Origin of the sequence: Aeromonas sp. SCS5, assembly GCF_001887375.1 — a bacterium.
Taxonomy (GTDB): domain Bacteria; phylum Pseudomonadota; class Gammaproteobacteria; order Enterobacterales; family Aeromonadaceae; genus Aeromonas; species Aeromonas jandaei.
On the sequence record NZ_LFCS01000005.1, the window covers coordinates 1 to 115,343 of the forward strand.

96 protein-coding genes, 2 tRNA genes and 1 riboswitch are annotated in these 115,343 nt (G+C 59.5%); of the genes, 47 read left to right on the forward strand and 51 right to left on the reverse strand.

Going from position 1 to position 115,343, the window contains the following annotated elements; genetic code table 11:
* Positions 1-549 precede the first annotated feature (549 nt).
* Positions 550-1,452, reverse strand: a complete 903-nt coding sequence (locus tag BS300_RS06300; RefSeq protein ID WP_041209926.1) for a flagellin — start codon at positions 1,450-1,452, stop codon at positions 550-552.
* A gap of 382 nt (positions 1,453-1,834) precedes the next feature.
* Between BS300_RS06300 and BS300_RS06305 the strand changes: the two genes are divergently transcribed.
* Complete coding sequence (locus BS300_RS06305; protein WP_041209925.1) at positions 1,835-2,470, forward strand: trimeric intracellular cation channel family protein; 636 nt, start codon at positions 1,835-1,837, stop codon at positions 2,468-2,470.
* A gap of 92 nt (positions 2,471-2,562) precedes the next feature.
* Positions 2,563-2,955: a hypothetical protein gene (locus BS300_RS06310; RefSeq protein ID WP_033113821.1), complete on the forward strand. Its 393-nt coding sequence runs from the start codon at positions 2,563-2,565 to the stop codon at positions 2,953-2,955.
* Between the two features lie 74 nt (positions 2,956-3,029).
* Here BS300_RS06310 and thiI read toward each other — a convergent pair whose 3' ends face one another.
* Positions 3,030-4,478 (reverse strand): tRNA uracil 4-sulfurtransferase ThiI, encoded by a 1,449-nt coding sequence (thiI, locus tag BS300_RS06315; RefSeq protein WP_043851942.1) that lies wholly within the window; start codon positions 4,476-4,478, stop codon positions 3,030-3,032.
* Positions 4,479-4,656: 178 nt separating this feature from the next.
* Between thiI and BS300_RS06320 the strand changes: the two genes are divergently transcribed.
* Positions 4,657-5,622, forward strand: coding sequence for a hypothetical protein (locus BS300_RS06320; RefSeq protein WP_071911553.1), 966 nt, complete (start codon positions 4,657-4,659; stop codon positions 5,620-5,622).
* A 55-nt stretch (positions 5,623-5,677) separates the two neighbouring features.
* Here BS300_RS06320 and BS300_RS06325 read toward each other — a convergent pair whose 3' ends face one another.
* The 5 genes from BS300_RS06325 to BS300_RS06345 form a co-directional block, all read right to left on the reverse strand.
* The gene (locus BS300_RS06325; protein WP_071911556.1) at positions 5,678-5,929 is read right to left on the reverse strand and encodes a hypothetical protein; all 252 of its coding nucleotides are present in this window, start codon (positions 5,927-5,929) and stop codon (positions 5,678-5,680) included.
* 130 nt (positions 5,930-6,059) lie between these two features.
* The gene (pbpC, locus tag BS300_RS06330) at positions 6,060-8,408 is read right to left on the reverse strand and encodes a penicillin-binding protein 1C (protein WP_239693809.1); all 2,349 of its coding nucleotides are present in this window, start codon (positions 8,406-8,408) and stop codon (positions 6,060-6,062) included.
* Between the two features lie 52 nt (positions 8,409-8,460).
* Positions 8,461-13,350: an alpha-2-macroglobulin gene (locus BS300_RS06335; protein ID WP_071911560.1), complete on the reverse strand. Its 4,890-nt coding sequence runs from the start codon at positions 13,348-13,350 to the stop codon at positions 8,461-8,463.
* A 165-nt stretch (positions 13,351-13,515) separates the two neighbouring features.
* Entirely contained in the window at positions 13,516-14,178 is a 663-nt protein-coding gene (locus tag BS300_RS06340; protein WP_071911562.1) for a DedA family protein, read from the reverse strand.
* A 186-nt stretch (positions 14,179-14,364) separates the two neighbouring features.
* Positions 14,365-16,053, reverse strand: coding sequence for an FAD-dependent oxidoreductase (locus BS300_RS06345; protein ID WP_071911564.1), 1,689 nt, complete (start codon positions 16,051-16,053; stop codon positions 14,365-14,367).
* Between the two features lie 135 nt (positions 16,054-16,188).
* On the opposite strand from BS300_RS06345, the gene BS300_RS06350 reads away from it, so the two are divergent.
* The 3 genes from BS300_RS06350 (at position 16,189) to BS300_RS06360 (ending at position 20,725) form a co-directional block, all read left to right on the forward strand.
* Complete coding sequence (locus BS300_RS06350) at positions 16,189-19,125, forward strand: EAL domain-containing protein (RefSeq protein ID WP_071911566.1); 2,937 nt, start codon at positions 16,189-16,191, stop codon at positions 19,123-19,125.
* A 65-nt stretch (positions 19,126-19,190) separates the two neighbouring features.
* Positions 19,191-19,988, forward strand: coding sequence for a pyruvate formate lyase 1-activating protein (gene pflA, locus BS300_RS06355; protein ID WP_042033423.1), 798 nt, complete (start codon positions 19,191-19,193; stop codon positions 19,986-19,988).
* Positions 19,989-20,083: 95 nt separating this feature from the next.
* Entirely contained in the window at positions 20,084-20,725 is a 642-nt protein-coding gene (locus BS300_RS06360; RefSeq protein WP_071911950.1) for an energy-coupling factor ABC transporter permease, read from the forward strand.
* 82 nt (positions 20,726-20,807) lie between these two features.
* Here BS300_RS06360 and BS300_RS06365 read toward each other — a convergent pair whose 3' ends face one another.
* Together BS300_RS06365 and ycfP are read right to left on the reverse strand one after the other, a co-directional pair.
* Positions 20,808-22,100: an NAD(P)/FAD-dependent oxidoreductase gene (locus BS300_RS06365; RefSeq protein ID WP_041209916.1), complete on the reverse strand. Its 1,293-nt coding sequence runs from the start codon at positions 22,098-22,100 to the stop codon at positions 20,808-20,810.
* Between the two features lie 75 nt (positions 22,101-22,175).
* Complete coding sequence (gene ycfP, locus BS300_RS06370) at positions 22,176-22,715, reverse strand: alpha/beta hydrolase YcfP (RefSeq protein ID WP_043851948.1); 540 nt, start codon at positions 22,713-22,715, stop codon at positions 22,176-22,178.
* Between the two features lie 479 nt (positions 22,716-23,194).
* Between ycfP and BS300_RS06375 the strand changes: the two genes are divergently transcribed.
* Positions 23,195-24,601: a nucleobase:cation symporter-2 family protein gene (locus tag BS300_RS06375; protein ID WP_071911567.1), complete on the forward strand. Its 1,407-nt coding sequence runs from the start codon at positions 23,195-23,197 to the stop codon at positions 24,599-24,601.
* Positions 24,602-24,656: 55 nt separating this feature from the next.
* On the opposite strand, the gene BS300_RS06380 is transcribed toward BS300_RS06375, so the two are convergent.
* On the reverse strand, positions 24,657-26,459 hold the full coding sequence (locus BS300_RS06380; protein WP_071911569.1) for a M3 family oligoendopeptidase: 1,803 nt from the start codon (positions 26,457-26,459) through the stop codon (positions 24,657-24,659).
* Between the two features lie 84 nt (positions 26,460-26,543).
* Positions 26,544-27,458, reverse strand: a complete 915-nt coding sequence (locus BS300_RS06385) for a DUF808 domain-containing protein (protein ID WP_071911571.1) — start codon at positions 27,456-27,458, stop codon at positions 26,544-26,546.
* 251 nt (positions 27,459-27,709) lie between these two features.
* On the opposite strand from BS300_RS06385, the gene BS300_RS06390 reads away from it, so the two are divergent.
* Positions 27,710-28,312, forward strand: coding sequence for a DUF924 family protein (locus BS300_RS06390; RefSeq protein WP_071911573.1), 603 nt, complete (start codon positions 27,710-27,712; stop codon positions 28,310-28,312).
* Between the two features lie 88 nt (positions 28,313-28,400).
* Here the strand turns inward: BS300_RS06390 and BS300_RS06395 are convergent, their stop codons facing one another.
* From BS300_RS06395 to BS300_RS06410, 4 genes are all read right to left on the reverse strand, one after another.
* The gene (locus tag BS300_RS06395; RefSeq protein WP_041209911.1) at positions 28,401-29,660 is read right to left on the reverse strand and encodes a dicarboxylate/amino acid:cation symporter; all 1,260 of its coding nucleotides are present in this window, start codon (positions 29,658-29,660) and stop codon (positions 28,401-28,403) included.
* 204 nt (positions 29,661-29,864) lie between these two features.
* Complete coding sequence (locus tag BS300_RS06400) at positions 29,865-30,296, reverse strand: hypothetical protein (RefSeq protein WP_071911953.1); 432 nt, start codon at positions 30,294-30,296, stop codon at positions 29,865-29,867.
* Between the two features lie 168 nt (positions 30,297-30,464).
* Positions 30,465-30,541: transfer RNA gene (locus BS300_RS06405), tRNA-Pro, on the reverse strand.
* Positions 30,542-30,654: 113 nt separating this feature from the next.
* Positions 30,655-31,998 carry a dihydroorotase gene (locus tag BS300_RS06410; RefSeq protein WP_042033408.1) on the reverse strand — a complete coding sequence of 448 codons (1,344 nt, stop codon included), beginning with the start codon at positions 31,996-31,998 and terminating at the stop codon, positions 30,655-30,657.
* Between the two features lie 80 nt (positions 31,999-32,078).
* On the opposite strand from BS300_RS06410, the gene BS300_RS06415 reads away from it, so the two are divergent.
* A complete protein-coding gene (locus BS300_RS06415) occupies positions 32,079-32,954 on the forward strand; it encodes a 6-carboxytetrahydropterin synthase (RefSeq protein ID WP_071911575.1) in 876 nt (291 codons plus the stop codon).
* A gap of 69 nt (positions 32,955-33,023) precedes the next feature.
* On the opposite strand, the gene BS300_RS06420 is transcribed toward BS300_RS06415, so the two are convergent.
* The gene (locus BS300_RS06420) at positions 33,024-35,036 is read right to left on the reverse strand and encodes a methyl-accepting chemotaxis protein (protein WP_071911577.1); all 2,013 of its coding nucleotides are present in this window, start codon (positions 35,034-35,036) and stop codon (positions 33,024-33,026) included.
* Positions 35,037-35,276: 240 nt separating this feature from the next.
* Here BS300_RS06420 and hinT point away from each other — a divergent pair, with 240 nt between their 5' ends.
* The 12 genes from hinT to tyrA all read left to right on the forward strand — a co-directional run bounded on the left by hinT (position 35,277) and on the right by tyrA (position 47,559).
* On the forward strand, positions 35,277-35,627 hold the full coding sequence (gene hinT, locus BS300_RS06425; protein WP_071911579.1) for a purine nucleoside phosphoramidase: 351 nt from the start codon (positions 35,277-35,279) through the stop codon (positions 35,625-35,627).
* Entirely contained in the window at positions 35,627-37,063 is a 1,437-nt protein-coding gene (locus BS300_RS06430; protein ID WP_071911581.1) for a hypothetical protein, read from the forward strand. The genes hinT and BS300_RS06430 overlap by 1 nt, the downstream gene beginning before the upstream one ends.
* Before the next feature lie 62 nt (positions 37,064-37,125).
* A complete protein-coding gene (locus BS300_RS06435; RefSeq protein WP_071911584.1) occupies positions 37,126-37,524 on the forward strand; it encodes a YcfL family protein in 399 nt (132 codons plus the stop codon).
* Positions 37,524-38,120 carry a penicillin-binding protein activator LpoB gene (gene lpoB, locus BS300_RS06440; protein WP_033113381.1) on the forward strand — a complete coding sequence of 199 codons (597 nt, stop codon included), beginning with the start codon at positions 37,524-37,526 and terminating at the stop codon, positions 38,118-38,120. Before BS300_RS06435 ends, lpoB begins: the two co-directional genes overlap by 1 nt.
* Positions 38,110-38,955, forward strand: coding sequence for a phosphotransferase (locus BS300_RS06445; protein WP_239693807.1), 846 nt, complete (start codon positions 38,110-38,112; stop codon positions 38,953-38,955). Before lpoB ends, BS300_RS06445 begins: the two co-directional genes overlap by 11 nt.
* 3 nt (positions 38,956-38,958) lie before the next feature.
* Positions 38,959-39,816 (forward strand): DUF6279 family lipoprotein, encoded by an 858-nt coding sequence (locus BS300_RS06450; RefSeq protein WP_071911588.1) that lies wholly within the window; start codon positions 38,959-38,961, stop codon positions 39,814-39,816.
* A gap of 97 nt (positions 39,817-39,913) precedes the next feature.
* A complete protein-coding gene (locus BS300_RS06455) occupies positions 39,914-40,333 on the forward strand; it encodes a hypothetical protein (protein WP_071911590.1) in 420 nt (139 codons plus the stop codon).
* Positions 40,334-40,490: 157 nt separating this feature from the next.
* Positions 40,491-42,293 carry a protein translocase subunit SecD gene (secD, locus tag BS300_RS06460; RefSeq protein WP_071911592.1) on the forward strand — a complete coding sequence of 601 codons (1,803 nt, stop codon included), beginning with the start codon at positions 40,491-40,493 and terminating at the stop codon, positions 42,291-42,293.
* Positions 42,294-42,448: 155 nt separating this feature from the next.
* Positions 42,449-43,366: a protein translocase subunit SecF gene (gene secF / locus BS300_RS06465; protein WP_192849737.1), complete on the forward strand. Its 918-nt coding sequence runs from the start codon at positions 42,449-42,451 to the stop codon at positions 43,364-43,366.
* A 288-nt stretch (positions 43,367-43,654) separates the two neighbouring features.
* Positions 43,655-44,932, forward strand: a complete 1,278-nt coding sequence (gene glgC, locus BS300_RS06470; protein WP_071911594.1) for a glucose-1-phosphate adenylyltransferase — start codon at positions 43,655-43,657, stop codon at positions 44,930-44,932.
* 355 nt (positions 44,933-45,287) lie between these two features.
* Positions 45,288-46,361: a 3-deoxy-7-phosphoheptulonate synthase gene (locus BS300_RS06475; protein WP_071911596.1), complete on the forward strand. Its 1,074-nt coding sequence runs from the start codon at positions 45,288-45,290 to the stop codon at positions 46,359-46,361.
* Between the two features lie 70 nt (positions 46,362-46,431).
* Positions 46,432-47,559 carry a bifunctional chorismate mutase/prephenate dehydrogenase gene (tyrA, locus tag BS300_RS06480; RefSeq protein WP_071911598.1) on the forward strand — a complete coding sequence of 376 codons (1,128 nt, stop codon included), beginning with the start codon at positions 46,432-46,434 and terminating at the stop codon, positions 47,557-47,559.
* Between the two features lie 1,289 nt (positions 47,560-48,848).
* Here the strand turns inward: tyrA and BS300_RS06490 are convergent.
* A complete protein-coding gene (locus BS300_RS06490; RefSeq protein ID WP_071911600.1) occupies positions 48,849-49,886 on the reverse strand; it encodes a porin in 1,038 nt (345 codons plus the stop codon).
* A gap of 400 nt (positions 49,887-50,286) precedes the next feature.
* Between BS300_RS06490 and dinG the strand changes: the two genes are divergently transcribed.
* From dinG to BS300_RS06505, 4 genes are all read left to right on the forward strand, one after another.
* Entirely contained in the window at positions 50,287-52,359 is a 2,073-nt protein-coding gene (gene dinG, locus BS300_RS06495; RefSeq protein WP_071911602.1) for an ATP-dependent DNA helicase DinG, read from the forward strand.
* The gene (locus BS300_RS21290) at positions 52,356-52,499 is read left to right on the forward strand and encodes a hypothetical protein (RefSeq protein WP_158025281.1); all 144 of its coding nucleotides are present in this window, start codon (positions 52,356-52,358) and stop codon (positions 52,497-52,499) included. Before dinG ends, BS300_RS21290 begins: the two co-directional genes overlap by 4 nt.
* Positions 52,500-52,516: 17 nt before the next feature.
* Positions 52,517-53,176 (forward strand): DUF2057 domain-containing protein, encoded by a 660-nt coding sequence (locus tag BS300_RS06500; RefSeq protein ID WP_071911604.1) that lies wholly within the window; start codon positions 52,517-52,519, stop codon positions 53,174-53,176.
* Positions 53,177-53,258: 82 nt separating this feature from the next.
* Positions 53,259-54,155 carry a histone deacetylase gene (locus BS300_RS06505; RefSeq protein WP_071911606.1) on the forward strand — a complete coding sequence of 299 codons (897 nt, stop codon included), beginning with the start codon at positions 53,259-53,261 and terminating at the stop codon, positions 54,153-54,155.
* Between the two features lie 134 nt (positions 54,156-54,289).
* On the opposite strand, the gene BS300_RS06510 is transcribed toward BS300_RS06505, so the two are convergent.
* Positions 54,290-55,438: an MFS transporter gene (locus tag BS300_RS06510; protein WP_071911608.1), complete on the reverse strand. Its 1,149-nt coding sequence runs from the start codon at positions 55,436-55,438 to the stop codon at positions 54,290-54,292.
* 294 nt (positions 55,439-55,732) lie between these two features.
* On the reverse strand, positions 55,733-56,683 hold the full coding sequence (gene ylqF / locus BS300_RS06515; protein ID WP_033114400.1) for a ribosome biogenesis GTPase YlqF: 951 nt from the start codon (positions 56,681-56,683) through the stop codon (positions 55,733-55,735).
* A 332-nt stretch (positions 56,684-57,015) separates the two neighbouring features.
* On the opposite strand from ylqF, the gene BS300_RS06520 reads away from it, so the two are divergent.
* The 8 genes from BS300_RS06520 to BS300_RS06555 all read left to right on the forward strand — a co-directional run bounded on the left by BS300_RS06520 (position 57,016) and on the right by BS300_RS06555 (position 65,645).
* Positions 57,016-58,413, forward strand: coding sequence for an alkaline phosphatase (locus BS300_RS06520; RefSeq protein ID WP_071911611.1), 1,398 nt, complete (start codon positions 57,016-57,018; stop codon positions 58,411-58,413).
* A gap of 23 nt (positions 58,414-58,436) precedes the next feature.
* Entirely contained in the window at positions 58,437-59,831 is a 1,395-nt protein-coding gene (locus BS300_RS06525) for an alkaline phosphatase (protein ID WP_071911957.1), read from the forward strand.
* 52 nt (positions 59,832-59,883) lie between these two features.
* Positions 59,884-60,564: a hypothetical protein gene (locus BS300_RS06530; protein WP_071911613.1), complete on the forward strand. Its 681-nt coding sequence runs from the start codon at positions 59,884-59,886 to the stop codon at positions 60,562-60,564.
* A gap of 76 nt (positions 60,565-60,640) precedes the next feature.
* Positions 60,641-61,372: a transporter substrate-binding domain-containing protein gene (locus BS300_RS06535; protein WP_192849738.1), complete on the forward strand. Its 732-nt coding sequence runs from the start codon at positions 60,641-60,643 to the stop codon at positions 61,370-61,372.
* Positions 61,373-61,598: 226 nt separating this feature from the next.
* A complete protein-coding gene (gene rnk / locus BS300_RS06540) occupies positions 61,599-61,994 on the forward strand; it encodes a nucleoside diphosphate kinase regulator (RefSeq protein ID WP_005334070.1) in 396 nt (131 codons plus the stop codon).
* Positions 61,995-62,175: 181 nt separating this feature from the next.
* Positions 62,176-62,766 carry a transcriptional regulator UhpA gene (gene uhpA, locus BS300_RS06545; protein ID WP_033114395.1) on the forward strand — a complete coding sequence of 197 codons (591 nt, stop codon included), beginning with the start codon at positions 62,176-62,178 and terminating at the stop codon, positions 62,764-62,766.
* Positions 62,763-64,283 carry a signal transduction histidine-protein kinase/phosphatase UhpB gene (gene uhpB, locus BS300_RS06550; RefSeq protein WP_071911617.1) on the forward strand — a complete coding sequence of 507 codons (1,521 nt, stop codon included), beginning with the start codon at positions 62,763-62,765 and terminating at the stop codon, positions 64,281-64,283. The genes uhpA and uhpB overlap by 4 nt, the downstream gene beginning before the upstream one ends.
* A 27-nt stretch (positions 64,284-64,310) precedes the next feature.
* A complete protein-coding gene (locus tag BS300_RS06555; protein ID WP_071911619.1) occupies positions 64,311-65,645 on the forward strand; it encodes an MFS transporter in 1,335 nt (444 codons plus the stop codon).
* Positions 65,646-65,663: 18 nt separating this feature from the next.
* Here BS300_RS06555 and BS300_RS06560 read toward each other — a convergent pair whose 3' ends face one another.
* Positions 65,664-66,800, reverse strand: a complete 1,137-nt coding sequence (locus BS300_RS06560; RefSeq protein ID WP_071911621.1) for a GGDEF domain-containing protein — start codon at positions 66,798-66,800, stop codon at positions 65,664-65,666.
* Between the two features lie 499 nt (positions 66,801-67,299).
* Here BS300_RS06560 and BS300_RS06565 point away from each other — a divergent pair, with 499 nt between their 5' ends.
* The 4 genes from BS300_RS06565 to BS300_RS06575 all read left to right on the forward strand — a co-directional run bounded on the left by BS300_RS06565 (position 67,300) and on the right by BS300_RS06575 (position 69,989).
* Positions 67,300-68,100, forward strand: coding sequence for a transporter substrate-binding domain-containing protein (locus tag BS300_RS06565; RefSeq protein WP_071911623.1), 801 nt, complete (start codon positions 67,300-67,302; stop codon positions 68,098-68,100).
* 96 nt (positions 68,101-68,196) lie between these two features.
* On the forward strand, positions 68,197-69,156 hold the full coding sequence (locus BS300_RS06570; RefSeq protein WP_033114390.1) for an amino acid ABC transporter permease: 960 nt from the start codon (positions 68,197-68,199) through the stop codon (positions 69,154-69,156).
* A complete protein-coding gene (locus BS300_RS21535; RefSeq protein WP_255933075.1) occupies positions 69,140-69,262 on the forward strand; it encodes a hypothetical protein in 123 nt (40 codons plus the stop codon). The genes BS300_RS06570 and BS300_RS21535 overlap by 17 nt, the downstream gene beginning before the upstream one ends.
* Entirely contained in the window at positions 69,246-69,989 is a 744-nt protein-coding gene (locus BS300_RS06575) for an amino acid ABC transporter ATP-binding protein (protein WP_071911625.1), read from the forward strand. Before BS300_RS21535 ends, BS300_RS06575 begins: the two co-directional genes overlap by 17 nt.
* Before the next feature lie 130 nt (positions 69,990-70,119).
* Here the strand turns inward: BS300_RS06575 and BS300_RS06580 are convergent, their stop codons facing one another.
* Positions 70,120-70,911 carry a transporter substrate-binding domain-containing protein gene (locus tag BS300_RS06580; protein WP_071911627.1) on the reverse strand — a complete coding sequence of 264 codons (792 nt, stop codon included), beginning with the start codon at positions 70,909-70,911 and terminating at the stop codon, positions 70,120-70,122.
* Between the two features lie 181 nt (positions 70,912-71,092).
* On the opposite strand from BS300_RS06580, the gene BS300_RS06585 reads away from it, so the two are divergent.
* Positions 71,093-71,932, forward strand: a complete 840-nt coding sequence (locus BS300_RS06585) for a sterol desaturase family protein (protein WP_071911629.1) — start codon at positions 71,093-71,095, stop codon at positions 71,930-71,932.
* A gap of 97 nt (positions 71,933-72,029) precedes the next feature.
* Here the strand turns inward: BS300_RS06585 and BS300_RS06590 are convergent, their stop codons facing one another.
* From BS300_RS06590 to tadA, 9 genes are all read right to left on the reverse strand, one after another.
* Positions 72,030-73,445 carry a basic amino acid/polyamine antiporter gene (locus BS300_RS06590; RefSeq protein WP_071911632.1) on the reverse strand — a complete coding sequence of 472 codons (1,416 nt, stop codon included), beginning with the start codon at positions 73,443-73,445 and terminating at the stop codon, positions 72,030-72,032.
* A 9-nt stretch (positions 73,446-73,454) separates the two neighbouring features.
* Positions 73,455-74,357: a homocysteine S-methyltransferase family protein gene (locus BS300_RS06595; protein WP_071911634.1), complete on the reverse strand. Its 903-nt coding sequence runs from the start codon at positions 74,355-74,357 to the stop codon at positions 73,455-73,457.
* Between the two features lie 272 nt (positions 74,358-74,629).
* On the reverse strand, positions 74,630-75,172 hold the full coding sequence (locus BS300_RS06600) for a hypothetical protein (protein ID WP_071911637.1): 543 nt from the start codon (positions 75,170-75,172) through the stop codon (positions 74,630-74,632).
* Positions 75,173-75,190: 18 nt separating this feature from the next.
* On the reverse strand, positions 75,191-76,513 hold the full coding sequence (locus BS300_RS06605) for a hemolysin family protein (RefSeq protein WP_041209873.1): 1,323 nt from the start codon (positions 76,511-76,513) through the stop codon (positions 75,191-75,193).
* Positions 76,514-76,705: 192 nt separating this feature from the next.
* The gene (gene phoU, locus BS300_RS06610; protein ID WP_033114383.1) at positions 76,706-77,416 is read right to left on the reverse strand and encodes a phosphate signaling complex protein PhoU; all 711 of its coding nucleotides are present in this window, start codon (positions 77,414-77,416) and stop codon (positions 76,706-76,708) included.
* An 84-nt stretch (positions 77,417-77,500) separates the two neighbouring features.
* Entirely contained in the window at positions 77,501-78,319 is an 819-nt protein-coding gene (pstB, locus tag BS300_RS06615) for a phosphate ABC transporter ATP-binding protein PstB (protein WP_033114382.1), read from the reverse strand.
* A gap of 109 nt (positions 78,320-78,428) precedes the next feature.
* Complete coding sequence (pstA, locus tag BS300_RS06620; RefSeq protein ID WP_033114381.1) at positions 78,429-80,078, reverse strand: phosphate ABC transporter permease PstA; 1,650 nt, start codon at positions 80,076-80,078, stop codon at positions 78,429-78,431.
* Between the two features lie 16 nt (positions 80,079-80,094).
* A complete protein-coding gene (locus BS300_RS06625; protein WP_071911639.1) occupies positions 80,095-82,332 on the reverse strand; it encodes an ABC transporter permease subunit in 2,238 nt (745 codons plus the stop codon).
* Positions 82,333-82,537: 205 nt separating this feature from the next.
* Positions 82,538-83,020, reverse strand: a complete 483-nt coding sequence (tadA, locus tag BS300_RS06630; RefSeq protein ID WP_239693810.1) for a tRNA adenosine(34) deaminase TadA — start codon at positions 83,018-83,020, stop codon at positions 82,538-82,540.
* Positions 83,021-83,330: 310 nt separating this feature from the next.
* Between tadA and BS300_RS06635 the strand changes: the two genes are divergently transcribed.
* Positions 83,331-83,407: transfer RNA gene (locus tag BS300_RS06635), tRNA-Pro, on the forward strand.
* 259 nt (positions 83,408-83,666) lie between these two features.
* Positions 83,667-83,810 (forward strand): hypothetical protein, encoded by a 144-nt coding sequence (locus BS300_RS21365; RefSeq protein ID WP_192849739.1) that lies wholly within the window; start codon positions 83,667-83,669, stop codon positions 83,808-83,810.
* Between the two features lie 209 nt (positions 83,811-84,019).
* On the opposite strand, the gene BS300_RS21295 is transcribed toward BS300_RS21365, so the two are convergent.
* Positions 84,020-84,190, reverse strand: coding sequence for a hypothetical protein (locus BS300_RS21295; RefSeq protein ID WP_158025282.1), 171 nt, complete (start codon positions 84,188-84,190; stop codon positions 84,020-84,022).
* Between the two features lie 315 nt (positions 84,191-84,505).
* Between BS300_RS21295 and aceB the strand changes: the two genes are divergently transcribed.
* A complete protein-coding gene (aceB, locus tag BS300_RS06640) occupies positions 84,506-86,113 on the forward strand; it encodes a malate synthase A (RefSeq protein WP_071911644.1) in 1,608 nt (535 codons plus the stop codon).
* A gap of 73 nt (positions 86,114-86,186) precedes the next feature.
* A complete protein-coding gene (gene aceA / locus BS300_RS06645) occupies positions 86,187-87,500 on the forward strand; it encodes an isocitrate lyase (protein ID WP_005344572.1) in 1,314 nt (437 codons plus the stop codon).
* 130 nt (positions 87,501-87,630) lie between these two features.
* On the opposite strand, the gene hda is transcribed toward aceA, so the two are convergent.
* From hda to upp, 3 genes are all read right to left on the reverse strand, one after another.
* Entirely contained in the window at positions 87,631-88,332 is a 702-nt protein-coding gene (gene hda, locus BS300_RS06650; protein ID WP_033114378.1) for a DnaA inactivator Hda, read from the reverse strand.
* A gap of 102 nt (positions 88,333-88,434) precedes the next feature.
* Entirely contained in the window at positions 88,435-89,454 is a 1,020-nt protein-coding gene (locus BS300_RS06655) for a DUF2066 domain-containing protein (RefSeq protein WP_071911647.1), read from the reverse strand.
* A gap of 146 nt (positions 89,455-89,600) precedes the next feature.
* Positions 89,601-90,227 carry a uracil phosphoribosyltransferase gene (gene upp, locus BS300_RS06660; RefSeq protein ID WP_033114376.1) on the reverse strand — a complete coding sequence of 209 codons (627 nt, stop codon included), beginning with the start codon at positions 90,225-90,227 and terminating at the stop codon, positions 89,601-89,603.
* Between the two features lie 175 nt (positions 90,228-90,402).
* Here upp and purM point away from each other — a divergent pair, with 175 nt between their 5' ends.
* Positions 90,403-91,440 carry a phosphoribosylformylglycinamidine cyclo-ligase gene (gene purM / locus BS300_RS06665; RefSeq protein WP_071911649.1) on the forward strand — a complete coding sequence of 346 codons (1,038 nt, stop codon included), beginning with the start codon at positions 90,403-90,405 and terminating at the stop codon, positions 91,438-91,440.
* Positions 91,437-92,075 (forward strand): phosphoribosylglycinamide formyltransferase, encoded by a 639-nt coding sequence (gene purN, locus BS300_RS06670; RefSeq protein ID WP_041209867.1) that lies wholly within the window; start codon positions 91,437-91,439, stop codon positions 92,073-92,075. Before purM ends, purN begins: the two co-directional genes overlap by 4 nt.
* Before the next feature lie 112 nt (positions 92,076-92,187).
* Here the strand turns inward: purN and BS300_RS06675 are convergent, their stop codons facing one another.
* From BS300_RS06675 to BS300_RS06695, 5 genes are all read right to left on the reverse strand, one after another.
* Positions 92,188-92,949, reverse strand: coding sequence for a Nif3-like dinuclear metal center hexameric protein (locus tag BS300_RS06675; protein ID WP_042033345.1), 762 nt, complete (start codon positions 92,947-92,949; stop codon positions 92,188-92,190).
* A gap of 158 nt (positions 92,950-93,107) precedes the next feature.
* Positions 93,108-94,451: a sigma-54 dependent transcriptional regulator gene (locus tag BS300_RS06680; RefSeq protein ID WP_071911651.1), complete on the reverse strand. Its 1,344-nt coding sequence runs from the start codon at positions 94,449-94,451 to the stop codon at positions 93,108-93,110.
* Between the two features lie 76 nt (positions 94,452-94,527).
* On the reverse strand, positions 94,528-95,562 hold the full coding sequence (locus tag BS300_RS06685; RefSeq protein WP_042033343.1) for an ATP-binding protein: 1,035 nt from the start codon (positions 95,560-95,562) through the stop codon (positions 94,528-94,530).
* Positions 95,563-95,668: 106 nt separating this feature from the next.
* A complete protein-coding gene (locus BS300_RS06690) occupies positions 95,669-97,090 on the reverse strand; it encodes a sigma-54 dependent transcriptional regulator (protein ID WP_041209864.1) in 1,422 nt (473 codons plus the stop codon).
* A gap of 242 nt (positions 97,091-97,332) precedes the next feature.
* The gene (locus BS300_RS06695) at positions 97,333-98,220 is read right to left on the reverse strand and encodes a DUF2726 domain-containing protein (RefSeq protein WP_071911653.1); all 888 of its coding nucleotides are present in this window, start codon (positions 98,218-98,220) and stop codon (positions 97,333-97,335) included.
* Between the two features lie 190 nt (positions 98,221-98,410).
* Between BS300_RS06695 and BS300_RS06700 the strand changes: the two genes are divergently transcribed.
* The 3 genes from BS300_RS06700 (at position 98,411) to ppx (ending at position 102,553) form a co-directional block, all read left to right on the forward strand.
* Positions 98,411-98,923: an ACT domain-containing protein gene (locus BS300_RS06700; protein ID WP_033114369.1), complete on the forward strand. Its 513-nt coding sequence runs from the start codon at positions 98,411-98,413 to the stop codon at positions 98,921-98,923.
* Between the two features lie 80 nt (positions 98,924-99,003).
* The gene (ppk1, locus tag BS300_RS06705; protein ID WP_041209862.1) at positions 99,004-101,073 is read left to right on the forward strand and encodes a polyphosphate kinase 1; all 2,070 of its coding nucleotides are present in this window, start codon (positions 99,004-99,006) and stop codon (positions 101,071-101,073) included.
* Positions 101,063-102,553: an exopolyphosphatase gene (ppx, locus tag BS300_RS06710; protein ID WP_071911655.1), complete on the forward strand. Its 1,491-nt coding sequence runs from the start codon at positions 101,063-101,065 to the stop codon at positions 102,551-102,553. The genes ppk1 and ppx overlap by 11 nt, the downstream gene beginning before the upstream one ends.
* Before the next feature lie 63 nt (positions 102,554-102,616).
* On the opposite strand, the gene mgtE is transcribed toward ppx, so the two are convergent.
* The 12 genes from mgtE to flgB all read right to left on the reverse strand — a co-directional run bounded on the left by mgtE (position 102,617) and on the right by flgB (position 115,210).
* Positions 102,617-103,960: a magnesium transporter gene (gene mgtE / locus BS300_RS06715; protein WP_071911657.1), complete on the reverse strand. Its 1,344-nt coding sequence runs from the start codon at positions 103,958-103,960 to the stop codon at positions 102,617-102,619.
* 121 nt (positions 103,961-104,081) lie between these two features.
* Positions 104,082-104,251, reverse strand: a riboswitch (M-box (ykoK) riboswitch).
* Positions 104,252-104,434: 183 nt separating this feature from the next.
* Positions 104,435-105,643, reverse strand: coding sequence for a flagellar hook-associated protein FlgL (flgL, locus tag BS300_RS06720; RefSeq protein WP_071911659.1), 1,209 nt, complete (start codon positions 105,641-105,643; stop codon positions 104,435-104,437).
* A 4-nt stretch (positions 105,644-105,647) separates the two neighbouring features.
* Positions 105,648-107,651: a flagellar basal body rod C-terminal domain-containing protein gene (locus tag BS300_RS06725; protein WP_071911661.1), complete on the reverse strand. Its 2,004-nt coding sequence runs from the start codon at positions 107,649-107,651 to the stop codon at positions 105,648-105,650.
* A 3-nt stretch (positions 107,652-107,654) separates the two neighbouring features.
* Positions 107,655-108,710, reverse strand: a complete 1,056-nt coding sequence (gene flgJ / locus BS300_RS06730) for a flagellar assembly peptidoglycan hydrolase FlgJ (RefSeq protein ID WP_071911663.1) — start codon at positions 108,708-108,710, stop codon at positions 107,655-107,657.
* Positions 108,711-108,753: 43 nt separating this feature from the next.
* Complete coding sequence (locus BS300_RS06735; protein WP_071911665.1) at positions 108,754-109,851, reverse strand: flagellar basal body P-ring protein FlgI; 1,098 nt, start codon at positions 109,849-109,851, stop codon at positions 108,754-108,756.
* 8 nt (positions 109,852-109,859) lie between these two features.
* Positions 109,860-110,531 carry a flagellar basal body L-ring protein FlgH gene (flgH, locus tag BS300_RS06740; RefSeq protein ID WP_071911667.1) on the reverse strand — a complete coding sequence of 224 codons (672 nt, stop codon included), beginning with the start codon at positions 110,529-110,531 and terminating at the stop codon, positions 109,860-109,862.
* Between the two features lie 17 nt (positions 110,532-110,548).
* On the reverse strand, positions 110,549-111,337 hold the full coding sequence (flgG, locus tag BS300_RS06745; protein ID WP_043850558.1) for a flagellar basal-body rod protein FlgG: 789 nt from the start codon (positions 111,335-111,337) through the stop codon (positions 110,549-110,551).
* Positions 111,338-111,351: 14 nt separating this feature from the next.
* Positions 111,352-112,098 (reverse strand): flagellar basal-body rod protein FlgF, encoded by a 747-nt coding sequence (flgF, locus tag BS300_RS06750; protein WP_071911669.1) that lies wholly within the window; start codon positions 112,096-112,098, stop codon positions 111,352-111,354.
* A gap of 145 nt (positions 112,099-112,243) precedes the next feature.
* A complete protein-coding gene (flgE, locus tag BS300_RS06755) occupies positions 112,244-113,611 on the reverse strand; it encodes a flagellar hook protein FlgE (RefSeq protein WP_071911670.1) in 1,368 nt (455 codons plus the stop codon).
* Positions 113,612-113,621: 10 nt separating this feature from the next.
* Positions 113,622-114,374, reverse strand: coding sequence for a flagellar hook assembly protein FlgD (locus BS300_RS06760; protein ID WP_043850556.1), 753 nt, complete (start codon positions 114,372-114,374; stop codon positions 113,622-113,624).
* 15 nt (positions 114,375-114,389) lie between these two features.
* Positions 114,390-114,809, reverse strand: coding sequence for a flagellar basal body rod protein FlgC (gene flgC, locus BS300_RS06765; RefSeq protein ID WP_033114356.1), 420 nt, complete (start codon positions 114,807-114,809; stop codon positions 114,390-114,392).
* Complete coding sequence (flgB, locus tag BS300_RS06770) at positions 114,809-115,210, reverse strand: flagellar basal body rod protein FlgB (protein ID WP_071911672.1); 402 nt, start codon at positions 115,208-115,210, stop codon at positions 114,809-114,811. Before flgB ends, flgC begins: the two co-directional genes overlap by 1 nt.
* Positions 115,211-115,343 lie beyond the last annotated feature (133 nt).

Genomic DNA, 115,343 nt, shown 5'->3' on the forward strand with positions numbered 1-115,343 from the left:
GCGCTGCCAAAGCTGACAACGGCCCACCGTAGAAGAGGAGGTTGAACGAGTCTCTCTCTTCTGGCGGGTATCTGTTTGAACGGACAGGCTACCCGCAGCTATGCAAACGTTGGATTCCGAACACCCCTCGATTGCCTCATCTTTTTAGCGGCAGAATTTAGCCAAGCTTTAGGAAAATTGTTGCCGTTAGCGGCAAGCCTTCTCCGGTGAGGGGTAACATACTCAATCGCCCCACCCTCTATGGGGGAGCCTTCCAGCCATGCCCATAGATGAGCCTGAGGAAATATAATTTTGGCATGATGTATGCAGATATTGGGAGGAGTGACGCCAATTTGGCGACACAATAAAAAATGGCCGGAGAACCGGCCTAAAAATGAGCATATGCTCAGGAGAATATGACCAAGCGTGACAGAACTGAACAGCTGGACAACACTTGGCATTACTAGTAGAGAATTATATCTCTCCCGATAGAACAGAGTGCGAACCCGAACACCCCTTTGTTCCATCTCTTGACCAGGGCGGCCTGAACAACCGCCCTGTTTTCTTTTGTTAGCCTTGCAGCAGTTGCAGTGCTGACTGAGGTCTCTGGTTGGCCTGTGACAGGATACTGGAAGCTGCCTGCTGCAGGATATTCTGCTTAGTCATATTGGCAGTTTCGATCGCGAAGTCAGCATCACGGATACGTGAACGAGCTGCACTGACGTTTTCCGAAATATTAGCCTGGTTGCGAATGGTTGAGTCCATACGGTTTTGTACTGCACCGAGCTCGGCTCGCTTACCATCTACTATTGCGAGCATGGCGTCTGTGGCAGCAAGCACGTTTTGTGCATTACTCTGACTGCTGATACTGATCCCGCCAGCGCTACCACCGACAAAGATGGCTGACAGCAGCACGGTTGCACCAGTAGCTGTAGTGATTGATGTATTCGCGGCGGCTGCGATCCCCGAGATACTAAAGCCATCTGCTTGCGACAGGCTAAAGCTGATGGTCTGGTTGGCATCGGCACCGACCTGGAAAGTTCCGCCGAAAGAGCCATCCAGCAGTTTGGTACCGGCAAAGGTGGTCGAGGTCGAGATACGGTTGATCTCTGCCCCCAGCTGATCCACCTCTTTCTGCAAGGCATCACGATCCTTGGCAGAGTTGGAGCCGTTGGCTGATTGCTGGGACAGGGTACGCATGCGCTGCAGCATACCGGTCACTTCATCCATTGCCCCTTCGGCAGTTTGTGCCAAGGAGATGCCATCGTTGGCGTTGCGGTTACCTTGATCCAGACCATTGATCTGGGAGGTCAGGCGGTTGGAGATTTGCAGACCCGCCGCATCATCTTTTGCGCTGTTGATGCGCAGGCCGGAAGCCAGACGAGTATAGGAAGTATCCAGTGATTTGGTCGCATTCATCATGTTACGCTGAGCGTTGAGTGATGAAACGTTAGTGTTGATAAAAAGGCCCATGACTATTCTCCTAAGCTATTAAATTTACTCTTCTATTTGCTCGAGCTTTATTATGTTTCGTGCCCGATGCGTCTTATTTAACGGCTCGTTTTTCGATGTCTTTAGCATTTTTTTCAACGCTTCATCGCATTAACGCCGCTTACCCTATTTATCGGCATGTCATCGATTAACTTAAGAAAAAAATCGCCACTTCAGTGAAGATGGGAAGGCCTGTATCAACGCACCCCTCGCCGCATCGCAAGCTGCCCATACGGCACCGACGCTTCCAGGAAGAGGAAAAAAATCGGGGCAGACTCGCAATTTTGTCGACGGCATCTTGGCGGTTGACGCCGCCAGCCCCTAAAATCGCCGCCCCATCAACAATTTGACGTGAGTTGTTTCCATGCAGACAGTGGTTGAGCAGCTTGTTTACATCAGCGACATGTTTGGTACTGCGGTATTCGCGTTTTCAGGGGTTCTGGTGGCGGGCCGGCTCAGGATGGACGGATTTGGCGTCATGGTTTTGGCGGCGGTCACCGCCATCGGTGGCGGTACCATTCGCGATATGATCCTGGGGGCTACCCCCGTGTTTTGGGTTCGTGACCCTCTCTACATCTGGGTGGTCATTGCAACGGCACTCATTGGTATGTGGATGGTCAAACTGCCGCGCCGCATGCCCTGGTATGTCTTGCCGGTGGCGGATGCCTTTGGGCTCGCCCTCTTTACGGTGATCGGCGCCCAGAAAGCCCTCAACTTTGGTACTTCGGGGCTAATCGCCGTGCTGATGGGCACCATGACCGGAGTAGCTGGCGGCATGATCCGCGATGTGCTGGCCCGGGAAGTGCCCATGGTGCTGCAAAAAGAGATCTATGCCACCGCCTGTATCCTCGGCGGCATTCTCTACACGCTGGCACTGGAGGCCGATATGGATCGGGTCACCGCCATGCTTATCTGCATGAGCGCCGTATTTGGCCTGCGGGTTGCCGCCATCTATTGGCATCTCTCCCTGCCCACCTTCTCGCTACAGCGCAGCAATTGAGGGAAGCCCCGCACAGTGTGCGGGGCTTCGCGTTGAACCAAACCCGCTTTTCTGTTGTCATACAACACAGTTGTTGTTAGCTGGGACTTCTCATGCAAAAGATCGGAATGTTCGCCACGCTCTTTCTCACCAGCGTGACGGCACTTCATGCCGAGGCACAAGCGGTGTTTGGTCGATTGGCCTCGGCGCCAGTACAGCAGTTTAATCAGGTAATACGTCAGGCCAGCAACGAGCAGCAAGGCTGGGTCAATGATTATCGGGAAGTGGCACTGCGCTTTGTCGGCCATGGCGACATGGCCAGTCGTATCCACGCCCAGCAGCTGGATAACGATCTGGTTCTCTCTGTCGCACTGGATGGCGCCCACAGTGACATGCTCTATATCCTGACCCTCTATCGCAGCAACAATCTCTGGCAGATGCGAGAAGCCGAGATGGGCTGGCGCTGTCAGGGACAAGATTCTTTCACCCCGGTCCCCTGCCCCTGACAGGCATGACAAAGCAGGTGAAATAAAAAATCCGGCACACTGGCCGGATTTTTTATGGGAGATTGAGCGTCAAATTACGGACGGTAAACTTTGACGTTGGCAAAGCCCTTCTCTTTCAGGTAAAGCGCCTGCAGCTTGCTCATCACGCCGCGATCGCAGTAGAGCAGGTAGGTCTTCTCCTTGGGCAGATCGCCAAAGGCGGTAGCCAGCTTGAAGAAGGGGATATGCATGACCTCACGCCCTTCCACCAGCAACGGCTTCTCGTCGTGCTCGTCCATGGAGCGGATATCGAGGATCACCTCGTTGTCACCGCTCTCGGCGGTAGTCTCCACTTCCTGCACCTCGGCGGCGGTCTCTTCACCAATGCGACGAATGTCGAGGTAACGGGCCTCGGCCACCACCTTGTCCAGAATGGCGAAGTCGAAGTTGCCCTCTTCCTCTTCAATGCGCGCCAGATCTGCCTTCACGGTCGGTTTCTTGGAGATGACCCCACAGTACTCCGGCATGGTCTCGGCAAACTCCAGGGTGCCGATACGGCGGGCTTCACTGATGATGTCCGGCTTGTCCCAGGTGATAAGCGGGCGCAGGATCACCTTATCGGTCACCCGATCGATGACGTTCAGGTTGGTGAGGGTCTGGCTGGATACCTGGCCCACACACTCGCCGGTCACCAGCGCCGGGATCTGGAACTCGTCAGCCACTTTGGCAGCCGCACGCATCATCATCCGCTTGAGCACCACCCCCATCTGACCGTTATCGATCTTCTCGAGGATCTCGGCGACCACCGGCTCGAAGTCGACCGCAGTGAAACGCACTCGATGGGATGAACCGAAACGGTTCCACAGGTGATAGGCTACCTGCTTGACGCCGATTTCGTGAGCAGCGCCGCCCAGATTGAAGAAGCAGTAGTGCACCCGGCAGCCACGCTTGATGAACTGGAAGGAGGCCACACCGGAGTCAAAACCGCCGGAGATGAGGCTCAGCACATCTTCCTGAGTGGCGATGGGCATGCCGCTCAGCCCCTGATGGATGGCGCTGACGATGAAGAGCTCTTCGCCATCGATCTCGAGGTTGATCTTCACATCCGGATTCTTGAGGCGCACGCCGTTGCTTTCACAGTGCTGGTTCAAACCACCGCCCACGTAGCGCTCAATCTCAAGAGAGGAGAACTCGTGCTTGCCGTGGCGCTTGGCGCGCACACAGAAGGTTTTGCCCTTGAGCTGGTCGCCCCACACGGCTTTCACCTGCTCGAAGATGTCGTGCAGATCGGTGAACTTGCTGGCCTGAACCTCGAGGAAGGCCTGAATGCCCGGAATACAGGCCAAAGCTTCGATAGCCTGCTCGCGGAACTGGTCATTGCGGGAGCTCACAATCAGCTTGTCCCAATCCATCCGTACGCGGGCATCGTCGTCGAAGCGGCGCAGGACGTTGCGGATATTGCCCTGCAGGATCTTGATAAAGCGCTGGCGAACCGACTTGCTCTTGATGGTGATTTCCGGGAACAGCTTGATAATGAACTTCATGGTAATGACTCGGGTGACCTTGATTTAAGGGCGCGAATTATATCAGAACTTTGTGGCCAGCGCCTACTGGATGAGCGTTTGCTCACATTCCCCCACGCAGTGTTTGCCGTGCAGCGCCAATCTTGCGTATATTCCCGACCCTGCACCCCGGCACCACTTCTGGCGACAGACCGATACGATGAAGACCTATATCTACTACCCCGGTATGGAGGTACGTGACGAGCTCTGGCTCAAGTTTGCCCTGCTCTATCTGGAGCGGCTCGCCTTTGTCTTCACCGTCAGCGAAAAGAGCGGTCTCACCGCACTGCAGCAAACCCTCGAGCAGGAGACCGATCTGCTGACCGAGCGACCCGATGCCGCCTTCTTTGCCGCCATCACTCCGCAACTCGAAAGCCAGTTAAGCGGTTTGCTTGCTCCCGATTTTGTCCGTCACAAGGTGTTTGGCAACAAGGAGCTGGTCACCCGCTGGCGTCAGGGGGCCAACCACGACTGCTTCTGCCCGGATCAGGCGGGGCTGGAGCGGCTGCACGGCTTTTGCCTCAACCATGGTTTTGCCAGTCGGGATCAGGGGGGGATCAGAATGGCACGGCGCTTTGCCAATCTGCTCTCCATGCGTCTCGCCCGTGAGTGGGCACTCGCCAATGACGGGGCGCTCATTACCGATCACGACTATCTGGACCGCCTGCTCCATCTGCTCGAATCCCGCTACCACAATCGCGGCGGTCAGGATTGCTTCCACCTCGAGATCCCGTTGCAAGTACCCACTCACCTCGGCGAGATCTCTTTCGCCGAGCTTATCGCCCTGCGTGGGCGCAGCGGCTTTCGCCAGCAGTTGGCCGAATTTCATCTGGCCCTCGACAACCTGCTCACCATGCTGGGGAGCGGCTATGCCGACCCGGCGGCCCTGACCCGCTTCGAGCAGGCCCGGCAAGGGCTCAATCAACTGCTCGGCCCCGAGACCATCAGCATGCCACTTACCACCCTGGTCAGCACCAGCCTACCCGCCGTGGCAATGCTCCATCAGTTAAAGGCGAGCCATCCCGAAAGCGACCTCATCTTCCATCCCATCAAGAAGAGCCACTTTCACCAACGCAAGAGCCAGCACTTCTTCACCCGGCTCGGTCACCTGCGCCAACCGGGCTGAACCGGCGGAATGAAAAAGGGGTTGGCGCCTGCCAACCCCTTTCGCTTTCTTCGGCCTACCAATCATCACCCCGGTGATTGGCCCGCTCTTGTGCGTCACGGCGTGCTTCCATCGCCCTGTCACGGCGGATATTGGCAGGGGTACAGGCAAACTTCTTCTCGACACAGCGATACCAGCCATCGTTGGCCGAGCCAAAGGGAGCGCCATATTGTGGCTGCTGCGAGCGGCCAAATTCGCCGCGCTCCTGCATCGTTGCACAACCTGAGCCCACCAATACCAGCAGGGACAACAGAATGCGAAGGGACATTTCATACTCCTCAGGATTTGAACGAACCCTGAATTATGCCCACACCTGCCGTAACGCTCAATAATTCATGCATTTCAAATGGTTAATTACATACTGCTTAATGATCGCAGGCAAAATACTCACAGTGAAGTCAACGGATAACGCTACCCGCCTCATCACCATCGGGATGCACCATGCGAAACTCGATGCGATCGCTGTTGCCCGCCTCATCCACCACCACCAGCTGATAACGACCCGCCACACTCAGCACCTGATCGCCGTCCCAGCGCAGCCGCTGGCCGTTGAGAAACCAGGCCGGCTTGCCGACACCGCCGAGCACCTTGGGCTGCAGCCGATAGCGCTGGCTGCGGATAAGGTTGCCCTCCCCCAGCGCCACGATGCGAATGGGAGCCTGCAGCTCGGCGCTCTGCCCCTCCCCTGCACAACCGCTGGCCAGCAGCGCCTGCCGTCGCTCGCCGGGGGACCGCCACGGCTCCAGCGACAATGGCCAGAGGGCCCGAAAGCCGGATTGCGCCGCATCGGGGCAGCGGGCCAAGGTCGGCTTGCCCGCGGCGGTCAGTGCGACCTGGCGCAGCGGCGAGGGCCAGTCCATGGGATCCGGCAAGGTTGGAGGATCGCGCTCTTCCAGCAACCAGGCGCTCTGACGCTGCAAGCAGGCCTCAGGCAGGGTCGAGCTCATTTTGCGCCCCAGCGGCCAGCAGATCTCGGCTTCGCTCACCGTATTGGGCTGTGCCGGCAGGGGGCTGTTGTCAGCCAGCCGCGAGTAGACAGAGAGCAGCAGCGGCACCGCCGCGCTCTGGCCGTAAAAACCGGGCAAGGGGGTACCGTCGGGGCGCCCAAGCCAGACGCCGATGGTCCAGCGACCGGAGACCCCCATCGCCCAGCTGTCGCGATAGCCGTAGCTGGTACCGGTCTTCCAGGCCAGTCGATTGACCCGGCCGGTCGCCTCGCTGGCAAAAGGCTGATCAGCCCGTCCCTGCGCGCTCAATATTTGCCAGATGATCCAGGCAGCCCCCGGGCTCAGCAGGGGGCGTGACACCGCCTGCTGCCCCGCCAGCCAGACCGGCATCGCCACCTGCCCCTGCCGGGTCAGCGCACTGTAGAGCGCCACCAGCTGCTCGAGTCGAATGCCCGCCGCCCCCAGCGCGATGGCCGGATTGGGTTTGTCGGAGAGCGCCAGCCGCACTCCGGCGTTGTCGAGGCGACTGACCAGTTTGTCAGGCCCCAGTGCCTCCAGCACCTGCACCGCCGGCACGTTGAGGGATTGCTGCAGCGCCTGTGCAAGGGTCACCGGCCCCTGAAAGGCGCCGGAGAAATTGGCGGGGCGATAGTCCGAGCCCAGTCTCGGTGCATCGGAGAGCAGGGAGGCCGAGTGCACCAACCCTTCATCCATCGCCAGACCGTAGATGAAGGGCTTGAGGGTGGAGCCGGGAGAGCGGATCGCCTGCACCATGTCCAGATAACCGTGGCGGCGCAAATTGCCATACTCGGCGCTGCCCACATAGGCGCGCACCGCCATGGTTTTGTTGTCTACCAAGAGCAACGCCGCTGAGGTCTGCTCGGGGAAGCGGCGAATGTAGCTCGCCACCCGTCCCTCCAGCCAGCGCTGTAGATCGCCGTCGATGGTGGTGTGCACCAGCGCCCCGGTCTGATTGTCAGCGGCGAGACGGGCAAACAGCGGCGCCTCCATCGGCGTGAAGTGACCGCGGGCCAGCACCGGCTCGATACGTCCCTCCAGCCACACCTGTTCGAGCCAGACACCCTGAGCCACCAGCCGCTGCATTACCTTGTCACGGGCGGCGCGGGCCCGCTCGGGATGCCGGTCCGGCCGGTTGCGGCTGGGAGCCTGCGGCAGCACCGCCAACAGCGCTGCCTCGGCATAAGTCAGCTTGGCCGCGCTCTTGCCGAGATAAGCAAAACTTGCCGCCTGCACCCCCTCCAGATTGCCGCCAAACGGCGCCCGGTTGAGGTAGACGGTGAGCAGGGTGCGCTTGTCGTAGTGCCACTCCAGCTGCAGCGCACGGGCCATCTGGCGCAGCTTGCCGGGCACGCTCCGGTGGTAGGGCTCGATAAGACGCGCCACCTGCATGGTAAGGGTCGAGCCGCCCGACACGGCCCGCCCGTAGCGCAGCCACTGCCAGACCCCGCGCACCATGGCCACCGGATTGACCCCGGGATGACGCCAGAAGTAGCGATCCTCGTAGCCGAGCAGAGCCTCGATATAGCGGGGGGAGACCTGCTCCAGGGTCACGGGGTAACGCCACACGCCGCTGGTATCGGCAAAGGCGCGCAGCGGTCGCCCCTTCATGTCGAGCACCACCCGTGCGTAGGCAGGGTCGAGTGGCGGCGGCGGGAAAATCCGATCCAACGCCAGCAATGACAGCAGCAGTGCGACAACCCCCAGCACCGAAAAGCGCAGCCAGCGCGGCAGACCGCCAAGCCAGCGCCAGCCGGCGTGGCCACTGCGAACTAATTTCAGCCAGCCACGCTGCCAGAAAGTGAGCGGGCGAACCCGCTCAAGGGAGGGAATGTTACTCAGAGATGATCACCTCATGGATATCCTCACCCACAGCCCGCAGCTCGGGGCGATACATATCCTCCACCTGGGTCGGCGGCACCTGATAGCGACCCGGCGTCACCGCCCGCATCAGGTAGACCAGTTGCTGGTTGCTCCCCTCGCTCAGATCCAGCGCCGCCGTGTAGCGGTCATCGCGAAACTCCTGATGCTTGAGATAGTCGTTCCACTCGCTCTGCCACGCCGGTTTCCCCTCAATGGAGAGCTCTTCCAGCTTGATGCTGTTGCCAAGGGCCGGGTTCTCCAGCTCGAAGCCGGCGGGCACCATCTCCACCAGCAGGGCATCGGGCACCGCCGACTCGCTGCTGACGTTGAGCCGCACCACCACCAGCTCGCCCACCTTCACCTTGGCGGGATCAAACGGCTGACCGTCGCTATTGAACCAGCTGCGGGTCACGCTCATCCCCTTGCTGATCCGTGCCGGTGCCTGTTCTGGGTAACCGACCAGGGTGCGCTGCACATAGAGCGAGCCCTTGCCCTCGTTGGTGACGGTGCTCGCGGCCAGTGCCTCTGGGGCGCCCTGCTGCAGTGGAGCCGAACCGCTCAGGGATCCACTGCCAAGAGAGGAAGTCACCCTGGCCTGCCAGTCGGCGGCCGGATCGAAGCGGGCGAGTCGCAGCAGGGCGAGCCGCTCCTGAGTGCTTAGCCACTGACGATGAGCCAGGGTATCGGCCACCTTGGCGCCGAGGGCTGGCCAGCGCTCCGCAGCCAGCTTGTGCTGGCGCAGCAAGGAGAGCTCAAGGGCTTCATCGCGCAGCGGCGAGCCGTAATCACCCAGATAGTCATCACCGCGCTCGGTCGCCAATGCCCGACTGAGGGCCTTGGCGGCGTTCTGCTCATCCCCCATGGCCGAGAGGGCCAGCGAGAGGTGCAAGAGTGGCAAACCGGAGCGAGCGTGATCAGCCTGCTGCTCCAAGATAAGGCGCAGGGTAGCGAGCGGCGCCTTACCCACCCGGGCCAACACATAGGCACTGTAGGCCTGATAGGCCAGCCGGCTGTGCTCGGGGGCACTGCTCCAGCGCTCGCCATACTGGCTGTCGGTGAGATAGCTCTGCAGCCGGTTCAGCGCCTGATTGAGCATCGCCTCCGGCACGGCGTCGCCCGCCTCCTTGCGCGCCAGCAGGTAGTCGGCGGCATAAGCGGTGAGCCATTGCTCCTCGTCGGAGCGACCATCCCACAGGCCAAAACCGCCGCTTGGCAGTTGCAACCGCTGCAGCCGTTGCAGCAGGGCGCGTTGCACATCCGCCTCGCTCGCCGCTTTCTTGCCCTCTGCGGGTTTGCTCCAGGCGGCCCGCTCATCGGCCGTGGTCAGCAAGTAAGGCCAGGCACGGGACAGGGTCTGCTCCAGACAGGCGTAGGGGTAGTCAGCCAGCGCCTGCCACTGGGCTGCCGGATCCCAGGGCGGAGTACCGGAAAGGCTGAGCAGCCCCTGCAGATTGGCGCGATCCAGCCCGGCCAGCTCACTTTGCGCAAAGCTCATCTGCTGGCCGGGGGCCAGCATCTGGTAGCGCTGGCGAGTCTCGGCAGGCCAGGGGGAGCGCAGCGGCAGAGTCCAGTCGCGGCTTATCGCAAAATCCTTGCCGCTGGCAGCCAACTGCAGGCTTGCCACGCCGCTCGCTCCGGTCACGGTGAGCGGCAGGGTCAGCCACTGCTCCTCGCCATTTTTAAGGGAAAGGGTGCCGGGCAGCTCACCGTTTGCTTTCAGCCCGCCATTGAGGGTCCAGGCAAGGGAGAGGGTCTGATCCTCGCCGCTCATGTTGCGCAGCTGCACCAGCGCCCGGGTCTCATCCCCTCTCGCGCCAAAGCGCGGCCAGCCGATCTCGGCCACCAAGGGTGCCACCACCTTGACGGCGCGCTCGGCCTCACCGACTTGCTGTTCGTTCCAGGCCAGCGCCATCAGCGCCAACTCGCCGTTGAAGTTGGGCAAATCGAGCGGGATCACCGCCTTGCCGCTCTCGTCAAAACTCACCTCGCCGCTCCACAGTGCGGCGATCTCGACCCGACTCTCCAGCGCGCCACCCTTTTTCAGCGGCGCCCGATCGCCCCCATAGTTGAGGCGGGCCAGCTTGCCATCCTGCGGCGGGATAACCTGGCCGTAGTTGTCGAACAAATCTTGGGCGAAACGCTTGCGGCCAAAGAAGATCTCGAACGGGTCGAGAGGCTGGTAGTCGCTGATATTGAGCACGCCCCGATCCACCGCCGCCAGCACCACCCGTCCCTGACTGTTGGGGGTGGAGGTGGCGGTCACTTCCAGTCGAGTGAGCGGCACCGCTTTATCAGGCGCGCTCAGGGTGAGCGGCAGACGGCGCGCTTCCCGGTCCAGGGTGAGCGGCACCAGCCCGACCGAGCGCAGGCTCTGCCCCTGCTGGCCGCTGACCGGTTTGGAGGCGCTGTCTGGCGCGGCGATCTGGGCCGAGATATGCAAGTCATGGCGCTGCCACTCGGGGCTGACCGGGATCTCGAACTCGCCGCGGGCATCCTTGGCATCGCCGCCGGCTCCCTTGAGCTCGATGCGCTGCCACCAGCGCAGGCCATCGCCATCCTCCACCAGCAGCAAGCCCTTGCCGGGGCGCGGGGCAACCAAAGTCACTTTGGCCTTGTCACCCGCCTGATAGGCGCGCTTGTCGAGGGTGATGGCAATCTTGTCGGGCCGTGCCTGCTCGCCACCGCCGCCCCAGGCGTAACTGCCGATCTCCACCCGCAGGCTCGATTGATGGCCCTGACTGTTCTCCACCTCCAATCGATACCAGCCCGCCGTCAGTTGCAGCGTGAGCGAGGTCGGCCCCTTGCCATCCAGCTGCAGGGTTTGCTCCTGCTCCAGATAGGGCTGGCTGTTGAACTCGTACTTCCACCCCTCGCCATCGGCGTAGTGCCAGTAGTAGTCGCGGTACTCGTTGATAAGGCGCACCTTCACCGCCCCCGCCACCGGCTGGCCTTGCTCATCGAGGTTGAGGATCTGGAAGGGGAGCGGCTTGCCCCCCTCTACCCGATCCGCCACGAAGTCGGCCTTGAGGGCCGGCCACTGGCTGCCTGCAGGCCAGCCATACTGGGTGCGGCTGCGATTGACAGCGCGGCCACCGGGCTCGGCGAGCGACACCCGATAGGCCACCTCCAGCGGCCCGAGACCGCGTACCCCATCGAGCTCATCAGCTAACGAAAAAGTCCCCTGCCCCTGCGTATCGAGGGTGAGATTCAGCGGCTCGAGATCCTTGGCCTGCTCGGCAAGCAGCACGTCACCCAGAGTGAACTCCTGCCACTGGGTAAAAGGCATGGTGGCACGGCTGATTTTCACCTCCGCCTTGGCCTTAGTGGCACTGGCCGGCGCACCGTAGAGATAATCCCCCTGCAGTGGCAGGCTGAGGGCGGCGTCCAGACTCGTCACTTCCCCATCCGGCCCCTTGCCAAGCTGCAGTTTCAACCGTTCCGGCAAAAACTCCTCCACCAGAAAAGGCCACTCGAAGCGGCTGCTGGCGGCGGTCTTGAGGTTGATGGTCCAGCGCCCGAGCGGCGCATCGTCCGGCAGACGCAGGCCGTAGTGGGCGGCGCCAAGGCTATCGGGTAGCAGCCGTTTCTGTTCGAGCAATTGACCGTCCGGCTGCTTCACCTCCAGCTCCACCGCCATGCCTGGCAGCAGCTGGCCATCCTGCCCCTTGAGCAAAATCTCACTGTCGAGCCGCTCGCCGGGGCGATAGAGATCGCGTCCACTGAACAGATACAACTGCTGGGCCTGCCAGGGCTGGGTGCCGAGATCGAAGGTGGAGAGATCGAGCGCCGCCCCATCGAGGCGCAGCACCGCCAGATGGTTGCCCTGTTCGGCCAGCAGCAAGCGGGCCCCCTGCACCTGATCGAAGCGGCGATGGCCCTGCGGATCGGTATTTTGCACCTGCAACCGGTTGCCCTTCTCGTCAAGCAGGGAGAGTTGCACATCCTTGAGCGGATCGGCGCTGGCCAGGGAGCTCACGAACACCTCCAGCTGATCGCGGTAGCGGCGGGCACTGAGCCCCATGTCGCTCACCGCAAAATAGGTGGTCTCCTTGCGCCAGTCGTAGTTGCCAAGGGGCGACATCACTGCAAAGTAGACACCAGCCTCCGCCAGCTGCGGCTCCTTCACATTGATGAGGCGGGTCTCGCGCCGGTTGGCATCAAGCTCCAGCGCATAGCGGCCGCTGAACACCCGCTTGGCCCGCTTGGTGATCTGCTCGAGCTCCCAGTTGCCCATGCCGGCACCGGGGCGATATTCGGCCAGGAAACGGGGCAGGTATTCGGCATCGACCCGAAAGAAGTCGATATTGACCTCATCCACATTGACCGCGCTGATGGGCAGGCGCAGCTCGTCGCGCAGCGGCAATACCATGCCACTGGCGGTAAAAGAGGCTCCCGCCTCCAGCGGCCGGGTCTTGAGGATCCAGCTCCGGGGGGATGGGCCCAGCCCCGCCTTGAGACTCACCTCATAGCTCTTGTCGGGCTGCACGTTCGGGAAATAGAGGGTGCGACCATCGTCGGCGAGGATCCACTCCCCCTGCACCTGCTTGCCCCCTTCACTGACCCCAAGCCAGCTCTGCCAATTGGCCTTGGGCGCCAAGGGGCCGGAGAAGACCAGCGCCAGCGCCGGGGCATCCCGATATTGGCGGGCATTGGCCTGCACCACTGCGCTTGGTGCGCCCGTTTCCTGCTGCGCGGCAGGCTTTGTAGTCGGCCCATTGGCGACAGGCTTGTCGGGGCCGCAACCGGCCAGCAGCAAACCGGCCAACCCGGATAGCAGCAGGGCCGACCAGCGGCGACGATTCAGAGGGAGTGCTCCTTGGACAGAGCGACGGGAAACCGGGCGAGCGTGAAAGAGGCGCATAGATTCCATCCTGGCTGGGATCCGCTGCAACAGCAGCGAGGCAGCAAACAGGATAAAGCATCGAGCGCCCCTGACACAAAGAGGATTCTCGCGACATCAGGCAGAAGCAACCTTGCTGCGACAACGGCCGCCCTTTAGAGCGGCCGAACACCCAGCAGACCGAAATCAGCGGAGTGGGGATTGCTCTCTTTTGGCGCCGCCCTTGAACCAGCGAAAGAGAATGGCCGTGACGGCGATAAGGAAGAGCACCAGAGAGGTGATAAGCAACATGCGGGTCAGCAGTTCGCTGTGTGCCACAAAGAAAGGCACCGTCATCGCCAGCTTGCCCACCAGACTCAGACAAAGTGACCAGAGCACGGCACTGGCAAAGCTCGCCACGCACATGCGCAGCACGCTCAGGCGACCTATCCCCATCAGCATGGGGGTCAGCACCCGGACGAACGGAATAAAGCGGGAGGCAAACATGGCCAGAAAACCATACCGGTTCAGCAGCCGGGTCGCTTTGGGCAAACTGTCTGGCGGCAACATCCGCTCGATATGCTCCATAAAGCGGGTGCGCTGCAGCGCCCTGCCCTGCAGATAGGCCAGCACGGAGCCAAGCCCCGCCGCCAGCGGCAGATAGATGAGCGTCACTTCCGTCCCCAGAACACCCATCCCCACCAGCCCACCAGCCAGCAGCACCAGACTGTCTCCCGGCAGGGGGAGAAAGACAAACGCCGACTCCAGCAACAGCACCAGCATCAGACAACAGATGAGCATGGGCACCGCCTGCATCTGGATCAGGGCATCAAAGTCCTGATGCCAAATGGCCATCAACATATCCAGCATCTCTTACTCCCTACCACAACGTTCACCGTGAACGAGGCAGGGGTTATAGCACTCCCCCCATGAACAAAACGTTAATTTTGTCTCGCAGAGAGAAAAAAATGAGGCGAAAAGGTGCCGTGTGGCAAAAAGAAAAAGCCCCTCATCTTGCGCGCACAAGAGAGAGGGGCAAACAGGCACAGAAAGGGGTTACTCGGCAGTAGCCATCTGCCAGGTTTTAAAGCCGCCGGAGAGGTTCTTCACCTTGAAGCCGTGCTGGCTCAGCAGGCGGCAGGCGACGTGACCACGCAGCCCGACCTGACAGCTGATCAGCAGCTCCTTCTCCTTGGGCAGCTCATGGAGGCGACCACGCAGCTCGTCGAGCGGGATATGCATGGCACCCGGAATGCTGCCCAGCTTGTCAAGCTCGGGGCCGTTGCGCACATCCACCACCTGCTGGTGAGGATTGTGAGCCTGCACCTCGGCCACGTGGCAGAGCAGGGTATCCCCCTTCAGGTGGTTGCTCGCCACAAACCCGGCCATGTTGATCACATCCTTGGCCGAGCCAAAGGGCGGCGCATAGGTGAGCTCCAGATCCTGCAGGTCAAACACGGTCAGGCCAGCACGCTGGGCTACCGCCAGCACGTCGATACGCTTGTCGATGCCATCCTTGCCCACTGCCTGGGCGCCGTAAATCTTGCCATCGGGGGCAAACAGCAGCTTGAGGCTGACCGGATGGGCACCCGGGTAGTAACCGGCGTGGCTGCCCGGATGGACATAGACCTTCTCGAACGGCAATCCCAACTGCACCAGTCGCTTCTCGTTGAGGCCGGTGCTGGCCACCGCCAGGTCGAACAGCTTGCAGATGGCTGTCCCTTGCGTCTTCTTGTAGGTTTCGGCTCGGCCCAGCATATTGTCGGCAGCGATGCGCCCCTGCCGGTTGGCCGGGCCAGCCAGCGGGATCAGCACTGATTCGCCGGTGACGAAGTCAATCTCCTCCACCGCATCCCCCACCGCATAGATAAAGGGATCCGAGGTGCGCATGCCGGCATCCACCTTGATACCGCCGCGCGGGCCAAGTTCCAGCCCCGCCTTGGCGGCAAGCAGGGTTTCCGGTTTGACGCCGATGGCGAGGATCAAGAGACCGGTATCAAGATGGGAGCCATCATTGAGGGTAAGGCGCAGGCCACCGCTGTTGGCGGTAGCAACGGCGGCGGTTTTCTCGGCAGGCAGATCCAGACTCTCGATGGCGGTGAGGCCGGTGCGCAGGCGCAGGTCGATCCCCTCTTCCCGGATGCGGGCATGGAGCATGTTGGCCATCTCCCTGTCCACTGGCGCCATCACCTGATCGGAGAGCTCCAGCAGAGTGACATCCAGCTTGCGCTGATGCAGCGCCTCCATCATCTCCAGCCCGATAAAACCGCCGCCCACCACGGTGACGTGACGCGGTTGATCGTGGTGAAGAGAGGCCAGAATCCGGTCCATGTCGGGGATATTGCGCAGGGTATGCACCCGGGGGCTATCGATACCGGGGAAAGGCGGCCGGATCGGCGCAGCGCCCGGGCTCAGCAGCAGCACGTCATAAGGTTCGCGCTGCTCTTCACCGGTTTGCAGGTTGCGCACCAGCAATGTCTTGCCTGCCCTGTCTATCTCGATCACATCGTGGAAGACTCGCACATCAACGTTGAAACGGCGCTTGAAACTCTGGGGAGTCTGCAGCAACAAGGCATCCCGATTGGGGATATCCCCCCCGATGTGATAGGGCAGACCGCAGTTGGCAAAGCTGACAAACTCGCCCCGCTCGAACATCACGATCTCCGCCTCTTCGCTCAGCCGGCGTGCTCTGGCGGCCGCCGATGCGCCCCCCGCAACCCCACCGATAATCAGGATCCGTTTCATCTGCAAGACTCCTCCTAGAAGATAATGGCCAATAAATTAGCAATCTCTAATTTAGATTTCAATGAAATTTTGTTTCCCTCGATTTTGCAGTATTCTTGCAGCCCCGACGGTTGCTTAACAGGATGTTGTTCGTTCATGTCGTCTACCGCTCTCAGTCATCTTCCCCCTGCCCTCCAGACTCCCCTTTTCTTTCGTCTGGACCTGCGCAGCCAACGGCTGGTCGCCCTGACCGACGTGATGCAAACGCCGCTCTACTGGCTCGACGAACCGCGCTCCCCCTGGCCTGCCCAGCTGCCCACCGATCTGCGCCTGCCCATCGAGCAGATGCTGGCCAATGGTCATGGCGGCAAACTCTCCCTGCGCTTTGGTGGCCAGCTATGGCACATTGCCATCGCCCACGAGCAGGATGGCTTCTGGCTTATCTGCCTGCAGCACCGGCATCTGGAGCCGGTTTCCGAGCTGGCACTGCAACTGCCGCGCCTTAGCCAGATGGCGAGCCAGCAACAGTATGCTCTCCTGCTGGAAACCCTCAAGGAGAGTCTGGGCGCCGATCGACTCATTCTCTGGCACTATCAGGCCAACGGCGATCTGGGCTGCGAGCAGCTCACTCCCGTCTTTACTCTGGGTGTTGATGGCATCTATCCCATTCGTGGCGACAGCCGCTATATCCGTGCCCTGCGCACCCGCAAATCCCTGAGCTTCTCCGAAGCGGCCCATCAGCCGATGCTGAGCAACCACCTCTATCTGGCCAGTGCCGGCGTCAGCTCGCGCCTCGACGGTGCCATGCTGGAGCAGGACAAGCTCTTTGGCGTGCTTAGCATCGAATATCTCGACCCGACTCCTCTTGGCGACGAGATGCTGCAACTGGTGCGCCACTGCGCCCAACTGCTTGGCCACTGGCAACCGGTGCAGGAGGAGAGCGCAAGCGACCTCGCCCTGCCTGCCGAACTGCACCAGCTCACCGGCATTGACTACTGCAAAACGTTGCTGCAGTGGGCCAAAGCCGCCAGCGGTGCGCGTGCCGGCTGGATCGGCGAGTTCCAGCCACGAGGGCAGGATCTCTGGATCATTCCCCGCTGCGTCCTCAACGAGGAGACCTTCTCCGCCCTCAAGCCCCTGCAGATGGATCCGGGCCCCGGCAGGGAGCTGTTCCAGCACGGGCAGGCTATCTATGTGGAAGATCTGGCGCTGCGCTATCCCAAGGCGCACCGTCTGCTGGCCCTCAATGCCAGGGCCTATATCGGCATCCCGCTGCACAACGCCGGGGGCACGCCAACCGGCCAGCTCACCCTGCTGCTCGACGAGACGCTGAGTGACCCGGAGCCGCTGCTGGATCTCTTGAGCAGCCAGCATGAGCGGGCCGCCATTGAGCTCAAGCGCCTTGCGACCGACGACGCCCTGCGCCTGGCCGAAGTGGCCTTCAATACCCACGATGGCCTGCTGGTGATGGATCACAACGGCATCATCCTCAAGGTGAACCACTCCTTTACCCGCATCACCGGATTTGGCGAGGTGGAGGTGGTTGGCCACTCCATCCGCAAGCTGCGCCCCACCTACTATGGCGATCACCTGAAAGAGGATGTCAGTCGGGCCGTGGCCGAGCAGGAGTTCTGGCTGGGTGAGGAGCGCTGCCTGCATAAGGATGGCCACCTCTTCCCGGTGCGCCTGATGGTGAGCGGCGTGAAGGATGAGCGGGGGGAACTCAGCCACTTCATCTGCAGCTTCTACGACATCACCGAGGAGAAAGAGGCGGCCAGACACATAGAGCAGCTCGCCTACTACGACGATCTCTGCGGCCTGCACAATCGCCGCAGCCTCAACACCATTTTGCAGCGCACGCTGGAGACGTCCGATGGTCAGTGGGGGGCATTACTGCTGGTCGATCTCGACAACTTCAAGTCGATCAACGACTCCCTTGGCCATGCCTGTGGCGATCTGCTGCTGCAGGCGGTGGTGCACCGCTTCAGGGAGCTGCCGCAGGACAATCTGGTACAGGCCCGCATCTCGGGGGATGAATTTGCCCTGCTCTTTACCCAGCTTGGACAGGGTGAGGTGACCGCCAAAATTCTGGCAGAGCACTTCGCACGCGAGTTGATGGGGCTGTTTCGCACCCCGTTCGAAATAGCCGATCACAAGCTGCACTGCAGCGCTTCGGTCGGGATCAGCCTCTTTGCCGGCAACGGCATGGATCACCTCACCCTGATGCAGCAGGCTGACACGGCCACTCACATGGCCAAGCGCGCCGGTCAGGGCAACTACGTCTTCTTTACCGAAGCGATGGCCGAGCAGGAAAAAAACCGCCTCACTCTCACCAACCAGTTGCGCGATGCGCTGCGCCACCACGAGCTGCAGTTGCACTACCAGCCGCAATATCGGGTGGATAACGGCACCCTCTCGGGGGTCGAGGCACTGCTGCGCTGGCAGCGCAGCGATGGCACTATGGTGCCCCCCGGCGAATTCATCCCCATCGCCGAGGAGACCAGCCTGATCCTCGAAATCGGCTACTGGGTGATGAAAACCGCCTGCGCGCAATACAGCTTCTGGCTCAACCGCGGTCTGCAACTCCCCCATCTGTCGGTCAACGTCAGCGCCCGCCAGTTCCACACCCAGGGCTTCGTCCAGCAGGTGGAGTACATTCTGCGCGATACCGGCATCCCGCCCTCCCGCCTGCTGCTGGAGGTAACCGAATCCGTGGTGCTGGAGAATCGCATCGAGAGCATCGCCCGCATGCGCCAGCTCAAGGAGCTCGGCATCCTCATCTCCATCGATGACTTTGGCACCGGCTACTCGTCGCTCGCCTATCTACGGGATCTGCCCGCCGATGAGGTGAAGCTCGACAGAAGCTTCATCCAGACCCTGGTGCACAGCGAACAGGACCGGGCCATCGTCAAGGCAATCCTCGATCTGGCTCAGGTATTCCGCTTTACCGTCACCGCCGAAGGGGTGGAAGAGGAGGCACAGCTGGCCATTCTCAGAGAGCTGGGATGTCAGCATTATCAAGGGTTCCTCACCAGCCGCCCGCTCACCATCAGGGAGCTGGAACAGCTGCTGTACGGCAACGGGCCGGACTAAAGGTGTAGGATCAATAGGGGTTTATGTAATAAAATAACGGCCTGCTCGAATCGTTGGAGTTGTCTATGTCAGTCATTAACCGGATCCCTGCCGTTGAAATCAGTGAACAAGCCGAGAGTCACGGCGCCATTGGCCGGATCCATTCCGTTGAAACCTGCGGTACCGTCGACGGTCCGGGAATACGCTTTATCGTATTCATGCAAGGATGCCTGATGCGCTGCAAGTACTGCCACAACCGCGATACCTGGGATACCGAGGGTGGCCGCGAAGTGACAGTGCCGGAGTTGATGAGTGACATCACCAGCTATCGCCACTTCATGAATGCCTCCGGTGGCGGTGTGACCGCATCCGGCGGTGAAGCCATGCTGCAACCTGCTTTCATCACCGAACTCTTTACCGCCTGCAAAGAGAAAGGGATCCACACCTGCCTCGATACCAACGGCTTCGTCCGTCATCTCGACGAACAGGTGGACAAGCTGCTCGACCAGACCGATCTGGTGCTGCTCGACATCAAGCAGATCAATGACGAGAAACACATTCCGCTGACCCACGTCAGCAACAGGTACACCCTGGAGTTTGCCCGCTATCTGGCAGCCAAAGGCAAGACCATGTGGATCCGCTACGTGGTGGTGCCGACCTGGAGCGACGACGACGAGAGCGCCGAAGGGCTGGGTCAGTTTATCGCCGAGCTGGGCGAGAGCGTCGAGAAGGTGGAGCTGCTCCCCTATCACGAACTCGGCAAACACAAGTGGGATGTGCTGGGTGATCCTTACGAGCTGAGCGGGATCAAGCCCCCCAGCAAGGAGACCATGGAGCGGGTCAAGGGGATCCTTGGCAAGTACCACAACAACGTGAAATATTGATGTGCAAGCAGGCTGACTCGTCAGCCTGCTCTGTTTTCGGGTGGCAGGGATCTGGCTGCCCGGCGTAATCTGACTGCCTCGTGAGTGAACGAATGATGAGTGAAGGACAACTCGCCGCTCTTCTGATCTGGCTGCTGCTACTGACTTTCAGCCTGCGCCGCACCCTGTGGCAACTGCTTCATGACAACCCCCTCTACCAGCATCTACTGCTGGGGAGCGCCATCGCTCTCATCCCGCTCTGGACGCTGCGCGCCGGTCTGCACGACGGACTGGAGGTGCATTTTCTCGGACTCACCACCCTCACCCTGCTGCTGGGCTGGCGGCTGGCCCTGCTCGCCCCCTGCCTGACCCTGCTGGTACTCGATTACTTTGGCGTCACCAATCTGGCCGACTTTGGCTGGCAGGCGCTGGTTGGCATTGCCCTGCCGGTAGCCACCAGCTGGCTGCTGTTTCTGGCCAGCTGGGCCTGGCTGCCGCGCCATCTCTTTGTCTATATCTTCGTTGCCGCCTTTCTTGGCGGCGCCCTCGCCATCTCGGTCAAGGTGGCAGCCAGCGCCCTGCTGATGGGGATAAGCGGCAGCTACCCCTGGCATACCATCACGGCAGACTACCTCTCCATCTGGCCGCTGCTGCTCTTTCCCGAAGCGTTGCTCAACGGCATGGCGATGACGGTGCTCGCCATCTACCGCCCCCACTGGGTCAACACCTTCTTCGATCGCACCTATCTGGGCAAATAACTCCTTTCCCCCATCTGCGCGCATAAAAAAGGAGAGGCCATGGCCTCTCCTTTTGCTATTCCGAATTGTGACAAATCCCGGCTTAGTGCAGCTTCAGGGTCGGACGCAGTACCCGGTTGATGCGACCCACCAGCATGATGAGGCCGGTCTTGACGTAGCCATGCAGGGCGATCTGGTGCATCCGGTAGAGGGAGATGTAGACCAGACGGGCGATGTAGCCCTCCACCATCATGGAACCGCGCATCAGGTTGCCCATCAGGCTGCCCACGGTGGAGAAGCGACTGAGGGATACCAGCGAACCGTGGTCGTGGTAGAGGTAGGGCTTCATCTCGCCACCGTTCATCTTGGCCAGAATGTTCTTGAATGCCTGGCTGGCCATCTGGTGGGCAGACTGGGCGCGCGGCGGCACGAACTTGCCATCTGGCTGCGGGCAGGCGGCGCAGTCACCGATGACGAAGATGTTCTCGTCACGGGTGGTCTGCAGGGTCTCTTTCACCACCAGCTGGTTGATGCGGTTGGTCTCAAGACCGGCGATATCCTTCATGAAATCCGGCGCCTTGATACCGGCCGCCCATACCATCAGGTCAGCTTCAATCAGCTCGCCATCCTTGGTATGCAGACCTTCGGCAGTCGCTTCGGTGATCATGGTGGCAGTGCGCACATCCACACCCAGCTTGACCAGCTCCTGATGAGCGGCGCCGCTGATGCGCTCCGGCAGGGCCGGCAGGATACGGGGGCCCGCTTCCACCAGCGTCACCTTCAGGCTGTCGGTGGTGAGGTTCTTGAAGCCGTAGGCGTAGAGCTGCTCGACCGCGTTGTAGAGCTCGGCAGAGAGCTCGACGCCGGTGGCGCCGCCGCCAACGATGGCAATCTTCACCTTGTCGCCCGGCTGATATTCGGTCGCGAACTGCAGGAAGCGGTTCATCATGCTGTTGTGGAAGCGGTGCGCCTGGGAGGGGCTATCCAGGAAGATGCAGTGATCCTTGATGCCCTTGGTGTTGAAGTCATTGGAAACAGAGCCGATAGCCATCACCAGATAGTCGTAAGGCAACTCGCGCTCGTTGACCACGATGTCGCCACTGTCGTCGTGGATCGGGGCCAGTACGATGCGTTTCTCGTCGCGCTTGATGTCGGTCAGGGTGCCGAGCTGGAAATCGAAACCGTGGTTTTTTGCGTGAGACTGATAGCTCAGGGCATCGATGCCCGCATCCATGGAGCCGGTGGCTACTTCGTGCAGCAGGGGCTTCCACAGGTGGGTGCGGTTACGATCGACCAGAGTGATCTTGGCCTTGTTCTTCTTGCCAAGCTTGCGACCAAGACTGGTGGCCAGCTCCAGACCACCGGCGCCGCCGCCTACAACGACAATATTCATCATGATGATTTTTCCTCGGTTCCTCAAAACGAAAGGGAGCCATTGGCTCCCTAAAACGAAATCGGTCGACGTGATGGATCAGGCTTCTTTGAAGGCCTTCATCCGCTGCAGATGGTGCGAGATGTTTTTGAACTTATGGGTCTCGCGATCATCCCACACGATGTCGTAATAGTTCTTCAATTCACGTTCAGTGTCCCGATTATCGCGCACTTCATCCTGAACGGAAAGGATGCACAGGCAGTTTCCTGAATTTTTCTTACGAAATTCAGTTACACACTTGGTGCCAATATCCTCGTACTCCTCCGGCCGGTCGATCTTGCCCTGCATGTTATCTTCGGGGTGCAGATTGGGGTTGAAGATCACCTGACGAATACCGCACAAAAAGCCGATGCGCTCGCTCCAGTAACCGCCGAGTCCGACACCGCAGATGAGGGGCTTGGGATCTGTGCTCATGTCGAGCTGCTTCTTCACTTCCTTGAGCAGGTGGCTCATATCATGACGGGGGTGAACCGTGCTGTAGTGCACGAAACGCACATCATCATCAATAAACTGCAACTGCAGCACTTTCTCGTGATTGCCGGGGCTGGTGGCATCGAAGCCATGCAGGTAGATGATCATGGATAAGACCTCAGGATCTGTGTCGGTTTTATCGAAACTACCCCAGCGGCAGCCTCACGCGCCACCAAAACATCCAACTTTCTTGCTTTGGATCACGCCAGCCCCTGCAACAAGATGCTGCGCATGAGCCCTTGCCCGGCGCAACACGCAGGCCAGCCCTATCAAAGTGAGAGGCGGTGGCCAAAAATGATACCGCCATTACCAATCTGAGATGCCCGGCTAAGCCCTTTGTCCCTCTTCTTGTGCCTGATCCCGATCCGGATGTGATTGATCCCTCAAAAAAGCCAAACGTTTTCACCACCAGTCACGATTGAGCATGTTTTGTGCACTGACCATGGCCTGCACCGGATCCCTCCCTCCTGCTAATCCGGATGAGCTTGGCGATCCACGCACTCGATAACATCTGTGACCGGGAAAGCCGCGGCTTTCCCTATCTTGCCCCAGCCTGTTGCCGGGGCTCGCCAAGGAGAGATCTGTTGATGAACGAGACCAATCCCCCCGCCTCCCGACCGGGAAAGCGAATACGTCCCGATGACGAAGTGGAGCGCATGCTCCCCGCTGGCCAGCTATTTACCCTCGGCCTGCAGCATGTGCTGGTGATGTACGCCGGCGCCGTCGCCGTCCCACTGGTGATAGGCGGCAGTCTGGGACTGCCCAAGGAGCAGATCTCCTACCTTATCAGTTCGGATCTCTTCTGCTGCGGCATCGTCACCCTGCTGCAGTGTGTCGGTATCGGGCGTTTCGCCGGGATCCGGCTACCGGTCATCATGTCGGTCACCTTTGCCGCCGTAATGCCCATGCTGGCCATCGGTGCCAACCCGGATCTGGGGCTCACTGGCATCTTCGGCGCCACTATAGCCGCTGGTATCATCTCGACCCTGCTGGTGCCCCTGATAGGTCGGTTGATGCCGCTCTTCCCCACAGTGGTAACCGGGGTGGTCATCACCTCCATCGGGATCAGCATCATGCAGGTGGGGATCGACTGGATGGCGGGGGGCAAGGGCAACCCCGAATATGGCAGCCTGCGCTATATCGGCACCAGCTTTGTGGTGCTCGCCTTCATTCTGGCTGTGACCCGCTTCACCAAAGGTTTTTTCAGCAATATCTCGGTGCTGCTCGGGATCATCTTCGGCTTCATAGTAGCCATCGCCATGGGAGAGGTGAGTCTCGACGGTCTTGGTGAGGCGGCCTGGTTTGCCCCCATAGTGCCGTTTGCCTTTGGTTGGCCCACCTTCGACCCCATCTCCATCGCCACCCTGACGGTGATCATGCTGATCACCTTTATCGAGTCGATGGGGATGTTTCTGGCGCTCGGTGACATCGTTGGCCACCCGGCCAGTCGCGGCGATATCGTACGCGGGCTGCGGGTGGATGCCATCGGCACCATCATAGGCGGTGTCTTCAACAGCTTCCCCCACACCTCGTTCTCCCAGAATATCGGGTTGGTGAGCGTGACCGGGGTATCGAGCCGCTGGGTTTGCGTGATGTCAGGGGGGATCCTGCTCGCCTTTGGCCTTATCCCCAAGATGTCGGTGATGGTCGCCTCCATCCCTCCCTTCGTGCTGGGGGGCGCAGGCATAGTGATGTTCGGCATGGTGCTGGCAACCGGGATCCGCATTCTGGCGCGGGCCGACTACAACACCAACCGCCACAATCTCTATATCGTCGCCATCAGCCTCGGGATCGGCATGATCCCGACCGTCTCCGGCTCTTTCTTCCAGCACTTCCCGGCGGCACTGCAGCCGCTGTTTCATAGCGGCATCCTGTTGGCCACCATCAGCTCGGTGGTGCTCAACCTCTTCTTCAACGGCTACCAACCGGATCTGACCCACCAGACCAAGCCACTGCTGGTCGGCCCGGTCAAACCGAAGCAGGAGCAGGCATAACCAACAGGCCCCGGACAACGGTCCGGGGCCTGCCCCTCACATCACCGCTACCCAATCAGGCTGGCAGCTGTGCGAAGCGCTCTACCGCCTGCGCCACCTGCGCCAGACTCCCCTGCCAGAAGGCCGACTGGCGAATATCCTGCCCCAGATGTTTTGCCACCAGCGCCTCGGCGCTCATGCGGCCGGTATCGCGCAGCAGGTCGCGGTACGCCTGCGCCACATTGTCGTCTCCCGCCGCCTTGCGACTCATCAGTTGCTCATACACGCCGAGGCTGAAGAGATAACCGAACAGATAGGGATAGTTGTAAAAACCCAGCCCGGCGATGGAGAAGTGCGCCTTGGCCGCCCAGAACATGGGGTGATAGCGGCAGAGGCTCTTCTCATACCAGCGTCCCCACGCCTCATCGGTCAGCGCCTTGAGGCGGGCCGGCGCAACATAGCCATGCTCCCGCTCGGCCACCAGCCCCCGCTCGAAGTCGAAACGGGCCGGGATATTGACCAGGAAGGTAGCTGCGCCATCGGCCCCGGCCCAGGCAATCGCCAACTGCTCCTCGGGACTTTCTGCCTGCTCGAACAGGGCGCTGCGCACCAGGGTCTCGGCAAAGATGGAGGCCGTTTCGGCCAGCGTCATGGGATAGCTGCGCTGACTCATCGGCAGATCGCGGATCACCCAGTTGTGCCAGGCGTGGCCCAGTTCATGGGCCAGCGTAATGACGTTGTCCATGGTGCCGGCATAGGTGACGAAGACCCGCGGCTCGACCGGTTCGGCAAATTTGGTGCAGTAGGCGCCGGTGCGGCGATTTGGCGTAGGGGCCGCGTCGATCCACCCCTTCTCGGCCATCATCCGGGCAAACTCCCCCATCTCGGGATCGAAGCGGGCAAAGGCAGCTGCAATCAGCTCGATCGCCTCCTCGAACGGGATCTCGCGGCTGCTGGCAGCCGGAGGCGGCGCAAAGAGATCCTCGGCACCCGGATCGTCGATGCCAAGGCGTGCGGCCATCAGCTCCAGCGCCCGCTGACCAAGGGTTCGGGCCTGCCAGGTCTCGCTCATCAGCGTATCCAGGGTGGCGCGCTCGATATGGCTCTGATGACAGGAGAGATCGAGTGCATCGAGCAGCCGCTCGCTGCCGCGCTGACGCGAGAGCTCCAGCCGCCAGCCGTTGAGGGCGTTGAGGATGGCGGCCACCGTCTCCTGCTCTCCCTCCCAGCCAGCGCTGATGGCATCAAATGCTTCCCGGCGCAGGGAGCGCAGCGGGCTGGAGAGCAGATTGCTCGCCTCTGCGAGTCCCATCTCGCGGCCATCGATCACCAGCCGGATCTTGCCCACCAGATCGTTGTAGAGGTTGCCCCAGGCGTGCAGCCCATCGGTACCAAGACCGATCACCAGCTGCTCTGCCGCCACCGGCAGGCGCTGATCCTGCAATCTGCGTTCATGACGCAGGCGATACTCCTCCTCACCAAGCAGGGGATCCGCCATCAGCAGGCCAAATTCGGCCTCCGGCAGCGCCAGCATCAGGTCCTCCACCGGCGCCAGCGTCTTGAACAGATCTGCATTGAGGGCGCGAGCACGGGATGCCAGCTGCTTGGCCTGGGTATCGCGGGCATCCTGACTGCCCCGGCAGGCGGCCAGAATCGCCACGTTCCAGCCGATATGGCGAATGCGGCGGGCACGCAGGCGCACCTCCCGCAGACAATCTTGCCGCGCATCCCCCGCAAGGTCGGCCAGATTGGCGACCAGCGCCGCCAGTGGTGCAAGGGCAGCACGGGCCTCGGCCATGTCGGACTCAAGCTCGGGGCTGTCGAGAGCAGGATAGATATGTTTGTTGTGCCACTGCTGAAGGTATCGGGTTGCTTGCATTGAAGGCTCGTTATGAAGATGTCAAACAGGGAGAGATGGCCGCCAGCGCTTCTCGCTGGCGGCCCCGAAAGATAATGCAGACGCTTATTTGGCTGGCTTGAGTTTGCTTATCAGCGTCATCGCCAGCACCAGCAGCAGGCCCGCCACCACACCGGCCACGGCGTTGAGCAGAGTCGGCGTCACCACTGCCAGTACGGCCCCTACAGTGGGCAGAGTGGCGACAACAGCGGCGGCGCCTTCAATGAGGTGATGGGCGAAAGGCCAACCATGCACCAGAATGCCGCCGCCCACCATAAACATGGCGATCGTCCCCACCAGCGCCAGCAGATGCATCAGCTTGGGCGCCGTACTCAGCAGTCCCTGCCCCACCGCGCGGCGCAGGGCGCTGCCATCGGGCTTTTGCAGCAGATGCAGACCGATGTCATCGAGCTTGACGATCAGCCCCACCAACCCGTAGACCCCGATGGTCATCAGCAGGGCGATACCCGCCACCACCGAGAGCTGCAGGGCGATGCTCGCCCCCTGCACAGTGCCAAGGGCGATGACGATGATCTCGGCGGAGAGGATAAAGTCGGTGCGGATCGCCCCCTTCACCTTCTGCTGCTCGAAGGCCACCAGATCGTCAGGAATGGGGCCGGCATGATGTTCTCCCTCCTCCTGATGAGGCAAAAACTTGTGCGCCAGCTTCTCGGCACCTTCAAAGCAGAGGTAGGCGCCCCCCAGCATCAAGAGCGGGGTAATGAGCCAGGGCACCAGGGCGCTGATGGCGATGGCGGCGGGCACCAGAATCAACTTGTTGCGAAATGACCCCTTGGCCACCGCCCACACCACCGGCAGCTCCCGCTCGGCACGCACTCCGGAGACCTGCTCCGCATTGAGGGCAAGATCGTCCCCCAACACCCCGGCGGTCTTCTTCGCCGCCATCTTGGTCATCAGCGCCACGTCATCGAGCACGCTGGCGATATCGTCGAGCAGGGCCAACAAACTGGTTCCGGCCATATCAGAGATTCCTTATATCAGTGAGAACAACCCCGGGAGAGAGGTGTGCGGTCTGATGACCATCAGGGTCAGCAGGGCCACCTCATGGCGATGGCAGGCCATCATCGGCCGCGCCAGGCAACCGTCGCTCGCCATCTGGGGTTACTTCTTTCGGGCAAAAGATGGCACAGTGTAACGAGAAGCTACCGTTTCGGCAGCACCCCGGAGCCATTTGTTATTGGCCCTCCTCAACACACCAGCAAGGAGTCCCCATGCAGCCCTGGCAACCTCTGCTCTATTTCTGGTTTGGCGACCCGGCCGACGACGCCCTGCGCGCCAAACGACAAGCCCCGCTCTGGTGGGGCAAAAGTAGCGAGACCGATGCCCTGCTGGCCCGGCGCTTTGGCGCGCAGGCAGAGGCGGCCGCCAACGGGGAGCTGGCCGACTGGGCCGACCTGCCCAGTGGCAGGCTGGCGCTGATCCTGCTGCTCGACCAGTTGCCGCGCAATATCCATCGCGGCACACCTACCGCCTTTGCCCGGGATCCGCTCGCCCGCGAGCAGTGCCTCAAGGGGCTATCCCTTGGCATGGATCGGCAGCTCTCGCCGCTGGAGCGGGTCTTCTTCTATCTGCCGCTGGAACACGCGGAGTCCCGCGAGCAGCAAGCCAGAAGCGTGGCCCTGTTTGAAGAGCTGGCCGCCGAGCAGGCGCACTCCCCAGTGAACGAGACCTTCGCGGGCTTTGCCGATTTTGCCCGCCGCCATCAGGTGATCATCGAACGGTTTGGCCGCTTCCCCCACCGCAACGACATACTGGGTCGTACCAGCACGCCGGAAGAAGCGGCGTTTTTGCGGCAACCCGGTTCGGGCTTCTAAACCGGCCAGCCATAAAAAAATCCCCGCCATGGTCATGACGGGGATTTCTCTTTGCACCGGCCAACCCTCTGGTCAGCTCAAGCCATGGTTATGCCTTGGCGGGAGCACTCTCGCCCAGCTCCTCGGTCTCGCCCAGACTGTCTTCGGTCTTGGCGACCACGCTGGCGGCGATGGCGTTGCCCAGCACGTTGGTGGCAGAGCGGCCCATATCGAGGAAGTGGTCGATACCCAGCAGTAGCAGGATGCCCGCTTCCGGAATATGGAACTGGTTCAGGGTCGCGGCAATCACCACCAGAGAGGCACGCGGCACCCCGGCCATCCCCTTGGAGGTGACCATCAGCAGCAGCAGCATGGTGATCTGCTGGGCGGTGGAGAGCTCGATGCCATAAGCCTGAGCGATGAACATCACCGCGAAGGTGCAGTACATCATGGAGCCGTCGAGGTTGAAGGAGTAACCCATTGGCAGCACGAAACTGGCGATACGTTTGTCACAACCGAACTTCTCCAGACGATCCAGCGTCTTCGGATAGGCCGCTTCAGAGCTGGCGGTAGAGAAGGCAAGCAGGATGGGTTCGCGGATCATCGCCAGCAGTTTGATGATGCGGCCACGCAGGAAGGCGCCACCCATGGCGATCAGCAGCAGCCAGAGGCAGGCCAGCGCGATGTAGAACTGGGCCATGAAGCTGCCGTAGGTAACCAGAATACCCAGCCCCTCTTTGGCCACCATGGCGGCAATGGCGCCAAACACGGCGAACGGTGCAAAGTTCATCACGTAGCCGGTCACTTTCAGCATGATCTCGGCAGCACTGGCCATCAGCACCACCACCGGTTTGGCCAGATCGCCCAGCGCCGCAGCGGCCAGACCAAAGAACAGGGAGAAGACCACGATCTGCAGGATCTCGTTGGTGGCCATCGCCTCGACCACGCTTTTGGGAATGGCGTGGGTCACGAAATCTTTCAGGGTAATCGCGCCGGCAGAGATGCCAGAGGTAGCGGCATCATTGGGCAGGGAGAGGGAGAGGCCCACACCCGGCTGCATCAGGGTGACCATCACCAGACCCAGGCTCAGGGAGAGCAGGGAGGCCAGCATGAACCAGCCGAGGGTTTTGGCACCGATACGACCCACAGTGCGGGTATCACCCATCTTGGCGATGCCGACCACCAGGGTGGTGAAGACCAATGGCGCGATGATCATCTTGATCAGTCGCAGGAAGATATCGGTCAGGATCGTGATGTTGTTTGCAAAGTCTGCCGCCTGATCGGCAGCAAACAGGCGATAGCCCTGGCCGGTAAGGATGCCAAGCAACATCGAAATGAGGATGGCGACCGTCAGTTTATTCATTTTCATGGGGGAGTCCCGGTTTTGATTGGTGCAAGCCGTTGACAGTGGCATGGGAGCCACTACAGTCCGTTTTTGTGATCCGAGCCGTTGATTCCTGGCGGCTGGTATGCTGGGAGAATGCCTAAAAGCAGGGGGTAAATCTAGAGGCTTACTCCAGAATTTTATGCTGCCGTTAGATGTATGTGATATGGATCTTGCAACAAACCAATATTAATCACCGTTTATTTTAATATCAGCAAGATATTTGGTGGAAAGCGACTGTTCATTAATTGCCCGCTTTAGCAACCGGAAGATAAGCAGGGCCGAGATGGTGTGCTGTACCTGCATCTGCGCCATGAAGGTGTCCGGCTCATCCTCGTCAAAGCCGAACATGGGGCGCTCCGGGGTCACCCTTATCGCATCGCGCGCAATGGTCAGCTCCTCCACCTGCAGCATGGGGTAACCCTCCCGCTGCGCCAGCTCCCCTGCCCGCTTGAGCACATATTTGCGGGCCGTCTCCCTGTCCACCAGACCGTTGCCGACAAACTCCAGCTGCCACTTGTCAGGCGCAAGGCGGGTCTCGGAAAAGCCGGTGCGACCGTTCCAGAACGACTTCTCCTGCTGATATGGCGTGGCACAGCCACCGAGCAGAAACGAGAGCAAAACCAGAGATCGCCAGATGGATGCAGAGAGAGACACGATAATCCCCGTCAGGGCAGAACAGTGCCGCTACTACAGCACAGCGCAAGGGGGATAGACAATCGCAGCAACGGCAAAGAGCAGAAAAGAAAAAAGGCCTTGTCGTTTGACAAGGCCTTTTCCGGGGAATGATGGTCGGCGTGAGAGGATTTGAACCTCCGACCCCTGACACCCCATGACAGTGCGCTACCTGGCTGCGCTACACGCCGACGAAGTCAGTCTGAGCTGACGGGGGCTGAGTTTATGGAGATGGCCCAGCCCTGTCAACAAAGAAACGCCGCCAATTCCCCGACAATGGTGCGTTCGCCTGCTTTGCGAACAATCAGCGGTTAAAGGTCAGCCGCTTGCCCAGGATCTGGTCAGTGACCTGCCCGTTTTGCCAGGCGATCTGGCCGTTCACCAGCGTCATCTCCACCGTGCTGTGGAAACGGTAGCCGTTGAAGGGCGACCAGCCACAGTGGTAGAGGATGTTGTCATCGTTGACCACATAGGGCTTGCCCAGATCCAGCAGCACCAGATCGGCAAAGTAGCCCTCGCGGATGTAGCCGCGATCCTGCACCTGAAAACGCTCGGCCACCGCATGGGAGGTCTTCTTGACGATGGTCTCCAGGGTGAACACGCCGTTATGGTAGAGCTCCAGCAATGCCTGCAGGGAGTGCTGCACAAGCGGCACACCGGACGGCGCCTTGAAGTAGCTGTTCTGCTTCTCCTCCCAGGTATGGGGGGCATGGTCGGTGGCGATGATGTCGAGTACGTCATTGCGCACCGCATCGAGCAGCGCGTGCTGATCGGCGGCACTCTTCACCGCCGGGTTGCACTTGATCTGGCTGCCGAGGGTGTCGTAATCGGCTTCGTTGAAGAACAGATGGTGAACACACACCTCGGCGGTGATGTTCTTGTCTTTCAGCTCACTGAGATCGTGACTGGCGGTAAAGAGCGACAGCTCCTTGGCGGAGGTCAGATGCAGCACATGCAGCTTGGCACCATACTGCTTGGCCAGCGCCACCGCCATGCTGGAGGATTTGTAGCACGCCTCGTCACTGCGAATGCGACCATGCTCGCCCATCGGCACATTCTCGCCCCACTTGGCCCGCGCCGCCTCTTCGGCTTTGGCGATGGTCGGGGTGTCTTCGCAGTGAGTAACGATCATCACCGGACTCTCGCGGAAGATGGCTGCCAGGGTCTCCTGATTGTCCACCAGCATGTTGCCGGTCGAGGAGCCCATGAACACCTTGACCCCGCAGGATTGCTTGGGATCGAGTCGCTTGATCTCTTCCAGGTTGTCGTTGGTGGCGCCCAGATAGAAGCTGTAGTTGGCAACGGAGGAGTTGGCGGCGATCTGGTATTTGGCTTCGAGGGCATCGAGGGTGGTGGTCTGGGGATTGACGTTGGGCATTTCCATGAAACTGGTGGTACCACCGGCGACGGCGGCCCGGGATTCACTGGCGATGGTCCCCTTGTGGGTCAGCCCCGGCTCCCGGAAGTGGACCTGATCATCGATCATTCCGGGGATGAGGTGGCGACCTGCGGCATCGATCACCACCGCATCGTGCGCGTCGATATCGGGTGCGATGCGGGCAATCCGTTCCCCCTCGATCAACACGTCGGAGGCATAGATACGGCCTTCGTTGACCAGGGTGGCATTCTTGATAAGCAGTTTGTTCATGGGGGGTTCCAGTTCCTTTGCCGATAATCGCGGGTCATAATAGCGCAAAACTGCCCTTTCTCTGTAGCAAGGCCTGACTGATGAAGTTATTTGTAAGAGATTTGACCGTGATCGACTCCAGCTACCTCTGCGAACGCCGCGGCATGGTAGGTGAGAGCTGGCTGGTAGATATCGAAATGAGCGGCGAGCTCAACGAGATGAGCATGTTGCTGGACTTCGGCCGGGTAAAGAAGCTGATCAAGTCGATCATCGATGACGAGGTGGATCACAAGCTGCTGGTCCCGACCGAGTGCCCTCTGGTGCATGTCGAGACGCTGGAAGATGGCGAGAGCTGCGTCGATCTGCTGCGCCCCGGCCGCTCCATCCACCTGCGCTGCCCGACCCAGGGTTTTGCCTTTATCCCTGCCCCGCAGGTCGACAAGGAGTCGGTCACCCGCTACCTGCTGGCGGTTCTGGCCAAGCGGCTGCCGGGCAACATCAAGGATCTGTCGCTGACCCTGCGTCAGGAAGCCATCGATGGCCCCTTCTATCACTACAGCCACGGCCTGAAGAAGCACGATGGCAACTGCCAGCGTATCGCCCACGGCCACCGCTCCCCCATCGAGATCCACATTGATGGCGAGCGTGATGGCGAGCTGGAGCTTAACTGGGCCGAACGCTGGGCCGATATCTATCTCGGCACCGATGAAGATAAAGTTGCCCTCGCAGAGCTGGCCCTCAGTGCCCGTGCCAACGTTCAGCTGGGTGAACACCACACCGGCTTCAAATATGTGGCTCCACAGGGGCTGTTCCAGCTGGCCATCCCCACCACCGAGGTGGAGATGATCGACACCGACACCACGGTCGAGCTGCTGGCCTGCTACATCGCCCGTGAAGTGAAGAAGATGGTGGGCGACAAGTTCGTCAAGATTGTCGCCTATGAAGGGGTCGGCAAGGGCGCCATCGCCTACGCCTGATCCTCTTGTCACTGTCACAAACAACAAGGCCCCGCAGCTGCGGGGCCTTGTTGTTTCAGCCTGTTGCCATCAGGCGCTCAGGCGGAAGCGCTTGACCAGGCTCTCCTGCTGCTCGGCGAGGGAGTCGAGCTGCTGGCTGGTCTGGGCCACCCGCTCGATCCCCTGATAGTTGAGATCCGAGATATCGGAGATGCGGTTAAGGTTGGTGGCGATGTCGGCGCTGGTCGCCTGCTGCTGCTCGGCGGCAGAGGCAATCTGGCTCGACATGTCGCTGATGAGCACCACGATCCCCTGCACCTCCTCCATGGCGTTGTTGGCGTGGGAGCTCTGATCCATGCAGCTGTCCATCTCGCGCGAGCACTCCTGCATCACGGTCACCGCTCTGGCGACCCCCTGCTGCAGGTTCTCGATCATCGTCTGGATCTCGCTGGTGGATTGCGCGGTGCGCCCCGCCAGACTGCGTACCTCGTCGGCCACTACCGCAAATCCGCGCCCCTGCTCGCCAGCACGCGCCGCCTCGATGGCCGCGTTGAGAGCCAGCAGGTTGGTCTGCTCGGCGATACCACGAATGACGTCGAGGATATTGCCGATCTGGCTGCTCATGCTGCTCACATCGCCAATCACCTTGCCGGTCTGTTGCAGCTTGCCCGCCAGCTGATGGGTGGTGGTGATATTGCCCGCCATCACCTTGCGCCCCATCTCGGAGGCCTTCTCCACATCCATCACCCGCTCCAGAGTCTGGTTGGCAGCCTGCGCCACCTCGCGTACCGAAGCTTCCATCTGGGTCATGGCGGCGGCGACCGAGGCGGTCTCCTGCCGCTGTTTCTCCAGATCGGCCCGCACCGATTCGGTGGTATGGCGGTTGCCATGGGCGGCATCGTTAAGCTGGGCAGATGCGTTGGATAGCTGGGCCAGCACCTCCCCCATCTGTTCGATCAGCAGGTTGAGCTGGCTGCCCAGCTGACCAAATTCGTTCTTGCTCTGAAAGCCGATGCGCTGGGTCATGTCGCCGCGAGTCACCTCGGAGAGGACTCGCAGCAGCTCCCGCAGCGGACGGCGGATCGCCTTGCCCAGGGTGTAGGCCACCAGCATGGCGATCAGAATGGCGACCACTATGCTCGCCCCCTGAGTCAAAGTGCTCTGGCGCTGCACCTCTTTGGCATGCTGGATACTGCCGTTCATCAGCTGCTGGCTGCTCGCTGTCATCCGCTCCAGCCGGTTCTGGATCTCGACGATAAGAGCGCTGGCCTGCTTGCTCTTCTCCCGCATCAGCTCCTGCTGCTTCATCAGCGCCAGATACTGGGCCAGCACCCCTTCGCTGGCGGTGGTGTCGCGCACGAAGCCGTGAACATAATGGCCCATGTCGTTCTCGAAATTCTTGAGCTCACCCTGCAGATCCTTGATGGTGCTGTTGAACCCCTCGATCTGCATCTTGTTGCGCTTGAGCGCCCCTTCGATGGGAGCCGGGATGGTCTGGTTGAGCGCATCCATGGTGGAAAGTTCGATGGCGGAGAGCTTGGTGGTCAGGGTCTCGGAGAGCATCTTGATGAAGCTGTCGTCGATGGTGATCATCATGTCACCCAGATTCTTCTTGAACTGGGGCAGACTGACCTGAAACTGCCCCTTGGCCAGATTGACCTTGTGCAATCGGGTGAGCAGCGCCTCGTGCTCACCCGGCAGGGTATCGGTCAGTTCCAGATAACTCGCCACCTGCTCGCCAAGGGCGGTCATCTCGCCCTGCAGCTCGGGGTGTTCGGCCACCTGCTGACGCAAGGCGGCCAGGGTCTTGTCGACCTGCGCCTTGGCCTGTTTCAGCTCGGCCACTTCGGCCGGCAGCTGTTTGGGGTCCTGCTCGGTCAGCACATCCCCGAGCCACTTGTTGGCACTGAGTAGGCTGATCTGGGTCTGACTGCTGGCGATCACCAGCGGCATCGACTGCTGGGTAACCTGTTCCAGCGCCCCGCCGAGGGTCTCCTGACTACGAAATGTGAGCAGTGAGCTGGCCACCATCACGGCCACCAGAATAGCGAAGCCGAGATAGACCCGCTGCAAGATGGAGAGATCCGACATTGATTGTTTCATTATTATCCCGCTGTATATGCAAAAGTCCCTTGCCTGAGTACCCCGTCCTTTTGATACCCTGCAGACCACCCTGAACAGGCGCTACAGATGACGTCCCTCCGGCTATCGGTATTTTTAACAATAACTGAAGGGAATGGGACATCAGCTGTGTCAAATCTCGGCTTGTGTCACACTTGCCGTGCAGCGCGGAGCCGCTTGGGATCCAAATTCGATTTTCTTTTTCTCATAAGGGAGTTAGCCATGGCGCAAGAAACCATTTTCAGCAAAATCATCCGCAAAGAGATCCCCGCCGACATCCTTTATCAGGACGATCTGGTGACCGCTTTCCGGGACATCCAGCCCAAGGCCAAGACCCACGTGCTGATCATTCCCAATGTGCTGATCCCCACCGTCAACGATGTGGAGCCGGAGCACGAGCAGGCCCTTGGCCGGATGTTCACCGTGGCCCGCAAACTCGCCGCCGACGCAGGTATTGCCGAGGATGGCTACCGCCTCATCATGAACTGCAACCGCCACGGCGGGCAGGAGGTCTACCACATCCACATGCATCTGGTCGGTGGCCAGCCGCTGGGACCGCTGCTCAGCCTGTAATGACTCGCTACATCACTACCTGCCGCAGCGCCCTGCTGCTCTGCGGCGCCCTGCTGTTGCTGGGGGGCTGCGCCTCCCGCTGGCAAGACATGTTCGTCTCCTACTCCGATCAGATGGTGCCATTGCGCAACCAGCTGCTGCTGGGCCATGCCGCCGAAGCGCTGCCCGAGGTGCGCGACTCCACCCTCGGCGATGACACCTTTGTCCTCGATCGCCTTGAAGAGGGGCGCATCGCCTGGCTCGCCGGTCAGGATGCGGGCAGCAAGCAGGCGTTTTCTGCCGCCGACAGCCGCCTTCAGTGGGAAGACAATCAGGCCGAATACCGGCTGAGCCACGGTCTGGATCAGGTGGGCAGCCTGCTCACCAACGACCAGTCGATGGCCTACCTCACCCCCGATTACGAACGCACCATGCTGCACCACTATCTGGCCCTCAACTACCTGCAACGAGGGGATGCCGATGGCGCCCTGGTGGAGGTACGCCGGGCCAATCAGGTGCAGGAGCAGGCCCTGAAACGGCGAGCTGACGAGGTGCGCAAGGCAAAGGATGAGAGCGAAGAGGCCGAGACCGAGGGGGAGATGCGCCAGCTGATGTCGCGCGGTGCACCCGAGCTCGACCGGCTGATCGGCAAGGTCAAGAACGGTTTTCAGAACGCCTATACCTTCTACTTCTCCGCCGTGCTCTATGAGGCAACGGGGGATCTCAACGACGCCTGGGTCGATTACCAGCGCGGCTACCAGATAGCTCCGGACAACCGCAGCCTGCAGGATGCCTTGCTGCGTCTGGCGGTGCTGCGCGGCGCGCCGGACGAGATCCGCGCGACCGAAAAAAAGGTGGGTCGCAAAGCGCCACCCTCCGCTAAAAATCAGGGCCAACTGGTGGTGCTGTTTGAAGATGGCCTGATCCCGGCGCGGCGCGAACTCTTCCTGCCGCTGCCCATCTCCACCTCCCGCGGCGATTTTCGCACCTTTACCGTAGCCATCCCCTATTACGATAATCGGGCCAGCGATACGGGGCCGCTCACGGTCACGCTCGGCAAACGGGTCGAGCAGACCAGCGAGCTGGTCAGGCTGGAAGCGCTGGCCGCCAAGGATCTGCAGGAGCGGCTGCCCGGTATGCTGACCCGCCAGGCGCTGCGGCTGGTGGCCAAGGAGCAGATGCGCCGCACCGCCACCAAAGAGGGGGGCGATGTGGGCAATATTCTGGTGGGGATCTTCAACACCCTCTCGGAGCGTGCCGATACCCGCAGCTGGCTGACACTGCCGGCGCAGGCATCGAGCTGGCAGGGGATGGTGCCAGCGGGTGAGGTGAACCTCACTCTGGGAGCGGGTGCTGCCCAGCGCCAGTTGCCGCTGACCATTCATAGCGGCCGCACCACCCTGGTCTGGGTTCAGCGCCTCGGCGCCGGCCTGACCACCCGGGTGATGCCGCTCTGAGCAAGACGATTAACCGGGCAGCCCCCAGTGCTGCCCCACTCACTCCAATCAAGGAGAGCAAGATGAAAGCATACGGGTTGGCCCTCGGGCTCGCGCTGCTGCTGACCGGCTGCGCCACCAACACCTCCGGCGTGGCGCTCTATGGAGCACCGGGCGCCGCAGCGGTGGCGGAGCAGCATCAAAACGTCAACGTCACCCTGACCGAGCTGAGCCGCCGTGAACAGAACGGACTGCTGCAGGTCAATGTGGCCGCCGCCAGCACCCAGCGTGGCGACAACAAGCTGCAATATATGTTCTATTGGTATGATGAGGCCGGTCAGGAGGTCGCCAACGACGGTCGTGGCTGGACACCGCTCAAGCTGCATGGCTATCAGACCCGCACCCTGTCTGCCCTGGCGCCGAGCCCGACCGCCCGCGGTTACCGGATTTATGTACGTGAAGTGATTGAGGAATCCTACTGATGAAAATGAATCATGCCCTGCTGATCCTGACCGGCGCCCTGCTGCTGGGCGGCTGCTCCAGCACCACGGTCAGCTACGGTGATCCGACCGAAACCGAAACGGTCACCGTCGATTACGGCTCAAGCGATCTGCAGGCTATTGCCGACAAGATGGCGGATTCCATGCTGGCCTCCCCCGCCACCAGCGAGATCACCGCCGGCGGCCGTCCGGTTATGTTCATGGACTCCATCCGCAACAAGACCTCCGAGCACATCGATACTGAAGCGATCACCGACACCATCCGCACCAAGCTGCTGCGGGCCGGCAAGTTCCGCTTCGTCGACATGAGCAAGGTTGCCGCCGTCAAGCAGCAGCTCGAATATCAGCAGAGCAGCGGCATGGTTGACCCGGCCTCCATGGTACGACTGGGCAAGCAGACCGGTGCCCGCTACATGGTCTATGGCAACCTCGCCAGCATCGTCAAGGACAATGGCAAGGTGAAGGATGTCTACTACCAGATGACCATGAACCTGATGGATCTGCAAAGCGGCGAACTGCTCTGGGCTGACCAGAAAGAGATCCGCAAGCAGGCGAAGAAGTCCACCTTTGGCTGGTAAGGCTAATCCGGTGATGCTCGCCCCCGACGTTTTGCTCGCCACGCTGCCCGTCCCATGGCGGGACGGGACTCTCGAGCCGCTCGGCGCGGGCCTCACCAACAGCAACTATCGACTGCGCCTCCCTTCGGGGCGCAGTTACTTTTTGCGCCAGGGCCACCCGGACCCGGTGCGCCTTGGCATCGACCGTGCCACCGAGTGGCGGCTCTATCAGGGCGCCATGAAGTCGGGTCTGGCACTGCCCTGCCATTACCAGGATCCCGCCAGCGGCCTGATGCTGCTGGAGTGGTGCGACGAGCCAAACTGGCTAGAGGCTGCGCCCTCCGTCGCCGAACAGCCCCGTCTGCTGGCTGAGGTGCTGCGCAAGCTGCATCGCCTCCCCCTTCCCTCTGTGGTGATGGCGGTACGTGCCCACGCCGCCGGTTATCGCGCCCGGCTGGCTCAGGTACCGACCTGGTTGCCGGCACTGGAGCGCAGCCTGCTTGCCAGCCGCGAACCCGACGATTGCTGGCGACCTTGCCACCATGATCTCAATCCGGCTAACTTGTTGGGTCACGCGCCCTGGGTTATCGACTGGGAGTACGGTGCGGCAGGCCATCCCGGCTTTGAGGTGGCCAGCATCCAGCGCACCCACGACTGGCCCGAAGAGCAGCGCCTGGCGCTGGAGGAGCACTATCTGCGCTCGCTACCACGTCATCAGTGGCCTGATTTTCAGAGTGAGGCGTTCATCCCCTGGGTCGACTATATCGGTCTGCTCTGGGCCCTGCTGATGGCGGAACAAGACGCTTCGCCCGACTACGACACACTGATTGCCCTCAACCGGCAACGACTGGAGTGACAGATGATCAACAAGGTGCGCTGGCACAAGCCAAAAACCTGGGGTCTGCTACTGCTCGGCCTGCTGCTGACCGGCTGCTCGACCCGGGTCATCTACTACTGGATTGATACCGCCATCATCTGGCAGCTGGACGACTATTTCGTCCTCACCTCCCCCCAGAAGGATCTGCTGAGCCGCGAGGTCAAAGGGCTGATGGCATGGCACCGCCAGCACGAGCTGCCCCGCTACGCCCGGGATCTCGATACCCTCGCCAAAGCGGTGGCCAGCCCCATGACACCGGAGCAGATCTCCACCAATCTCGATGCGGTGCAGCAGAGCCTGACCCGCACCCTGGAGAATGCCATTCCCCGTACCGTCAGGCTGGCGAGCACCCTGAGCGATGAGCAGGTGACCCGCTTCATGGCCGATCGGCTCAAGCGCCAGCAGGAGCGGCAGCAGGAGTTCGCCAGCGAACCCAAAGAGAAGATGCTGGCGGAGTTTCGCGACAAGATGAACCAGCGCCTCGAGTACTGGATTGGTGAAGTGAAACCGGCGCAAGCGCCACTGGTGGCCCAATGGGCCGAGTGGCAGTACGAGCTGATGCCCCCCTGGCTCGAGTTCCAGACCTCCTGGACCAAAGAGCTGGACAGGCTGATGCAGCAGCGTCAGAGCCCCAACTTCACCCGCGAGCTGACCGAGCTGCTGGCACAGGGGGATGGCATGATGGATGGCCGCTTCACCGGTTATACCGAGCAGTCGCGCCAGCGCACCGTCAACTGGCTCTGCGCCATGAGCCAGTCGCTGGATCTGGCCCAGCGGGCCCATCTCTACTCCCTGCTCAAGGGCTATGCCCGCGATTTCCAGCAGATGACCGGGAGCTGACCAAGGGGTTTCAGAATAATCCTAATTGGGCGGCAAGGGTTGTCCCGCCTGCGCCGCCTGTGGTAGTTTCCCCTTTCCATTTATCGGGAATACCCTTTTGCGCCTTATCGACAAAGTCAAACTGGGGCTGGTGGCACTCGTTGTCTCGCTCACTCTGCTTTGTTCCATCAATGTGATGGAAGGCCCGCTGCTACCCGATCAGCAACAGACCCAGAGCCTCTCGCAAGCGAGCGAGAGCGACGATGGTGTCATCAAGTTTGTTGCGACCAACCAGAATCACCTGCTGCGTTTTGAGCAGTCCCTGCGCAGCGACAACCAGCCCAAAAATGTGGTCTACGAACTGATCCAGAGCTGGTCTGCCCAGGCAATTCTGCTGGTGCTGCTTGGCTGGCTGTTGCTCGCCGCCCAGCTCTACCACAAGCAGCGCTTTCGCGATCCCTTCGCCACCATTCACCGCCACCGGCTGCAGCGCCAGTATCTGCAGTACCGCTTCACCCAGAGCTATCTGAGCGCCTGACCCCGAGGGGTTGGCGCATCCACTGTTTGCTCATCTCCTCCTTCTGACGGATCCCGCTTCGGCCTGATCCGCACTTGATGCATCCATTTTTCTGCGCCTTGCCGAGCCTTGATGCTATCGGCCTGCGCACCATTCTCCTGACAGAGGCCAATTTGCCATGAGAAAAACCAGTCATACCCTTCTTAACCGCATGAGCAAGTGGCAGTACGCCCTACTGCTGCTCATGCTGCTGACCTTTACCTTCTATTCGCTGCCCACCTTCTTTGGCGAGCAGCCCTCTCTTGGTCTGCACGGTCAGCAGAGCCTGACCACCAAACAGCAGATGCTGCTGACCGACAACCACCTGACCCCGGCCAAGATCATCGAACAACCGGAGCGGGTCGAGCTGGTCTTTGCCAGCCAGAGTGAACAGCAAAGAGCCAAACAACTGCTGGAGCAGCAGGGCCTCGACAGCGCTGCGCTGACGCTGGAGTTCCACTCCAACGCCCCGACCTGGATCAGCCGCCTTGGCGCCGACCCCATCAAGCTCGGGCTCGATCTGCGCGGTGGCTCCCAGCTGCTGATCGGGGTCGATGTCGATTTCGTCCTCGACGCCCAGACCAAGAATCTGGTCGACACCCTGCGCACCCGTTTCCGTGAAGCCAATCTGCGCGGAGCCGGCGTGGCCCGGGCCGATCTTGGCAGCGTCAATGTCACTCTGCCAGAAGCTGACGATCAGAGTGGCTGGCTCACCATCATCAAGGAGAGCGCCGGTACCCGTCAGGATCAGTGGAAAATGACCCGCAGCGGCAACCAGCTCAAGCTGGTGCTGAGCGAGGCCGAGCGCACCCAGCTCATCAACAACGCCGTGACCCAGAACCTCTCCATCCTCAAAAAGCGGATCAACGAACTCGGCATCGTCGAAGCTTCGGTACAGCGTCAGGGGCAGGATGGCATCCGCATCGAGCTGCCGGGCGTGCACAACCCCAAACAGGCGAAAGAGGTGATCGGGGCGACCGCGTCACTGGCCTTCTACGAGGCCAAGGCTGACAGCCACTTCTACATCGCCGATCGCAACGGTCAGGCCGTCGGCATGGCGCGTCGGCCAGTGCTGACCGGCGAGCACATCGTCGATGCCCGCGCCAACATGGGCGAGATGGGCCAGCCACAGGTCAACATCGTGCTCGACACTCTGGGCGGCAACAAGATGAACCAGTTCAGCCGCCAGCATGTGGGCAAGCCGATGGCGACCGTCTTCACCGAGTACAAGACCAATGCCCAGGGCAAGCTGCGCGCCCAGAGCGAGGTGATCAACGTCGCCACCATCCAGACCGCCCTTGGCAACCAGTTCCGCATCACCGGGATTGGCAGCCTGCCGGAAGCGCAGGAGCTCGCCATGTTGCTGCGCGCCGGAGCCCTCACCGCACCGCTCAAGATCCTGGAAGAGCGCAGTATTGGCCCGACCCTCGGGATGCAGAATATCGAAGCGGGCTTCACCGCCCTCGGGTTCGGCATGGCGGGCATGATGCTGTTCATGATGGCCTGGTATCGCAAGTTCGGCTGGGTCGCCATCACCGCGCTGGTCGCCAACCTGCTGATGCAGGTCGGCATGCTGGCGGTGCTGCCGGGGGCCGTGCTGACCCTGCCGGGGATCGCCGGTCTGGTGCTGACGGTGGGGATGGCGGTGGATACCCACGTGCTCATCTTCGAGCGGATCAAGGATCGCCTGCGTGACGGCGGCTCGCTGGCCAACGCCATCGACTTTGGCTATCGCTCGGCATTTCGCACCATCTTCGATGCCAACATCACCACGCTCATCTGCGCCGTGGTGCTCTACTCCATCGGTTCCGGGCCGTTGCAAGGCTTCTCCATCACTCTCATTTTGGGGCTTATTTCCAGCATGGTGACCGGGATCTGGGGCACACGCGCCATCATCAACCCCCTGTGGGGCCGCAGCAGCGAGCGCACGCTGAAGGTGTAACGGGGCGAAGCGCCCCCTGATGAGCGGATCCGGCACCGCCGCCGGCCATGGAGATGGCCAGCCAAATGCGCCGGATCAGAGACATTTCCCCCGCAGTGCCAAGGCACGTCGGGATGCGGCCGCCAGCCAGGCGCTGGCAGGCCAAGGAGAGAACTATGTTTAGAATGATTGTTGCCATGGGGCTGACCCGCTGGCGTTATATCGGCCTGTGGGCCTCTATCGTACTGACAGTGGCGAGCATCGCCATGCTGCTGGTCAACGGCCTTGCCCTCGGCCTCGACTTTACCGGTGGCACCCTGCTGGAGTTTCATATCCAGACCCTCAAGGAGGCCCATGAGCTCAACGCCATGCTCACCTCCCCGCTAGCAGGCGCGGTGGAGCTCAGCTCTGCCGGTGTCCCCGGCGAGTGGCTGATCAAACTGCCACCGCACGAACTGCCCTGGCAGGCCACCGAGCTTGCCACCATGCTGACCCAGCAACTGGGCATGCCGGTCGAGCTGCTGCGCACCACCATCGTCGGCCCGCAGGTGGGCGCCGAGCTGTTCCAGCAGGGGATGCTGGCGGTACTGGTCGCCTCCCTCGCCATCTCGGCCTATCTGGCGTTTCGCTTCGAGTGGCGTCAGGCCATCGGCATCCTTATCTCGGTGATCCACGATGCCATCGTGGCGCTGGGGTTGCTGGCGCTGTTCAACATCGAGTTCGATCTCAACGTCATCGCCGGTCTGATGGCGGTGATCGGCTACTCCCTCAACGACAGCATCGTGATTTCGGACCGTTTGCGGGATCTGCTGAGCTCGCGCACCCAGATGGGGATCCACGAATGTTCTGATGTCGCCATCAAGGCCACCTTCAGCCGTACCATGATCACCTCGGGTACCACCCTGTTTACCGTCGGGGCACTGCTGCTGTTTGGCGGCGATACCCTCTACGGTTTCTCCTTCACTCTGTTCACCGGCATTCTGGTGGGGACCATCTCCTCCATCACGGTGGCCTCGACCGTGCAGGAGCTGCTGGGTCTGAGCCCGCAGGCCTATCAGAAGAAGGGTGAGGAGCCGCTGGCAGAGGCGGCATAGCCGCCTTTTTTGCGGTTCTTTTTACGATCTGTTTTACCTCCCACCTTCCGGCCCCTGCACACAAGCAGGGGCCTCTTTCCAGCCCCCTCTGTTAACGCTGTTAGCTTCTTTTTGCGAAGAAAATTTACGAGTGAGTAGATTGACAGCAAAAGATGGAAAAACAACCACACCTTAATAACAAAAAAGTCATTTTATTACGGCGTACCCCGCAAAAGTGTGACTGAAAGCACTTTCTTTAGGTCTCAAAAGCGGCAAGATTGTAGTGATTTATCTACAAAGGGATACAAGATGTTGTTACAACCTGCCAATACAGCAAAGGCAAGACAGTTGCTGAACGAGACCATGGCTTTGGTTCTCGCCGGAGGGCGGGGTAGTCGCCTCAAACAGTTAACTGATAACAGAGCGAAGCCTGCAGTCCACTTTGGCGGAAAATTCCGCATCATCGATTTTGTGCTCTCCAACTGCATCAACTCCGGCATTCGCCGCGTCGGTGTGGTAACACAGTACAAATCCCACAGCTTGCTGCGCCACCTTCAGTCAGGTTGGTCTTTCTTGCGCTATCAGATGAACGAGTTCATCGACCTGCTGCCCGCGCAGCAGCGCGTGGACGAGGTCAACTGGTATCGGGGCACCGCTGATGCGGTCTATCAGAATCTGGACATCATCCGCGACCACGGTCCCAAATATATCGTCGTACTGGCAGGCGACCACATCTACAAGATGGACTACGCCGCCATGCTGCTCGACCACGTCAACATGGGCGCCAAGGTGACCGTTGCCTGTATCGAAGTGCCGCGCAGTGAAGCGAGTGCCTTCGGGGTGATGGCGATCGATGGCGATCGCAAGATCAACGCCTTTGTGGAAAAGCCGGTCAACCCGCCTGCCATGCCGGGCAAGGAAGATACCTCCCTCGCCTCCATGGGGGTCTACATCTTCGATGCCGACTATCTCTATCAGCTGCTGGATGAAGACATCACCAACGACGAATCCCACCACGATTTCGGGATGGACGTGATCCCCCGCGTGGTGCGGGAAGGGACGGCATACGCTCACCCGTTTGGCATGTCCTGCGTCGGCTGCAATGCCGAGAAGCGTCCCTACTGGCGCGATGTGGGTACTGTGGACTCCTTCTGGGAGGCCAACATGGATCTCGCCTCCGTCACTCCGGAGCTCGATATCTATGATCAGGACTGGCCCATCTGGACCAGCCAGACCATGACGCCGCCTGCCAAGTTCGTGCAGGACAGAAACGGCCAGCACGGCATGACCATCAACTCGATGTTCTCTGGCGGCACCATTGTCAGCGGCTCCTTTATCCTGAGCTCGGTGCTCTTTACCAATGTGCGGGTTCACTCTTTCTGCACCCTGGATCAGGCCGTGGTCTTCCCCGGGGTCGAGATCGGGCCGGGCTGCCGCCTGCGCCGGGTGGTGATCGACAAGGGGTGCAAGCTGCCGGAAGGGATGGTGATCGGTGAAAACGCCGATGAGGATGCCCGTCGCTTCTATCGCTCCGAACAGGGCATTGTGCTGGTCACCAAAGAGATGCTGGATAAACTCAAGGCGTAATATCACGTCTTGAACGGGGCTCTGGCCCCTATTCGAAGGGGCCATCAGGGCCCCTTTCTTGTTTCTCTTCGCTGTCGAGCCAGCTCCCCTTTATGCTTCTTTTGCCCTCCCCCTTGCGCAACCGTAAACATTTAATTACAAAAACTACTCCCCATCACGCGATGCCTCGCTATTTTATTACCATAACGACTATGTCAACGCGTTTTTATCTGCATAAATGGCAGTAAACCCGCTTGTTTCACTTGATTGTTTGTTTTTACTTGGTAAGGTGAGGGCGGTTGCGTAACAAAGCACGTACCAATGTAAACATAAATGTACGATTGCTTTTAGAATTCAGTCCAGAGAGAACGACATCATGCAAAGAGATCCCCTGAACAACATCCATATCCAGTCCGAACAAGTGATGATCACGCCTGCCCAGCTCAAGGAGAAATTACCTATCTCCGCCAAGGCGCTGGCATTCGTGCAAGGGGCCCGCAATACCATCGCCGATATCATCCACCGCCGTGACCACCGCCTGCTGGTGATCTGCGGCCCCTGCTCCATTCACGACATGGAGGCCGCCAAAGAGTACGCAACCAGACTCAAGGCCTTGCATGATGCCTATCAGGACTCTCTCTACATTGTGATGCGGGTTTACTTTGAGAAACCCCGCACCACGGTGGGCTGGAAGGGCTTTATCAACGATCCCAATCTGGATGGCACCTTCGACGTAGAGCTGGGGCTGCACCGTGCCCGCGAGCTGCTCTGCTCGCTGGCCGAGATGGAGCTGCCGCTGGCGACCGAAGCACTCGACCCCATCAGCCCGCAATACCTGGCCGAGCTCTTCTCCTGGTCGGCCATCGGCGCCCGCACCACCGAATCCCAGACCCACAGGGAGATGGCCTCCGGCCTCTCCATGCCGGTCGGCTTCAAGAACGGCACCGACGGCAATCTGGGCACTGCTATCAACGCCCTGCAATCGGCCTCCTCTCCCCACGCCTTTATGGGCATTAACCAGCAGGGCCAGGTCGCGCTGTTGCAGACCCAGGGCAACCCGGATGGCCATGTGATCCTGCGCGGTGGCAAACATCCCAACTACGACTCGGTCAATGTATCGCTGGCGGAAGAGGCGCTGGAAAAAGCGGGCCTGCAACCGGGGCTGGTGGTGGATTGCAGCCACGGCAACTCCAGCAAGGATCACCGTCTGCAGCCCAAGGTGGCTGACAACGTCATCCACCAGATCCTGGAGGGGAACCGCTCCATCATCGGGGTGATGCTCGAATCCAACCTGTATGAGGGCAACCAGTCGAGCGAGCAACCCAAGTGCGAGATGCGCTACGGTGTCTCCATCACCGATGCCTGCATCGACTGGGAGACCACAGAGGCGCTGCTGGCCCGTTGCCACAGCCAGCTGGCGGCGCCACTCAAGAGCAGAACTGGCGGTTAAGCCGTGATATCTTGATGCAACATATTGAATCACAAGGTGCTGCCGCTGGCGGCACCCACAGGGACTGAAGATGGCTGAAGAGTTGAATGCCCTCAGGGACAAGATTGATGTGGTAGACCGGCAGCTGATCGATCTGCTGGCAGCCCGTCTGGCGCTGGTGGGAGAAGTGGGCGAAGTGAAGAGCCGCCACGGCCTGCCCATCTATGCACCGGATCGGGAGGCCAGCATGCTGGCCCGCCGCCGTACCGAAGCCGAGGCACTGGGCGTACCGGGTGACCTCATCGAAGACGTGCTGCGCCGAGTGATGCGCGAATCTTACGCCAGTGAAAAAGATACCGGCTTCAAGTGCATGAAGCCGGATCTGGGCAAGGTGGTGATCATCGGTGGTCAGGGCCAGCTTGGCCGCCTGTTTGGCCATATGTTCACCCTCTCGGGCTATCACGTCGATACCCTCGAACAGGCCGACTGGCCGCGCGCTGACGAGATCCTCGCCGGAGCCGGTCTGGTGATGGTAGCGGTGCCCATCGACATCACCTGCCAGATCATCGACCGGCTCGGCAACCTGCCCGCAGATTGCCTGCTGGTGGATGTCACCAGCGTCAAATCAGCGCCGCTCGAGCACATGCTGGCAGTACACCGGGGGCCTGTGCTGGGGCTGCACCCCATGTTCGGACCGGATGTGGCGAGTCTCGCCAAGCAGGTGATCGTCTGCTGTCAGGGACGTGACGCTGCCGCCAGCCAGTGGCTGCTGGAGCAGATGACCATCTGGGGCGCCCGCCTGCAGCAAGTGGAAGCCAAAGCCCACGATGAGGCGATGACCTTTATCCAGGCGCTGCGCCACTTTGCCACCTTTGCCTACGGCTGGCACCTCTCGCGGGAAGGAGCCAATCTGGAGCGGCTGCTGGCGCTGAGCTCCCCCATCTACCGGCTGGAGCTGGCCATGGTGGGGCGGCTGTTTGCCCAGGATCCCCACCTCTATGCCGACATCATTTTGTCGTCGCCACAGAACCTCGCGATGATCCGCCGCTACTACCAGAACTTCGGTGAGGCGCTGGGTCTGCTGGAGCGTGGAGACAGGGACGGTTTTATTGAAGCTTTCAGCCAGGTTTCCGGCTTCTTTGGTGACCATGCCGACCAGTTCCTGCGTGAAAGCCGCACCCTGCTGGCACAAGCCAACGATCGCCGCCAGCACAGCTGAGCGAGCCTGCACCAATCGATTGCCAAGGGAAGATGCCTCTCATCTTCCCTTTTTATTGATACGCCCTTAATTGCCACGCTGTTTCTTGGCTCTCCATTTCTTGACTCGCCATCCAAAAGCCCTGGCCTAAACGCAGGTTGGTGATCCTGTTGCAGACCGCACTCTTCCCTTACCAGCACATCAACTGAAAATAGCGACATCGGTTTTCTTGCCTACTGCCAATGGTCGCTCGCTTGCTATCCATCTGACGGCAATCGGCAATCGGCAATCGGCAATCGGCAATCGGCAATCGGCAATCAAACATCGAATTGCAATACAACCGAACGGCCAAGCCACAGGCCCAATCAGCCATATCGGCTATTGGCCTCTTCTGCCACAGATCTGAGGTGGACTAAACCATTGCAGATACACGAAAAGCGATGACGTCCGTCCAACAGCTTCTCAATCAGACAACCCTTTAAGGTCGGCCAGCCCCCTCACTACGTTGAGCGTAACGCTCCAAACCCCGTCAACAGGCCGAGAAGATCGCCATAAATTTAATTTATGCATTTTCACCAAATGACCAAATTTTTGTTTATACCGCACATATATTTCTCCCCCAGCTCCTTCGCAGCCATTCTCCACCGGATAGAGGCCGTGCCCGAGCTTGGGCGGTTCACTCAACAGAACGTAACGCCTGTTAGCCTGAATACATTGATGAGATGCAGGAGCAGGAGCAGGAGCAGGAGCAGGAGCAGGAGCAGGAGCAGGAGCAGGAGCAGGAGCAGGAGCAGGAGCAGGAGCAGGAGCAGGAGCAGGAGCAGGAGCAGGAGCAGGAGCAGGAGCAGGAGCAGGAGCAGGAGCAGGAGCAGGAGCAGGAGCAGGAGCAGGAGCAGGAGCAGGAGCAGGAGCAGGAGCAGGAGCAGGAGCAGGAGCAGGAGCAGGAGCAGGAGCAGGAGCAGGAGCAGGAGCAGGAGCAGGAGCAGGAGCAGGAGCAGGAGCAGGAGCAGGAGCAGGAGCAGGAGCAGGAGCAGGAGCAGGAGCAGGAGCAGGAGCAGGAGCAGGAGCAGGAGCAGGAGCAGGAGCAGGAGCAGGAGCAGGAGCAGGAGCAGGAGCAGGAGCAGGAGCAGGAGAGATTAATCGTGACAACAGCTTTGGCAACTTGGGCCGCAATATGGCTTACCCAGCCACCCATTCAATCGCCACCAAGACAGCAAGAGGCCAAAAAGAAAATGGCCGGATATCAATCCGGCCATTTTATCGCTTGGTCAAAGACTCAAGCTTGGATATCGCTTGTCAGCAACTTCTTATTAGAAGTTGTACTGCAGAGCAACAGTCCACTCGTCGTCCAGCTTCTCGATACCCTGGATTTTGTACTCGGTGTAGGCTTTCAGCTTCGGAGTGAAAGCGTACTGAACACCCAGCAGGGTTTCGTCAACTTGATCTTTGTAGCTAGAGCCTGCCTTCTGGGCATTCTCTTTGGCTTCTTTGAAGTTATAACCAGCAAGGAAGGTCCACGCATCTACGTTGTAAGAGGCAGCGAACTCGTAGCCGCGGCCTTCATCTTTCACGCCTGAGCTCTTGTTCTTAACTTCACCTTCGGTGTAAACACCTGCGAAGTAGAAGCCATTGATTGCATAGTGTGCGCCAACAGCCCACTCGTCTTTCTTACCAGTTTGGCCGTTGACTTTATTTTGCAAGTCAGAGTATGCATAACCTGCATTGAAGCCCAGACCGAAATCGAAGTCATAACCAGCTGCTGCGGCATAAGCTTTCTTACGCTTAACGTCTTTACCCCAAACAGCATCTTCTTTAACTTTCTGACCGACGTCAGTTACTACAACAGCAACATCATCATTGGTTTGGTAGGAAACTTTGCCTTTGAAGCCACCGATAGCGTTGGAGTAAATGATCTGACCTTCTTGGCGACCATCGTAATAGTTACCGGCATCACCCCATTCGTTGAAGATATCGGTCGGCTCCAGAACGTCGTAGAAGGCAGTGTCGGTTTGACCGAAGATGATCTTACCGTACTGAGAACCGTCAAAACCGGCATAGATATGACGCGGGTCGATATCACTAGTTTTGCTACCAGAGTTTTCGGCAGCTACCTGCCATTCGGTCTTGGCGATAGCCGCCCAAGTATTGTTCAGAGCTACTTTACCGGACCAACCCAGACGAGTAGAACCAACCAGCTCAGCTGGTTTGTCGTTAGCATCGCCATAGTAGTTAGCCTGTACACGGCCGTATACGTCGAAATTGGTACCGTCTTTGTCATAGATCACAGCTGCGTTAGCTGCGGACGCAAACAGAGCCGGGATAGCAATAGCCAGAATTGTCTTTTTCATAGTTTCCAATGCCTACTGTAATTAAACACTAAGTCTTTGTTATTCCCTGTGTTAGCGATGTACTTTGCATCACTATGACGGCGAGACTAGCACCGGGTTTTCACAACCGCAACGAAAAAACTTGGAACTTTTTATGAAAAGCATAGTCACCGAGGCAGAAATGTGAGCCAGCTCTCACATTGTCTACCCACCAAAGGAAAACGTTTACAATGCTTTTTGCTGTTTTTTTATACTTGCACAGCCTGTTTTTTAGGTAATTGCAGCTAACTCCCTGATAAACAACCAACCTCATCAGACCAGTGCGAAATGAGGGTGATGAAAGAGCGCCCCTCGACCCCGACAAGGGGATACGGGTATCCTTGGCCTTTCCCCGCGCAACAACCAAACTGGCCTCCTCTTTATGCTGTCAACTCGCCTCAAAGCCACCATTCGTCAAACCTACCGCCAGATTTCGGATGGCTTGCCCGGTTTTGTGCCGCGTAAAGAACAGAATTTTCTGGTTGCCGAGATAGCCAAGACGCTGACCGGGGAGTATGACAAACAGCGCCGTATTCTGGTGGCCGAGGCGGGCACCGGTATCGGCAAGTCCCTCTCCTATGCTCAGGGAGCGATCCCCGTCGCGAGATTGACCCAGAAAAAGCTGGTGATCTCCACCGCCACCGTGGCATTGCAGGAGCAGCTGATCCACAAGGATCTCCCCTTCTATCACCGCCACAGCGAGTTGCCGTTTCGCTTTATGCTGGTCAAGGGGCGCCAGCGCTACTGCTGCGAACATCTGCTGGAGCAGGCTGCAAGCGGTAGCGAGATGGCCAACTTCGAATTCGACTTCGGCGCCCTGAGCAAACACAAGCCGTCCGAAGCCGACAAGAGTTGCTATCAGGCGCTATGGCAGGCCTACACCGAAGGCAAGTGGGATGGTGATCGGGACAACTGGCCCAAACCCATTCCCGACCTTTGTTGGGATCGTATCGCCGCCGATCGCCACACCTGCAACAAAGCGCTGACCCATCATCAACACTGCCCCTTCCACCGCGCCCGCAACGACATGGATGCGGCCGACGTGCTGGTGGTCAACCACGCGCTGCTGCTCTCTGACCTCACCATGGGTGGCGGCATCATCCTGCCGCCACCCGACGAGTGCATCTATGTGCTGGACGAAGCGCACCACCTGCCTACCATCGCCCGCGATCACGGCGCCTCCTCGGCCAGCGTCAAAGGCTCGCGCCGCTGGCTGGAAAAACTGGTGCAAAGTGCCGGCAAGCTGACTCGTACCCTCAATAAAGAGAGCCTCATCGACCCGCAATTGAAGTTGCAGGATGCCCTCGCCTCAATTCAACCCGACCTCAAGGCGGTGGAGCAGTGGCTCGCCAGCAATGACCGGCTGTTTGGCAGCGAGATGCACTACCGTTTTGGCGAAGGAGTATTGCCAGACCCGCTGCCGATGCTGGCGGAAAATCTCAAGGAGTCGAGCAAGAAGGCGCTGCGAGCGCTGGACAGAATGCAGGCAGCCATCGGTGAAGCCATGAAAGATGGCGAGATCCGTCGCAAAGAGGCCGAGCCGCTACTGGCCGAGAGCGGTTTTCATCTGCAGCGGCTGGAGAGTTTCTGCGCCCTGTGGGAGATGTTGGGGCGCCATATTCCCGAGGGGAAGACCCCGCTCGCCCGCTGGATGGCCAAGAGTGACGATGGTGACATCTGGCTGCATGCCTCCCCTATCGAGGTGGGTTATCTGCTGGAAGAGTGGCTCTGGTCCAGGTGCCTTGGCGCCGTACTGGTCTCGGCCACCCTGACCGCCCTCTCCTCCTTCAGCTATTTCCGCCACCAGGTGGGTTTGAAGGAGCACGACGGCACCCGCTATCTGCGCCTGCGCTCCCCCTTTGATTACCAGAAAGCCGAACTCTATCTGCCCAAGATGGCCCATGAGCCCAACTCCCCAGCCTTTACCGACGAGCTGATTAGCGCCCTGCCACGCCTGCTGGCAGGTAAAGAGGCAAGCCTGGTGCTCTTCTCTTCCTACCGGCAGATGAACGAGGTGGCCATTGGTCTCAGGGCAAAGGGACTCTCTTTGCTGGTACAGGGCGAAGCCTCCCGTAACGCCCTGCTCACCCTGCACAAGCAGAAGTGCGACGGCGGTCAGGCCAGCATCCTGTTCGGTACCGGCAGCTTTTCCGAGGGGCTGGATCTGCCCGGTCACTACCTCACCAACCTGGTCATAACCAAGCTGCCGTTTGCGGTGCCCAACTCGCCGGTGGAAGAGGCCACCGCCGAGTGGGTCGAGAAGCGGGGCGGCAATCCCTTTTTGCAACTGACGGTGCCGGAAGCATCGCGCAAGCTCATTCAGGCCTGTGGTCGCCTGATCCGCAAGGAGGCCGATCGGGGACGGGTCACAATTCTCGATCGTCGCCTGCTGACCAAACGCTATGGCAAGGGGCTGCTCGATGCCCTGCCCCCGTTCAAACGGCATATTGAATGACAAACCTAATCACGGTGCTACTCAATCCTAATGAGAAAAAAGATGATATCTGGGTTGATTTTGACCAACTCAAAGAGCAATTGCCGCAGTGGGCCAAACCTGTAAAAATGAGCCCCTGTTTTCAGCAGGCAATCGTCTGACTGTTCAAGGAGATGAAATGAAACTGACTGTTCTGGTACCGGCACTGGCTGGTCTGTTGTTTGCGGGTAGCGCTCTGGCCAATACCCAGGTCGAAGTAAGTGCCCCTTATGTTGCCCAGCTGATCGACGGCCAACCGATCAACCCCAAACTGCTCGACAAAACCAGCACTTTCCCGCTCAGCGCTGGCAAGCATCAGCTGGTTGTTGCTTTTGAAGGAAACTACTCAAGCCGCAACGACATCAAGCTGGTAACTGCCGAACCGCTGGTGCTCAACTTTACTGCCGCCGACAACCAGAAGCTGGTGCTGGACTTCAAAAAGCCCCGCAATGAAATGGAAGCCAAGCAGTTTGTCAAGGATCAGAAAGTCGCTCTGAAAGACGCCGCCAACGGTCAGACCGTGGCCAGCGAGCAGTTCGTGATGCCGAAAGTCGAAGGCTTCCAGCTGACTCGTGACTACCAGCAAGAGCTGATCAATATGGGCAAGGCATTCAACCAGCCCAAGACTGTCGCCATCTCCTCTGCTGCTGTTATGGCTGCCGCCAGCGCACCGGTACAGGTAGCGCCGAGCAAGGCCGAGAGCAATCCGGAAGCCCTGACCCAGCTGCAAAACTGGTACAACAAGGCTGATGCGGAGACCCGCAAAGCGTTCCAGATCTGGGTTATCCAGCAGCAGTAATTGGATGATTCATCCCGCATCGCCGGGAGAGACAAGGGGGAGCCAAGCTCCCCTTTTTCATATCTGCAAAGGCCCTGCCGTCATGTCACTGCGCATCTTCTATCACCCCCTCTACTCTGCCCTGGCCCTGCCGGAGCGCCATCGCTTCCCGCTGGCCAAGTATCAAGCGCTGTTTGAGCACCTTGGCAGCCTCTGCTATCCACTGGCTGAGGCAGCGCCCGCCAGCCGCGCACAGATAGAGAGCGTGCATGATACGGCTTATGTTGAAGCGGCCCTCGCCGGCACCCTCGATGCGAGCGCCATCCGCCAGCTTGGTTTTCCCTGGTCTCCCTTGCTGATTGAACGCACCCTGCGCTCGGTGGGTGCCACCATTGCCGCCAGCCGCCACGCCCTGGATCAGGGTTGCGGCCTGCAAATCTCCGGCGGTTATCACCACGCTCACCGGGATGTTGGCAGCGGCTTTTGTCTCTTCAACGATCTGGTGATCGCCGCCCAGACCTGTCTGGACGAAAAACGCTGCGAGCAGGTGCTGATCATCGACCTTGATGTCCATCAAGGGGATGGCAGCGCAGCCCTGTGCCAAGGGCGGCGGGACATCATTACCCTCTCCCTGCACGGGGAGCACAACTTCCCCCGTCACAAACCCGCCTCCCACATGGATTTCCCTCTGCCAAGCGGCATGGTGGACGATGCCTACCTCACCACGCTGGCAGAGGCGCTCAACCTGGCGCTGCGGCTCTACACCCCCGACCTCATCCTCTATCAGGCTGGCGTGGACGTACACCGGGGCGACGAGCTTGGCTATCTCGCCTTGAGCGATGAGGGAGTGCGCCTGCGTGATGCCATGGTCTTTGAGTGCGCTCGGCAGCACGGCTTGCCCATTGCAGCCGTACCGGGTGGTGGCTACCGGCGCGACTGGCAGCAGTTGATCCCGCTGCATATGTCATTGTTTGCAGAGGCAAAAAAGCGTTACGGCTAGCCGTTAATCTCTGATAACCACCGTTGCAGACAACAACAAGGCGGCTCAAGGGCCGCCTCTGCGTTATATCGCGCGTCATTGCGCCGTATTTATCCCTTATTCGGGAATCGAGGATGGCGCCCTGCTGCTCTCGTTCAGGCGTGGGCCACCGGCGTAGGATGTTTCCCCATGGGGCGCAGCAGCATCAGCAGATAGATAAACGACACGCCGGCGATCATGATGAAGAGCAAGTTGTCCGAAAGGTGCTGCATCAGGAGCGCAGTATAGGCTGGGCCGAGCAGGCTGCCGATGGTATAGCTCAGCAGCAGTGCCTGATTCATCGCCACCAGCTGATGGTGTTCGACCTTTTCGCAGGCCCACGCCATGGCCACCGGATAAAGAGTAAAACCGGCCGCGCCCAGGATAAACAGGGCCGGCCCCATCGCCACACCACTCAGCATGGCTGCGCAACCCAGGATCACCACCAGCACCTGCACCCGCAGTACCGGCAGACGCCCGAAGCGATCCGCCAGACGGCCGACCGGCCACTGCCCCAGAATGCCGGCACTCACCATCACCGCCATCCAGTAGCCGATCTCCCCATCGCTCATCCCCTGATGATTGAGGTAGAGCGGCATCAGACCATAGAGCGACCCTAGCACGATGCCGGAGATGATGCAGCCATCGACCCCGAGCCGCGCCTGACGCAGCCGCAGCATCGGCCAGACCCGGGTCGTTCCCTGTGCTTCGCTGTGCTCACTGACGATGCGGGTGAACAAGAGCGGCAGAATCGCCGCCAATACCAGTCCGGTCGCCCAGGGCAGCACGTCCATCAGGCCGGTCGGCAGCTTGCTGACCAGCAGCTGCCCAAGCACGGTTCCCAGGTAGTAGACCATCATGTAAGCGGCCAGCAGTCGCCCCCGATTTTGCGCGTTGCCGCTGCACATCAGCGCGCTCTCCACCACCACCCAGATCATGGCGCAGCCGATGCCGGCAATGAATCGCCAGGCGAGCCAGCTCCAGAAACCGAGGGTAATGCCGAGCCCGACACAACCTGCGGCAAAGATAACGGAGGAGAGGTAGTAGCTGCGGTTAAAGCCAAAACGCTTGATCAGGGTGCCCGCCAGCAGGGTTCCCAGCAGGTTGCCGCTGAAATAGGAGGAGCCGACCATGCCGACCTGCCAGGTCGGCAGATTGTCATGGGCAAGCCAGAGCGGCACCAGAGTATTGAGCACCGCGATGGAGAGGGTCAGCAGCAACAGGCCACAGAGCAGTAACAGCACTGGCCGGGTGTATGTGGTCATGGGTAGAACCGTGAGGAGAGTCAAAATGCGAGCGCATCATGCCACTGCCAAATCCATTGTCAATCGGCGCTGCAGCCAAGTCGCAAGGTTTTGTTGCACGCAGTGATTGCTGCGAGATGCAGCACCATTTAATGCCGGCTTTATCTTTTTGATTAACGTGAAATTTGGCCATGCTACCGGCATATTGCCAGTTGAAAATCCCCCCCTTCGGCCACCTTGGCTCTCTTTGGCGGCCATAAACAGAAGAGGCGGCCCCGTGGGCCGCCTCTTCTTTAATACCGAGCTCAATGCCGGTTAACGCTGACGCTTCTTGGCGTACTTGCGGCGGGCCCGCGCCTGGCGCTCCTCTTCCCGCTCCGCCTTCTCTTTGGCCTTCTGCTCGGCCTCGGCATCGGCCTCCACGATTTCTACGCTCACCATCTCCGGGGTCTCCAGAGAGATGCGGCCCAGCATCCCCGAGCGGAATTCGTTGACCAGGATCTCGGACGCCTTGTGCAGATCCGCCAGCCCCCCCTTGCGCATGAAGCCGCGTTGGCGGGCGATCAGATCCAGCAGCTCGATCTCGGTCTCGGGCAGCTCTTCAATCTGATAGCGCGCCTTGATCCGCTCCGGATAAGCCTTGAGGAAGTAATCGGCGGCGAACATGGCGATGTCCGCATAGTCATAGACGGTATCCTTGATAGCCGCCGTGATGGCCAGCCGATAACCGCAGGAGGGCGGGTTGAGCTTGGGCCACAAAAAGCCCGGGGTATCGGTCAGGATGACGTGGTTGTCGAGCTTGATCCGCTGCTGGGACTTGGTCACCCCCGCCTCGTTGCCGGTGCGGGCGATGATGCGCCCAGCCAGGGTGTTGATCAGGGTGGATTTGCCCACGTTGGGAATACCCATGATCATGGCGCGCACGCCGCGCAGCTCCAGGTTGCGCTCCGGCAGCATCTCGTGGCAGAGGGTCAGCAGTTGCTTGATCTTCTCGGGCTCCTGCTGGGTCAGGGGCAGTGCCTTGATCCCCTTCTCCTTTTCCATGTGGGCCACCCACAGCTCGGTGATCTCGGGATCGGCGAGATCCGCCTTGTTGAGCACCTTGATCACCGGAGTATCGCCGCGCAGCTCGGGCACCAGCGGGTTTTCGCTGGAGAAGGGGATGCGGGCGTCGAGCATTTCGATGATGACATCGACCTGGGGCATGACCTCGGCAATCTCTTTGCGGGCCTTGTGCATGTGACCGGGGAACCAGTTGATGGACATATCCGTTACTCTCATCTAGGGACTGCGGGCGCGGGCTTGCAATGAAGCGAGCGGCGAGCGGTGGTGGACGCAGGGCGTCGCAAGGGGGCGCATTTTACCTGCACCTGCCCCGATTTGACAGGCCATTCTAGCCCGAAGGTCCTAAACCGGCCAGATTTCCTCCCGTTTGTCAGCTTTGTCAGGCTGCGCTGCAGAGTCCGATTATTGATAGATAAGTGATTGATACAACATCACATTCAGATATCACTTTCACCGGATTGTCATTCACTCTCACTAAAAGTGTCATCTGCGACCTCTAGGCTGCGCTCAGGTTTTACAAGGAGCGAACCTCGATGAAAAAAATGGCAGGTGTTGCAGTGATGATGGGGGCCGCACTGGTCGCCGGCTGCAACTTAGAGAACAACTCGCAGGAGAACAAACCCGGCTCTGGCGCCCGGAACGTGATCTTCTTCCTCGGCGACGGCATGGGGCTCAACACCCTGACCGCCGCCCGCATCTACGGCGTTGGTGAAGAGGGCAGCCTCACCATCGATACCCTGCCGGAGACGGCCTTCATCAAGACCTTCTCCCACGACTCTCAGGTGACCGACTCGGCCCCCTCCATGTCCGCCTACATGACCGGGGTCAAGAGCAACAACGGCGTCATCAGCATGGACAGCGACGCCACTCAGGAGAGCAACTGCAGCAAGAGCGCCGGCAAGCCGGCCACCACCCTGCTGGAGCTGGCCAAGGCCGCCGGCCGCGGTACCGGCGTAGTCACCACCACCCGGGTGACTCACGCCACCCCGGCTGCCACCTATGCCCACCTCTGCAACCGGGATCTGGAAGCCGACATCGCCGTCCAGCTGGTGCCCGGTGGCGCCGGTTACAACAGCGCCCTTAAAGGGGGGGTAGACGTGGTGCTCGGCGGTGGCAGCAGCTTCTTCCTGCCCAAGGCCGACAAGGGCAAACGCGAGGATGGCCGCAACCTCATCAATGAGATGAAGGCCAAGGGCTACCAGTTTGCCAGCAATCTGGACGAGCTGAACAAGGCCGAGGCAGGCAAGCCGCTGCTGGGACTGTTTGGCGCAAGCCACATGAAATATGACCTGGATCGCTCCGCCAGCGAGCCCTCCCTGGCCCAGATGACCCTGGCCGCCATCAAGCAGCTCAAAGAGAAGAAGCAGGGTTACTTCCTGATGGTGGAAGGGGGCCGCATCGACCACGCCCTGCACGACACCAACGCCAAGCGTGCGCTGCAGGACACCCTCGCCTTCGACAACGCCATCAAGGCGACCCTCGACGAGGTGAAGAAAACTGATCCCGAGCTGAAAAACACCCTGATCGTGGTCACCGCCGACCATGACCATACCCTGGTGCTCAACGGCTACGCCAAGCGTACCGGCAAGACCACGGCCGATAACCCCGGCGTGCTCGGGCTGGTGAAGAACTACGAAACCGGCGAGCCGAGCAAGGATGCCGACGGCATGCCCTACACCATCATCGGCTTTGGCAACGGCTACAACCGGGTAGACGGGCCGCGCAGCAGCGTGGCACCGCTGGATGACGCTACCGTCTCCGCCAACGACTATCACCAGGAGGTAGTGGTCAAGGTGGGTGAAATCGGCAACGAGACCCACGGCGGCACCGACGTCTTCCTCGGCGCCATCGGCCGGGGAGCGGATAGCTTCCACGGCTCACTCGACAACACCGCCGTGTTCGGCAAGGTCAAGGCTGCGGCCGGGCTGTAAGGAGCATTCCCATGAAAAGAGCCATCAACCAATCCATGAAGCAGAACCTGCATAAAACCCTTATCAGCACGGCCCTGCTGGCCGCCCTCTGTGGCGCGACCCAGGCACAGGCCGCCGATGCCAAGAACGTCATCCTCTTTATCGGTGACGGCATGGGCCCCACCGTGCTCACTGCCACCCGCCTCTACAAGGTGGGGGAAGAGGGCAATCTGGAGATGATGAAGCTGGCCCGCAGCGCCCGCATCAAGACCTTCTCCAACGATGCCCAGACCACCGACTCGGCCCCCTCCATGGCGGCCTATACCACCGGGGTCAAGATGAACAACGAGGTGATCGCCATGAGCAGCGACACCAAAGCAGTCGCCCCCGGCAAGGACGCCAACGGCAACAAGGGCGTCAACAACTGCGCCAGCGACAACGGCAAGCCGGTGCCCACCATTCTCGAGCTGGCCAAGGCAGCGGGCAAATCGGTGGGGGCCGTCACTACCACCGAGCTGACCCATGCCACCCCGGCCGCCACCTACTCCCACATCTGCCATCGGGATGCCACCTACGCCATTGCCGCGCAGGCGGTACCGGGCGGCGCCGGCTTCAACCAGGCTCTGGGGAGCGGGGTCGATGTGCTGATGGGGGGCGGCGCCAACCACTGGACACCCTACAACAGCACCAGCAACAAGGGGGGCCGCGCCGACGGGCGGGATCTTACCGCCGAGCTGACCGCACAGGGCTATCGCTACGTCACCACTCGCACTGACCTTGCCAAGGTCGATAGCGGCAAGCTCATCGGCCTGTTCAGCGCCAAATCCCACCTCGACTACGAGCTGGATCGGGTCGCCAAGGGGGCGGCCAATACCCAGCCGTCGCTCTCCGAGATGACCGCCAAGGCGATCGATCTGCTGAGCCAGAACAGTCAGGGTTACTTCCTGATGGTGGAAGGGGGCCGGATCGATCACGCCCTGCACGGCACCAATGCCAAGCGCTCGCTCACCGACGCGGTGGCGCTGGACGACGCGGTCAAAACGGCGCTCGGCAAGGTGGATCTGAAAGATACCCTGATCGTGGTCACCGCCGACCATGACCATACCATGACCATCAACGGTTACTCCGCCAAGGGCAACAAGGTGCTGGATCTGGTGAAAAATGGTGACGGCTCGACCCAGAACGACGCGGATGGCAAGCCGTTCACCACCCTGGTGTTTGGCAACGGCCCCAACCGTCCCGACGTGCGCCCCACCCTCACCAGCGATCAGGTGATGGCGGACGACTACCTGCAAGAGACCGGGGTCAAGCTCGGCTCCGAGACCCACGGCGGCGGCGATGTGATGTTGTTCGCCGACGGCGCCGGCAGCAGCCGCTTCAAGGGGACGCTGGACAACACCCGGGTGTTCGGCAAGCTCAAGGAGGCGCTCGGCCTGTAAACGATAGGGCCCGGCGCGGTGCCGGGCCCTGCTCGTTCGAGCGATCACTCATATGCGATATTTACTTCCGCTGTGGCTGCTCGCCAGCAGCCTCTCTTGTCCCCTCCTTGCCGATGAAGTCCCCGATCTGGCCGCCCGCATCCGCTATCAGGACAGGGTCACCAGCAGCGATGGCATCAGCAAGGAGAGCCAGTGGCAGGAGAAGTGGCTGCGGGTTGGCGATCAGGTGTGGAGCCAGCGGCTCATCCCGCTGCCCCTTGCCCGCGCTTACCACGCCGCTCACGATGCCACCCCGGGCCACAAGCACTTTACCCAGCAGATGGCGGCGCGCTGGGTAACCCGCGACCAGCAGGGGATGCTGCAACTGCGCTACGCCGACAGCTGGCACAACCAGCTGGTGGAGGTACCGGAGGAGGAGTACGGTCAGGTGGCTTTCAAACCCGACTGGCCGCGGATCCGCCACCTCATCAACCCGGCCCTGTTGCAAGAGATGACGCCCCTCGATGAAAGCGCCCCCGAACAGGCGCGCTGGTATGAAAAACGCGAGGGCAACCAGCGTACCCGCATCCTCTGGTCTAGCCGCTGGCAGTTGCCGCTGGTGGTGGAGTCAGCGAGCCTCGATGGCTATCGCAGCTACCGGATGGAGGTGACCCTAAAAGCGCTGCCCAAGAATTTGCCCTGGCAGCAGCTGGAGGGGTATCAGACGCTCGATCTGCGGGACTTCTTCGATTGAGATGAGGCTCCATAGCGGGCTGACTTGTCTCTGCGGGATGTTACACTCTGTGTACTCATCCCGGATCAGGTCTGCCATGCGTCTCCCCTTGCTCCTGCTGCTCTGCACCTCGCTCCTGCCAGCCTTTCACGCCCGGGCCATGGTGGTGGTCGCGGCTGAAATTCCCCCTTACGTGATCCGCTCTCACCAGGGGGCCCCGAGCGGCATGGCCATCGAGGTGCTGGAGGAGGCGGCCCGTCGCCTCAAGGAGCCGCTGACCATCGAGCTGATGCCGCTGGCTCGCGCCCTCAGCCAGACCCAGCACCGGCAGGATGTGCTGCTGGTACCGCCGGTGAGAAGCCCCCAGCGCGAGCCGCTGTTTCTCTGGATTGCCCCCTTGCTGGACGAGGCCTTCGTGCTGGTGACTCATCGCCAGCACCATCCCCAACCGCTGACAACCGGCGATCTGCCCGGTCTCACCATCGGCGTGATGCGCAGCTCCTATGGCCAGAGCTTGCTGCTCCCGTTCCAACGGATCAAACAGGAAGAGGTGGCCGAAGAGGTCAACAACGCCAGCAAGCTCGCTCGGGGCCGTATTCAGGGCTGGGCGGTGGCCTGGAACAGCGCCCGCTACAACCAGCTGCAGGCAGGCTTGCCGCTGGCGGATCTGGTTCGCGGTGAAACGTTGAAACAGGCTGCGCTCTACCTGGCGGCCAGTCCCCATTTTCCAGCCAAAGAGGCAACACGCTGGCGCGACACCATCGCCGCCATGCGCGATGACGGCAGTCTGGCCCGCATCATCAAGCAGTACGATTACCAGGCACCCTGACAAACTTGTCAGGATAATTGCCAAAGCCGTCCAGAATGGTTATGGTAGCCCCATGAAAAGATTCACTATTTCCTCTCACAAGCTCACACCCTGCTGAGCCCCCGCCTCGCTCCTTCGGCCGCGAGTCGCTTGGGGGCATGGCACTTTCTCGATCTCTCGACACCCTTGTGATGGCCAGCCTGCGTGAGTGGGCCTGGCCCTGTAAGCTATTGATAAGGATTATCTTATGAAACAACCGCATCTCGTTATCTCCAGCCTTGATCTGGATCGGATTGAACAACTGCTCGGCAACCATCCCCAGCACCTTGCCCTGCAAGAGGAGCTGGATCGCGCCGAAATCCGTGAACCGGCCGATATGCCGCCCGATGTCGTCACCATGAACAGCAAGGTACGCTTCAAGATGCAGAGCAGCGGCAACGAGTTCTGCCTCACCCTGGTCTACCCGCGCGATGCCAAGGGTGACGAGAGCAACATCTCGGTACTGGCACCGGTGGGCAGCGCCCTGCTTGGTCTGAAAGTGGGCGACAGCATCGCCTGGCCGGGCCCGGCCGGTCGCACCATCGAGGTGGAGATCCTTGAAGTGGTCTATCAGCCGGAGCGTGCCGGCGAGCTGCACCGCTGATCCCGGTTGCGGGCAGGCCAGCCCGAGAGGCCTGCCCGCACAGCCTGATCCCGATCAAGCGTCCCCTGCTTATCGGGTCGATTTTCCCCCTATTCCCCCCCGCCCCTTGAGCCTGACTCCGGGGGCAGGTATCTTGTTGGCCGCGTCATGGTCATGACGCACCGAATTTCAGGCTGACATCATGATAAACATTGCCCTCATCGACGATCACCAGATCGTCCGTTCCGGTTTTGCCCAACTGCTCAATCTGGAGCCCGACCTGCAGGTGGTCGCCGAATTTGGCTCCGCCAGCGAGGCGCTGGCCGGCCTGCCCGGCAGTGGCGCCCGGGTCTGCGTCTGCGACATCTCGATGCCCGACCAGTCGGGGCTGGATCTGCTCAAGCAGCTCCCCTCCGGTCTGGCGGTGGTGATGCTGTCGGTACACGACAGCCCCGCCCTCATCGAGCAGGCACTGCAAACCGGTGCCAAAGGATTTCTCTCCAAGCGCTGCAGCCCGGACGAGCTCATCGCCGCAGTGCGTACCGCCGCGCTCGGCGGCTGCTACCTCACCCCCGACATCGCCCAGAAGCTGGCCAGCAGCAGCCGGGATCCCCTCACCAACCGGGAGCGGGAGATTGCCCAGCTGCTGGCGCAGGGGCTGGAGGTGAAGAGCATCGCCGAGCAACTTGGCCTCTCCCCCAAGACGGTGCATGTGCACCGCGCCAACCTGATGGACAAGCTCAAGGTCAGCAACAACGTCGAGCTGGCCCACCGCATGCTGGATAGCTGGTGATCCACCGTCTTGCCAGCTATGTCGCCATCACGCTGGCGGCCTGCTTCATCTTTGCCGCGGGCTGGTTTTGCCTGTGGAGCATCAGCCTGCATCTGGCGGGCGGCCCGGCACTGGCTGTGCTGCTGTTCCCCTTCGGCCTGCGCCTCGGCCTGCTGCTGCAAAGTCCCGGTCGCTACTGGCTGCCGCTGCTGCTCTGTGAAGGGGGACTGCTCTACTGGATCAATCTGGAGGTTGGGCTGCCCCACTGGCAGTGGTTGCTGATCGGCAGCCTGCTCACCCTGCTGCCGCTGCTGATTGCCCGCCGCCAGCCAGTGCGCAACGACTGGCAGCAACTGCTGTTGCTGCTCGCCACCGTCTCGGTGGCAGCCCTGCTGCAATCCCTGCTCTGGCATCTGGCGGGAGAAGATGGCCTCTCGGCCCTGCTGCTCACCCTCACCGGCGGGCTCACCCTCACCTCCACCTGCATGCTGATCTGGCACTACCTTACCCGCGCTACCTGGGTGCCGCTCGGCCCTGCGCTGGTGGATCAACCGGTAGACTGGCGCTTTCGCCATCTGGTCTGGTATCTGCTGTTATTCGTGCTGAGCCTCTGGCTGCAGCTGGGGCTGCCCAACTCACTGGTGCGCTTCACCCCGTTTTGTCTGGCCATCCCCATCATCGCCATGGCGTGGCGCTACGGCTGGCAGGGGGCGCTGCTCGCCACCCTGATGAACACCATCGCTCTGCTGGCGAGTCAGGCCTGGCACGATCATCCCCTCGATCTGCTGCTCTCCCTGCTGGCCCAGAGTCTCACTGGCCTGCTGCTGGGTGCCGGGATCCAGCGCCAGCGCGAGCTCAATCAGGCGCTGACCCGCCAGCTTGCCCACAATCGCCAACTCACCGAGCGGCTGCTGGAGACCGAGGAGAGCATCCGCAAGGAGGTGGCGCGCGAGCTGCACGACGACATCGGCCAGACCATCACCGCCATTCGTACCCAGGCCGGTATAGTGCGCCGCCTCGCCCCCGACAATGCGGGGGTGGGCCAGAGCAGCGCCCTGATCGATACCCTCTCCCTTGGCATCTACGACGCGGTGCGCGGCCTGCTCGGTCGCCTGCGCCCGCGCCAGCTCGACGACATGACCCTGGAGCAAGCGGTGCGGGCACTGCTCAGAGAGCTGGAGCTGGAGCGCCACGGCATCGTCACCCGGCTGGAGTGGCAGCTGGCGGATGGAGATCTCTCCGATGCCCAGCGGGTCACCCTGTTTCGGGTCTGTCAGGAGGGGCTCAACAACGTGGTCAAGCATGCCAACGCCCACTCGGTGACAATCCGGGCGCGGCACGGTGAAGAACAGCTGCAACTGGTGCTGGAGGATGATGGTCGCGGCCTGCCGCAAAGCCGCGCGGCGCAGGGCTATGGTCTGCTCGGTATTCGCGAGCGGGTGCAGGCGCTGGGAGGCACCTTGCAGCTCTCCTGCGTCCACGGCACCCAGTTGACGGTCAACCTCCCCTGCCGCAAGCGGGAGGAGAGCCATGAGTAACCTCGCCCTTCATCAGGGAGGAGCCCCATGCTGAGCTTTATGAGAAGCGCACCGGCGCAGCCGCCGATCCGCGAGCAGGCCGAGATCGACGCCACCTATCGTCACTGGCGGCTGCATCTGCTGCTCACCATGTATCTGGGCTATGCGGTGTTCTACTTCACCCGCAAGAGTTTCAACTTCGCCATGCCGGACATGCTGGCGAGCGGCATGCTGGACAAGTCAGACATCGGCATGCTCTGGACCCTGTTCTACATCACCTACGGCTGCTCCAAGTTCTTCTCCGGCATTATCAGCGACCGCGCCAATCCGCGCTATTTCATGGGGATCGGGCTGATGGCCACCGGCGTCATCAATATCCTGTTCGGCCTCTCATCCGCTCTCTGGATGTTTGCCGCCCTCTGGGTGGCCAACGCCTTCTTTCAGGGCTGGGGTTGGCCCCCCTGCTCCAAGCTGCTCACCAGCTGGTATTCGCGCAGTGAGAGGGGTGTCTGGTGGTCGGCCTGGAACACAGCCCACAACGCCGGCGGTGCGCTCATCCCCCTTATCGTCAGCACCCTGGCCCTGCAGCATGGCTGGCGCTACGGCATGATAGTGCCCGGCCTTATCGCCATCGCGGCTGGTCTGCTGCTCTGCTGGCGGTTGCGGGATACCCCGGCCGCCATGGGGTTGCCGTCGGTGGGCGAGTGGCGCAAGGATGCGATGGAGCTGGCCCAGCAGACTCAGGATGCGGGGCTCTCCCATCGCCAGATCCTGCGCAAATATGTGCTCGGCAACCCCTATATCTGGCTGCTGGCCTGCTGTTACGTGCTGGTCTATGTGGTGCGCACCGCCATCAACGACTGGGGCAACCTCTACATGACCGAGCAGCGCGGCTTCAATCTGATGAGCGCTAACTCGGCCATCTCCATGTTCGAGGTGGGGGGCTTTATCGGTGCACTGGTGGCGGGCTGGGGATCGGACAAGCTGTTCAACGGCAACCGTGGCCCGATGAACCTCATCTTTGCGGTAGGGATCCTGCTGGCGGTGGGATCGCTCTGGCTGATGCCCTTCTTTAGCTATGTGATGCAGGCGGCCTGCTTCTTCACCATCGGCTTTTTCGTGTTCGGCCCCCAGATGCTGATCGGCATGGCGGCAGCGGAGTGCTCCCACAAAAACTCGGCGGGAGCGGCCACCGGCTTTGTCGGCCTGTTTGCCTATATGGGGGCGGCGCTGTCAGGCTATCCGCTGGCCAAGGTGATGGAGATCTGGCACTGGAACGGCTTCTTCGTGGTGATCTCGGTGGCGGCGGGCGTCTCGGCCCTGCTGCTGCTCCCCTTCCTCAAGGCGCAGGCACCGCGCCCCCAACCTGCCGACACTATGTGATACCGGACTGGGCGGGAGTTACGCCTCCCGACCAGCCTGACAGACCCGGTTCTTGCCCTGCCGCTTGGCGCAATAGAGCGCATGGTCGGCCTGAGTGAACAGAGGATCAAAATGCCACTCCCCGTGCCAGTGGGAGAGCCCCATGCTGACCGTGATGGAGAGGCCGCCCATGTCGCGGTTCGCGACCGCCTCCAGCAATCCCTCGCAGCGTTGCAGGGCCAGCACACCGGGCTGCGAGAAGAGCAGCACAAACTCCTCGCCACCGAAACGGCTGCACACCAAATCGGGCTGGCTACCCAGATAGGCGCCGAGCTCGGCCAGCACCCGATCACCTACCTCGTGGCCATGCTGGTCATTGATCTGCTTGAAATCGTCGATATCGAGCACGGCCAGCGCGCCGCCGTCACCCAACTTCTGCTGCTTCAGCTGATCCATAAAGCCACGCCGGTTGAGCAGGCCGGTGAGAGGGTCGTGGCTCGCCTGCTGGTGCAGCGCCAGCGCCCGGTACTGGGTACAGAGCAGCAGCACCCCAAAGGTGGAGAGATAGCTCCCCATCAGCATGGAGAGGAAGGGCAGCACATTGACTCCGCTCTTATCCATCAGCATCTGCACGTTGTCCTGCCACAGGAACCAGAGCCGCATCAGGTAGAAGGCGTAGAGCAGGATATTGACCACGGTAAAGACCATCACCGCCGGCAAATAGTCGGGGTAGCCGTGACGCCAGACCAGATAGACGATCACCGCCCCCAGCACCATGTAGCTCAGGCAGGCCAGCATCACCCGGGACTCCATCCCCCCCTTCACGATGCACCAGCTCAGGATCACCAGATAGACCAGCATGAATAGCACACCGGCACGCCAGTTCGGAGGCTGGCCGAAAAAGCGCTGCAGCGCCAGCGGCATCAGCGCGATGCAGAGCGTGATCAGGGTGTTGGCCAGCCAGATGCCGGATGGGCTGGGGAAAAATGCCTGCAACGAGAAGAGCGTCTGGGCCACCAGCGCACAGAGTGCAGACCACCACCAGTAACCGATACCGGGGATCTCCCTGTGGGTAGACCAGATGATGGAGAGGGTGATAAAGCCAAGACTGTAGCCACCCAACGCCATCAGCATCAGGGTAAAAACGTCCAGTTTCAGCAGCAGTGAGAGCGCCATACAAGAACCAGTTTCAGAAGGTAACTGAGTATATGAGAAGCGTTTGCCAAGACCCAGAGGGGACTGACTGTTTTCACAATAAAAACATATTGTTTACTGTCTCTGTGGCCTGCTTGCCCTGTCGGGATCGCACCACCGCAGGTACAGAAAAAGTCAGAGTACAAAACAAGTCACAAGCGAACCCCATCATATGTAACAAAAGGTATTGAACACAATTTGGGCTTGAACCGGCCACGTTAGATAGATATGTTGTTTTCGTGTGATTTTATGAGTGAAGCGGTGAGCAAAAAGCGCCTCTAACCTATTGAGTATTCTGACACAATTGGTTTTTGGTACATTTTTCGCTCAATTTCGATTCATAGCATCCCATATGGGGCTTTTCCCCGACCCAAGACATTCATCCTGTCTTGCCTGTTGCCGGATGCAGCAGTCTCTTGTGCCACGGAGTCGCACGGGATCAGGTTCAAGGCCGAACACAACATCGACAGAGACGTCACCCATGATCAAAAAACTGATTATTTCTACCCTGCTCTTCTGCGGGCTGGCGACCGCCGCCCCCGCCACTACCCCCACCTCAACCCTGGATGCCGTGCTGGAGCGCGGTGTGCTGCGGGTTGGCTTCGACGCCGGCTATCAACCTTTCGAGATGACCAACAAACAGGGCCAGTACATCGGCTTTGACGTCGATCTCGCCAAGATGGTCGCCAAGGAGATGGGCGTGAAGGTCGAGTTCGTCAACACCGCGTGGGACGGCATCATTCCCGCGCTCCTGACCAACAAGTTCGACGTCATCATGGGCGGCATGACCGTCACTCCGCAGCGCAACCTGCGGGTCAACTTTGCCGATCCCTATATCGTGGTCGGCCAGACCATAGTGGTGCGCAAGGACAAGGCAGCCGAGATCAAATCCTTCACCGACCTCAACGACCCGAAATACAAGATTGCGGTCAAGCTCGGCACCACCGGCGAGCAGGCGGTCAAGCGCCTCATCCCGAAAGCCACCCTGCTGCAGTTTGAAACCCAGGATGACGCCAAGCTGGAAGTGATCAACGGCAAGGTCGATGCCTTCGTCTACGACCTGCCCTACAACGCCATCTTCGCCTCCCAGAACAAGGGCGCCGTGGTACACCTCGACAAGCCGTTCACCTTCGAACCGCTGGCCTGGGCCATCCGCAAAGGAGATCAGGACACCCTCAACTGGTTCAACAACTACCTGCGCCAAATCAAGGGCGATGGCAGCTACGACCGCCTCTACAAGAAGTGGTTCGAATCCAACGCCTGGCTGAGTCAGCTCAAATAACCTCAAAAGGGGGCGCCTTGCCGCCCCCTCTCGCAACACCCCACACAATAACGAGAAGAGGTTGTGACTGTGCACACACCCAAACCGACAAGACAGATGGAAAAACAGCCCAACCCGCTACTCTGGCACGGCGTCTTTTTGCTGATGCTGCTGGTGGCCGTGTTCGGCATCTACAAGGCGGTGCAATCCGTTGACTACACCTGGCGCTGGGAACGCATTCCCCAGTACATCGCCTATCAGGCCGAACAGAAGAATTACGCCGAGTTTGACGGCACCGTGGTGGCCGGCACCACTGCCGCAGAGAAAGGCAAACTGTTCCTGCAAAACGATCTCGACCCCAACCAGCGCCAGCCCATCGCGACCAGCGGTGTGCAAGTCAGCGAAGGGGATACCGTCTTTCGCGGCGATGCCCTCGATATCCAGCTGAGCTGGACCGCCGGCCCCATCGCCTGGGGCGTCTGGATGACCATCAAGCTCTCGCTGGTGGCGGGCATCTTCGCCATTTTGCTCGGCACCCTGGCCGGACTGGCCCGACTCTCCCCCAACCCGGCCCTGCGCAATCTGGCCGTCACCTATGTGGAGCTCATTCGCGGCACCCCGCTGCTGGTGCAGATCTTCATCGTATACTTCTTTATCGGCACCGTGCTGAACCTCGATCGCTTCACAGCCGGGGTCGCGGCACTGGCCGTCTTTACCGGTGCCTATGTGGCGGAGATCGTCCGCGCCGGCATCAGCTCCATCCACAAGGGGCAGATGGAAGCGGGTCGCAGTCTGGGTCTCACCTCGGCCCAGACCATGCGCTACGTCATCCTGCCGCAGGCGTTCAAGCGGGTACTGCCGCCACTGGCGGGGCAGTTCATCAACCTGATCAAGGACTCTTCGCTGGTGTCGGTCATCTCCATCACCGATCTGACCAAGGCGGGGCGCGAGGTGGTGAGCTCTACCTTCAGCCCGTTCGAGGTGTGGTTCACCGTGGCGCTGCTCTATCTGGTGCTGACCGGTACTCTCTCCTTTCTGGTGCGCCGTCTCGAGGTGAAATATGCGAAAAGCAACTGATCCCATCATCAAGGTGCAACAGGCGTCGAGAAGTGCAGCCATCAACGGCACCCCCTTCGCCTTCCCGGTTCGTTTTCTGGAGGCGAAATATGCGTACAGCAACTGATCCGATTATCAAGGCGACCGGTGTAGAGAAGTTCTACGGCAGCGAAGTGCATGCACTGAAAAACGTCAGCACCGAGGTCGCCGAAGGGGAAGTGGTCGTGATCGTCGGCCCCAGCGGCTCCGGCAAGTCCACCTTTCTGCGCACCCTCAACCAGCTGGAGACCATCAACGATGGCGATATCGTGGTGGACGGCATCTGCCTCACCCAGCCGGGCGATGTCAACAAGCTGCGGGAAGAGGTGGGCATGGTGTTCCAGTCCTTCAACCTCTTTCCCCACCTGACGGTGCTGGAGAACATCTGCCTCGCCCCGCAAAAAGTGCGCAAACTGCCCCGCAAGGAGGCCGAAGATCGCGCCAAGGCCCTGTTGCTGAAAGTGGGGCTCTCGGCCAAGGCGGGCAGCTACCCCTCCCAGCTCTCCGGTGGTCAACAGCAGCGGGTGGCCATCGCCCGGGCGCTCGCCATGCAGCCGCGCATCATGCTGTTTGACGAGCCCACCAGCGCGCTCGATCCCGAGATGGTGGGGGAAGTGCTGGATGTCATGAAGGGTCTAGCCCGCGAAGGGATGACCATGGTGGTGGTGACCCACGAGATGGGCTTTGCCCGGGAAGTGGCGGATCGGGTGCTCTTTATGGAGAGCGGCGAGCTGCTGGTGGATGAGAAGCCAACGGAGTTTTTCGACAATCCCCCCTCCCCGCGCCTGCGCCAGTTCCTGAGTCAGGTGCTGTAAACGCAGACCCACAGCCAGTTAAAATGGCCAGTAAAAAAGTGAGAGGAACCATGGTTCCTCTCACTTTTTCTTTGCGGATCGGATGACACCACACCCACTCGCTGCTGAAGCCGCTCCCGCGGTTAGCGGTTCAGCGCGGGGACTTTCCCAGATAGCGCTCGACGATGGGCTTGATCCCGTCGCGCTTTTTGAGCTGATAGAGCCCCTTGTCAAACTGCTCGATAAAGCTCTCCTTGTAGGGAAAATCCCCCTTGCGACTGTAACCGAGAAAACCCTGCTCCCGACTGAGCACGGGCCCCTGTTTGAGCAACGAGATATCGGTCACCGCCAGCTGATCCCCCTTGATCATGGCGAGCAGTTCATAGAGCAGAGAGAGGCGATCGTTGATGGTGCAATCCACCCGCCCCCGCACAATCTTGAGCAGGTTCTCCCGGTTGCTCTTCACCTCCTCCACATCGATTTTCTTCTCCTTCACCGCCTGCCAGAAGGCATCGCCACCGACGGCAAAACCGGCATTCATGCCAAAACGCAACCCTTGATAGTCGAGCGGAAACCTTGCCTGCGGGGTATTGGCAGCCACACTGGCGCCGCACATCACTACCAGCTCTTCATCAAGCAGCGGCTGGGAGTAGGGCCAGATATAGGGGCGAGTATCCGGCATATAGTAGGGTGGAAAAATAGCAAATGCGCTGCCCTGCTCCACCATGCTCAGACCGCGGCGCCATGGCATCGGTTTGAGCACCACCTCATAGTCGGGCATGGCGGAGGTTACCTCACGGATGATATCGGCATAGATCCCCCGCACCTCTTTGCCCTCCTGCCAGGAGTAGGGGGGATAGCTGGCATCCGCCACTATCTCCACCCGGGTTTTAGCCTGTGCCAGCAGGCAGAATCCCAGCAACAGATAAACACAGATACGCATCGCCCAATCCTCTGACGCTCAATCTGCATCAAGCATAGTCAGCGGTCACCATCCACCGGATTGAATTGCGGCCTCACTGCAAACTCGCCAGAGCCATCGGGCAAGAGGCTCGAAAATGTTAATGAAATATTGCTTTCATCCTTTATGCTGGAGAGCAATTGCTCTGAATGGATACCTGCTCATGGATGTGCAACTGATCCTGCTCTACCTATCCCCGATTTTTCTGGCTTTTATCGGCTGGGAGATGGCCTATCTGCGCAAACATAGCGCAGCTTTTCCAACCGCCACCTACCAGTGGAAAGATCTGCTGGCCAACGCCACGCTGGCCCTGATGCATCAGGGGGGCGATGCATTGGCAGCCATCGCCATCGCTTATCTGTATGACACCCTCTGGGGCTGGCGACTGTTCGATATCGAGCTGAACTTCTGGAGCGTATTGCTGCTCTTCCTGCTGCAGGATCTCTGTTACTGGCTGTTCCACTTCACCAGCCACCATGTGCGCTGGCTGTGGGCCTCCCACGTGGTACACCACAGCTCGGAGCGGCTCAACCTCTCCACCGCCTTTCGCCAAAGCCTGATGTATCCGGTCTCCGGCATGTGGCTGTTCTGGATCCCGATGATTGTCATCGGCTTCCCGCCCGAAGCGGTAGTGGCCACCGTGCTGCTCAGCCTGGGTTTTCAGTTTTTCGTCCACACCCAGGTGGTGGGCAAACTCGGCTGGCTGGAGTGGATCTTCAACACCCCCTCCCACCACAGGGTGCACCACGCCAGCAACGCCAAATACATAGATCGCAACTTTGCTGGTGTGCTGATTATCTGGGATCGGCTGTTTGGTACCTTCGTGGAAGAAGACCCGGCCGAGCCATGTCGCTTTGGCATCACCAAGCCGATCCACAGCTTCAACCCCCTCACTCTCACCTTCCATGAGTGGCGCGACATGCTGCGTGACGCCCGTGGCCTGCCGTGGCGACAAAAACTCGCCGTGCTGTTTGGCAAACCGGCCGGGCCTGCCAGCCGCTGAACCTTCGCCCCGAATAGCAAGTCCCTAATAACCAATCCCTGATAACAAAAAGAGCGCCCTGTGGCGCTCTCTTTTATGGTCAGTCACCTCTTCGGTGTCAGAGATGGGCGAACGACCAGACTGCGGGGATCAGGCTCAGCAAGGTCACGCCGGCCAACAGCCGCTCGCGGCCACTCAGGCAAAGATCTGTGCCCAGCTGACGACGGCTGTAGAGAAACAGCAACAGACCCGGCCCGTAGAGCAGCAAGGAGAGCAGCAAATACTCCACCCCGGCGGCATAGAGCAGCCAGAAACCGTAACCGCTCGCCACCAGTGCCACCGCCAGCATTAACCTCCTGCCTTGCATGCTCTCACCCTTCCTGCTGAACGAGAGCTTGAGCAAGAACAACCCGATCAGCAGGTAGGGCACCAGGATCATCGAGGTGGAGATAAGCAGCAGACTGGTGTAGCCCTTGCCGAGCAGCCACACCAGCAGCAGGCATGTCTGCACCGTCAGGCTGGTGAGCCAGAGCGATGCAATGGGAGTGCCGTTGCGGTTCTGGCGCCGGAAGATGGCAGGAAACGCGCCGTGGCGGGCCGCGCTGAACGGCACCTCGGCCGAGAACAGCGTCCAGCTCACATAGGAGGCGAGCACCGAGACGATAAGACCGACACTGATGAGCAGCTTGCCCCAGGAGCCGGTCATCTGGGCCATCAACCCAGCCATGGAGGGGTTGGGCAGGGCCGCAAGCTCCGGGCGGCTCAATATTCCCAGCGCCAGCACCGAGATGAGCACATAGAGCAGCAGCGCCAGTACCACGCCGAGCACGGTGGCCGTCCCCACATCCCGCCGGTTTCTGGCGCGGGCCGACAACACCGCCGCCCCCTCGATGCCGGTAAAGACCCAGAGGGTAATCAACATGGTGTTGCGCACCTGCTCGGAGACCGGCACCGCCAGAGTGCTGCCCTGCTGATCCGCCGCGAAGGTGACCGGGTCGAACCAGTAGCAGGCGAACAGGATAAACAGCAGCAGCGGCAGGCTCTTGGCCAGAGTCGCCACCAGATTGAACAGCGCCGCCTGCTGCACGCCACGGGCCACCAGCAGGTGTACAGCCCAGAGGATGCAGGACTCGCCGACAAACGCCGCCAGAGTATTGCCACCACCAAACCAGATCTGCTCGGGGGTATCGATAAAACTACCCAGCGCCGCAAAGGCGATGACCAGATAACCCACCACACCGATGGTGGCACAGAGCCAATAACCCCAGGCGGAGAAGAAGCCCACCAGATCGCCGAAACCGGCGCGGGCATAGCTGTAGATGCCGCCGTCAAGATCCGGCCTTAACCGCGACAGGTAAAGGAAGCTCATGGCAAGCGCCAGGATGCCCACACCCGTCACGCCCCAGCCGATCAGCACGGCGCGGGCGCCTGCCACCTCGGCCATATTCTGCGGCAGGCTGAAGATCCCCGCCCCCACCATGGAGCTGAACACCAGCGCGGTGAGAGACCAGAGCCCAATCTTGTTCTCTTTCATGGGGACTCCTTAGCGCAACCGGCTGCTCAGCGCCTGAATATGCTCGGGGCCGATACCACAGCAACCGCCGATCAAATTCGCTCCGGCCGCGCGCCAGCGCTCGGCCCAGCCGAGATAATCCAGCGGCCCCAGATCTTCGCGGATCTCGTCCAGCCCGTCGTTGGCGGTGGCCTCTTTGGGCTGCGGCGGGAAGGCGTTGGCATAGGCACCGAGGCGAATGTCGATGCGACCCAGCGCCTGCAATCGGGTGCGGGCAACCTTGAGCGCCCCTTCGATCACCTCGGGCTGACAGCAGTTGAACAGGATGGCGTCCACTCCGGCCGCCACCAGCGCGCTAACCGCATCAGCCACCCGCTCGCCGGAGCGCAGTCGCGGCTCGTTGCCCGGCGCCTCATCTTCCAGCGTGAAGGAGACCCAGAACGGCTTGCCGTCATCAGGCAGCAGCGCTTTGAGGGCCAGTGGCTCGGCAATCAGGCTCATGGTCTCGGCCAGCCAGATATCCACATAAGGGGATAGCGCCCGGATCAGCGGGATAGCCAGCTCGCTCACCTTGTCCGCCTTGAACAGATCGGCACGGTAAGAGCCAAACAGCGGTGGTAGGGAACCCGCCACCTGCACGCTGCCCTTCTGCTCGTCAGCCACCTCGCGGGCCAGTTGCCCAGCCAGCGCTGCCAGCCCCTCCCCATCGGCAAAGAAACGTTCATCGCCGATATGAAATGGCACCAATGCATAGCTGTTGGTGGTGATGACCCGGGCACCGCTCGCCACATAGGTCTGATGCACCTCGCGCACCGTCTCGGGGGCCTCCATCAGGGCCAGCGCCGACCACTCCGGCTGGCGAAACGGCGCTCCTCGCCGTGCCAGCTCGCGCCCCATGCCCCCATCCAGCACCCACAATTCCCTGGTTTCCATCTGTCGTGTCTCTTTGTTATTTGCGTATGTGTCTTGCTGATCTGCGGTTTCATGTTGAATCGCAACAGATCGTCCGGCTTCATCCGGGTGAAGTACCCGACGATATGGCCATAAAAACATATGGATGTTTAGATGGCCAAATCAAGATAAAACAAAGTGCCACTAACGGCAATCCGTCGCAGCAGAAATCAGCATGCACACGGCGAGACAAACGCAGAAATGCAAAAGGCCACCCGAAGGTGGCCTTTGTGGCGATATGGTGAGCTGGCCGCTTAATGTCCGGCCAGTACCCGCTTGATCTGTTTCACCCAGTCGGATACCCGACCATCCTGCGGCAAGCGGCGCCAGATCTGCTCCCACTGGGCAGGGCTGAGCGGGCGGCCCAGACGACGTTGCACACCGGCATAGAGGTAGTCGTGCGCCGTGGTGGTGGCATGGGTCGAGGTGAGGAACTTGTAAACCGGATCGGTCAGCCGCACATCTCGCATACCGAGCAGCGGATAGTCATTCTTCACCGCCGCCAGCATGGTTTCACGCATGGCCGACTCGATGTAGCCACGGGCAAACAGGGCGGTCACCGACTCCAGCGATCCCTGCTCCGGCCCGTGATACTCCTCGTCAAACACCGGGCTGGGCTCAGCCACAGCGCTCTGCACCACCGCATCGGGGTCCGGCTGCGGCACAACCACGGCGGGCTTTGGCGCCACCGGTTTGGCAGTAACGGTCGCCTTGCGCGGTGCACTCTGGCTACAGGCGCCGAGTGCCAGAGCGAGCACCACACAGGCGATCGCACGGGAATGAGACTGCATTTTCATGACTCCTGAAAGCTCCTTTTACGCATCCTGAGCAAGCTTGTCGGTAACGACAGCGGGTTCAATCCGGGTGACCAGCAGCTGATCGATCTTGTAGCTGTCGATATCCACCACTTCGAACTTGTAACCCGCATATTTGACCGAATCGGTCCGTTTGGGGATCTTGCGCAGCATGTACATGATAAAGCCGGCGATGGTCTCGTAGTTCTGATCGTCAGGGAACTCTTCAATATCGAAGGCACGCATCACGTCGGAGATAGGGGTGACCCCGTCCACCAGCCAGGAGCTCTCGTCCCGCTGCACAATCTGCTCTTCCACCACGTGGGTAGCCCACTCGCCCATGACGGTACTCATCAGGTCGTTCATGGTGACGATACCCACCACCAGCGCGTACTCGTTCATCACCACGGCAAAGTCGCCTCTGTGGTTCTTGAAGTACTCCATCGCCTCGTAGAGGTTGAGGGTATCGGGAATGATGATGACGTTCTGCACCAGCGAGCCGCTGTTGAGATCGATGCTCTGGCCACCGATGACGCGGATCAGCAGCTCTTTGGCATCGACAAAGCCCTTGATGCTGTCGAGGTTGTGGTCACAGACCAGAAACTTGTTGTGCGGGTGCTCGGCGATCTTGGCCTTGATGCTCTCTTCATCCTCTTGCAGGGTGAAGTAGATGAGGCTCTCGCGCGCGGTCATGGCGGAGGTCACGCCAAGGGACTGCAGCTCGAACACGTTCTCGATGAGCTGATGCTCCTCGCGCTGGATGACCCCCGCTTCGGCACCGGCATCCATCACTGCATAGATATCATCCGAGGTGATCTCGTCGTTGCGCACGGTGGAGACCCGCATCAGACGGAACAGGGCGTTGGCCAGTCCGTTGAAGATCCACACCAGCGGCATCAGCACGGTGACAAAGAAGAGCATGGGACGCACCACCACCACGGCGATCTGCTCGGGCATGATCATGGCCAGGCGCTTGGGCATCAGGTCGGCGATGAGGATAAACATACCGGTGACGAACACGAAGGACGCACCGGAGCTGATCTCGCCAAGCCAGGGGCCCTGATAGAACTCGGAGACGATCCCCTTGATGGCGGGGTTGAGGGCAGACTCACCCAGGATACCGCCCAGAATGGCAACGGTATTGAGGCCAATCTGCACCACGGTAAAGAAATTGCCCGGCTGGGCCTGCAGTGCCAGCACCTTTTCGGCCTGACGATTGCCTTCATCAGCCATCACCTGCAATTTGATTTTGCGGGAGGCCGCGAGGGAGATCTCGGAGAGGGAGAAGAACACACTGCCGCCAACCAGCAGCATCAGAAAGAACAAACTATCGGCAAAACTCATGATTAACCTAATTGCTACGCCCGCCTTAGCACAAGACGGCAAACTGGGCCCGGGAGACCGGACCGTGAGTCCATCCGGGACTCACACAGGGGGAGTATTCTATCAGAAAACAGCCAGTTGGGGGCTTTATCTTACTCCGACCAGTTATGCAACAAAAAAGGCGCCTGACGCGCCTTTTTATTCACTTTTCGCTTAGCCCTTGCCCAGCAGGGTGCCCAGATCGTCCGCCTTGGTGTGGCGCACGTCCTTGCCCTTGACGTAGTAGACGATGTACTCGCAGATGTGCTGGCAGCGATCGCCAACCCGCTCGATAGCCCGCGCTGCCCACAGCACGTTGAGCACCTGCGGTATGGTGCGGGGATCTTCCATCATGTAGGTCATCAGCTCGCGGATGATGGACTCGTACTCGCGGTCTACCTTGTCATCTTCCTTGTAGACCGCCAGTGCCGCGTCCAGATCCATCCGGGCGAAGGCATCGAGCACGTCGTGCAGCATCTTGATGGTACGGCGGCCCATGTTCTCCAACGACACCAGCGGCGGCTGCGGCTTGTTGGCGTTGTCGGTCAGCATGCGGGCGATCTTGTCCGCCACATCGCCAATGCGCTCCAGATCGGTGATGGTCTTGATGATGGCCATCACCAGACGCAGGTCGGAGGCGGTCGGCTGGCGCTTGGCGATGATACGGGTGCACTCCTCGTCGATCGCAACTTCCATGGCGTTGACCTTGTGGTCATTGGCCACAATCTTGCGCGCCGCTTCCAGATCCTGGTCGTGGATCGCCGCGATGGCGTCGGTGAGCTGCTGCTCTACCATGCCACCCATCACCAGCACCTGGTTGCGCACACTCTCGAGCTCGGCATTGAACTGACCGGAGATATGTTTATTGAGGTTCATATTGTCCATACAAATAGTCCTTGATGCTCCGATTATGCCTTAGCCGTTGAATTGACTGCCAATCTGTTTGTGGTGGTTCATCCTCTCCTCTCCTTAACCGTAGCGACCGGTGATGTAGTCTTCGGTCTTCTTCTTGGCCGGGGTGGTGAAGATGGTGTTGGTATCCGAGTACTCAATCAGCTCGCCCATGTACATGAAGGCGGTCTGATCCGAGACCCGCGCCGCCTGCTGCATGTTGTGGGTCACGATCACCACGGTGAACTGGCTCTTGAGCTCGTTGATCAGCTCCTCAATGGTGAGGGTGGAAATCGGGTCGAGTGCCGAGGTCGGTTCATCGAGCAGCAGCACTTCCGGCTCGATGGCGATGGCGCGGGCAATCACCAGACGCTGCTGCTGACCACCTGAAAGACCGAAGGCGTTGTCGTGCAGACGATCCTTCACCTCATCCCACAGCGCCGCGCCGCGCAGGGAGCGCTCGGCGGCATCGTCCAGGGTACGGCGATCGTTGATCCCCTGCAGACGCAGGCCATAAACCACGTTCTCGTAGATGGACTTGGGGAAGGGGTTGGGGCGCTGGAACACCATGCCCACCCGACGACGCAGGGCGGAAACATCGACGCTCTTGTCATAGATGTTTTGACCATGCAGCTGGATCTCGCCATCGATGCGGCAAATTTCCACCAGATCGTTCATCCGGTTGATGCAGCGCAGCAGGGTCGATTTACCGCAACCGGAGGGGCCGATAAAGGCGGTCACCTGACCTTTGGGGATCTTCATGTTGACGTTGAACAGCGCCTGTTTGCTGCCGTAGTACAGGTTGAGATCCTTCACCTCCAGCGCGGTCTGCTCCGGGCTCAGGTTGAGCAGGTCGGTCGCGGTATGCTGGGTCGCGGCGGTCGTTACGTTGATCATCTGTTACCTCAAAATCTGTCGGTGGCGGCGGGCAATCTCATCGCCCGCGGCCGGAACGCTTGGCTGGCAGGGGACCTGTCTCCTGCCCGTCTCTGTGGTGGCTGGCCTATCAATGTTCCAGCGACCGGAATTTCTCGCGCAGGTGGTTGCGAATACCGATAGCCGTCAGGTTGAGACCGACGATCACCGTCACCAGCAGGAAGGAGGTGGCGTAGACCAGAGGACGCGCCGCCTCGACGTTGGGGCTCTGGAAGCCGACGTCATAGATGTGGAAGCCCAGGTGCATGAACTTGCGCTCCACATGCAGATACGGGAAGTTGCCATCCATCGGCAGGGTCGGTGCCAGTTTCACCACCCCCACCAGCATCAGCGGCGCCACTTCACCGGCCGCACGGGCAATCGCCAGAATAAGGCCGGTCATGATGGCCGGGCTCGCCATCGGCAACACGATGCGCCACAGGGTCTCGGCCTGGGTAGCACCCAGCGCCAGCGAGCCCTGACGGATGGTGCTCGGGATCCGCGCCAGCCCCTCTTCGGTGGAGACGATCACCACCGGCAGGGTCAGGATGGCCAGGGTCAGCGCCGACCAGATCACGCCGGGTGAGCCAAAGGTCGGGCTCGGCAGCGCTTCCGGATAGAAGAGGCGGTCGATGCTGCCCCCCAGGGTATAGACGAAGAAGCCCAGACCAAACACGCCGTAAACGATGGAGGGCACGCCCGCCAGGTTGATGACCGCGATGCGGATAAGCTTGGTCAGGCTGTTCTTGCCCGCATACTCGTGCAGGTAGACCGCCGCAATCACGCCGAGCGGGGTCACGATGATCGCCATCAGGAACACCATGAAGACGGTGCCGAAGATGGCCGGGAATACCCCGCCCTCGGTGTTGGCTTCACGGGGATCGTCGGAGACAAACTTGCCGATCTGGTGGAACCAGTAACCCACCTTGGCCAGCAGGCTCATGTCATTGGGCCACACCACATCCAGTACCTTGGACATCGGCATGGTCACCAGCTCACCACGCATATCCTTGACGGTGATGCTGTCTCGGTCAGCCTGACTGCGCAGGGAGAAGAGCTCCTTCTCCAGCACCTGATAGCGATCGTTGAGAGCCTGACGCTCGCTCGCCAGCTGGGCTTTGAGCTGATCGGTCAGGTTATTCTCAAGCTCGGCCTTGCGCTCCTTGAGGCGCAGCCGCTCCAGCTGATAGTTGATGCTGCCGATGTCCCCTTTCTGCAGGTCGTTCGCCTGTTCGGAGAGGCCATTGGCCCGCGCCAGCACCCGCTGCAGAGCGGCGTGCAGATCCGTGGTGATCTCGCGCCCATCCTCTTTGACCGAACTGATGTAGCCGTAGAAGTTGCCGTTGGTGGCACGCTCAATCATGGCGAGCTCGACCGGCTGACTCTGTGACTTGATGTCGGTCTCCAGCACCCAGCGGAAGTCCAGATCGACAAACTCGCGGTTGCCGGTCTTGACCAGATAGCGGGTCAGCAGCTCGCGCTCCTCCCCCTTGAGCGGCAGGCCTGCGGCGCGCAAGCGCTCCACCGGCACCAACTCGCGATCATTGATCTCGCCGATCAGCACGCTCTTGTTGCCACTCGCATCTTCCAGCTGCCACTCATAGATGGGGTGAGGCCAGAAGTAGACCAGACCACGCCAGCCGATGAGCAGCAACAGCCCCAGTACCGCGACCAGACTCAGGCTGACGGCGCCGCCGGTCATCCAGATCCACGGGGCCCCTGATTTAAACCACTTACCCATTGTCATTCCTTGGTCCTTACAGAGAGCTGTATTTTTCACGCAACCGCTGACGGATGAACTCGGCCAGGGTGTTGAACAAGAAGGTGAACACGAACAGGACGAAGGCTGCGAGGAACAGCACCCGATAGTGGGAGCTGCCCACTTCCGACTCCGGCATCTCTACCGCAATGTTGGCGGCGAGGGTACGCAGCCCCTGGAACATGGAGAAGTCCATGATGGGGGTATTGCCGGTGGCCATCAGCACGATCATGGTCTCGCCCACGGCGCGGCCAAGGCCCATCATCACCGCCGAGAAAATACCCGGGCTGGCGGTGAGGATCACCACCCGGCTCAGGGTCTGCCACGGGGTGGCACCGAGGGCCAGCGAGCCCTGGGTCAGGTGCTTGGGCACCGAGAAGACCGCGTCTTCAGCGATGGAGAAGATGGTCGGAATAACTGCAAAGCCCATGGCGATGCCGACTACCAGCGAGTTGCGCTGGTCGAACTTGATACCCATGTCGTGGGTCAGCCAGATGCGCGAATCACCGTGCATAAAGGCATTCTCGATGAGCGGACTCAGCGCGAACGCCCCCCAACCGATGAAGAGCAGCACCGGAATGAGCAGGATGGCGTGCCACCCCTCCGGCAGCCAGGTGCGGCTGCGTTCCGGCAGGTAGTTCCACACCAGCGCGGTCAGCAGCATTCCCGCCGGCAGCAGGATCAGCAGCAGCACCACGCCGGGCAGAGAGCCCTCGATGATGGGCGCCAGCCAGAGACCAGCCAGGAAGCCGAGGATAACGGTCGGCAGGGCCGCCATGATCTCGACGGTCGGTTTGACATATTTGCGCAGCCCCGCCGACATGAAGTAGGCGGTGTAGATGGCGCCCGCAACACCGAGCGGCACCGCAAACACCATGGCATAGAAGGAGGCTTTCAGGGTACCGAATACCAGCGGCACCAGGCTCAGCTTGGCTTCAAAGTCGTTGCTTGCGGAGGTGGATTGCCACACATACTGGGGCTCGGGATACCCTTCGTACCACACCTGTTGCCACAGGGCAGACCAGGTCACCTCGGGATGCTCGTTCTCCACCGCAAACAGCTTGAACGTATCGCCCTGCTGGGTCAGCAGCAGGTTGTGGCGCGGCGAAATGGCCAGCGCAGAGAAGGCGCCGCCATCGACATGCTCGCTCAGCAGCTTGGTCTCGCCGGTGGCGTGGAAGAAGCTGACAGTGCCATCCTTGTCGGCACTGATGAAACCCTTGCGAAAGTGCTCCGGGGTCAGCTGCGCCACGGCACCATCACCCTTGAAGTCACGGATCTGGGTGAACTGGCGTTTGCCATCCTTTGCCACTTCAAACCACTGGGAGATGACACCATTGTCATTGCCCACCAGCAGGGAAGAGGCACCGGAGAGCAGCTCGACCCGGGTCACGTTGGCATTCGGGGCATTGATCTCCAGCACGTTGCGCACCGAGATATCGCGCAGGTTCTGGATGTCGTAGACAGAGAGGCGGTTGCCCTCGCGCACGAACAAAATGCGCAGGTTGGGGGTGAGCAGCATCTGATCCACATGGCGCGGCAGGGAGGGAATGGTGTAGTTCTGGGCACTCCACTCGATCTCGCCGGAGAGGAAGTTCTCCTCACCGCTCATCACCGTCATCACGCCACGACCATCTTCGGTCACGGCGGCGGCGGCCATCTTGTCCTTGGTGGCTTCAAACACCATGGTCTTGAGCGCCTTGCCCTCGGGATCCACTACCACCGGCTCTTCGCCGAAGGGGTACTGGAGGCTGGGCTCAATGACGCGCACATCGTTGGGATAGGAGACCTTGAAGGAGGGCTGTACCACTTGCGCCTTGCCGTCGGCAAAGCCGTAGGCGATCAGCTTCTGACCCGGTGCGGGCGGCGCCACGGCAGTGACGTCACCGGCTACCTCAGCCTGACCGAGGGATTGACCGACCTTGATCTTGCCATCGCCCTGCACGGCGAAGAAGTTGACCTGCCCGTTGTCGCTGAAGCGATAACCGATCTCGTTCTGCTCCTCCACCCCGAGCCAGGCGGTCTTGCCGCTTGTCGGCAGGGTAAACGAGGCGGTCGGCTCCATCGTGGCGCCATTGAAGATGGGCTTCACCACATAGAGCAGGTAAAAGAAGATAAGCAGGAGCGCCACCAGCACCAGCGCCCCACCCGTGGTGACGCCGTACTTGGCCAATTTGTCCTTGATGCGGCGTTTTCGACTCCCCGCCATACCCAGGTGTAACGATTCCGATGACATGCAAAACCTCAATGTAAGCTAGGCTTGGCGGCATTATATGGCGGTTGCATGACAGTTTTGTTACACCCGCCACCTTAAATAAGCAGGATAAACAGGGGCACGGAATACAAGGGGAGATAGGGTGTAAAGGCGTAATAACCGATTGTTTTTAAAGTGGTTATAGAAATGGCATACGGCGGGTTAGTGCATCCCGCCGCCGACCGGTTCAGGCGGAAGCCTCACCCGATTGTTGCAGCGCCAGTTTGGCCGCCTTTTTCTCGGCGCGGCGCCGTTTGAAGAAATCGGAGAGCTGGGTCGAACAGGCCTCGGCCAGCACACCAGCAGTCAGCTCGACTCTGTGATTGTGGCGCGGGTCCTGCAAGATCTCGAACACCGACCCCGCCGCACCCGTTTTGAGATCCCGTGCGCCAAAGACCACCCGCTTGACCCGGCTATGGATGAGGGCACCGGCACACATGCAGCAGGGCTCAAGCGTCACATAGAGGGTGGTGTCGAGCAGGCGGTAGTTCTCCAGCCGGCTACCTGCCGCGCGGATGGCCATCACTTCGGCATGGGCACAGGCATCGTGCTCGCTGATGGAGCGGTTCCACCCCTCCCCCACGATCTCGTCACCCAGCACCAGCACGGCACCAACCGGGATCTCGCCGATCCCCTCGGCGCAGCCCGCCAGTGCCATGGCGTGACGCATCCACTTCTCATCCGTTGCGGCCTGTTCCGGCGCATCGGCCCCCTCTGCTGGTTTCACGGCCATGCCTCTCTGTCTGTTCAATCTCTGCATTGGTATTCCATACTGCCGCACTCTTCAGCCGAAATTATGAATATCTTGCATGAAAAGTGGCTGCTGCGGGGCGGCGATTATGCCAAAACTCCCTCCTCCGCCCAAGCCGCATCTTGGCTGCGCAATAAAGAAGCAGTCGGCATCTCTATGATAAAAAAGGAGTTGCACCCATGAGTGCAGATCATTAGACTTCCTCCCCGTCAGCTCAGACTGACCTTGTCGGCGTGTAGCGCAGCCAGGTAGCGCACTGTCATGGGGTGTCAGGGGTCGGAGGTTCAAATCCTCTCACGCCGACCATCATTCCCCGAAAATAGCCCAGTCAAACGACTGGGCTATTTTTTTGCTCCCGTTTTTGCTCTGACCAGCCTTCCCTTTCCCGGCCTTTTGCCCGATTCAACCCGCGCCATCATCGCCAGGAACAAAAAATGTACAGGATCGCTTGAATCTTTTTGATGCGCTCATTAATATGCGCAACTTTCCGCCGGTATCAAGACAGGGAGGTGGAGGCACAAGTGAAGGGATCACTGGCCGGCTTGCATTCAACACGGGAGCAAGCATGAACCAGACCACCGATTTCACCCCGCTCATTCCGCTCTACCCTGTTCCTCACGACACCTCCTGCACCCCGCAGGTTGAAGAGGAAGAGCTGGTCATCCAGCTGGATGTCATCGATCTGGCCGAACCTGACGATGACTACTGAGCCCGTCTGCGGGCGATTTTCCCTCTCTTTGCCTGATTTTTTCCCTGCTTTTCCCCGTCTTATGCCTCTTGAGACGTACTGCCTTAAAAAAACGACAAACCACTACCAAAACATGATTAAGCAGTGTAATTGACTGCCATTTAACCACCGCTCCCCCCCCGGGTTAATCCCCATCAGCTGATACAAACCTACGTTATTGCGCTCCACTTTCAATGCGGCAAGCCGTCAGCGCCAACAGAGCCCTGCGAAAGCCAGACAGTTTTAAACGAACGTTCACTATCCAGCATCAACGCCATCAGCCTATTGATTGAAATATTTAAACGCACTTCATACAGCTGTTTTTCAAAAGCCTGGAGTAAGGTCGGGATTTGTTTTTGCATTTGTAATTTTATTACGTAATAAGTTACGAATCACATGACAAGAAGGGTGACCGGACGAGCCATCGCCCGGACAGAAAAACCAGGAGCATAACCATCTGTGTAGAGCTTTTGTACCAATCCAATAACTCAATTAAAAACATCAACTTAAACATCGACCCCAAACAGGCGTTTTAAAAAAACTGTTGACGTAATCGACAATATTTCGCACCTTATCAATCGTGTTATCCCGTTGTTGCGGGAACGTTTCAGGAACAGGGATTCGACTTTAGTCGTAGTTAGTAAGTTCAAAATGTAATTCTCAAAGGAGTGAACCTTATGTCGGCACCGGCTCAGACCCACTGTAGCGCCCGCCTTCGCATCCAGGGCGAGATGCTGCCCGAATACGCGCAAATTCTGACGCCGGACGCGGTGGCGCTGGTCTCCGAACTGGTGGAACGTTTTGCTCCCCAAAGAGGGGAATTGCTGAAACAACGTGTGGCACGTCAGGCCCGTATCGATGGCGGCGAGCTGCCGGACTTCCTGCCGGAAACCGCCCACATCCGTGACGGTGACTGGACCATTCGCGGCATTCCCGCCGACCTGCAAGACCGCCGTGTGGAGATCACCGGCCCGGTCGAGCGCAAGATGGTGATCAACGCCCTCAACGCCAACGTCAAGGTGTTCATGGCGGACTTCGAGGACTCACTGGCTCCCGCCTGGAACAAGGTGATCGAGGGCCAAATCAACCTGCGCGATGCAGTCAACGGCACCGTCTCCTACACCAGTCCGGAAGGAAAGGCCTACACCCTGAACCCCAATCCGGCGGTGCTCATCTGCCGGGTTCGTGGTCTGCACCTGCCGGAAAAACATGTCACTTTCGATGGCGAGCCCATCCCCGGTGGCCTGTTCGATTTTGCCCTCTACTTTCTGCACAACTATCAGGCGCTGCTGGCCAAAGGCTCCGGCCCCTACTTCTACGTGCCCAAGCTGCAGAGCCATCTGGAAGGGCGCTGGTGGAGCGAGGTATTCGCCTGGACCGAGGACAAGTTCGGCTTGCCCCGCGGTACCATCAAGGCCACCGTGCTGATTGAAACCCTGCCGGCTGTATTCGAGATGGATGAGCTGCTCTATCAGATGAAGGATCACATCGTTGCGCTGAACTGCGGCCGCTGGGACTACATCTTCAGCTACATCAAGACCTTGAAGAACCATCCGGATCGGGTCCTGCCGGATCGCCAGGTGGTGACCATGGACAAGCCGTTCCTCTCCGCCTACTCGCGGCTGCTGATCAAGACCTGTCACAAGCGCGGTGCGCTGGCGATGGGTGGCATGGCCGCCTTTATTCCGGCCAAGGACGCAGCCGTCAACGAGCAGGTCTTCGCCAAGGTCAAGGCCGACAAGGAGCGCGAAGCCAATAACGGCCACGACGGTACTTGGGTGGCCCACCCTGGCCTCGCCGATACCGCCATGGCGGTATTCAACGCCACCATTGCGGCTGGCGCCAAGAACCAGATCGGCGTGCTGCGCGAGCAGGATGCCCCCATCACCGCCGCCGACCTGCTGGCCCCCTGTGAGGGGGAGCGCACCGAGGCCGGCATGCGCACCAATATCCGGGTTGCCCTGCAATATCTGGAGGCCTGGATCAACGGCAACGGCTGCGTGCCCATCTACGGTCTGATGGAAGATGCCGCCACCGCCGAGATCTCCCGCACCTCCATCTGGCAGTGGATCCGCCACGGCAAGAGCCTCGCCAACGGCAAGGTGGTGACCAAGGAGCTGTTCCGCCAGATGCTGGCCGAGGAGCAGGAGGTGGTCAAAGCCGAAGTAGGTGCCGCCCGCTGGCAATCGGGTCGCTTTGCCGAGGCCAGCGAGCTGATGGAAGAGATCACCTGCGCCGATACCCTGATCGATTTTCTGACGCTGCCCGGTTACGAGCGGCTCTGAACTCTGGGCCCCGAGCGGGGCTCGCCAATAACAAGTCAATGGAAACGTGAAATCAATGAAAGAGGGAACTGATATGGCACTGACCCGTGAGCAACAGATCCAGGCTATCGAGAAAGACTGGGCGGAAAACCCCCGCTGGAAAGGGATCAAGCGCGGCTACAGCGCCGAAGATGTGGTAAACCTGCGCGGCAGCTTGCAGCCGGTGCACACCCTGGCCCAGCGCGGTGCCGACAAGCTGTGGGGCCTGATCCACGGCGACGCCAAGAAAGGCTACGTCAACTGCCTCGGCGCCCTGACCGGTGGTCAGGCGGTGCAGCAGGCCAAGGCGGGGATCGAGGCGATCTACCTCTCCGGCTGGCAGGTGGCGGCGGACAACAACTTGTCCTCCACCATGTATCCGGATCAGTCCCTCTACCCGGCCAACTCCGTACCGTCCGTGGTGGAGCGCATTAACAACTCCTTCGCCCGTGCCGACCAGATCCAGTGGGCCAACAAGGTCGGACCGCAGGATGAGGGCTTTATCGACTACTTCCTGCCCATCGTGGCCGATGCGGAAGCCGGTTTCGGCGGCGTGCTGAACGCCTTCGAACTGATGAAAGGGATGATTGAAGCGGGTGCCGCTGGCGTGCACTTTGAAGATCAGCTGGCATCAGTGAAAAAATGCGGCCACATGGGCGGCAAGGTACTGGTGCCGACTCAGGAAGCGGTGCAGAAGCTGGTTGCCGCCCGTCTGGCAGCCGATGTGTGCGGCACCACCACCCTGGTGATCGCCCGTACCGACGCCAACGCCGCTGACCTGTTGACCACCGACGCTGACCCGTACGATGCAGACTTCCTGACTGGCGAGCGCACTGCCGAAGGGTTCTACAAGGTACGTGCCGGTATCGATCAGGCCATCGCTCGCGGTCTGGCTTACGCCCCCTACGCCGACATGGTGTGGTGTGAAACCGCCAAGCCGGATCTGGACGAAGCGCGTAAATTTGCCGAAGCAATCAAGGCCAAGTTCCCAGATCGCATCTTGGCCTACAACTGTTCCCCGAGCTTCAACTGGAAGAAGAATCTGGACGATGCCACCATCGCCCGCTTCCAGCAGGAGCTCTCCGACATGGGCTACAAGTACCAGTTCATCACCCTCGCGGGCATCCACAACATGTGGTTCCACATGTACGAGCTGGCTTACCAGTACGCCCGTGGCGAAGGGATGAAGCACTACGTCGAGATGGTGCAGGAGCCGGAATTTGCCGCCGCCAGCCGTGGCTACACCTTCGTGGCCCACCAGCAGGAGGTCGGTACCGGTTACTTCGACAAGGTGACCACCGTCATTCAGGGTGGCCAATCCTCGGTCACCGCGCTGACCGGTTCCACCGAAGAAGATCAGTTCCATTGATAGGCAGAGTCCCTTGAGATAGCCCTTGAGATAGCCCTTGAGATAGCAAAACCCCGGCCTGAAGCCGGGGTTTCTTTTTATCTGCCACTCAAGCGAAAGTCAGGCGCACAACCGCACACCGCCGAGAGGATCAGAGCTCGAGGATCTCTTTGACAAAGGGAATGGTCAGCTTGCGCTTGGCGCGAAATGAGGCGTTGTCGAGCTGATTGAGAGTGGTAAGCAGAGTGCGCATGTCGCGCGAGAGGCGGTTGAGCAGGAAGCGGCCCACATCGATGGGCAATTTGAAGCCCCGCAGCTCGGCACGCAGCTGCAGGGCACTGAGCTTGCCTTCATCATCCAGCTCTTCGAGATGGAAACTCACCCCCCAGTCAAGGCGCGAGGCGAGATCCGGCAGCTGCAGCCCCAGCTTGCGCGGCGCGCTGCAACCGGTGACGATCAGCGTCCCTTCCCCTTTCTCCTGCCAGCGATTGTAAAAATCAAATAGCGCCCGCTCCCAAACGGCATTGCCGGCGATGGCCTCAATGCTGTCAAGGCAGACCAGCGGCAGACTTTCGAGGGCATCAAGCATGCTGGGATCGAGCTGTTCAAACTGATCGAGGGAGAGATAGGCGGCCGCTGCATCGCGGGCATTGACCTCGGCACAGGTGGCATGGAGCAGATGGGAGCGCCCGGAGCCCTTGGCTCCCCAGAAATAGAGGAAAGGCGACCCCTGACCGATGGCCGCATTCTTGAGGGCGGTGATCAGATGAGCATTGGTGCCGGGATAAAAACTGACGAAGGTTTCATCATCCGGTAGTTGTACGGCTAGGGACAGTTGGGCCGGTTGCTTCACTCGTTGGGCTTTGACTGTGACATTTGTGGCTAAGTGTACCATCGCAATGGCAGATAGAGAACCGCCCGGACAAGCTGGGCGGTAGACAAAAGCCTTGTGAAATCAGGGCTGCGACCATTGGTAACGCAGATTGCTGCCATTATCGTCAACCTTGTGCAAGCGGCTCTCCAGCTGCAGGGCGCGCACCAACTCGCTCTGATCCCCCTGCAGGATGAAGTTGAAGGTGACCTGATTGCCTTCCAGCTTGCCGATCTCCACCTTGCTGACGTTGGCCATCCCCTGCAGCATCTTCTGCACGGAGATCATGCTGTCCACATCGGATAGGCCATCCACCACCAGGGTCTGACTGGTTGCCGGCCCCGAGATGCGAGCGCCGTAGTTTTTCACCAGCCAGGTCGCCAGGGTATCGGCAAGCCCTTGCGCCACTTCGACCTGGGTACCCGTGGTGTTGCCGCGGGTCAGTTCGGCCACTTCACCAGCGGCCTTGGGACCGTAGAGTCCCCAGTCGATGCTCCACTTGTCCCCTTCCGGGGTCAGCTTGCCCAGCACCACCATCTCGGCGCCATAACGCTGACTCGCCTTGAGGATGGGATCGGCAAAACGGCCCCATACATCGGTGGCACTGACCGCCATGTTGTCGTCGAGATCCATCAGGGGGATGCTGACCGGCAGCCCCAGCGCCAGGGTCTGTTCGCGCAGTGCCTGTGCCCAGCCATCGGTAGACTGGTCTGCCAGCAGATGGCGCTCACCCTGATCCACCACCAGCCAGAGGGCCATCTGGGGACGAGCCGGGCCAAGCAGGGCGAATTTGCTCTCGGAGACCAGGCTGTTGACCTTGTCGCTCTTGAACTCGGCCTTCAGATACTTGACCGAATCGACATCCTGATAGCCATAGCTCTTTACATAGTCGCCCGGCGCAGCCAACGCCTTGACCACGGCAGGCTGGGTCAGAATGTCCCGCTTGCCGGTCACCTTGATCAACACCTCGCCCAGCGCCTGACCCTGAGCAGCCACCATGTCGCCGGTGGTCGGGGCCTTGCCCTGATAGAGGTCGGTCACCTGAGCGGCCGAGGCAATGAATGACAAGCCGCAGCAGAGGGCGGTCACAACACGTTTGAACATGAACAGAGTCTCGAAATGGGAGATGGTGCTTATGGTAGCGGCAAGGCGCGTCCTGCGGCAAGGCTGGGACAAAGGCCATAAACAGCGAAGCCGGCAGGACGCCGGCTCCGTCAGCCGCCTCGGCAGAGGCGGCGTGTCACAGCAAATTACTTGGTACCGAAGATCTTGTCGCCGGCATCGCCCAGACCCGGCACGATGTAGCCTTTCTCGTTCAGGCCCTGATCGATGGAGGCACAGAACAGCTCCACGTCCGGGTGAGCAGCTTCCAGCGCCTTGATGCCTTCCGGCGCGGCAACCAGCACCAGCACCTTGATGGACTGGCAGCCTTTCTTTTTCAGCAGATCGATAGTGGCGATCATGGAGCCACCGGTGGCCAGCATGGGGTCGATGACCAGCGCCAGACGCTCTTCGATGTTGCTGACGATCTTCTCGAAGTAGGGAACCGGCTGCAGGGTCTCTTCATCGCGGTAGATACCGACCACGCTGACGCGGGCACTCGGCATGTGCTCCAGTACGCCATCCATCATGCCAAGGCCGGCACGCAGGATCGGTACGACGGTTACCTTCTTGCCCTTGATCTGGTCAACTTCTACTGGCCCATTCCAGCCATCGATGATAACCTTCTCGGTTTCGAAGTCAGAGGTAGCTTCATAGGTCAACAAACTGCCCACTTCTTTGGCCAGTTCACGGAAACGCTTGGTGCTGATATCGCCTTCACGCATCAGACCGATCTTGTGTTTGACCAGGGGGTGTTTGACTTCAACGACTTTCATTATTATCTCCTCTAACCTGCCGCAAAAAAATCGCGGAATCATACAACAAAAGCCACCGCTTGTAGAGCAGTTTTGCGCAAAAACGCGCAAACGATTTCCTTTCTGGTTTTTCGCCGCCACTGTTAGAATACGCCCCGAATTTTACCCTCCACTTCTCACATGACGGGGACTACTCGTGACTGACAAAACCTCACTGAGCTACAAGGATGCTGGCGTGGATATCGATGCCGGCAATGCACTGGTTGAACGTATCAAGGGCGTGTCAAAGCGCACTCGTCGTCCTGAAGTCCTTGGTGGTCTTGGCGGCTTTGGGGCCTTGTGTCAAATCCCTGCGGGCTACAAGGAGCCGGTGCTGGTCTCCGGCACCGACGGTGTGGGCACCAAGCTGCGCCTCGCCATCGATCTGAAAAAACATGACACCGTGGGTATCGATCTGGTAGCCATGTGCGTCAACGACCTGATCGTACAGGGTGCCGAGCCCCTCTTCTTCCTCGACTACTACGCTACCGGCAAGCTGGATGTGGACACCGCAGCCGCAGTGGTCACCGGGATCGGTGCCGGTTGCGAGCAGTCCGGCTGCGCCTTGGTGGGCGGCGAAACCGCCGAGATGCCGGGCATGTATGAAGGGGAAGACTACGATATCGCCGGTTTCTGCGTCGGCGTGGTGGAGAAGAGCGAGATCATCGACGGCAGCAAGGTCGGCGAAGGGGATGCCCTGATCGCGCTGGCCGCCAGCGGCCCCCACTCCAACGGTTTCTCCCTGATCCGTAAAATTCTCGAGGTCTCCAAGGCAGATGTTCATCAGCCGCTGGGTGACACCACCTTGGCCAACGCCCTGCTGGAGCCGACCCGCATCTATGTGAAACCTGTGCTCAAGCTCATCAAGGAGTGCGAGATCCACGCCCTCTCCCACATCACCGGCGGTGGCTTCTGGGAGAACATCCCCCGCGTATTGCCCGCCAAAACTCAAGCGGTGATCGACGAGCAGAGCTGGCAGTGGCCGGCGGTGTTCAGCTGGCTGCAGCAGGCTGGCAACGTCACCCGTCACGAGATGTATCGCACCTTCAACTGCGGTGTCGGCATGATCATCGCCCTGCCTGCCCATCAGCTGGAAAAAGCCCTGACCCTGCTCAAGGCAGAAGGCGAGAACGCATGGCACATCGGTCATATCGCCAAAGCAGCAGACGGTGAGGAGCAGGTCGTCATCAAATGATGCGGATCCTCGTCCTTATCTCCGGCAGCGGCAGCAATCTGCAGGCGATCCTCGACCACTGTGCCAGCGGCAAGATTGCCGGTGAGGTGGTCGGCGTCATCAGCAACAAGGCCGACGCCTATGGCCTGATCCGCGCACAAGAGGCAGGGGTGGCAACCACCACCCTCAGCCAGCAGCAGTTTGCCAACCGGGAGGAGTATGACGCCGCCCTGCTGGCGCTGATGGCTGACTATCAGCCGGATCTGGTGGTACTGGCCGGCTTTATGCGCATATTGAGTGGTGATCTGGTTCGCCACTTCGCCGGACGGATGATCAATATCCACCCCTCCCTGCTGCCGAAATATCAGGGGCTGCACACCCACCAGCGCGCTATCGATGCTGGTGATAGCGAGCATGGCGCCAGCGTCCACTTCGTTACCGAAGAGCTCGACGGTGGCCCGGTGATCCTGCAGGCCTGCGTTCCCATCTTCGAAGGAGATGAGGCCGATGAGGTGGCAGCACGGGTACAGGTGCAGGAGCACAGTATCTACCCGCTGGTGGTGCAGTGGTTCTGTGAAGGGCGCTTGCAGATGCGAGATGGGTCTGCCTTTCTCGATGGCAAGCAACTTGGCCCGGCAGGCTATGCCTGCGAGTAACCGCTAACCACAGCAAGCAAAATACAACAAGGGAGGCCCAGGCCTCCCTTGTCATTTCCATAGATCAACGCAATGACCACGTTCATCTCCGATGACGCCGCTACGCGGCTAATCAGACCGGATTGTCGATATCGATAAAGGTGACATCCAACCCGTGCACGGTCGCCAGCCACTCTCCCAGCGCCTTGACGCCGTAGCGCTCTGTAGCGTGATGACCGGCGGCGTAGAAGTGCATCCCCATCTCGCGAGCGGTGTGGATGGTCTGCTCGGAAGCCTCGCCAGAGATAAAGGCGTCGATGCCCTGCTCTGCCGCCAGATTGATGTAGCTCTGGCCGCCGCCAGTGCACCAGGCCACGGAACGGATTAGCTCGGGGCCGCTGTCGCCACAGTGGAGCGGCTCACGACCGAGACGCTCGGCAATCAGTTTGGCAAAATCGCTGCCGCTCATCGGCTCTTCCAGCTTGCCCACCATGGCGACGCTCTTGCTGTTCCACGGCTCCAGACCGCGACGCACCTTGATATCGAGCAGCTTGGCGAGCTGGGCGTTATTGCCCACCTCGGGATGGACATCCAGTGGCAGATGGTAGGCAAACAGGTTGATATCGTGGGCCAGCAGGGTCTTGATGCGACGCTGCTTCATACCGGTGATCTGGGCCGGTTCACCGCTCCAGAAGTAGCCGTGGTGAACCAGAATGGCATCGGCATCGGCAGCCACGGCCGCATCTATGAGGGCCTGACTGGCGGTCACACCGGTCACCACCTTGCGAATGCGCTCGCGCCCCTCGACTTGCAGACCATTGGGACAGTAATCCTTGATGGCGTGGGGCTCAAGCAGGTGGTTGAGTACGGTTTCCAATTTTCGATGAGAGATCATAAGGGTCCCTTTATAACGGCGCGATTCCCTGTTTTACCAATAAAAACAAGGCCCCGGCTCAAAACGCCAAGGGCCCTATGATAATCGAGAGCCGCCATCAAGACCATGACGGTTCCCACACAGTGGTACATCCCCCCTACGAAGGCTACCAACCTGACTCAGGCGGGCAAGTCGATACCGGCATCCCGCATCTGGGCCAGCTTGTAGCGCAGAGTGCGCGGGCTGATCCCGAGCCGGTCGGCCACATCCTTGCGACTGCCATTGCACTCTTGCAGGGTGTCGAGAATGATCTGGTGCTCCTGCTGCTTGAGTTCGCTGCCGAGACGATCACAGCCATAAGCGCGCTCTGCAACGGCAAACTCCATCTCCTGCTCGTCCACCTCTTCCAGAATGAGGTGGCCGCAATCGATCACTCCATCAGGGCTGAGGATCAGCGCTCGCTGTACCACGTTGTCGAGCTCGCGCACGTTGCCGGGCCAGGGATGAGAGAGCAGCCGCTCGCGCGCCTGCGGCTCCAGCTGCGGGGTGGGCAGCCCTTGCTGGCTGGCATGGAGAGCCAGCAGATGTTCAGCCAGTGGCAAGATATCTCCGGGTCGCTCGCACAGGGCTGACCAGCGCAGCGGAAAAACGTTGAGACGGTAGTAGAGATCTTCGCGAAACAGGCCATCCTGTACCGCCCTCTTGAGATCCCGGTTGCTGGTGGCGATGACCCGCACATCCAGCGGGATCATCTTGCGGCTGCCGAGCCGCTCTACCTCTTTCTCCTGCAGCACCCGCAACAACTTGGCCTGCAATCCCAGATCCATCTCGGTGATCTCGTCGAGCAGCAGAGTCCCTCCCTGTGCCTGCTCGAACTTGCCGGGGCACCCCTGCACCGCGCCGGTAAACGCCCCCTTCTCGTAGCCAAACAGGGTCGCCTCCAGCATGTTCTCCGGAATGGCGGCGCAGTTGATGGCGATAAAGGGCTGCTCGGCGCGGTTGGAGTTGTCGTGGATGTAGCGGGCAAGTACCTCTTTCCCCGTACCACTCGGGCCGGTCACCATCACGGTGGCCTCACTTCTGGCCACGCGGGTCGCCAGCTGGAACAGCTCGGCGCTCTTGGGGTCGCCATACACCACGGCTCGCTTTTCTACCTTCTGGGCCGGCACATAGCGACTCACCTGGTTGAGCAACACCTCGGGCGAAAAGGGTTTGGCCAGATAGTCGATGGCCCCTTCCCGCATGGCACGCACCGCGCCGTCGATGTTGGCGTAGGCAGTCATCAGGAGTACCGGCACCTGCGGATACTGCTGGCGAATAGTAGCCAACAGAGTCAGGCCATCCATTCCTCCCATCTGAATATCGGAGATCACCATGTCAAACGGCTGACGGGAGAGCGCCAGCAAGGCCCGCTCGCCGCTGTCGACTTCACGGCACTCATAGCCGCCAAGCAACAGGGTATCGACCAGCGCCTCGCGCAGGCCATTGTCATCTTCCACTACCAGGATCCGGGCCTGAGTCATGCTACACCTCCCACGACAGCCAACCTGGCCGCATTGATATGGCTCCCTCTCGGCCGGCACAACTCCTTAACAAGGCTCATGCTGCACCTCCAAGTTGAACCTGCTGCTGATGCAGGGGGAACGACAGAGTAAAACAGGTGCCCTCTCCGGGAACCGAGGCCACACCGACCTCGCCCTGATGGGCACGCACGACGGATTGCACCACCGCCAGCCCAAGGCCGGTGCCCTGGGAGCGAGTGGTAAAGAAGGGTTCGAAAATCTGGCTGAGCAGGTGGGCAGGCATCCCCTTGCCATTGTCGATCACCCGCATCTCGACCCGGGCACCGCTGCGCACCGCGCTCACCAGAAGTGACGTTGCCCCCGCCTGCTGGGCGTTGGCGATGAGATTATTGATGGCTCCGGAGAGGGCACTGCTGTTGGCCAGCAGGCAGAGATCAGGCTCCGGCGCCTCCATGTGCAGCTCGCAACCCTGCTGGGCGCAGAACGCCTCTGCCCCCGCCTGCACTTCAGCCAGCAGACCCTGCACCGAGATGGGGGTGACCACCTGGTTGTCGCCATTGCGGGCAAACAGCAGGATGTCGTTGATCTGCTTCTCCAGGTCCTGCAGCCGGGCCATCAGCTTTTGCTGAAACTGGGTTCGGGATTCGGGCTTGAGGGTGCGGTTGGCCAAGTTGGCGGCATAGAGCATGGCGGCAGAGAGCGGGGTGCGGATCTGGTGGGCCAGCGAAGCGGCCATATTGCCAAGGGCCGACAACCGCTTCATGTGGTTGATGCGATCCTGCAGCTGACGGGTTTCGGTCAAGTCGTTGATAAAGACCAGCTGGCCCGCCTGATCCTGCAGCGGCTGAGTCGAGAGCTGGACCCGGCGACCATCGCGCAGGGAGATCTCGTGACCATCATCCTCGCGCGGCTCGAAGCAGCGGGTGATGACATGACGCCAGAGCTCCCCCTCCAGCGGCTCTCCCAGCAGGTCTATCGCCGCCGGATTGGCACGGGTGATGATGCCAGTGCCATCAAGCAACAGCACCCCGGTCGGGAGCGCCTTGAAGATGGCGTAAAGCTGGCTCACTTCGTGAGACTGGAGTGGGATATCCTGCTGTTGGGCTGTCATAAACCTGACCTCAAACTGGCGACCTGGTCAGGTTATTCAATTTCCATGCCACTAAATTAATCTATTAAAACCAATAGATTACTGCTCTGCGTCAAGGCTTTGACCCTCAGACGTCCTTGCTCATCCCGTACTTTTTCATCTTCTCGACCAGGGTAGTACGACGCATGCCGAGCAGATCGGCGGCGCGGGCCACCACCCCGTCCTGCGACTCCAGCGCCTGGCGGATCAGCTCCACTTCGAGGTCGGCCAGCATCTCCTTGAGATTGACCCCCTCCTCCGGCAGCTGCATGGTACGGGGCGAGGAAAGCGGATGGTCGATCTCCGGCGGATCCTGAAACACCGCGGCCAGCGCATCCCGCTCATCCATCTCGGTCAACCTTTCATCACGCGGCTCGCTTGGCAGCAGGCGGTAGCGGCTCGGCAGATCGGCCACATCGACAATCTGCTGCGGATAGAGAATGAGCAGCCGCTCCAGCAGGTTGGAGAGCTCGCGCACGTTGCCCGGCCAGGGATACTGCATCAGCGACTCCATCGCCCGCTGGGTCAGACGGATGGTGCTGTGGTGCTGTTCGGCATGACGGTTGAGCAGCTCCTGTAGCAGCAGGGGGATATCGTCGATGCGATCCCGCAGCGGCGGGGTTTCGATGGGGAAGACGTTGAGGCGATAGTAGAGATCCTCACGAAAACCCTGGGTGCGGATCAGCGCCTCCAGATCCCGGTGAGTCGCGGCGATGATACGCACATCGGCCTGAATGGGCTTGCCACCACCGACCCGATCAAAGAGCCGCTCCTGCAACACCCGCAGCAGCTTGACCTGCATCGGCATCGGCATGTCGCCAATCTCGTCGAGGAACAGAGTGCCCCCCTGCGCCAGCTCGAAGCGGCCACGCCGCGCGGCGATAGCGCCGGTAAACGCCCCCTTCTCGTGGCCGAACAGCTCGCTCTCCAACAGCTCCGCCGGAATGGCACCGCAGTTGATGGGCACGAACGGCCCCTGGCTGCGGCCAGAGAGTTCGTGAATGGCGCGCGCCACCACCTCTTTACCGGTACCCGACTCACCGAGGATCAGCACGTTGGCATCGGTCTCGGCAACCTGGCTGATGAGGCGACGCACCTCCTGAATCCCCTTCCCCTTGCCCACCAGCAGGCGCAGTAAAGCCTGCCCCTTGTCATGGGTCTGCTGACGGGGATGCAGAGAAACAAACGCCTGACAGAAGTGCAGGTGGCGAGTCAGCGACTCATAGGTAAACGGCGCCTCGGCAACCCCGATGAAGTTGCTGTTGGGCAGGTCGGCCTCGACCAGAGAGATAAAGGGGGTTCGGGGAAATGCGGCCAGCAGATCCGGCAGAACACGGGTGCCGAGCTCGCCGGCCAGTACACCTTGCAGGGGGCCGGAGGAGTCGATGGCGACATCCAGATCGCCTTCAGCCACCTCTTGCCACGGGATCCCCATAAACGAGAGCACTGTTCCCAACTGCTGACGCCGCTGCGCATCGGCATCAACAATCAACACGCCCATCTCCACCATATCAATCCCTCGCGACGACCGAATATAATTCATTGTTTTATATAGATATAAAACATATATCACTTATTTTATTTCAGACAGACAAAGTGCCAAAATTCCGACACTTTGTCAAAAATTGTCGTATTCAGGCTAAGTGTATCGACATAAAACGGGGATAAACGAAATGGCTACGGTATTTTTTTCGCAGGGAATATTCAGGTGATACCGCCTTGCCGGCGGCGGTATCACTCAGATGCAGCAGTTCAAGGGTGGATATGGTGGCGCGGGGTCGCGTAGCGGCACTCGGGGAAACGGCTGCAGGCCAGAAAGAGGCGGCCGGCATGGGGCCCTTTCTTGGCTTCACGCTCCACCAGCGGCGCATCGCAGCGAGGACAGTGGTGCACCTCTTCATCTTCGTCTTCAGACGGATCGGCAAACAGGTTGTCGGCAAGCTCCGGCTCCATCGCGGGAACTGCAACGCTCGGCGCAGGGCGCTCCAGAGTTGGGAAGTGAAGCGGCTCTTCATCAATCGGGCGAACAGTTGCCTGTGGCGAGCCACCGCGGAGCGGCGTGCCAAGGTCGACCCCGTCCAGCAACAGAGGATTGAAGGTGGGTTCGCGCCGCTGGCCCGGCAGCAGATCATCGACCACCGGCTCGCTGGTTTTGACCAGCAACGGCAGAATCTGTTCGCGCAACTCTTCCACCTGATAACCGCTGCTGGCCGGAATTTGCAGCAGGGGCAGACCGGCGCTGTCGCAGGCAGTTTTCAGAAACAGATCTCGCGCCTTGCGCTTCTGATGACGGTGAGAGCTGTCATCCAGCTCGATGGCGCAGATAAACGAGAGGTCGGTCGGATGGCAGAGCAGATAGTCAAAATGCTTGCCGCTGATCTTGTTGAAGTGTTGCTGCCATTTGCTCTTGCCGAGTCCCGCTTGCGGAGTCAGCACATCGGCCACCCGCACCTTGGCAAGCACTCTGGCCTTGTCGCCTACCGCCAGATCCAGAACCCCGAGAAAAGAGCGCTCGGCCGGAGTGAAGAGAGTCTCCTGCAGATCGTAGGGCAGCTGCTTCTGCTCCTTGTTTCTGCTCCAGAAAATCGCCAGCACCAGCAGGGCCAGCAGCAGTAATCCCGACAGGATGAGGGTATTCATGAGAGCACAATCCAGTTCACAACACGAAAGGGGGAACACTTTACCACAGCCAGCGTCACGCAAGGCAGCAGGCAAGCGTATGGAAAGTGTAAAAGTCCCTGCTTTTTCTCCATTTGCCAGCGGACGGGGCTTCATATGACCAGCCACAGCAGGCACAATGCTGGAGAAACCCAATTCCAAGGAGAGCAGGATGCAAAAGCAATTGGTGGTCACCGTGATCGGTGCAGACAAACCAGGTATCGTTGAGAGTCTGGCTGCCGTCATCAGTCGCGAGCAGGGCAACTGGCTGGGCAGTGCCATGAGCGAGCTGGCCGGCCAGTTTGCCGGCATCCTCCATGTGGCCGTGCCCGAGGAGCACTACCGCAGCCTGTGCGAAGCGCTGGCCCTGCTGCCCGGCCTCACCATCAGTTTTGCCGAAGGGACCCCCACCGCCGAACCGGCCCATCAGGTGATGATGACGGTCACCGGCAATGATCGCCCCGGCATCGTCCACGAAGTGGCGAGCATCCTGCGGCAACTTGATATCAATGTGGCCGATCTCACCACCGGCTGTGAACCTGCCCCCCACTCCGGCGCATCGCTCTTCTACGCCCATGCACTGGTTGCCCTGCCAGACGGGCTGGAGATGGAGAGTCTTGTCTCTGCGCTGGAGTCTCTCTCCGATGATCTGGTGGTCGATATTGACGAGGCGATGCCCGAGTAATATTGCTGTCACTTTTCTGTCATATATTCACGTCATACCTGCCGCGCAGAGGCGAACTGATTAGAGACCAGAGGCATAACATGAGCACCGACAAGCTGTATGAAGAGAAAGAGCTGAGCTGGCTCTCATTCAATGAACGGGTGTTGCAAGAAGCGATGGACAAGACGGTCCCCCTCATCGAGCGGGTCCGCTTTTTGGGGATCTTCTCCTCCAACCAGGATGAGTTTTTTAAAGTTCGGGTGTCGGACGTCAAGCGCCGCATTCTGATCAACGAAGTACATGGCGGCGACGATGAAGCCAAGGTCCTGCTGCGCGCCATCCAGCAGAAGGTGATGGCCCTTGGCGAGGCATTCGACAATACCTACAAGGAGCTGCTGATCGCCCTGGCTCGCCACAACATCTTTCTGGTCAACGAAAACCAGCTCTCCGACGCCATCCAGAAGTGGCTGCGGGTGTTCTTTCGGGAGAAGGTGCTGCGCCACATCATCCCGATCTTGCTCAACAAGGAGGTCAACCCGGTCAAGTTCCTGAAAGACGAGCACACCTATCTGGCCATCGAGATGAAGAAGAATGGCCAGGTGATCCAGTACGCGCTGGTGGAAGTGCCGACCGATGACCTGCCCCGCTTCTTCCAGCTGCCGCCGGAAGGGACCCGCCGCAAGAAGCAGATCATCATTTTGGACAATGTCATCCGCTTTTGTCTCGACGAGATCTTCAAGGGATTCTTCGACTACGACGAGATTGCCGCCTATGCGGTGAAGCTGACCCGGGATGCTGAATATGACCTCTCCGACCAGCTGGACTTGAGTCTGGTCGACAAGATGAGTGATGGCTTGAAGCAGCGTCTCACCGCCATGCCGGTGCGTTTCGTCTACGAACGGGAGATGCCGGCGGCTATGATAAGCTTCCTCAAGCTCAAGCTGCAGATCAGCTCCTACGACGCCATCATGCCGGGTGGGCGCTATCACAACTTCAAAGATTTCATCGGCTTCCCCAACGTGGGCCGCGACTATCTGGAAAACCCCAAGCTGCCGGCCATCGATTGCCGCGACTTTGACGGCTTCGTCAATGCCTTCGATGCCATCACCAAGCAGGACATCCTGCTCTACTACCCGTACCACAAGTTTCACCACTTTACCGAGCTGGTGCGTCAGGCAGCGTTCGATCCAGCGGTCAGCGCCATTCGCATCAATATCTACCGGGTCGCCAAGAAGTCGCGGATCATCCACTCCCTCATCGATGCGGCCAACAACGGCAAGAAGGTGACCGTGGTGGTGGAACTGCGCGCCCGCTTCGATGAAGCCGCCAACATCGACTGGGCCAACATTCTCACCGATGCAGGGGTCAAGGTGGTGTTCGGGGTGCCGAGCCTCAAGATCCACTCCAAGCTCTGCCTCATCACCCGCCACGAAAACGGCGAGGCGGTGCGCTACGCCCATATCGGGACCGGCAACTTCAACGAGAAGACCGCCAAGATTTATACCGACTTCTCACTACTGACCCGCCATCCGGACATCACCGCCGAGGTGGAGAGTGTGTTCGAGTACATCGAATACCCCTACCGGCGCTACAAGTTCAACCACCTGCTGGTCTCCCCCATCAACAGCCGGCGTCAGCTCTATCGCCTCATCGACAACGAGCTCTCCAACGCCAAGGCGGGGCAACCGAGCGGCATCACCCTCAAGATCAACAACCTGGTGGACCGGGATCTCATCAACCGGCTCTATGCCGCCGGTCAGGCCGGGGTGCCGATCCAGATGATCATCCGCGGCATGTGTGCACTGCGCCCGGGCGTGCCGGGCCTCAGTGACAACATCAAGGTGATCAGCATCATCGATCGCTTCCTCGAGCACCCACGGGTGATGGTGTTTCACAACAAGGGCAACCCCCAGCTCTATATCTCCAGCGCCGACTGGATGAGCCGCAATATTGACGGCCGGATCGAGGTGGGCACTCCCATCTATGACGAGCGGCTCAAGCAGCGCATCATGGATATTCTCGAGCTACAACTGAGTGATACCTGCAAGGCGCGGGTGATCGATGCCGACCAGCAGAACGAATATGTGAAGCGGGGCAACCGCCGCAAAATCCGCTCTCAGGTCGCGATTTACGACTATCTCAAACGTATCGAGTCAAACAATGGACAATAGCCTCTACGCCGCCGTCGATCTCGGCTCCAACAGTTTTCATATGGTGATCGCCCATCTGAGCGAAGGGCGTTTTCGCATCGTCGATCGCATCAAGGAGCGGGTACGGCTGGCGGAAGGAATGGATGCCCAGAAGCGAATGAGCCCGGAGGCGATGGAACGCGGCCTCGCCTGCCTGTCACTCTTTGCCGAGCGGCTCACCAACATCAAACCGGATCAGATCCGCATCGCCGGCACCTACACATTGCGCCGGGCCAGCAACGCGCGCGAGTTCGTCAGCGAAGCGGCCAAGGTGCTCAATCACCCCATCGAGATCATCAGCGGGCAGGAAGAAGCACGGCTCATCTATCAGGGTGTCGCCCATACCCAGCATATCGAGGGTCAGGTACTGGTCATCGATATCGGCGGCGGCAGCACCGAGCTCATCATCGGTGAAGGGTTTGAGCACAAGGTCCTCACCAGCCGCAAGATGGGCTGTGTCAGCTTTACCCAGAGCTTCTTTGCCAGCGGCAAGCTGAGCGACAAGCACTTCACCAATGCCGTGCTGGAGGCGCAGCACCAGCTCGCCCCCATCGTCAACCAGTACCGCAAGCTGGGCTGGCAGAGCTGTCTTGGCAGCTCAGGTTCGATCCGCACCGTGCGCGACGTGCTGCAGGGTGAAGGACTGACCGATGGCAGCATTACGCTGGAGGGGCTGGAGCGCCTCAAGGCCCTGATGATCGAACACAAGCGAGTCGATAACCTCAAACTGGTCGGGCTCACCGAGGAGCGTCAGGAGGTGTTTGCCGCCGCGGTTGCCATCCTGCTTGGCCTGTTTACCTCGCTGCCCATCGAGCGGCTCGACTACTCTGACGGTGCCCTGCGTGAAGGATTGCTGTATGAGTTCGAGGAGCGCTTGCAGCACCACGATATCCGCGAACGGACGGCGCAAGCGCTCGGCACCCACTACCGGATGGACAAAAAGCAGGCCGCCCGGGTGGAGCAGAGTGTGCTGACCCTGTTTGATGCCTTGCAAGGTCCCTGGCAGATGGAGATAGAGCCCTATCGCGCCATCCTCGGCTGGGCGGCACGACTGCACGAAATTGGCCTTGCCATCAACTACAGCGGCATCCACCGCCACTCCGCCTATATCCTGCAACACACCGACCTGCCCGGCTTCAACCAGGACGATCAGGCATTGCTGGCCGCGCTGGTACGCTTCCAGCGCAAGGGGCTAAAACTCTCCGAGCTACCGCCCCTGCCCAACCACGACCTGCAAACCGTGCTGCGCTGCATCCGCATTTTGCGCCTCGCAGTCGCCGCGCACCACAAGCGCCAGGACAACCTGCTGCCTGAGTGGAAAGTCGCGGTACAAGGGGATCAGCTGGTAGTGACCCTGCCAATCGACTGGTGTGAGGAGAACCGTCTCCTGATGCAGAATCTGGAGAAGGAGCATCGTTATTGCCAGGAACAAGGCTGGCCTCTGTTGTTCCAGCTCGGCTGAACCGCAAAGAGAGATGTAAAAAAGGCAGCCCGTGGGCTGCCTTTTGCATTCTCAGGTTCTGACTTACTGCAGCTCGGGCAGCAGCAGCTTGGCAATCTCGAAGTAGATGATAAGACCGGTACCATCCACCAGCGTCGCGATAAAGGGAGCCGATACGACCGCCGGGTCGATACGGAAGCGGCGCAACACCATGGGGATCACCGACGCCACGGTGGCGCTCCAGAGCACGATGGCGATGATGGTCAGAGTAACTACCATGCCAATCTGGGGCCCTACCCCCAGACTCCAGGCTCGCACCCAGGCCGCCAGCGCAATAGCGGCCGAAATGAGCAGACCGGTGGAAAGCTCCTTCTTCAGCACGGTGCCGAGGTTGCGCAGACTCACCTCCCCGACCGCCATGGCACGCACTATGGTAGTGGTGATCTGGGTACCGCTGTTACCACCGGTACCGATCAGCAGAGGGATAAAGAATGCCAGGGCGATGGCAGCTTCCAACTGCTCCTCGAAAGCCCGTAGCACTGTGCCGGTATAGGCTTCGGCCACAAACAGAATGAGCAACCAGCCCACCCGCTTGCGCCACAACTGCCAAGGCGTTGCCTGCAGATAGGGGGTATCCAGCGGCGATGAACCACCCTGCATCTCGGCATCCTCGGTGGACTCGAGCTCCAGAATATCGGCGGCATCATCAACGTGGAAAATACCGACCAGCCTCCCCTGATCCTCGACCGGCAACACCGACAAGTCGCGGTCAATCAGCAGGCGCGCAGCCAGCTCCTGATCCGCCCGGGCGTTGATCCGCACTGTTTCACGGTCCATCAGAGTTGCGACGCTGGCCAGCGGGTCAGCGATCAGCAGAGTCTTGAGCGAGATGCTCCCCTGCAGACGCCCATCCGTGTTGACCACATAGATGTGGCGAAACAGCTGGGCATTGTCCCAGGCATCGTGGATCAGCTGCTTGGCCTTGCCCACGGTATCCTGTTCGCTCACGGCCAGATATTCATGACGCATGTTGGCCCCGACCGACTCGGTAGGCCAGTCGAGCAGGGAGTAGTACATGGCCTGAGCCTGGGTCGGAAAACGAGCCAACAGCATGGTGCGATCCTGACGGCCGAGCTTGCGCAGGATAGCCACCATCTCACGACGGGGAATGGCTTCTTGCAAGACACTGACGATGCTGCCATGCATGCGCTGCAACAGACGTCCCGCACTCTCTGCCGAGAGAGAGGCGATAAGTTCAGCCCCCTGCGGCACAGGCAAGGTATCAAAGATGCAGTTGAGCTCTTCCGGACGCAGGGTCAGCAGTTGATCGGCGCGCTGAACCGGATCCAGATTGTGTTCCAGCCAACCCTGAAGGCTGGCGAGATCGAGCAGTTGATGACGGTTGAGAATGGTGTGTGTTTTCTTCATCACAAATAATCCCATGTGATTTCAGGCGAGCCTGAGCGCGAACGGAGATCCGTTCGCCATCTGAAAGAAAACAGCAATTTGATTGACGAGTAATAGGCAGGAAATGACGCCGTTCGGCGTGTCATCATCCCCACGTACCAGCTTTAGCACTGCATAACGTATCCGGCATGCCGGAAGCCACTTGGGTTTACACCTTAATCCGATGAAAACTGTCCTGATCTTGGGCGTCTCTGGACGTCGTGAGATCAGTGGCCTGTGTTTATACAGGAGCCTCGCCTAACGAGATGCTGCAATTAAACTTGCACAACGCTCTGTTGTGCGGGCGGCATAATTGTCCAATCACACAACAAGGTCAACCCCGGTTTAGCCAGAAACCGCCATAGGTAACAGCTTGTTACAATTACTGGCTCAATCATGGCTCAACGATGGGATAGCCCAATATGCAAAAAGGCCCTGATAGGGCCCTTTGTAGATTCAGCGGATGTAATCAAACAGGGTCAACCTGCTTATCTTGCTGAAGGAGAGTTGTGACGCACTCAGCGCTGCATCCTCTTTCGCCAGCGTGGATATTACCTCGTAGAGATCGGCCTCAGAAACCTTGGCTCTCGCCTCGGTGTTCAGGTTACTCAACCCTTCGTTGGAGCTCATCACCTGTTCAAGGCTGTTCATCCGGCCGCCCAGTTCACCTAGTCCATGATCAATGTTCTGCCGAGCATTCTTCATATGAACGGTTACATCGGCCACCTTGCTCTGAAACGTATCGGCAGATACGCTCGGATCACGCAGCGTATTGATAAAGTCAGACATGCCATTGAGGATGTTGTCATTCTTTGGCGGATTGAGCGAAAACTGCTGTGCCGTCCCACCTGCTGGCAAATCGAGCGTCAACTCGAGACCGTTAAACGGAATCTTGGTACCGGGCGTGTAATTTCCCGTCTGCAACGTAGCACCACCGGAATCCTTGATCTGATAGGTATCGGGAGGCCCTATTGTGGTGGAAACGGTGTAGTCATTGCTGGCCAGCGCCGAGTTGTAGTTTGCCTGAAAAAAGTTATCAAAATTGCCTTGGTCCGCGATGCCCACCTTGATATTGGCAGTCCCTGCACTGGCTGTGCGCCTGGTCGCCACGATCTCGAAGAGATCCTGCCCTGAGTCATTGGCGGCAATTTTGACGGTCGGCGAGACCTGGATCTCGCGCTGCCCGGTATCTCCCTGATAGATGAACTTGCCGTTGGTATCTCTCACGTAGGGCTGGGTCTTGCTCTGGTTGCCCCCGAAGATATATTCCCCCTGAGAGTTCTTGCTGTTCATCAGATCAAACATCTGCTGTTGCAAGCCCTCCAGTTCGCTGGCAATCGACTTGCGATCTTCCATGCTGATGGAGCCGTTATTTGACTTCTGGATCAGAGTTTGAGCACTCAGCATGGCGTTATTCAGAGAGGTCAACACCGTCTCTTCATGGCCAAGGCTGTTCTCCAGCAGGCTGCCATTAACTCCATATTGTTTGAAGAGGTCAATCTCCTTGGTCAGCGCCATTTTTTGGCTCATGCCAGCCGGGTCTTCGCCCGCCGTCTGGAACTTATTGCCGGTCTGCAGCTGCTGATAAGCGGTATTAAGCCGCTCATTGGCACTGTTGAGGGAATAGATATTCCGGTCGTAAATCATGTTGGTCGTAATGCGCATGACGTTACCTCACGGAAGCAAGCAGTGTATCGAAAATGGTTTTGGCGGTACTGACGATCTGGGCTGATGCCGCATAGGATTGCTGGAACCGGATCAGATTGGCCGCCTCCTCTTCAAGGTTGACCCCGGAGACGCTCTCGTAAATACCGCTACTCTGGATCAGCTTGGACTCATTGGCCTTGAGCAAGGTCTTCGCCTGGCTGGTATTGTTACCCACCGACATAACCAGACCTGAATAGGCTTCATTGAAAGTCATCTTGTCATTGGCTGTACCGCCACTACTGCCTTTGCGCACCAAATCCTTGTTTTGCAGCTCCGCCAGTGCGAGACCGTTGCTGTTATCGGCAAAGCCATTACTATTGTAACTGAGTGTGAAACTGTCACCCGCGTTGACAGTACCGGTAATGCTGAACTCGTAGCCAGGAGTCTGTTTGGGATTGGCATAGACTGCCGCCCCAGCAGGGAAAGGGTTGACGATTGCCGACATCAGGTTCTGCCCCTTGCTGCTCGCAGGGGCCGTGCCGATCAAGGTGGTACCATCGGCTTGAAATACCTGATAGTTACCACTGGCATCAATTTTGACTACCTGAGGCGCCGTCGCACTCAGGCTATTGGTACCAAAACCGGAACCGGCTCCGGTATTGAACACCCCACCCAGCTTGATATCTGCACTACCACCGTTATTTGTGGTCTTTTGCGCTTTGAGCGGAGAAGCCAAAGCCAAATCTTCCGGTCTGGTTATATTTTGCGTTATGCCAGCGGCGGCACTCTTGGCTGGTTGCAACAGCAGCTTGTCGCCGGCAACTGGCGCGCCGGTCAAATCCACCGAAATACCGTGGCCCGGGATCTGGAAAGTGGCTGGTGGCATACTCCCCGTTGCAACCGAAGTTGCATTGCCATCCTTGTCCAGTGAAAAGACCTCATAACCTGTGGCGCTGCTAAAGCGGATCTCGTAGTCAAACGGGGTCACTTCTGTTCCCTTGCCGGGAACAAAACTGACCGTAGCACCTGCAGTACCGCCGTTGGAGTTGTAAGGCAACCCCTTGCTGGTGGGCAGGGTGAAAATATCGCTACCCAGCTCGTTATCCAGATCCATCCCCAGCCGGTTTTGCTGGTTCATGGCATCGGCCATGGCAATAGAAAGTTGTCCCAACTCGCGCTTGGTCGGCTCCAGATCAGTACGAGCCTTGAACAGCCCACCTACAGTCCCCCCGAAGGTATCGTGATCGATAAGCGCCTGATTATCACCCAGGGTCAGTTGCAGCTCCTGGTTGCGCGAGTCAGGATCCCCTGCCACCACCTTGAACTGAGCCACGCCACCATCGAGGATTAATGAATGACCAGTGCTCATATTGACCAGCATACTGCCGTTGGCCTGGGGGATGGTGCGAATATCCATCTTTTCGGAAAGCTGACGAATTGCCTCATCACGCTGGTCAGACAGCATCAGGTTCTCTTCCGGTGAGCCCTGGGTCCGTATAATAGCCTGGTTCAGGTCATTGATGCTGGTAAGCAGGCTATTGACCTGCTTGGTCTCGTCCTCAATGCGGGTGCTGATGGTGTCACTCTGCTTGTCGAGCTGGGCCGAAAGGGTGTGAAACCGGTTAACCATGCCGCTCAGTTCGGTCATGGCGACTTTGCGGCCACCAGTGTCGGCTGGTGACTCATTGGCAGAGTGGAAAGCATTGAAATACGAGGTCATAGCAGCCCCTACGCTGTTGCTGGTATCCCCAAGCAACCTGTCCACGGAGGAAAGCTGATCATAGTGAGTCAAGGATGCATAGTAAGCAGAGGTATCACGACGCACCTCCCCCTGCATATAGCTGTTGAGGATCCGCTCGGTCTTGATGTCGCCAGTACCCAGCCCAACAGAATTGGTATACACCAGCGTACGCTCACGCACATAGCCCTGGCTATTGACGTTCACTATGTTGTTACTGGTGCTCTGCAGCAGGCGCTGCTGTGCCAGCACACCTGATGAACCAATTCCAAGCAGATCGCTTGCCATATGTTACAGCTCCATCTCGTTGTATTGCGCAATGGCATCGCTGCGCAATACCTGTTTCAGTTTGTTGGCGTAGTGAGGATCCGTGGCATAACCGGCCTTTTGCAGCGCTTCAAAATAGTGATCCGGGCTGTCTACCTTGGCCAACGCCCCCTTGTAACGGGAGCCAGAGGTGAGAAAATCCACGTAATCGTTGAAGCTCTCTTCAAAAGAGTCGTAGGAGCGGAAGGCCGCTTTTTGGCGCGATGCAACCCCTTCCTCATACTCGAGCGTACTCACCACTGCCTTGGGCCCCTCCCAACGGGGATCAGCCTTAATGCCAAACAGGTTGTGAGTTACGTTCCCCTCGCCATCCTTGATCACCCGCTTGCCCCAGCCACTTTCCAGCGCGGCCTGAGCCACCAGTACCGCCGGACTGAGCCCCAGCTTGTCAGCCGCTTTCTTGGCCAGTGGCATCAAGCGCTGCACAAACTCTTCCGGGCTATCAAACTCTTTGCCATCGGCACTGCTACCAGCCTGGGCGGCAATGCCCATCGGCGGCACGGTACGGTGAGGGCGTACCGGCATGGTGAGCGCAGGTTTATCCTCTGCCATCCCCTTTTCAGCAAAATCCTTGCCAACTTTAGAGGCTTCAATCAAATCATTGGCAGCCCCGGTGGGCGGTTCGTAGGGTTTGTAGGCACGCTCCGTGCGCTGCGGCATCTTGAGCACCCGTCCATCCTTGTGGGTAAAGGTGGCTGGCGAAAGCTGCCTGGCCACCATATCAGCAAGACCTAACCCACCTTTATTGGTCATATCGGAAACACGCTGCTCATCCAGCATCCCTTCATAAAACTGGGTATAGCTGCTGTTGAACGGGCTATCCTGGGTCAACACCTGATTGGCCTGCCGCATCCCCTGAAAAATCATCTGGGTGAAAATTGACTCGAACTGGCGCGATGCACTCCGGAGCGCTTCCGCCTGCCCCTCTTTGCTGTTGCTCATCTGGCGGAGACGATCCAGGTTTTTGACGTCCTGTACGACCCCGAGATTGATACCGCTGTTAGTGTCAAAGTCCGCCATTTTGCTTACCTCTTTGCCGCCCGTGGCAACCCCTTGCCGCTTGTTACAATATGATCAGCTGTCCTTCGATAGCGCCTGCCTGCTGCAGCGCCTCGAGGATGGCCATCAGGTCACCGGGAGCAACCCCGACCTGGTTGACGGCCCGAACCAACTCATCCAGCGTGGCGCCGGTATCAAACTTGAACATCCGCCCCTGCTCCTGCTTGACGTTGATGGTCGAACTGTTGGTGGTAGTGGTCTGCCCGCCAGAGAGCGGATTGGGCTGGGAGACCTGCTGGTTTTCAGCAATGGTGACGGTCAATCCACCATGGCTGATAGCCGCCGGTTTCAACCTGACTTCACTGCCAATGACGATAGTGCCGGTTCGCGAGTTGACGATGATCTTGGCCGCTTCATTGGCCGGATCCACTTCCAGATTCTCGATGGTCGCGAGATAGGAGACCCGCTGACCCGGATCTCGCGGCGCATAGACCTTGACCGATGTGGCATCGAGTGCCTGCGCGGTATTGGGGCCGACCAGATCGTTCACCACATCAGCCAGTCGGCGTGCAGTAGTAAAATCCGGGCGATTCAGGTTGAAGGTGATGGTATCGCCCTGACTGAACGCATTGGGGACTTCCCGCTCGACGGTTGCCCCGTTGGCAATGCGTCCGACGGTCGGGGTATTGATCACCACCTTGGAGCCATCCGCCCCTTCGGCGCCCAGACCACCAACTACCAGACTGCCCTGGGCAACCGCATAGACCCGACCATCCAGCCCCTTGAGGAAGCTCTGCAGCAAAGTACCGCCACGCAGGCTTTTCGCCTCACCAATTGCCGACACTGTAACGTCAATGGTCTGGCCCGGCTTGGAGAAGGGCGGCAAGTCGGCATGAATAGCCACCGGTGCCACATCCTTGATCTTGGGCTTGATGTTGTCCGGCACCTTGATGCCAAAGTTGTTGAGCATGGTACGGAAAGTCTGCTCGGTGAAGGCGTTGTTCTTCTCGCCAGTACCGGGCAGACCGACCACCAGCCCGTAACCAATCAACTGGTTGGTGCGAACCCCTTCAACCGAGCTGATGTCCTTGATCCGGGCGGCATGAGCCATACCCAGCGGCAACAGACAGCAGAGGAGTGCGGCAAGACGGAGTGACTTCATAACATCTCCTAGAGCGGCCACCAGGGACCATTGAAAAAGCTGGTCAGCCATCCCTGTTCCTGGGTATTGGCCAAATCACCGGTACCACCGTAGTAGATACGGGCATTGGCAACTTTCTGTGATGAAACGCTGTTATCAGACGTCACATCTTCTGGCCGGATAAGACCGGTAATACGGATATATTCGTTGCCATTGTTAAGCATGATCCACTTCTCGCCACGCACCAGCAGATTGCCGTTGGGCAATACCTTGGCCACGCTGACCGAGATATTCCCCTGCAGGCTATTGCTCTGATCCGCCTTGGCTTGTCCCTTGAACGCGCCGGTTTGGCCGATGCTGGCCGAGAGGTCATAGGGCCCCGCCGTCACCGGCACGCCGCCCAAATTGACCCCATCCAGATTGAACTTGTTGTCTTTGCCACTCTGGGTGTTGGCTTTTTTGGATGCCGAGGTCGATTCGGCCAGCTGGATGGTGATGATGTCACCCACCTTGTGCGCCTTGATATCCGAATAGATGCCGTTGACCTGCTCCGGCTGAAAGATCGCCCCTGTCGGTCTCACCGAGACCGGCTCCGACTCCCCGTAAACGGGGGAAAACTCGGGATCATCGGGTTTGGGAGTATTGGGGGTCGAAGTACAACCACCCAGCACCAGCAAGCCCAGCATCCATACGGCTTTCATCATGCACCTCCTAATACTTAGGTACGCTGGATAAGGAATGACATCATACCGTCCACCGCCGAGATAACCTTGGAGTTCATCTCGTAGACCCGCTGAGCCTGGATCAGGTTCACAAGCTCCTCGGTCACATTGACGTTGGAGGTCTCCAACATCCCCTGTTTCACCACGCCCATACCGTCGGCACCCGCAGTCCCCTGAATGGCCGCGCCACTGGACTGGGTTTCCACAAACATGTTCTCCCCCATCGGCTGCAGACCGCTAGCGTTGACGAAATCGGAGAGCGTGATCTGACCGACAACCTGAGAAGCACCATCCCCTTTAAGTTGGACAGAAACCTGACCATCTTCGCCGACAGTCACGCTCTGGGCATTTTCCGGGATCTGAATCTCCGGTTGCAGGGTGTAACCGTTGCCAGGGGTCACGATAGTCCCTTCACTATTGAGGGTGAATTGACCATTGCGAGTGTAAGCAGAGCTGCCATCCGGCAACTGAACTTCAAAGTAACCGCGACCACTGATCATCAGATCCAGAGAGTTATCTGTGGTTTGCACGTTACCCTGGCTGTGATCTTTCTGAGTCGCCACCACTTTGGCACCGGCCCCCAGCATCAAGCCTGAGGGGCGTTCGGTATCAGCCGAGGAGCGGCCACCGGGCTGGTTGATGTTCTGATAAAGCAGATCTTCAAAGATGGCCCGCGACTTTTTAAAGCCCACGGTGCTGGCGTTCGCCAGGTTGTTCGAGGTAACCGAAATATTGGTCTGCTGAGCATCCAACCCGGTCTTGCTGATCCAGAGTGCAGGATTCATAGGTAACTCCTTGATTAGCTGATACGCAGCAGCTGGGTTTGGGCCTCGTCATTCTCTTCGGCCGTTTTCATTAATTTGATCTGGGTTTCGAACTGGCGCTGCAGTTGAATAAGGTTGGTCATCTCATCCACCACATTGACGTTGCTTCCTTCAAGAGATCCGGCAATCAGACCGACAGCGGCAGAAGCTGGCTCATTCTGACCATCCTTGCGGCGAAACAGGCCATCACTCCCCTTCTCTACCGCATTGGCAGCCGGGTTAACCAGTTTGATCCGCTGAAAATCCTCTGACAGGTTAGCCGCAGCACCTTCGGGACGACCACTGATGGTGCCATCACGGTTGATCTCAAGCTTCTCCATCGGCATCGGCAACACGATGGGTTGGCCACCATCATCCACCACGTTCAGACCGGTTGAGGTCTGCAGATTGCCAGTCGCATTCACCTGCAAATTCCCCATGCGGGTATAGGCCTCACCCCCTTTGGGGTCCTGCACTGCAATCCAGCCCGGGCCATCAACAGCCACGTCAAGATCCCGACCCGTTGTCATCAACATGCCATGCTGCAAGTTCTGACCGGGACGCTCCGTCATGGCAAATACCCGGCTAGGCAAGCCTTCCCCAAAGGCCTGCATGCTGCGGGCCTGCTCGAAGTCGGACTTGAAGCCGGTGGTATTGGCATTGGCGAGGTTATTGCTGCGAATAGCCAGGCTATTCATGTTCTCTTTGGCCCCGGACATGGCGATGTAAAGCAGGTGATCCATGGGATTCTCCGTCAAACAGATGACTCTGATGAGGAAGTAGCAATTTGAGTGCCAACAGGAGAAATTTGAGGGATATTGTGGGGAGCCTAGAGTCAGAAATACAGAGGGGGACATCAGTCCCCCTCTTAAATGGTCAGTAGACCAATTAACGGATCTGCAGGATGGTCTGTTGCAGCGAGCTGTTGACTTCCAGAGAGCGGGAGTTGGCTTGGAAGTTACGCTGGGCTGTGATCAAATCCACCAGCTCTGAGGTCAAATCCACGTTGGATTGTTCCAGTGCCGAAGACTTGATGGTACCGAATGTGCCCGAGTTGGGGGTACCCGGCAAGGCATCGCCAGAGAGCAGCGACTGCCGCCAGGAAGTATCGCCCACCTGAGTCAACCCTTGCGAGTTGGCAAACTTGGCCATCGCGACCATGGCAACCTTGATAGTGGTGGCGTTGCTATAGGTGGCAGAGACAATCCCATCTGGAGTGATCTCAACCTTGGTCAAACGACCGACGGTCGAACCATCCTGTGACAACTTGTTGACTTCAAACGGTGACGCATACTGGGTCACTGTACCAAACGAAATATCAACCTGCTGGGTAGGATCTGCACCGTTAGTGATAATACCGGCGCCAGCAGGGGGCGCAACACCCAACTGCTCTGTCTTGATGGTTGCCGGAACTGTCGGTGTGATCATTTTACCATCAGCACCAAACGTAATCTGTGCGCCCTGCGGGGCCTGGTTCAAGCCCGCAGCCATAGTCGGGGCAGCACCACCAACGATATCGATCGGTTTATCTCCTTGATACAGATACATCCGCCAAGAAGTAGGGGTGGTCGGCTTGCCCGGGTTTGCAGGATCAGCCTCTTTAACAAAATACTGGGTTATTGTATGAGGCTCCCCCAACGAGTCATAAATCACTACAGAAGTCGATGATGAATAGGTCTTTGAATCCTTCGGGTCAAATGTTGATGCTGGGCCAGCACCGAAGCCGGATGGTAAAGGATCTGCTGTAGATGGCAGGTTGAAACTGGCCTCAATTTTGCTGGTTTTCACCGGCTCACCTGCACGATCCGGAATCTGGATCGGCTTGGTTGCATTGATACTGACTGCCTTCGGGGTACCATCCGCATTTATCTCATAACCTTGCAGATATGAACCTTGGTTGTTGACCATATAGCTATTTTCATTGAGCTTGAAAGCACCTGCGCGGGTATAGGTGCGATCCAGATTGGTCAGACCATCGGAAGTAACAAAGAAACCGTTTCCTTGGATCGCCAGATCTAGCCCATTATTGGTAAATTGCAGCGCCCCTTGGTGGAACTGCTGAGCAACGGCACCGGTAGCAACACCATTACCGACCTGAGTCTTGCCATTGACAAAAATGGAGTTGGCGTAAACGTCCGCAAACTCGGCTCGAGACTCTTTAAAGCCCATGGTATTGACGTTGGCAATGTTGTTAGCGGTGACGTTCAAGTCTTTTTGTGCCGCGTTGACACCGCTTAAAGCATTGTTAAATGACATATCCAGCTCCTTAGATCGATGATGTCGACGTGGTCTTGGATGACGTTGTCTTGGAGGACGTGGTCGTCTGATTTGAATTAATTCCTGACACCTGCAGGATGTTGTTTAAATACTCTCCACCCAGTCCCTTCAAATTGAGACGGGTCGGGCTTGTAGCGGTTCCCAAGGCAACACTCTCCACCTTGCCATAAGCAAAAGTGGTAATACTTTCCGACTTGCCATCAAGGTTGCCACTGGCTTTAAGTACATATTTTCCTGATGCAACCCGCTTACCATTTTTATCTGTTCCATCCCATGCAATCTCGACGTTACCCATCTGATCACCTTCAAGGGGAAACTCTTTGATAACCTGCCCCTTCTCGTCTTCGACGGTAATTTTGACACTGGCATACTTGTTCGTCGTACCAACCGCAACGACACCAGTTAAAGAACCTTCCTTATCCAAAAATCCGGTACTGCTTTGCAGCAACACATTCTGTCCAACTAGGGAAGAGGCTTGCAGAGCTTGGCTGGAGATCATCTGTTCATTAAGCTTGCCCATCTGAGTGGATAAGCTGCTAATCCCCTCCGAGGTGGACATGGACGCCATCTGAGAAAGCATCTGGGCATTATCAACAGGCTTGAAAGGATCCTGATACGAGAGCTGCATCGTCAGCAATTTCAGAAATGAAGCCTGATCCAGCTCCTTCTTTGGCGCTGTTGTCGTACCATTTGCCTGAGTGGACGCATAGTTAACGCCACTCACACCATTTGTATTGGCCATGTTGCCTTCCCCTTATCAGGACTTGCCAAGATTCAGCGTCTGCTGAAGCATTTTCTTGGCCGAGTCTGCAACCTGAACGTTCGTTTGATAGCTGCGCGAGGCGTTGATCATGTCTGCCATCTCTTCAACCATGTTGACGTTCGGCTTGAAAATGAAGCCATCCTTGTCCGCCATGGGATGATTGGGATTGTACTCCTTGAGCAATGGCGCCTTGCTCTCGACAATCCCTTTCACCTCAACCCCAACCGAGCCCTGATTATCCGACATAGCCTGATCGAGCTGAGCGGCAAAAATTGGCCGCCGGGCATGGTAAGTTTTTTCCACACTGGAGCTGACGCTATCTGCGTTGGCCATGTTGCTGGCAACAGTGTTGAGCCGCACGGTCTGCGCGCTCATGGCCGAGCCGGCTATGTCAAAAACCTTGAACAAACTCATCACTGTTCTCCTTTCAGCGCCTTGAGCAGGCCGCTGATCTTGCTATTCATGAATTCAAGGGAGGTCTGATACTCAAGGCTGTTACGCAGAAACTCTGTGCGCTCCTGCTGCACATCCACCGTATTGCCGTCACCGGTATCAGGCTGCAACGGGTTGCGATATTGAACCGAACCGGGCGCATCCATATTCAAGGCAAAGTGTTTTTCGCTGGTGGTCGCCAGACCAAACCCCTGTTGTTGGTGCTGTGCATCCTGCAATGCCTGTGCAAAGTCGATATCCTTGGCCTTGTAGCCAGGGGTATCGGCATTGGCAATGTTGCTGGAGAGCACTTCTGCACGCTTGGCACGAACCCCCAGCGTGTATTGATGAACACCAAATGCCTTGTCGAATGAAAGAGCCATAGCTCACCTCCTGCTTGATACTGTTTCCAAGCAAGAGCTATGCCACAAAAGACTGGTAATGAGAGGTACGCAAGGAAGAGGTTGCAATACTCGGAAACACGGAACGCGCCAATAAACAGGCTGACGATAGAGA

Excerpts from the sequence above, each read along its gene's own strand:
- flgJ (WP_071911663.1), bottom strand. The coding sequence starts at position 108,710 with ATGGCGGACTTTGACACTAACAGCGGTATCAATCTCGGGGTCGTACAG.
- aceA (WP_005344572.1), top strand. The coding sequence starts at position 86,187 with ATGGCACTGACCCGTGAGCAACAGATCCAGGCTATCGAGAAAGACTGG.
- BS300_RS06325 (WP_071911556.1), bottom strand. The coding sequence starts at position 5,929 with ATGTCCCTTCGCATTCTGTTGTCCCTGCTGGTATTGGTGGGCTCAGGT.
- BS300_RS06760 (WP_043850556.1), bottom strand. The coding sequence starts at position 114,374 with ATGGCCAATACAAATGGTGTGAGTGGCGTTAACTATGCGTCCACTCAG.
- BS300_RS06595 (WP_071911634.1), bottom strand. The coding sequence starts at position 74,357 with ATGGAAACCAGGGAATTGTGGGTGCTGGATGGGGGCATGGGGCGCGAG.
- BS300_RS06600 (WP_071911637.1), bottom strand. The coding sequence starts at position 75,172 with ATGAAAATGCAGTCTCATTCCCGTGCGATCGCCTGTGTGGTGCTCGCT.
- flgC (WP_033114356.1), bottom strand. The coding sequence starts at position 114,809 with ATGAGTTTGTTCAAGGTTTTTGACATAGCCGGCTCGGCCATGAGCGCG.
- BS300_RS06625 (WP_071911639.1), bottom strand. The coding sequence starts at position 82,332 with ATGTCATCGGAATCGTTACACCTGGGTATGGCGGGGAGTCGAAAACGC.
- BS300_RS21535 (WP_255933075.1), top strand. The coding sequence starts at position 69,140 with ATGCGAAAAGCAACTGATCCCATCATCAAGGTGCAACAGGCGTCGAGA.
- secD (WP_071911592.1), top strand. The coding sequence starts at position 40,491 with ATGAGAAAAACCAGTCATACCCTTCTTAACCGCATGAGCAAGTGGCAG.
- BS300_RS06390 (WP_071911573.1), top strand. The coding sequence starts at position 27,710 with ATGCAGCCCTGGCAACCTCTGCTCTATTTCTGGTTTGGCGACCCGGCC.
- pstB (WP_033114382.1), bottom strand. The coding sequence starts at position 78,319 with ATGATCAACGTAACGACCGCCGCGACCCAGCATACCGCGACCGACCTG.
- mgtE (WP_071911657.1), bottom strand. The coding sequence starts at position 103,960 with ATGAAGAAAACACACACCATTCTCAACCGTCATCAACTGCTCGATCTC.
- BS300_RS06580 (WP_071911627.1), bottom strand. The coding sequence starts at position 70,911 with ATGCGTATCTGTGTTTATCTGTTGCTGGGATTCTGCCTGCTGGCACAG.
- ppx (WP_071911655.1), top strand. The coding sequence starts at position 101,063 with ATGGACAATAGCCTCTACGCCGCCGTCGATCTCGGCTCCAACAGTTTT.
- BS300_RS06395 (WP_041209911.1), bottom strand. The coding sequence starts at position 29,660 with ATGAAAATGAATAAACTGACGGTCGCCATCCTCATTTCGATGTTGCTT.
- flgH (WP_071911667.1), bottom strand. The coding sequence starts at position 110,531 with ATGAAAGCCGTATGGATGCTGGGCTTGCTGGTGCTGGGTGGTTGTACT.
- ycfP (WP_043851948.1), bottom strand. The coding sequence starts at position 22,715 with ATGATCATCTACCTGCATGGCTTCGATGCCACCAGCCCCGGCAATCAC.
- flgE (WP_071911670.1), bottom strand. The coding sequence starts at position 113,611 with ATGTCATTTAACAATGCTTTAAGCGGTGTCAACGCGGCACAAAAAGAC.
- phoU (WP_033114383.1), bottom strand. The coding sequence starts at position 77,416 with ATGGACAATATGAACCTCAATAAACATATCTCCGGTCAGTTCAATGCC.
- BS300_RS06415 (WP_071911575.1), top strand. The coding sequence starts at position 32,079 with ATGAAGTTATTTGTAAGAGATTTGACCGTGATCGACTCCAGCTACCTC.
- BS300_RS06700 (WP_033114369.1), top strand. The coding sequence starts at position 98,411 with ATGCAAAAGCAATTGGTGGTCACCGTGATCGGTGCAGACAAACCAGGT.
- aceB (WP_071911644.1), top strand. The coding sequence starts at position 84,506 with ATGTCGGCACCGGCTCAGACCCACTGTAGCGCCCGCCTTCGCATCCAG.
- flgB (WP_071911672.1), bottom strand. The coding sequence starts at position 115,210 with ATGGCTCTTTCATTCGACAAGGCATTTGGTGTTCATCAATACACGCTG.
- BS300_RS06350 (WP_071911566.1), top strand. The coding sequence starts at position 16,189 with ATGTCGTCTACCGCTCTCAGTCATCTTCCCCCTGCCCTCCAGACTCCC.
- BS300_RS06500 (WP_071911604.1), top strand. The coding sequence starts at position 52,517 with ATGAAACTGACTGTTCTGGTACCGGCACTGGCTGGTCTGTTGTTTGCG.
- BS300_RS06340 (WP_071911562.1), bottom strand. The coding sequence starts at position 14,178 with ATGCTGGATATGTTGATGGCCATTTGGCATCAGGACTTTGATGCCCTG.
- BS300_RS06695 (WP_071911653.1), bottom strand. The coding sequence starts at position 98,220 with ATGAATACCCTCATCCTGTCGGGATTACTGCTGCTGGCCCTGCTGGTG.
- BS300_RS06305 (WP_041209925.1), top strand. The coding sequence starts at position 1,835 with ATGCAGACAGTGGTTGAGCAGCTTGTTTACATCAGCGACATGTTTGGT.
- BS300_RS06605 (WP_041209873.1), bottom strand. The coding sequence starts at position 76,513 with ATGAGTTTTGCCGATAGTTTGTTCTTTCTGATGCTGCTGGTTGGCGGC.
- BS300_RS06585 (WP_071911629.1), top strand. The coding sequence starts at position 71,093 with ATGGATGTGCAACTGATCCTGCTCTACCTATCCCCGATTTTTCTGGCT.
- pstA (WP_033114381.1), bottom strand. The coding sequence starts at position 80,078 with ATGGGTAAGTGGTTTAAATCAGGGGCCCCGTGGATCTGGATGACCGGC.
- BS300_RS06560 (WP_071911621.1), bottom strand. The coding sequence starts at position 66,800 with ATGGCGCTCTCACTGCTGCTGAAACTGGACGTTTTTACCCTGATGCTG.
- flgF (WP_071911669.1), bottom strand. The coding sequence starts at position 112,098 with ATGGATCACCTGCTTTACATCGCCATGTCCGGGGCCAAAGAGAACATG.
- BS300_RS06375 (WP_071911567.1), top strand. The coding sequence starts at position 23,195 with ATGAACGAGACCAATCCCCCCGCCTCCCGACCGGGAAAGCGAATACGT.
- ppk1 (WP_041209862.1), top strand. The coding sequence starts at position 99,004 with ATGAGCACCGACAAGCTGTATGAAGAGAAAGAGCTGAGCTGGCTCTCA.
- upp (WP_033114376.1), bottom strand. The coding sequence starts at position 90,227 with ATGAAAGTCGTTGAAGTCAAACACCCCCTGGTCAAACACAAGATCGGT.
- BS300_RS06345 (WP_071911564.1), bottom strand. The coding sequence starts at position 16,053 with ATGAAACGGATCCTGATTATCGGTGGGGTTGCGGGGGGCGCATCGGCG.
- BS300_RS06555 (WP_071911619.1), top strand. The coding sequence starts at position 64,311 with ATGCTGAGCTTTATGAGAAGCGCACCGGCGCAGCCGCCGATCCGCGAG.
- BS300_RS06680 (WP_071911651.1), bottom strand. The coding sequence starts at position 94,451 with ATGACTCAGGCCCGGATCCTGGTAGTGGAAGATGACAATGGCCTGCGC.
- uhpA (WP_033114395.1), top strand. The coding sequence starts at position 62,176 with ATGATAAACATTGCCCTCATCGACGATCACCAGATCGTCCGTTCCGGT.
- BS300_RS06365 (WP_041209916.1), bottom strand. The coding sequence starts at position 22,100 with ATGATGAATATTGTCGTTGTAGGCGGCGGCGCCGGTGGTCTGGAGCTG.
- lpoB (WP_033113381.1), top strand. The coding sequence starts at position 37,524 with ATGAAAATGAATCATGCCCTGCTGATCCTGACCGGCGCCCTGCTGCTG.
- BS300_RS06655 (WP_071911647.1), bottom strand. The coding sequence starts at position 89,454 with ATGTTCAAACGTGTTGTGACCGCCCTCTGCTGCGGCTTGTCATTCATT.
- BS300_RS06430 (WP_071911581.1), top strand. The coding sequence starts at position 35,627 with ATGACTCGCTACATCACTACCTGCCGCAGCGCCCTGCTGCTCTGCGGC.
- BS300_RS06475 (WP_071911596.1), top strand. The coding sequence starts at position 45,288 with ATGCAAAGAGATCCCCTGAACAACATCCATATCCAGTCCGAACAAGTG.
- tyrA (WP_071911598.1), top strand. The coding sequence starts at position 46,432 with ATGGCTGAAGAGTTGAATGCCCTCAGGGACAAGATTGATGTGGTAGAC.
- BS300_RS06300 (WP_041209926.1), bottom strand. The coding sequence starts at position 1,452 with ATGGGCCTTTTTATCAACACTAACGTTTCATCACTCAACGCTCAGCGT.
- glgC (WP_071911594.1), top strand. The coding sequence starts at position 43,655 with ATGTTGTTACAACCTGCCAATACAGCAAAGGCAAGACAGTTGCTGAAC.
- BS300_RS06385 (WP_071911571.1), bottom strand. The coding sequence starts at position 27,458 with ATGGCCGGAACCAGTTTGTTGGCCCTGCTCGACGATATCGCCAGCGTG.
- flgL (WP_071911659.1), bottom strand. The coding sequence starts at position 105,643 with ATGCGCATTACGACCAACATGATTTACGACCGGAATATCTATTCCCTC.
- BS300_RS06490 (WP_071911600.1), bottom strand. The coding sequence starts at position 49,886 with ATGAAAAAGACAATTCTGGCTATTGCTATCCCGGCTCTGTTTGCGTCC.
- BS300_RS06410 (WP_042033408.1), bottom strand. The coding sequence starts at position 31,998 with ATGAACAAACTGCTTATCAAGAATGCCACCCTGGTCAACGAAGGCCGT.
- flgG (WP_043850558.1), bottom strand. The coding sequence starts at position 111,337 with ATGAATCCTGCACTCTGGATCAGCAAGACCGGGTTGGATGCTCAGCAG.
- BS300_RS06420 (WP_071911577.1), bottom strand. The coding sequence starts at position 35,036 with ATGAAACAATCAATGTCGGATCTCTCCATCTTGCAGCGGGTCTATCTC.
- BS300_RS21365 (WP_192849739.1), top strand. The coding sequence starts at position 83,667 with ATGAACCAGACCACCGATTTCACCCCGCTCATTCCGCTCTACCCTGTT.
- BS300_RS21290 (WP_158025281.1), top strand. The coding sequence starts at position 52,356 with ATGACAAACCTAATCACGGTGCTACTCAATCCTAATGAGAAAAAAGAT.
- BS300_RS06575 (WP_071911625.1), top strand. The coding sequence starts at position 69,246 with ATGCGTACAGCAACTGATCCGATTATCAAGGCGACCGGTGTAGAGAAG.
- ylqF (WP_033114400.1), bottom strand. The coding sequence starts at position 56,683 with ATGTCCATCAACTGGTTCCCCGGTCACATGCACAAGGCCCGCAAAGAG.
- BS300_RS06590 (WP_071911632.1), bottom strand. The coding sequence starts at position 73,445 with ATGAAAGAGAACAAGATTGGGCTCTGGTCTCTCACCGCGCTGGTGTTC.
- dinG (WP_071911602.1), top strand. The coding sequence starts at position 50,287 with ATGCTGTCAACTCGCCTCAAAGCCACCATTCGTCAAACCTACCGCCAG.
- secF (WP_192849737.1), top strand. The coding sequence starts at position 42,449 with ATGTTTAGAATGATTGTTGCCATGGGGCTGACCCGCTGGCGTTATATC.
- BS300_RS06685 (WP_042033343.1), bottom strand. The coding sequence starts at position 95,562 with ATGACAGCCCAACAGCAGGATATCCCACTCCAGTCTCACGAAGTGAGC.
- BS300_RS06510 (WP_071911608.1), bottom strand. The coding sequence starts at position 55,438 with ATGACCACATACACCCGGCCAGTGCTGTTACTGCTCTGTGGCCTGTTG.
- BS300_RS06505 (WP_071911606.1), top strand. The coding sequence starts at position 53,259 with ATGTCACTGCGCATCTTCTATCACCCCCTCTACTCTGCCCTGGCCCTG.
- thiI (WP_043851942.1), bottom strand. The coding sequence starts at position 4,478 with ATGAAGTTCATTATCAAGCTGTTCCCGGAAATCACCATCAAGAGCAAG.
- BS300_RS06570 (WP_033114390.1), top strand. The coding sequence starts at position 68,197 with ATGGAAAAACAGCCCAACCCGCTACTCTGGCACGGCGTCTTTTTGCTG.
- BS300_RS06735 (WP_071911665.1), bottom strand. The coding sequence starts at position 109,851 with ATGAAGTCACTCCGTCTTGCCGCACTCCTCTGCTGTCTGTTGCCGCTG.
- pflA (WP_042033423.1), top strand. The coding sequence starts at position 19,191 with ATGTCAGTCATTAACCGGATCCCTGCCGTTGAAATCAGTGAACAAGCC.
- tadA (WP_239693810.1), bottom strand. The coding sequence starts at position 83,020 with ATGCGTCACGCCATGGCACTGGCGGGCTGCGCCGAGGGGATCGGCGAG.
- BS300_RS06320 (WP_071911553.1), top strand. The coding sequence starts at position 4,657 with ATGAAGACCTATATCTACTACCCCGGTATGGAGGTACGTGACGAGCTC.
- hinT (WP_071911579.1), top strand. The coding sequence starts at position 35,277 with ATGGCGCAAGAAACCATTTTCAGCAAAATCATCCGCAAAGAGATCCCC.
- BS300_RS06360 (WP_071911950.1), top strand. The coding sequence starts at position 20,084 with ATGAGTGAAGGACAACTCGCCGCTCTTCTGATCTGGCTGCTGCTACTG.
- rnk (WP_005334070.1), top strand. The coding sequence starts at position 61,599 with ATGAAACAACCGCATCTCGTTATCTCCAGCCTTGATCTGGATCGGATT.
- BS300_RS06335 (WP_071911560.1), bottom strand. The coding sequence starts at position 13,350 with ATGCGCCTCTTTCACGCTCGCCCGGTTTCCCGTCGCTCTGTCCAAGGA.
- BS300_RS06310 (WP_033113821.1), top strand. The coding sequence starts at position 2,563 with ATGCAAAAGATCGGAATGTTCGCCACGCTCTTTCTCACCAGCGTGACG.
- BS300_RS06435 (WP_071911584.1), top strand. The coding sequence starts at position 37,126 with ATGAAAGCATACGGGTTGGCCCTCGGGCTCGCGCTGCTGCTGACCGGC.
- BS300_RS06725 (WP_071911661.1), bottom strand. The coding sequence starts at position 107,651 with ATGGCAAGCGATCTGCTTGGAATTGGTTCATCAGGTGTGCTGGCACAG.
- BS300_RS06690 (WP_041209864.1), bottom strand. The coding sequence starts at position 97,090 with ATGGTGGAGATGGGCGTGTTGATTGTTGATGCCGATGCGCAGCGGCGT.
- BS300_RS06530 (WP_071911613.1), top strand. The coding sequence starts at position 59,884 with ATGCGATATTTACTTCCGCTGTGGCTGCTCGCCAGCAGCCTCTCTTGT.
- BS300_RS06565 (WP_071911623.1), top strand. The coding sequence starts at position 67,300 with ATGATCAAAAAACTGATTATTTCTACCCTGCTCTTCTGCGGGCTGGCG.
- BS300_RS06675 (WP_042033345.1), bottom strand. The coding sequence starts at position 92,949 with ATGATCTCTCATCGAAAATTGGAAACCGTACTCAACCACCTGCTTGAG.
- BS300_RS21295 (WP_158025282.1), bottom strand. The coding sequence starts at position 84,190 with ATGCAAAAACAAATCCCGACCTTACTCCAGGCTTTTGAAAAACAGCTG.
- BS300_RS06380 (WP_071911569.1), bottom strand. The coding sequence starts at position 26,459 with ATGCAAGCAACCCGATACCTTCAGCAGTGGCACAACAAACATATCTAT.
- purN (WP_041209867.1), top strand. The coding sequence starts at position 91,437 with ATGATGCGGATCCTCGTCCTTATCTCCGGCAGCGGCAGCAATCTGCAG.
- BS300_RS06535 (WP_192849738.1), top strand. The coding sequence starts at position 60,641 with ATGCGTCTCCCCTTGCTCCTGCTGCTCTGCACCTCGCTCCTGCCAGCC.
- BS300_RS06520 (WP_071911611.1), top strand. The coding sequence starts at position 57,016 with ATGAAAAAAATGGCAGGTGTTGCAGTGATGATGGGGGCCGCACTGGTC.
- BS300_RS06450 (WP_071911588.1), top strand. The coding sequence starts at position 38,959 with ATGATCAACAAGGTGCGCTGGCACAAGCCAAAAACCTGGGGTCTGCTA.